Raw genomic sequence first — 115,343 nt, 5'->3', positions numbered from 1 at the left:
TGCTAAAAGTCACTATCCGATATATAAAAAATAGGCTCCATCAAAATTATTGTTGCCAGCCCGTTCTTTTCTGTACGGGCACGAGCGTGCCCCTCGCGCTAGCGGCCGAAAACAGTATCTACCATTCTAGAAACCTTTAATAAACCTCTTAAAAGTCAGTTGTGATAGTTTTTGGCTTTTGGTTAAGAATACCCTTTTAAATCGTGAGTCTTTAAACAATAATTAACAAAAGCAGACCTTTTATTCTGAAATCAATGCCAAAAACCGGACAACGTTCATCGGAGCAGTACGGCTTTTTTTTCATGGTTCATTGCTGATTGATTATTGTTCACTGATTTCCGCGTTAGGGATCGCAGCGGCATCCCCGCAGCAGCGCAAGGGATACAGCGAAGAGCCCGCCCGACGCAGGAGGGAACGCCCACGTTAGGACGCTAAGGGCCAAGGCCTTCCTAACTGTTCAGCTTTACAACATGGGTATTACACGTTCCTATTCGTTTTTTTTAACGCAACATTAACCCTCCCTTAGTTCGGCAAAACCCGAACCAATTGTATCTTTAAAAAAAATTTTTTAAACGATATTTTGGATTTAGAGATAGAAAAAAGTGAACTTATAGAAGAATTGGGGGTCTATTTTGAGACCAACAAAATACTTTCTCATTTAGCCGCCCGGATTTTTTCGCTGCTTATACTGACCGAAAAGGACGGCACCAGTTTTGACGAATTGGTAACGACTTTAAACGCTAGTAAGAGTTCTGTTTCTACAAATTTGAAATTGCTGCAAAATACTGGGCGAGTGACCTACTTTACCAAACTGGGCGATAGAAAACGTTATTTTAGGGCAGCTCCCAATGATATTATTGTCCAGTTGGATAAAAAAATCGCACAATGGGAACAAGAAAAGCAATTACATGAAAAACTTTTTGCTTTTAAAACGAACTTGTATAAAGCCCATAATAAGTATGATGAAAATTTGCCGGGGCTGCAATACACTAAAAATTATGCATTGTTTATAAACGATTTCATCGAAAATTTAAAAACCCTCAAAAACAACTTACAAAACACCCTTAACTAGCATTCTATATGAAAAAAGTATTCTTCCTTCTTGTCCCGATATGTTTCTCCCTTTTACACAGTTGTGGCGAGGTTGCCGCTACCCCTAAAGGACCATCGGCCATGTCGTTGCCTACGGTTAAAGTAGAAAAAAGATCCGTGAACAACCTATCCAAATATCCAGCGAGTATCGAAGGAATGATCAATAGCAAGGTAAGGGCAAAAGTATCGGGCTACATACAGGAAGTACTGATAGACGAAGGCCAGCAGGTAAAAAAGGGACAACTTTTATTTACGCTAGAAACCCAATCCCTATCCCAAGATGCCAGCGCTGCCAAGGCCCGAATAAATGTAGCCCAGTTAGAGGTTGACAAATTACGCCCCTTGGTTGCAAAAAATATTATAAGCCAGGTACAATTAGAGACTGCCAAGGCCAATTTAGAGCAGGCAAAAAGCAATTACCAAAGTATTGCTGCCAATATTGGGTATGCCAACATCATTAGTCCGGTCGATGGAGTTGTAGGTGCCGTTCCTTATAGAAAGGGAAATTTGGTAAGTGCCCAAGATGCCGTTCCACTGACCACCATTTCGAGCATTGAAAATGTATATGCATTTTTCTCCATGAACGAAAAGGAGCTTATTAAATTTTTACGCGAAACCGATGGAAAAACACAAGAAGAAAAAGCCAGGAATCTACCAGAGGTACAGCTATTATTGGCCGACGGATCGCTTTACGAGCACTCGGGCAAGATAGAAACCATTACGGGAGAAGTAAATCCGGCCACGGGAACGGTCAAATTCAGAGCAACCTTTCCCAACCAAACGGGGCTCTTACGAAACGGCAGTAGCGGAACGATTATCCTTCCTTCAGAAATGAACGATGTATTGGTTGTCCCATCTTTATCTACCTACGAACAACAGGGCAAAAAATTTGTCTACTTGGTCGAAGGAGATACGCTGGTCCCCAGAGCTGTTACCCTACTGGCAGAAGTTGACGGCATTTCAGTTGTCGAGGGCATTGAGGAAGGCCAGCAAATTTTGGCCAAAGGCCTCGGAAAAGTAAAGGCTGGCACCCAAATAGTACCGGAATTAACTTCTTTCGACGAAATCATCAATTCGTTTAACACGGTTTTCAAATAATCTAGCTAGCATGTTAAAAACATTTATAGAAAGGCCGGTATTATCTACCGTCATATCCATTATTATCTTATTATTGGGGGGGTTGGGTCTCTCTGAACTACCGGTAACCCAATACCCGGACATAGCCCCTCCTACGGTCTCTATTAGTGCCAGTTATCCTGGTGCCAACGCCGAGACCATATTAGAAAGTGTAATTGTGCCTATAGAGGAGCAAATTAATGGTGTAGAAGGCATGACCTATATGACTTCTACGGCCAGTAACTCGGGAAGTGCCAATATTACGGTCTTTTTTGAACAAGGAGTCGATCCTGATATTGCCGCGGTAAACGTTCAAAACAGGGTGTCTAGGGCCAATGCCTTATTGCCAGCAGAAGTGATAAGAGCCGGCATTACGACCCAAAAACAACAAAGTTCTGCCCTAATGTACGTGGCCTTGTTTTCTTCTAATCCCGACTATGACGATACCTTTGTTCAAAATTACCTGAACATCAATATCAAACCAGAGTTACAGCGTGTAAAGGGTGTTGGCGCCGTCAATGTGTTTGGCAGCAAGGATTATTCTATGCGCGTATGGTTAGATCCTTCAAAATTGGCTGCTTATAAGCTCTCCACCACAGAAGTGGTGAGTGCAATTGGGGAACAAAGTTTGGAAGCCGCAGCAGGTTCCTTAGGTCAAAATTCGGGGGAATCCTTTGAATACGTAATCAAGTATAAGGGCCGTTATAAAACGGCCGAAGAATATGGCGATATCATCATTAAATCTTTGGGCAATGGAGAGATCCTAAGACTAAAAGATGTGGCCAAAGTAGAACTAGGTGCTTTTTCCTATACCTCTCTCTCGCGTTCTAAGGGAAACCCAGGAGTTAACTTCGGTGTTTTTCAGACCCCAGGCTCTAATGCCCAGGAAATTATTGAAAATCTGTATGTAAAATTAGAGGATCTAAAAGAGCAATTTCCAGAAGGCGTGGAATACCTTATTAATTACGACACCAATAAGTTTTTAACGGCCTCCATGAACAAGGTAAAAAACACCCTTATAGAAGCCTTCTTATTGGTATTTTTAGTGGTTTTTATCTTTCTTCAAGATTTTAAATCGACCTTAATTCCGGCGATTGCCGTTCCGGTATCTATCATCGGTACTTTCTTCTTCCTTAATTTATTTGGCTATTCCCTGAATTTACTAACCCTATTTGCGCTTCTTTTGGCGATTGGGATCGTCGTAGATGATGCTATTGTTGTTGTAGAAGCCGTACATGCCAAATTAGAAGAAGGGTATGATTCTGCCAAGGAAGCCACGGTAAGTGCCATGAGCGAAATTAGCGGAGCCATTGTTTCCATAACCCTGGTGATGGCCGCGGTATTTATTCCCATTACCTTTATAAAGGGACCTTCTGGAGTTTTCTATGAGCAATTTGGGGTAACCTTGCTTATTGCAATTTTAATCTCAGCCGTTAACGCTTTAACCTTAAGTCCGGCTCTATGTGCTATATTCCTTAAACCACACCATGGGAGAGACCAGAAAAAGGGCCTTTTACAACGTTTTTATACAGCTTTTAACGCCGCTTTTGAAGCCAGTACCAAAAAATATGTCAAGTCCTTGTACTTTTTAGTGAAACACAAATGGGTAACCGCAGCCATATTGCTGCTCGCTGCCGGTTCTATTTGGTGGGCCAACAGCACTACTCCTAGTGGTTTTGTACCTGCAGAGGACAGAGGGGTGATATTTATGAACATAGAACTCCCTCAAGGAGCGTCCTTGGACAGGACTTATAGCATTACCCAAGAGCTCTATCAGACCATAAACACCATCGAGGGCATAAAAACCGCTTCTATAATTAATGGGAACAACTTTTTCTCTGGAGCAGGAAGTTCCTATGGAATGGGCTTTATCATTTTGGAGAGCTGGGAAGACAGGGATACGGATGCTACGGAAATAGGCGCTATCATAGGAGCCCTAAATAAAAAAGCGGCCGCTATTTCCGATGCTAAAATTATTTTCTTTACCCCTCCGAGTATTCCTGGTTTTGGTTCCTCGGACGGATTTGAATTGCAGTTACAAGACCGTAGTTCGGGCGAATTAAAGGCCTTGGACAATACGGCCAATGATTTTGTTTCTGCCCTTATTCAACGCCCAGAAGTTGCTTATGCCTCAAACTCCTTCAGTACCAATTTCCCCCAGTTGCAAATGGACATCAATATTCCTAAGGCCAAGGAAGCCGGCGTAAACATAAAAGATATCCTAGCCACCTTACAGGGCTATATTGGCGGTTATTACGCGGCAGATTTCAGTAGGTTTGGAAAACAGTTCAGGGTTTTTGTACAAGCAGAGCCCGAAGACCGAAGGGACGTAGAAAGCCTTAATAGCATGTTCGTAAAGAACAGCAATGGCGATATGGCGCCGGTATCGCAATTTGTGACCCTAAGCCGTGTTTACGGACCTCAGACCATCAACAGGTTCAACCTTTTCAATTCGGTTACCATCAACGGCTCCGCGGCCCCTGGCTTTAGTTCAGGAGATGCCATCAAAGCCGTCAACGAAGTCGCTGAAGAAAAACTGCCTAAAAATTATGAAGTGGCATTCTCTGGAATTACCCGCGAAGAAATTGCCTCTGCCGGTCAATCCGGAATCATATTTTTATTGAGTATTGTTTTTGTTTACTTTTTCCTTGCCGCACAATACGAAAGTTATTTGCTTCCTTTTGCGGTATTGCTCTCTTTGCCCGTTGGGGTTTCCGGCGCCTATTTATCTACTAAATTCTTAGGCTTGGAAAACAACATCTATTTCCAGATCGCGCTTATCATGCTGATTGGTCTTTTGGCCAAGAACGCCATTCTAATCGTAGAGTTTGCGATACAACGAAGAAGACAGGGACTGTCTATTCCAGAAGCCGCCATACAGGCTGCAAGAGCAAGATTACGTCCTATCTTAATGACCTCTTTTGCATTTATCTTAGGGCTTATGCCTTTAGTGCTTGCCAAGGGTGTGGGTGCCGCCGGAAACAATGCCATTGGAACCGGGGCGGCTGGAGGTATGCTCATAGGGACAATTCTAGGCGTATTTATTATCCCCGTCCTCTTCATTGTTTTTCAATGGTTACAGGAAAAAGTTTCCGAAACCCCACAACCTGATACGAACACGGAAAAAGCATAACCCATATTATGAAAAAAACGCTATTGTATAAAACATTCCTTTTTGCCTTTATGGGCCTTTGCCTACAATCTTGCTTTGTGGCAAAAAATTATGACCGTCCCGATTTAGAAACGGACTCCTTATACAGAACTTCCCAAGTACCAACGGACAGTAGTTCTATGGCTACTATTTCTTGGCGAGCTATGTTTAAGGACCCCTTCTTGTCTGCCTATATTGAGGAAGGCCTACAAAAGAACTTGGACATTAGGATTGCCCTGCAACAGATAAATGCAGCAGAAGCCTATTTAAAGCAAGGGAAGGCGGGGTATTTGCCTTCTTTGTCCGCTAAGGGCTCCGCGATGCAGCAAAACGCCTCGGAAAACGGACAGTTCTCCGGCATATCGCAAGGTAGTATCAATCTCTATGAATTTTCTACCGCCCTGAGTTGGGAGGCCGATATTTGGGGTAAAATAAGAAGTAACAAAAGGGCCACGGAAGCAGGTTATTTACAGACCATGGCCGCACATAAGGCCGTAAAAAGTCAGCTTGTAGCGCAAATAGCCAGCACCTATTACCAATTATTGGCCTTGGACCGACAAAAGGAGATCACGGAAAAGACCATCACCAACCGGGAAAACAGTCTAGAAACCATAAAAGCCCTAAAGGAAGCGGGGAACGTAACCCAGGTGGCGGTCGACCAGACCTCGGCCCAGTTATATAATGCCCAGGCGCTGTTGATCGATATTGAGAAAAATATCTTTAGAACCGAAAATACCCTGAGTCTTCTTCTAGCTAGGCCCTCGCAAAACATTGAAAGAGGCGATTTAACGGCACAAACCCTTGGTGAGGAGCTACAACTAGGGATCCCTTCGTTACTCCTTAGAAACCGGCCAGATGTGATTGCCGCAGAATACCAGTTTGTGAACACTTTTGAATTGACCAATGTTGCCAAAAGCAATTTTTACCCCTCCTTTACCTTAACTGGGACAGCTGGTTTTCAAAGTTTGGACTTTAAAAACTGGTTCGATTCTAGTTCTTTATTTTCCTCTTTGCTAGGCGGACTTACCCAACCTATTTTTAATAATAGAAAGATAAGAACACAATACGAGGTGGCTTTGGCGCAGAAAGAACAGGCCCTGGCCAATTTTGAAAAGACGGTGCTGATAGCCGGTCAGGAAGTTTCCAATGCGCTGTTTGAATATACCTCAGAAGTAAAGAAGTACGCGTATAGAAATAACGAAGTTCAGGCACTTCGCACGGCAGAATCTAATTCTGAAGTCTTATTGAACAATGGTTTTGGAACTTATTTAGATCTACTAACTGCCAGGCAAAATGCACTGAATGCAGAAATTAATTTAATTGAAAACCAATTGCAACAGTTGCAATCCAAGGTTGCCCTTTACAAGGCTCTCGGTGGGGGTTGGCAATAATACTATAAACGCCTCCTTTTCGGGAGGCGTTTTACTTTACCATTCTTTAAAAGGATGTTTGCTCAATTGGGAGTTGTAATACTTGATATCTCCCGTAACCTCTTCTCCTAGCCAATCGGGCCTTATAAATTTTTCCTCTTCGGACTTCAATTCTATTTCGGCCACTACCAGGCCTTGATTTTCTCCTAAAAACTCATCTACTTCAATAACATGCTCCCCAGAGGGAATGCAATAGCGATACTTTTGTAAAATGCCCTTTTCACAGATCTTGAGTAAGGAAGATGCCTCTGCCACCGGTATTTCCTTTTCCCATTCGAAGCGAGAAGTCCCCGAGGCATTAGAGATACCCTTGACAGTAATAAAGCCTTGATCGCCCATAATCCTGACCCGTACGGTACGTTCCTTATGAGTATTTAAAAACCCCTGCTCTATTCGTGTTTTACTGCTTGCCTGATCCTTATAGGCTTTGGAATTCACTAAAAATTTGCGTTCTATTTCAATCATCGATGCTTCTTTCATTACTTCGCCCAACAAGGGGTTTTTAATAGTTCTTACCCTTTACAATCCTGGTTTATGGTCTTAATTTCGTCAGACTCAATATATATCTTATGATATTTATTGTTGGCCAGCCAAGCCATGGTCGTTGCGATGGCCGCTGGATGGATGGTTTTATATTTTTGCCAAGGCCCTATCATGGCAAAATTAAATATTTTTAATAGCTGTTTGGCAAACCACTCCCCAAATCGTTTCTCTTCTCTCCTACCTCCTATTAAGGAGGGCTGCAAGATATGGGTTTTTTTGATCTTGCACTTTACCACCTCCTCCTCCATAATTCCTTTGGTCTTATTGTAAAAAACCTTGCTTTTGGGATTGGCACCCAAGGCAGAAATTACGATAAAGGTGGTAATCCCATTTTCCATACAGAGTTGAGCAGCCTTTACGGGAATTCCACAATCTATTTGATGGTACAAATCTTTATCTGGAGTTTTAGCTTTGGTAGTCCCTATGCAACAAAATACTTCATCGGCCACAAAAAAAGTTTTAAAACTCTTAAGATCTAGCACATCGCCCAAATGCTCTTCTAATTTGGGATGTGAAAAACCAATTTTAGACCGCGAAAAAAGCTTCACTTTGGCATACCTCGGATCATCCAATAGTTCCTTCACCAAGAAAGACCCCGTTAAACCTGTCGCCCCTAAAACAATGGCTATTTTATCTTGTTTTTTCATCCTTATCGCTTCTATCAATATATGTTTTGAACCTCGCTATTGGTTACGATCCAAATTAGTTGTTATAAATTTACGGCATGAAAATGGATTTTCCTTTACGAAAAATTATCCACGTCGATATGGACGCCTTTTACGCATCCGTAGAGCAAATGGACAATCCAGGCCTAAAAGAAAAACCGGTAGCCGTGGGAGGCTCTGAAAAGCGTGGTGTGGTTGCTGCCGCGAGTTATGAGGCCCGTAAATATGGTATCCGAAGTGCCATCAGTGGTGCTTTGGCCAAAAAACTATGTCCCGACCTTATTTTTGTGAAGCCACGCTTTGACCGCTACAAGGAAATCTCCCTTAAAATAAGGGCTATTTTTTACGAATATACCGACCTGGTAGAGCCCCTGTCCTTGGATGAAGCCTATTTAGATGTTACCACGAACAAAAAAGGCAACCCTTCGGCCTCGCAGATCGCCGAAGAAATAAGGGATCGTATTTTTAAGGAAGTGGGCTTAACGGCATCGGCAGGGATATCCATCAACAAATTTATCGCCAAGGTTGCCAGTGATTACAACAAGCCCAACGGCCAGAAAACGGTAAATCCGGAGGAAGTACTGCCGTTTTTAGAGAATTTGGACATTAGGAAATTCTATGGGGTAGGAAAAGTGACGGCCGAAAAAATGTACCAATTGGGTATTTTTACGGGAAAGGATCTCAAGGGAAAATCTACCGAATTTTTAACCGAGCACTTCGGAAAAAGTGGTGCCTATTATTATCAAGTGGTCCGTGGCATCCATACCAGTGAAGTGAAACCCAATAGGATTCCAAAATCGATAGGGGCCGAACGTACTTTTGACGAAAATTTAAGCAGTGAAATTTTTATGTTGAAAAAGCTAGAAAACATAGCCTTTGAACTAGAGAAGCGCCTTAAAAAATCGACCATAGCCGGAAAAACGGTGACCTTAAAAATTAAGTACAGTGATTTCTCGCAACAGACCCGAAGCAAGACCCTGCCTTATTTCATAGCCGAAAAAAGCCTTATCCTAGAAACGGCCAAAGAACTCCTTTACCAAGAAAAAATGGGGAATTCTGTGCGTTTATTAGGGATTTCCCTCTCCAATTTAAATACCGACAAGAAAGCTGCTTCCGGTAAAAAAACCATCAGCATTCAGTTAAAACTCGATTTTTAGCATCACGGGGCCATACATCCGTATCAATATCAGGAAGATAAGGTTGTGGGGAGGTAATTACTGCGGGAAAGCATTTGAGTTTCCTTGTCTAGGGAAATAAAAAAAGCCTTGCAAGGAGCTGTTCCCTACAAGGCTTTATTAGAAATTTTGAGATGGCTTAAAAGTCAGTAGCTCCTATTTCAGAAACTCTTAGGGTATTTACCATCCCCTTATCTTTTATAGGCATTGCGGCCAAACTAATTAGCATATCGCCTACTTCCAAGAAGCCTTTTTCACATGCCATTCTGTTTACATCTTCTATGGTTTCGTCTGTAGATACAAACTTGTCGTAATAAAATGCTTTAACTCCCCAAAGAAGGTTCAACTGCGTTAAAATTCTTCTGTTAGAAGTAAATACCAAAATATGTGCCTTTGGTCTCCAAGCCGAGATTTGGAAGGCCGTGTATCCACTATTGGTAAGTGTTGAAATACCCTTAGCCTTAATTTCATTGGCCATTATAGCAGCGTGATAACATACCGATTTGGTAATATATCTATTGGTTCTAATTTGTGGTGGCGCTAATGGCACTTTAATAAGTTCAGAATTTTCTACGCTCCTTAAAATGCTGCTCATTTTCTCGATTACTTGCACTGGGTAGTTCCCAACAGAAGTTTCACCAGAAAGCATTACTGCATCAGCACCGTCCATCACCGAGTTGGCAACATCGTTTACCTCGGCACGGGTTGGAGTAAGGCTAGTAATCATCGTTTCCATCATTTGGGTAGCGATGATCACTGGAATCCTAGCTTTTTTAGCTCTTAATACTAATTGTTTCTGGATCAAAGGTACTTCATGTGCAGGAACTTCCACTCCTAAATCGCCCCTAGCCACCATTAAACCATCGCAGTAAGCTACAATCTTATCGATGTTTTCTACTGCTTCCGGTTTTTCTATTTTAGCAATGATCGGAATCTTGTGCTCTGAATGTTCTTTGATAATATTCTGAAGATCTATTAGATCCTGACTGAATCTTACGAAAGAAAGTGCTATCCAATCTACATTTTGAGAAATCGCAAAAATAGCATCCTCAACATCCTTTTTAGTCAAGGCTGGCAAGGATATATTCGTATTAGGAAGGTTCACCCCTTTTTTAGACTTTAAAGGTCCTCCTTGGATTACCTTAGCCTTTACCTGATCTTTTTTATTGGTGGAAAGCACCTCGAACATCAATTTTCCGTCATCCAAAAGAATACGTTCTCCTGCCTGCACATCCTGTGGAAAATTGGTATAGTTCATATATACCTTTTCGGCAGTACCTTCAAAAGGCTTTCCGGTTACAAAAGTTATCTCATCACCAGGGGCTACGACCACTTCCCCGGCCATGACACCGACTCTAAGTTTTGGACCTTGTAAATCTGCAAGAATAGAAGTGTTAATCCCTAATTCCTCATTTAGTTCACGTATCATTTGGATACGCTCGGCCACGTCCTTATAATCGGCATGGGAAAAGTTTATCCTAAAGACATCTACTCCAGCCTGCATCATCTCCTTAAGAACACTTTTCTTACTAGTAGCTGGCCCTAGAGTAGCTACTATTTTTGTCTTTTTTGTCGTTGGCATTTTATTAAAAAATTAAATTGTTTTTAGATTTTAGTTTGTTCGCGTCCAAGCTGTAGGCAGTAATAACCCTTGGAATGGACAACACGGATTTGAAAATCACTTCTTCTGCATCCGGTTCGTCGTGCTCTACTTTAAAAAAGTAGTCGACTTCTCTATATTCGGGTATCAAAACAGGCGTTGAATAGGAGGGTTGACTCTGAAATAGGTCGCCCATCACCAATTCTTGTTCCTTGATACCTATGTTGCTAATAAGTGTATAATATCGGTCGTTTACTTGATCTCGCCACTCAAAAATAGGAAAATAACCACTCTTGGCTATCTCTAGATCGAATTTAGTTCTTTTTAAATTTGATTTCAAACAACGGTTTAAGGCATAGACCAATGCATAGTCTTCTAAACTACTGTGCAAGGCGATTAAAGTAAAAGTATCCTCATAAAAGTCTTCCGAAATTTTGTATATCGCTGCCATACCTTCCGTGAAAGGGGTAAATATAAGGTTAATAACGAAATTAGCCTACTTCCTGCCAGCGCAAAAATTTAGATAATACTACGAAAACGTTAGAGTTTCATTACTTTTAACAATTAAGCCTTGTTGATTTTATCCTGTAGTGCATAATATGCTCTTTTAGATGCAATTTCTTCGGCCTTCTTCTTCGAGGTTGCCCTTGCTTTTGCCACAACATTGTTTCCTATGGACAATTTCACCGCAAAGTGCTTTACAGCATCGTTACCAGTATCATCATACACGTCGTATTGGAAGGATTTCTTCTTCTTCTGACACCATTCTATCACTAGGCTTTTATAGCTAATGACCCTACCTTCCAATTGTTCTATATCTACATAGGGGCCAATGACCTTTTTGTTGATGAATTTTTCACAAAACGCATAGCCTCTATCCAAGTATATGGCGCCAACCAAAGCTTCAAAAACATTCCCATGAATATTTTCACCGAAGCGTTCTTTTGGAATTCTGCTTTCGACATAATGGATCAGATTCAGATCTTTTCCCAATTCGTTCAAATGCTCTCTACTCACGATTTTAGACCGCATTTTGGTTAAATACCCTTCATCGCCTTCGGGAACCTTCCCATATAGGTATTTAGAAATAATGGTCCCCAACATAGAATCGCCCAGGAACTCCAATCGTTCGTAATTCATCGGGTTGCCCAATTTATCTTTCCTATTGACCGATCTGTGAACGAATGCCCTTTTATAAATATCTAAGTTTTTGGGCTTAAACCCAAGGATTGATTTCATACCCAAAAAAAAATCCCCATCCTTATTAGAATGGGAATTAAATAAATTGGCAGGAAACTTCATCTTTTGAATTAGCTTAATTTTTTGAAAATCACACATGCATTATGTCCTCCGAAACCAAAAGTATTGCTCAAGGCAACGTTTACTTCTCTTTTTTGGGCTTTATTAAGGGTAAGGTTAAAAGATGGATCAATTTTATCATCTACCGTAGCATGGTTAATAGTCGGTGGTACCAGACTGTGTTCCATAGCCAAGATAGAAGCAATTGCTTCAATAGCTCCTGCTGCCCCTAACAAGTGACCTGTCATGGACTTGGTAGAGTTGATATTGATGTTAGGTGCATGGTCTCCAAAAACTTTAGAAATGGCAATTAACTCGGCAACATCGCCCAAAGGCGTAGAAGTTCCGTGTGTATTGATAGCATCTACATCTTCTGGTTTTAATCCAGCATCCCTTAAACAGTTTTCCATTACGCGAACCACCCCAATTCCTTCCGGATGTGGTGCTGTCATATGGTAGGCATCACTCGATAGTCCACCACCGACTATTTCGGCATAAATCTTAGCGCCTCTTGCTTTGGCGTGCTCATATTCTTCCAGGATCAAGGCTCCAGCGCCTTCCCCTAGTACAAATCCATCACGGGTAGCATCAAAAGGTCTCGATGCAGTTTCCGGACTCTCATTTCGTGTAGAAAGGGCATGCATGGCTCCAAAACCACCCATACCTGCTATGGTAACGGCTGCTTCACTACCTCCAGTAACTACCACATCACAAGTCCCCAAACGAATTGTATTTAAGGCATCGATCATGGCATTGGCAGAAGAAGCACAGGCAGAAACCGTTGTATAATTAGGTCCCATAAAACCATATTTTATAGAAATGTTCCCAGGTGCAATATCTGCGATCATTTTAGGTATAAAGAAAGGGTTGAACCTTGGCGTTCCATCTCCAGCAGCGAAATTCAATACTTCGTTCTGGAAAGTTTCTAAACCACCAATACCAGCTCCCCAAATTACACCGGTTCGGAATTTGTCTATTTTATCTAAATCCAATCCTGAATCCTTTATGGCTTCATCCGAAGAAATAAGGGCATATTGTGCAAACCTATCAAGTTTACGTGCCTCTTTTCTGTCAAAATAATCTTCTGGATTATAGTTCTTTAATTCACAGGCAAACTTTACTTTGAACTTCTCAGCATCGTAATAAGTGATAGGAGCAGCACCACTTTTTCCGTTCTTTAAGCCTTCCCAATATTCCGATATATTATTGCCAATGGGCGTTAACGCCCCAAGACCAGTAACTACAACTCGCTTTAACTGCATTGAACTGAAATTTTTGTTTACTTATTAAGTTAAGTGTAAATTAAAAAAAATTATCCATGTGGCACTGTTACCGCATGGATAATTTTGAAACTTGTACAAGAAATCATAAAATTACTTGGCTTCTTCGATATAGCTTATAGCTTGACCAACTGTTGCAATGTTCTCTGCTTGATCGTCTGGAATCTGAATGTCGAATTCTTTTTCGAACTCCATTATCAACTCAACAGTATCCAATGAATCCGCTCCTAGGTCGTTAGTAAAGCTAGCTTCAGTAACAACTTCGTTCTCATCAACACCCAATTTATCTACGATGATAGCTTTTACTCTTGATGCAATGTCTGACATAATAATTTCTGTTTTAAAAATTTAAATTGATGGCAAAAATAAAAAACTTTAGTATAATAACACCATTTGTCTTCGAAATGTGTCCTAAATTAATAAAATTAAACACAAGAGTATTAATTTTGCCCAAAATAATTTTCATTTTCAAGCTCTAAATCCCTCATGAAACGTATTGTTCTATTCGCATCCGGCTCTGGTTCCAATGTTGAAAATATCATTCATCATTTTAAAGACAATCCTCAAGTTCATATCGCTTGTGTCTTATCAAATAAGAAAGATGCCAAGGTTTTTGACCGCTGCAGCCGTCTCCATGTGAGCGCTTTTTACTTTAATAGACATTCGTTCTATGAATCTGAAGCCGTTTTGGATGTTTTAAAAGCAATGAAGCCAGACCTTATAGTATTGGCTGGTTTTCTATGGAAGGTGCCCGAAAACCTGATTAAGGCTTTCCCGGATCAAATTGTCAATATTCATCCGGCATTACTCCCCAAATACGGTGGCAAGGGTATGTATGGCATGAATATTCACAAGGCAGTAAAGGAAAATGCGGAAACCGAAACCGGTATCACTATACATTATGTAAACGAACATTACGATGAGGGCACTATTATTAAACAAGCTACGGTAGCCTTAGCCCCTCAGGACACCCCCGATACAATTGCCGAAAAAATACACGCATTGGAATACAAACATTTCCCTAAGGTCATCGAAAATCTATTATTTGAGCATTAATGTCCAAAAAATCAAAATTCTATACGGTTTGGAAAGGCAAGTCTCCTGGCATTTATCGCAGTTGGAAGGAGTGCAAGGCCGCCATTTCAGAATATAAAGGTGCCCAATACAAATCTTTTCTTACCCTAGAAGAGGCAAAAAAGGCCTTTGACGGCAATTATGACGACTTTAAAGGCAAAAAATCGACCGGGTCTACCCTGTCTAAGGAACAACTTTTAAAAATAGGAGCTCCAAATTACAATTCTATTGCCGTAGATGCCGCTTCTAGTGGTAATCCGGGGATCATGGAATATAGAGGTGTAGATACTAAAACCAAAAAAGAACTCTTTAGACAAGGACCATTTAAACAGGGTACCAATAATATAGGAGAGTTTTTAGCCCTGGTCCACGGATTGGCTTTTTTAAAAAAACACCAGAGCAATCGTATTCTATATACCGATTCTAGAACCGCCATGAGTTGGGTGCGCAAAAAGAAATGCAATTCCCTCTTACAAGAAACCGAGCAAAACAAGGATGTTTTTGAATTGGTGCGGCGGGCAACAGCATGGCTTAACAACAATACATACACCACTACCATCGTAAAATGGGAAACAAAAGCCTGGGGAGAAATTCCGGCTGATTTTGGACGAAAATAACTATTAATATATTTTTATGAATTTTGAACTTCTAATTCTCATGGAATTAGTAGTTCAAAATCGTATATTTGCAGCAAATTTTTAAACTTAATGGGTAAACTATTAATTGTAGGTACCGTTGCCTTTGATGCTATCGAAACTCCTTTTGGAAAAACGGATAAAATTCTAGGTGGCGCAGCGACCTATATTAGCCTAGCCGCTTCACAATTCAATATAAAATCTGCCATTGTATCAGTTGTTGGAGATGATTTCCCGCAAGAACATATGGACTTGTTCACCAACAAAAACATAAATGTTTCGTCTTTGGAGGTGGTTAAAGGAGGTAAAAGTTTTTATTGGAAAGGCAAATATCACAACGATTTAAATTCTAGGGACACCCTAGTGACGGAATTGAATGTGTTGGCCGATTTTTCACCGGCAGTTCCAGAAGATTTTAAGGACGCAGACGTAGTGATGTTGGGAAATTTACACCCAAGCACACAAATGAGTGTAATAAATCAGATGGCAAAACGACCAAAACTAATAGTATTGGATACTATGAACTTTTGGATGGACAATGCTTTACCAGAACTTATGGAGGTAATAGCACATATAGATGTGATTACCATTAACGATGAAGAGGCAAGACAGCTGACCAACGAATATTCTTTGGTAAAAGCTGCAGAAAAAATTCAGCAATTGGGTCCAAAATATGTTGTGATCAAAAAAGGCGAACACGGAGCTCTTTTGTTTCATAAAACGGAAGTATTTTTTGCTCCCGCCCTACCTTTAGAAGAAGTCTTTGATCCTACGGGAGCAGGGGACTCTTTTGCCGGTGGATTTGCAGGCTATTTGACGGAAACGGAAAACATCAGTTTTAACAACTTAAAGCGCGCCGTTATTCACGGTTCAAATTTAGCTTCATTTTGTGTAGAACGTTTTGGAACCGAACGAATGAAAGATTTACAAAAAAACGAGGCAAACGAAAGATTGCTCCAATTTAAGGAGTTAACTCAATTTGACATAGAACTACAATAAAAACATGCCCTGTAATCACGGGGCATTTTAATTTTAAATCAGACAATGAGCGACGCCATTAAGCACGAATGTGGGATTTCTTTAATTCGGTTATTAAAACCGTTAGAATATTATAAAGAAAAGTACGGTACAGCCTTTTACGGGGTAAATAAAATGTACCTAATGATGGAAAAACAGCACAACCGTGGTCAGGATGGTGCTGGATTTGCAAGTATAAAGCTAGACATGGATCCTGGAGAACGCTACATGAGTAGGGTCCGATCCATAGATCAGCAACCGATACAGGACATTTTTGCCCAAATAAACGATCGGATCAATTCTTCCATGAAAGAGAATCCGGAATATGCAGATGATGTTGCCAAACAAAAAAAGCATATTCCGTACATTGGAGAAGTTCTTTTAGGACATGTTAGGTACGGGACATTTGGAAAAAACAGCATCGAAAGCGTTCACCCTTTCCTTAGACAGAACAACTGGATGCACAGAAACCTTATCGTTGCAGGTAACTTTAACATGACCAATGTTAATGAACTTTTTGACAACCTTGTTCAATTGGGACAGCATCCTAAAGAAAAGGCAGATACCATTACGGTAATGGAAAAAATAGGTCATTTTTTAGATGACGCCGTAGCCAAGCTTTACAAGGACATTAAAAAGGAAGGATATAGCAAAAGAGAAGCTTCTCCGCTTATTGCCGACCGGTTAAATGTTGGTAAAATTTTAAAAAGAGCCGGAAAAAACTTCGACGGTGGGTATGCCATGGCCGGACTTTTGGGGCATGGAGATGCCTTTGTACTGAGGGATCCGGCCGGAATAAGACCTGCATACTACTACCAAGATGATGAAATTGCAGTGGTAGCGTCTGAAAGACCTGCTATACAGACCGTTTTTAACGTTCCCTTTGAGGAGGTGAAGGAACTAGATCCAGGACATGCTATTATCATTAAAAAGGACGGTACCGTTAAGTTTAAGAAAATAATTGAGCCGACAGAAAGAAAGGCGTGTTCTTTTGAACGTATTTATTTTTCTAGAGGTAGTGACAAAGAAATATACCAAGAGCGCAAGCAGTTGGGGAAATTACTTTTTCCACAAATTCTAGACTCCATAGACGAGGATATTAAAAACACTGTTTTTTCTTATATCCCAAATACCGCGGAGACTTCCTTTTACGGGATGGTGATAGCTGCTCAGAACTATATGAACAAAAAGAAAGAAGAACAAATTCTTTCTATCGGTAGAGAAATCACTGCAGCAGAACTGCACGAAATACTAGAGGTTCGCCCACGTATAGAAAAGGTAGCTATTAAGGATGCAAAGCTCAGAACTTTCATTACCCAAGATAGCAGCAGGGACGATTTAGTGGCCCACGTATACGACGTTTCTTATGGTTCTGTGAAAAAAGACGATAACTTGGTCATCATCGATGACAGTATCGTTAGGGGTACCACCCTTAAGAAAAGTATTCTAAGAATATTAGACCGCTTATTACCTAAGAAAATTATCGTTGTTTCTTCGGCACCACAAATACGTTATCCAGATTGTTACGGTATAGATATGGCCAAATTGGAAGATTTTGTTGCTTTTAAAGCAGCATTGGCCCTACACCAAGACAGGAACACCATGCACATTGTTGAAGAGATTTATCAAAAATGTCTTACGCAGGTTAACATGCTGGACAAGGACATCGTAAACCATGTAAAAGACTTTTATGCGCCATTTACTCCTGAAGAAATTTCGGAGAAAATTGGTGAATTATTAAGTCCTGCAGATATTAAGGCCGAAGTTAAGATCATTTACCAAACGGTAGAGAATTTACACGAAGCCTGTCCTAAGAATTTAGGAGACTGGTATTTCACCGGAGACTACCCAACAGCAGGGGGTAACCGAGTGGTCAACAGAGCTTTTATCAATTTTTATGAAGGCAAAAACGAACGCGCTTACTAATATATTTTATCGATAAACTACACAATTCCGTGGTTATTTATCGTTGATATATACATATTACCGTCTTTATTAACATAAACCTACACGTTGCCACTACCTTAGTGTCACCATAGAATAAGTAGATTAAGTTTATGGTAAGATTTGGGGCAAAAAAGGCAGAGCACAGCTCTGCCTTTTTTATTTTCCGATTTTTATGATCGATCCCTAAGGCACTAATAGTAGCTGGGCGTTCCCCAATCGGGCCGCTCTTTCCGCTGTATCTTTTTTAGCCAGACCAAGCTGCTAAAAAAGGATCCGCTTCAAAAGGACCGCACGGAAAATGCAACGATTTGCATTTGGAGTAAGGGGCCAGCTGGTTCGTTGGCCATGGCAGTAGACATTTTCCATTCGCAATAAACAATGCTTAAAAGTGGCTAATGCTATTCAGGCATGGAGATTGGATAAAAGAAAAGGGAGAAAAGAACAAAGAATGTATAAATATGTATTGGAGTGCTAGCAGAGAGAAGGAGTGAATAGGAAAATTTCAATTAACAATAGGTCCTAACAAAAAATGCATCGATCTGCATTTACAAGGAGGGGCCAGCTGGTGCGTTGGCCTTGACAATAGCCGGTTTACAATGAATATTAAGTAGTTAGCAATAAAAAAAAGTTAGCAGTAAAGGGTGAAGCGTAAATAATAACCAACTCCTCAAAGTCTTCCGACTTTGAAAGTGTATACATATATGAAGGCATAGCCAATATACGTAGTTCTTATGCCCTTTCTCATATAGGCACATTGCTAATTGATTATTGAATGCCGCGTTAGGGATAGCGGCGGCATCCCCGTAGCGGAGCAAGGGATATAGCCAAAAGCCCGCCCGACGAAGGAGGGAACGCCCAAACACCCAAAAGAGGATCGATCTGATTAAATTTAACCAAGAATACCCTCCAAATGCTATCTTAATCCTTTAATGCCCTACATAATATTCCTAAAAAAGCATTTCAACCAATTATCAACGACATTCAACTAAAAGTATTCCCCACAAAGACCCTTTGCGTTACTTTTGGAGGACCATAGCATAAGTAGGTTAAGTTAATGGTAAGATTTGGGGAAAAAGGCAGAGCACAGCTCTGCCTTTTTAATTTTAACACCCCCTTAGATTCTTTCTAAAACAGCAGTATACCGCCCAAACCAAATGTTGGCAGCCCTAGATATTTCCCATGGCAGCGCAATGGCCGTCATCGCCATTTAAGCTATGAAAAGAACCTAATTAGTCAGAATTCCGTTACATAAAACAATTATTTTCTATATTCATAAAAAACAAACCTCCTTAAAACGACTCCTTAACACCTTAAATACAGTACTTTATAATTAAATTCCTTATAGACCTTAAAACAACCTTCTCCTTAAATATTAATTTAAACATAATTTTCCTGATTTTCTTTTGATTATTCTCACAATCAAAGTATTTTAGTCATGCCATAGCATAAGTAGGTTAAGTTTATGGTAAGATTTGGGATGAAAAAGGTGGAGATTTCTCCACCTTTTTCTATTTACGGCAAACAAAAAAACCTCCCGAAAAGATCGAGAGGTTTTACGTATGACCATTACCAAAATTAAGGTAATGTTACGCTTTAAAATAAAGACTTCTTATTTGTTTGCTTCGTACAGGGCCGAAACTTTTTCCCAGTTAACAACCTTAAAAAATGCGTTGATATAATCTGGTCTTCTGTTTTGGTAATGCAAGTAGTAAGCGTGCTCCCAAACATCCAATCCTAGGATAGGAAACCCACCACATCCTGTTTCTGGCATCAATGGGTTGTCTTGGTTAGCGGTAGAACAAACTTCTACTTTCCCACCTTTTTGAACACACAACCAAGCCCAACCAGAGCCAAATCTTGTTGCAGCAGCTTTAGAAAAGGCATCTTTAAAAGCCTCAAAAGAACCAAAAGCGGCATCAATAGCGGTTGCCAAGGCTCCTGTTGGAGTTCCTCCACCGTTTGGAGACATTACTTCCCAAAACAAGCTATGGTTGTAAAAACCACCACCATTGTTTCGTACAGCGGCATTAGACATGTCTAGGTTCGTTAAAATATCTTCAATAGACTTATTTGCCAAATCGCTCCCTTGAATTGCGTTGTTTAAGTTGGTAGTATATCCATTGTGATGTTTTGAATGGTGAATTTCCATTGTTCTAGCATCAACATGTGGTTCTAGCGCATCGTAAGCATATGGTAAATTAGGTAAATCAAAAGCCATAATAGTATCTTTTTAAGGTTAAATATTGTTGTAGTCCAAAGCTACAATTTTAAACAACAATTTCCACTAATAATATGTTAAGAACTGTTGAATAATGCTTATTTTGCAGCCAAAACATCGTGCAGGACGCTCCCTATAAAATTTACAACGCCTCTGCTGGGTCGGGAAAGACTTATACCCTTTCCAAAGAGTATTTAAAAATTATTCTTTCCCCAAATTTCAATCAAAATTACCGCAACATTTTGGCCATTACTTTTACCAATAAGGCGGTAAATGAAATGAAGCAACGTATTTTAGGAAGTCTGTTTACTTTTAGTCAAGTAACACAGGATAAGGATATTCCCCCGATGCTTGCCGATATTTCCAAGGAATTGGGCACCGATGCCATTACCATTGGCTTAAGGGCCAAAAAAGCTTTAAAGGAAATTTTACACAATTACGCTTTTTTCGATGTTTCTACGATCGATAAATTTACCCATCGCCTTATCCGCACCTTTGCAAAAGATCTAAAATTGCCACAAAATTTTGAGGTAGTGTTGGACACCGACCTCCTATTGGACGAGGCCATTGCCAAACTCCTTAACAAGGCGGGCACCAATAAACAATTGACCAAGGTATTGGTCGATTTTGCCCTGGAAAAAATTGACGACGACAAAAGCTGGGATGTCTCGTTGGACCTGCACAAAATAGGCCGACTTCTTTTTAATGAAAATCAGGCCGACCACCTAAAAAAACTGGAAGGCAAAAGTATAGACGATTTTTTAGGGCTTAAAAAAATTCTGGTATCCCAAATTAAGATGCTTCAGGAAAAAATTCAGGAAGACGCCAAAGCCATCCTAGACATCATTAATGATAACGCTCTAGATACAAAAAATTTTAAAGGGGGCTATTTCCCTAAGTTTATAATCAAAATTTCCGAAGGGACTATCGTCAACAAATTTGATGCCCAATGGCAACAAAACTTTGCTACCGACCCTTTATATACCAAGACCTGTAAACAACCCATAAAGGATATTCTCGATGGGCTTCACCCCACTTTCGTGGAGATGTTCGAGGAAATAAAGGAAAACATTGTTATCCTGTTCTTAGTTAAGAACAGCTACAGCAATATTGTTCCTTTAACGGTATTGAATGCGATTCAGCAAGAAATAAAAGCCCTGGAAAAAGAGCGAGATATTTTACCAATCTCCTCTTTTAACCGCATTATCTCCAATGAGATCAAGGATCAGCCAGCGCCTTTTATCTACGAACGTATTGGTGAAAAATACCGCCACTATTTTGTGGATGAGTTTCAGGATACCTCAGAAATGCAATGGAACAACCTTATTCCATTGGTCGCCAATGCCCTTGAAGGTTTTGAAGACCAAGACAACATAGGGTCTTTGCTATTGGTGGGCGATGCCAAACAGGCCATTTATAGATGGCGGGGCGGAAAAGCAGAACAATTCCTAAACCTGATCAGTGAAACCGAAAATCCGTTTGTTTTTCTGCCCTCAACGGCCAACCTCCCTGCCAATTACAGAAGCCATGAGGAGGTCATTAAATTCAACAACGACTTTTTTACAACCACCAGTCAGTTTTTGGAAAACCAGGTATACCAACACTTATTTCTAGAAGGAAACCAGCAAGAATACAACAGCAAAAAGGGTGGCGTGGTGCAACTGGATTTTATTGAAGAGAACGAGGAGCGGCACGAAAACGAGGTGTATTGCGAGGCCGTTTTAAAATCCATTGAAGAAGTCCTAGAAAAAAAATACCCTTTAAAAGATGTTTGCATCCTGACCAGGAAACGCAAGCACGGGGTGCTTTTGGCCGACTTTTTAACACAAAAGAACATCCCCATCATATCTTCGGAAACCTTACTGCTTAACAGCAGCCCTAAGGTGAGGTTTTTGGTCAATTTATTGCAGTATAGCCTCCATCCTGAGGATTTAGAGGTTTGTTTTTCCATTCTTGGTTTTCTATCCGAAGAAAAGGAACATCAGCACCGCTTTATACACAGCCACCTCCAGGATTTAGCAGCTTTTTTCTTAAAAGAATACAATTTTAATATAGAAATCATAAAGCATTCTTCCGTATATGATGGATTGGAATACGCGATTAAGAAATTTCAATTAGCGAACACCTCCGATGCCTATTTGACCTATTTGATGGATGTAGTGCTCGAAATTGAGCAAAAGGAAGGAACCCATAGTCAGGCATTTTTAGCCCATTGGGAAAAGAAAAAGGGAGGTTTAAGTATTACCGCACCGGAAAACTTGGATGCGGTACAAATAATGACCGTCCATAAATCTAAGGGATTAGAGTTTCCTATTGTAATATTTCCCTTTGCCAACACTAATATATACGAGGAAATTGATGCTAAATTATGGCTTCAGGTAGACCCCGATACTTTTGGGGGATTTGAAGAAATATTGATCAACAAAAAACAGGAAGTACTCCAATACGGAGAACAGGCCGGAACCATCTATAACGAAGAGCAGCATAAATTGGAATTAGACGCCTTTAATATTTTGTACGTTGCCCTAACCAGGGCAGAAAAGGCTCTGTATGTAATTACTAAAAAAGATGTTGACGCCAGGGGAAACCATAAAACCAACCTATACTCCGGACTTTTTATTCATTATTTAAAGGAAAGGAACCTTTGGGAAGACAGCCGATACTCCTATGTCTTTGGAACCCTTGAAACCAATGAGGATTCTGATCACCAAAAGGACACACAGGCCACGGTCCCTTATTTGTATACCCATAAGGATAGGGAAAGCTTTAATATTCTGACCAATGCCGGTGCCCTATGGGATACTACCAGAGAAGATGCCCTTAGCAAAGGAAACCTTATACACCACATATTAGGGGAAATAGAAACCGAAAAAGATATTGATAATGCTATTGCCATTGCAGTAAACAAAGGCGATTTGCCCAAGGCAGAAATCAATATCATAAAAAACAAGTTGTACGCTATTGTGCAACACCCTAAATTAGAGGCCTTTTACAAGGATGGAAATACCATCAAGAACGAACAAGACATCATAACCAAAGAAGGTGCCATCTTACGCCCAGACCGTTTGGTGATCCAAGGAAACAAGGCCACGATCATAGATTATAAAACCGGTAAAAGAAATCCAAATTACTACCATCAATTATACGCATATGCCGATGTTTTAATTGAGATGGATTATAAAATAGAACACAAAATAATTGTTTATATCAACGAAGATATTACCTTAGAATTTATTTAAAACTATATCACATGTACGGAAAGATTAAAGAACACTTACAAAACGAACTGGCCCAAATAAAGGAGGCTGGACTTTATAAGGAGGAGCGGATTATCACTACTCCCCAAGATGCGGTCATTAAGATATCTACGGGCCAAGAGGTGATTAATTTTTGCGCCAATAACTATTTAGGGTTGTCATCCCACCCGGAAGTAATACAGGCCGCCAAGGACACCATGGATACTCATGGCTTTGGAATGTCGTCTGTGCGCTTTATCTGTGGCACTCAGGACATCCACAAAAAGTTAGAAAAGAAAATAGCCGATTTTTACGGTACCGAGGACACCATTCTATACGCCGCAGCCTTTGACGCCAACGGTGGCGTATTTGAGCCTCTACTAGGGCCGGAGGATGCCATTATTTCCGACTCCTTAAACCATGCTTCGATTATAGACGGAGTTCGTTTGTGCAAGGCGAAAAGATACCGCTATGCCAATAATGACATGGCCGATTTAGAAAAACAACTTCAGCAAGCCAATCAAGACAATGCTCGTTTTAAAATAATCGTTACCGATGGAGTGTTTTCAATGGACGGCTTAGTAGCTCCATTGGACGAAATTTCAGCCTTGGCCGACAAATACGACGCCATGGTGATGATAGATGAGTGCCATGCGACCGGATTTATAGGACCTACGGGAAGAGGAACTTTGGAAGAGAAAGGGGTCATGGGAAAAATAGACATTATTACCGGAACCTTAGGTAAGGCCATGGGAGGTGCCATGGGAGGTTATACCACTGGTAAAAAGGAAATTATTGAAGTGCTAAGACAGCGATCAAGACCTTATTTATTCTCAAATTCCTTGGCTCCTGCCATTGTTGGTGCTTCTATTAAGGTTTTCGATATGCTCGAAAATGATACCACCCTACGCGATAAATTAGAGGAAAACACCAATTATTTCAAAGCGGGAATGAAAAAAGCCGGTTTTGATATTATAGACGGAGATTCGGCTATTGTACCTGTTATGCTTTACGATGCCAAGCTCTCCCAAACGATGGCCAATATGCTCTTGGAAAAGGGAATTTATGTCATTGGTTTCTTCTTTCCTGTAGTTCCTAAGGACAAGGCCAGAATTAGGGTTCAACTTTCCGCTGCCCACGAAAAGGAGCATTTGGACAGAGCGATTAAGGCATTTACCGAGGTGGGAAAAGAACTTAACATCGTTTAAATGTAGGTTTTAACGCCCTTAAAGTGTTAAAATAATAGGACTATCATTTTGTTAATAAATTTTAACAACTTACATTTGTTAGAAATAAACACTTATAACTTAAATAATTGAACATGAAACATCTTAGCAAATTATTAGTTGTTGCTCTACTTTTTGTGGGATATAACAATGTACAAGCGCAAGACGAGAACAACCCTTGGCAGGTTAGTTTTGGTGTGAACGCTATTGACGTGTTTCCTACCGAAGATGTTAGCAGCTTTGGAAATGAGTTCTTCAATGCAACCGACCACTGGAATATTCTGCCATCCATCTCTTACGTAGGTATATCTAAAAGCGTAGGCGACGGATTTTCTATAGGTGCCAGAGGTTCGTTAAACCGCATTGACAAGTTTGGTGATACTAGTGTTGACGATTTATCGCACTACGCTGTCGATGGAACTATTAAATACGGATTCTTAAAAAACACAGTAATTGATCCTTTCGTTGAAATCGGCGGTGGATACACTTGGGTTGATGAAATCGGTGCTGGTACTGTAAACGGTGGTGTTGGAGTTAACCTGTGGTTCTCAGAAAACATTGGCCTTACCTTACAGTCTAATTACAAGCACGCTTTTGAAGATTACGGTGTAAAACATTTTCAGCACTTAGCTGGTCTAGCCATTAAATTTGGTGGTACAGATACAGATGGTGACGGTGTATACGACAAGGATGATGCTTGTCCTGAAATTGCTGGTTTGGAAGCTTTCAACGGTTGTCCAGATGCTGATGGCGATGGTATAGAAGACAGCAAAGATGCTTGTCCTAACGTAGCTGGTTCAAAAGAAATGAACGGATGTCCTGATGCCGATGGAGATGGAATTGCCGATAAAGATGATGCTTGTCCTAACGTAGCTGGTCTTGCTTCTTTAAAAGGTTGTCCAGATGCTGATGGTGACGGTGTTGCCGATAAAGACGATGCATGTCCTAACCAAGCTGGTCCTGCCGCTAACAAAGGATGCCCATGGCCCGATACTGACGGGGATGGAGTATTGGACAAGGATGATAAATGTCCAGATGTTGCCGGTACTGTAGCTAACCAAGGATGTCCTGAAGTGACTCCGGAAGTTCAAAAACAATTGAACGAGTATGCTAGAACTATCTTATTCGATACTGGGAAATCTTCTATCAAAGCAGAATCTACTGCTGTAATGGTTGATATTATTACAATCTTGAATGAGTACCCTAATGCGAAGTTCTCTGTAGAAGGTCATACGGACAGCGTAGGTAGCGCTTCTTTAAACCAAAGATTATCTGAGTCTAGAGCTTTATCCGTAAAACAATTTTTAGTTGACAAGGGTGTTGAAGAGTTTAGATTATCAGCCGTTGGTTATGGAGAAAACAAGCCTATCGCTTCTAACAACACTTCTAAAGGAAGAGCACAGAACAGAAGGGTAGAAATTAACTTAGTGAAGTAATTCGGGTCACCCCTAAAACTATACTTAAAAAGCTCCGCAATTGCGGAGCTTTTTCTATTTTTGGATATGAAAAGTTTTCTCCAAGAGGTAGTAGATGATCTGTTAGCATCCCACCGTAACATTGACGATTTAATCCTAGTACTCCCCAGTAAAAGAGCCGGTACCTTTTTGCGTACCGCAATTGCCAAGACAGCGAACAGAAATTTATTCGCGCCAAAAATATTCAGTATAGAAAGCTTTGTGGAACAGATTTCACATTTAAATGCTGCTACGAATACCGAGCAGTTGTTTTACCTCTATGAAACCTATCTACAGACCGGAAGCGGAGAAAAAGATACTTTTTCTACTTTCGCCAAATGGGGTCAGACCCTATTACAGGATTTTAATGAGATTGATCGCTATCTGATCGATCCAAAGGATATTTTTTCCTATCTCACCGATATACAAGAAATCACCCATTGGTCCATGGCCGAAGAGAAATCGGAAATGGTCCAGAATTATATGAAGTTCTGGAATAACCTAGGCACCCTCTATCATTCCTTCAACGATTTACTGTTGACTAAAGACCTTGGCCATCAAGGACTCATTTACCGGAACGCTTGCAAACACCTAGACGATTATATTTCAGAAACGGCAGACAAAACCCATGTTTTCATTGGCTTTAATGCCTTAAACTCGGCCGAATCCTTTATTATCCAAAAAATCCTGAGCAAAACCCAGGCCGATATCTATTGGGACTGCGACCCTTACTTTTTAGAGGATCCTATACATGATGCCGGCTACTTTATAAGACAGCATCAAAACACCTGGCCTGCCCTAAAGGGACAACCCCTAAAAGGGGTAAAAGCCAATTATTTGTCTAAAAAGAACATTCATATCATTGGGGTACCAAAAAATGTATCCCAGACTAAATACGTAGGCCACCTCATCTCCGAAATCTATGAAAAGGATCCAAAAGCCCTTAAAAACACCGCCTTGGTATTAGGAGACGAGACCTTGTTGAATCCAATGTTAAACGCCATCCCCGCGGAAATAGACAGCGTTAACATTACCATGGGATACCCCTTAAAGAATACGCCTTTAGCAAGCTTGTTCACACAATACCTAAACCTGCATTTAAAAAAAGAAAGCCAAGGATGGTACTATCAACAAGTATCCGATTTTTTGTCCCATCCGTTTATACAGCTGTTTTTGACCGAAAACGAAGAGGACACCGCCCTTGTTATCAGCACGGCCATTAAACAACACAATTGGGCCTTCGTAAGTCCCCAAAAATTAACGACCCTATCCAAGGTCAATCCTTCACTGGTAGAACTATTGTTTTTTAAGGAAAATGCCAATGCAACCGTCTTTCTAGACAGGTGTCTGCTCCTTGTCCAAAACCTTAAAGAAAAGCTCCAAGACACCAATGATGCCCTGGGATTAGAATATTTATATAAATTTTTCACCATTTTCAATCAACTTCACGAAATGGTAGAAAAGCATTCTTATATCAACGATTTAAAGTCCTTAGAATGTCTTTATTTGGATCTCCTGAGAAGCGAAACCTTAGATTTTCAGGGAGAACCATTGCAGGGACTTCAAATAATGGGGATGTTAGAGAGTAGAACCTTAGATTTTGAAACCGTAATCCTAACCTCGGTGAACGAAGGCATACTCCCTTCGGGAAAATCGAACAATTCCTTTATCCCATTCGATCTAAAAAAGTTATACCGCCTACCCACCTATAAGGAGAAGGACGCCGTATACACCTATCACTTTTACCGTTTATTACAACGGGCCAAGAACATCTATTTGGTGTACAATACTGAGCCCGATGTATTGGAGGGCGGCGAAAAAAGCCGACTGCTTACCCAATTGCAGACAGATGAAAATATAATGGGAGACATCACCGAAAAAATCGCGGCTCCGGCAATTTCCACGGCCAATAAAACGCTGCAGACCATAGATAAAGACCAAGGCTTAATGGACCTGATCAAAGCTCATGCGGCAAAGGGCTTTTCTCCCACTTCCTTGAGTAATTACATTAGGAACCCCTTAGATTTTTACAAAAGAAACCTATTAGGGATAGACAATGTTGTGGAGGTAGAAGAAACCGTTGCGGCCAATACCTTTGGAACCATAGTACACGATACTCTAGAAGACTTGTACAGGCCCCATATCAATGGTTTTTTAAGCGAGGAGATCCTTAAAAACATGCAGGCCAAAATAAAGCCAACGGTCTTGCGCCATTTTGCTAAAAGCTACGCCGATGGCGATATAACCAGAGGAAAAAATTTATTGGCCTTCAATGTCGTATTGCGTTACGTAGAGAATTTTATTAGAATAGAACTAAAAGAAATTAAGAACCATAGGATTAAGATTTTGGGCATTGAAGAAAATCTTAAGATCAGCCTGAGCATTCCTGGCATAGCATTTCCGGTGACCTTAAAAGGAAAACTAGACCGAATAGATGAAAAGGACGGCGTAGTGCGCATCATAGATTATAAGACGGGAAAGGTTAACAGTAGCCAAGTAGAAATCATTGACTGGGAAGATATCGTTCAGGATTATACCTATAGCAAGGCCTTTCAATTGCTCTGTTATGCCATCATGTATAATGCTTCTAGGCCTATAGACACTATAGAAGCCGGAATATTTTCGTTTAAAAATTTAAATGCGGGACTCTTGAGTTTTGCCACCAAAGAAAAAAAGGGCCACGGTCCCAAGGATGTATCCATTACCCAAGAAACCGTGGCCCTTTTTATGAATGCCTTAGAGCAGTTAATTACAGAGATCTGCAATAGCGATATCCCCCTGACCGAAAAAGAGGTATAAGCCTATTTCTTATCGGGACGGGTTGGCCGTACCTCTATTTTACTCGGTAAGGTCCTCGGATTCATATGTAGAAGGTTAAGCACTAAATCGCCAATATCTTCTGGTTGTATTTTCCAAGCATCTTCTGGCGAAGGCTCGTGGTCATTAAAATGGGTCGCTACCGAGCCTGGCATAATGGTAGATACTTTTATATCGTACTGCCTTAGGTCTAACATGGCTGCCTGGGTAAAGCCAACCACGCCAAATTTGGTAGCGTTATATCCGGCTCCATTGGCAAAAAAGTTAGTCCCGGCAAGGCTAGCCAAGCTAATATAGTACCCTTTAGACTTTTTCAAGGCCTCTACAGAAGCTTTTAGCGTGTGAAACACTCCATTAAGGTTGGTATTGATCATGGCATGCCATTGCGCATCCGACATTTCATCTATAGGAGCAAAATGTCCTACCCCGGCATTGGCCAAGACTACGTCCAAGGTGCCCCATTTAGCCAAAATTTGAGCAACAGCCTTCTTTTCGTCTCCATGTTTGCTTACGTCAGAAGCAATTGCCAACACTTTATCTGTTTTTCCCAATTTTTCCGCTGCCTGCTGTACCGTTTCCAAGGTCCGCCCGCTGATGGCGACTTTCATCCCTGCTTGTAACAATTTTTTGGCCACCCCGTAACCAATTCCCTTAGATCCGCCTGTTATATAGGCTACTTTTCCTACTAAATCCATTGCTTTATGTTTTAGGTGAAGTTAAAATTATATGCGTTGAGGCCGAAAGAAAAGGCGTTATTTTTTTCTTAAATCATAGAATGCCAGAAGGCAAATCCTAAGGAGGATGGCACATAACACTGTTTGGGCGTCGAGTTATATTATCACCCCCCGTGGCTATTTCGGACCTCGTTACAAGGCTGGGGTTGTCGTTATAACAACGATCCTCTTCCAAGTTCTTATAACCCTTGGTATTATTCTTTGGGCGTTCCCTCCTTCGTCGGGCGGGCCCTTGGCTATATCCCTTGCCCTGCTGCGGGGATGCCGCCGCGGTCCCTAACGCGTGCTCAACCCTACATATAGCAATACAGCCATAGCATTGGTTTTTCTATGGCTATAAACTTTCAAGGAACCCACTGCTTATTTATGCCTATTTCGTAAATATATGGTGTTGGGTAGCCGTAAAATAATCGCGAAAAATCTGATTGAGCTGATGATCTTCCCGACTTGCCGAGACCCCAAGTAAAGGATAATATTCTAAAATTGTTTTTGTAATGTGCTGTACAGATGCTACTGCCTCGGAATGTATTTGTCCAATGGTATCTTCATTACAGACCCATTGCCCTTGAAGGCTTTTTTCAATGGCATGGGCAAAGTCAAAGACTTTCCCATTCGCAGCGTCAAGAACCGCTTCTAATCCTATAAGCCTTTCCTTAGCCATCAGCTTACCGGCTTCCTCCAAAAAATGCTCGGCCATTCCAATATAGTTCACCCACAAGGTGAGGTCTGCAAAAACCGAAAAGGGAATTTTAAAGATAGGGTAATCAAGGTTTACCCGATTGTAAAGAAAACTGTATTTCTTATCTACGATCACCTCCTTTACATCAAAAGAATGCGTAACGGAAGCCTTTAATCCCATGGTATTCCAATTCTCTACGATCTCCACCTTATCCTTTGGAAGTAAAAATGAGCGAATCATGGGCGATCCGTCTTCATTCCGCAATGCTTCGCCATTTTCAATGATCTTGGCATTCAGGGTAAAATGTGTAAGATACGATGCTCCTGTTGCATAATGCCACTTCCCGGAGATGTTATAGGTATCGCCTTGTTTTTCAGCACTGCCAAACACTCCCCCACTACCTCCAAAACAAACTTGTGTTTGGCCTTTCCCGAAAATTTCTTCTATAGCAACCGGATGCAGATTGCCTATAAAAAAATTGGCCCCACTGCACAAGGTTACGGTCCAGCCCAGACTTCCGTCTATCTTGGCCAAAGATTTAAGTTTGTTTAGTCCCGCCGTAAAAGGGAACTCCAATCCCCCGTACTTTTGTGGCACCCATAAGCTCCAGAGATTTTCTACGGCGATCCAGTCTAAAACTTCGGCAGGAAACTGCTTTGCATTTAAACAAAGATTTCTAAGTTGTTCTATAGGATTGCTTTCTTTCATCTTCAATAATTGACAGCCATTTTAAATACCCAGAGGTTGCTACAATAAATAGAAAAACCGTCAAGCCCGCATATATATACAACCCCTTATAACACAGCAATGGAATAGCTATGATATTGCTAATATTGAGATAAATCCAGTTCTCGAGCTTTCTTTTGGCCATTAACCACATACCCGCCCAACCAAATGCCACTACAATGGCATCCCAAAAGGGAACATCGGAATTGGTATGGTACCTTAGCCAATAGGCCATTAAAAGAAAACAGCCCAATACAATTCCCATAGCTTTTAAATGCTCGGGGGTATCGGATACCGAAATGGCCGCTTCTTTTTTCTTGCGTCCAAACTTCCAATATACCCAACCATAGATACTCATTATGAAATAATACATGTTCAACAAGATATCGGCATAAAGCTGGGAATGGTAAAGCACATATATTCCCACTAAAATGGAGATTATCCCAAATAAATAATTATGAACATTGTTATTCCTTGCCAGAAGTACCTGTACAACTCCAAAGGCTGTACCCAAGGCTTCTAACCAAGTAAGATGTGTGAAAAAATCCTCTATCATTGTTATTTTTTTACAAAAGGGAGGATGAACTAAGAGAGGTATTACGGAAGTTTAGCTCCTTACATAAAATCCCTACGCCGGCATTATCCGGATCAGGTACAGCATAAAAGCGCTCTTGGGTATCATCTCAGCCTACATATTTTTGCAAGCACCCCATTTCATTGGCAAAGCTATGACTATTATGGCGATATATGAAGAAGGAAATGGTGAAAATAATGATCAAAAAAAAACAGTCTTAAAAAATCTTGATTTCTTTGGTTAAATAACTCTAAATACACCATTTAACAGCCTTCTTCCCATAATTAATTGCTTTCATGATAAAATTTTAAAACCCATTAAATTTTATAAGGTATTTTTTAGTTGGCAAAACATGCCTTTAAAAGACACTTCTAAATGTCACTTTTCCCTAGTTAAAATCTTAATCCAAAATACAAAAAGGATAAAATAGAGGTGATTTTTGCAACTATAATGAAAGTACCAAATGATGCAAATTTTTATATTTATCAGATTGATATACAGATTGATTGGGATGGATTTGTATAAACGACAATATATTTACCTAAAACCTTACCTCATAAGTCTAATCTGGGACTACCCGATTTCTAAGAGGAAGGAAACAGTATTGTTTTTTAGGAAATAGGTATGCTCTAATGTTCTATCGGCAAATAATTCAAATGAAACAGAAAACAATTCTAATAACAATCCTTTCAATACTCTTTGGCATGTTGTATGCCTTTAAAAAAGGCGTATTCGTTGCTCCTAAGGATGAATATGCGGTTTTAAAATTACCGGAAATAGTTGATTACAACTTTCACATCAAGCCCATACTCTCCGATAATTGTTATACCTGCCATGGTCCCGATGCAAACAAACGTAAAGCGGGACTTCGATTAGACCTAGAGGAAACGGCATTTTCTGAACTTCCCGAAAGTTTAGGTGAATTTCCTATCGTTTCCAAAGCCCCTCACAACAGCAAGGCCTATCTGGCAATCGTTTCAGACGACCCCGATGTGCTGATGCCACCACCAAATTCAAATTTGGCACTAAATACCTACGAAAAACGGCTCATCAAGAAATGGATAGAACAAGGAGCTAAATTTGAGAAACATTGGGCCTATATTCCGCCTAAGAAAAACAAACCTCCTAGGACAGAAAAGACCGATTGGGCAGAAAACGAAATAGATGCCTTTGTGCTACAGGTTCTGGAGGCGAACAACCTATCACCATCAGCAAGGGCTTCTGAGGAAACGCTTATCCGTAGAATTAGCCTAGATTTGACAGGGCTTCCCCCCTCCCCCACACAAGTCCAGCAACTTCTTGCTGATGATTCCAAAGAGAACATCTCAAAGATCATCGACGCGTTTTTGGGCTCCTCGGCCTATGGGGAGCGCATGACTCAATCTTGGCTCGACGTAGCCCGATATGCCGATTCCCACGGATATCAGGATGATAGTTATCGTACCATGTGGCCTTGGCGCGATTGGGTGATCCATGCCTTCAACAGCAACCTGCCCTATGACCAGTTCCTGACTTGGCAATTGGCGGGCGACCTGCTTCCCAACGCCACAAAGGAGCAGGTATTAGCGACCGGTTTTAACCGAAACCATCCCATCACCCAAGAAGGTGGTGTCATTCAGGAAGAATACCGTACTAATTATGTGTTGGACAGGACCAATACCCTCGGTAAGGGAATTTTAGGGATTACCCTAGAATGTGCCCAGTGCCATGATCATAAGTATGACGCCATTTCACAAAGAAATTATTTTGAATTTTTTGCATTTTTTAATCAAGTAAACGAAAAAGGGCTACAATTGGATGCCGTCCAGGCAAAAAACCAAAAATTCTTCGCCGATCCTCCCTATATAGAAATTTCCAAGGAAGAGAGTGATGATGTCCTCTCATTTATCAACATGAAAAAAACGCCGGAAATAAAGGTAATGGTCATGAACGACTCAGCACCCAAAACAACCTATATACTTAATCGGGGCGAATATGACCAGCCTACCGACTCGGTGCAGCCTGCTACCCCGGAAGCAATTTTTCCTTTTTCGGAAAAACTTCCAAAAAATCGTTTGGGGCTTGCCCAATGGTTGACGGACACCAAAAACCCTTTGACGGCAAGAGTCCACGTTAATCGCATTTGGGCCATGCTATTCGGAAAGGGCCTTGTAGAAACGTCTGAGGACTTCGGGGTACAAGGAAGCCTCCCGACCCACCCCAAACTACTCGATTGGTTGGCTGTTGATTTTATGGAGCACGGCTGGGATACCAAGTACCTGCTCAAAAAGATAATGCTCTCTGCCACCTATCAGCAGAAGTCCGAATTGAGACCGGACCTAAAAAAGGTCGACCCCGATAACAAACTATTGGCCAGAGCCGAGCGCTTTCGTATGAGCGGTGAAATGATCCGAGATTATATTCTGGCTACAAGCGGATTGCTCAACCCTGAGATCGGTGGGCCAAGTGTAAAGCCCTACCAGCCTGCAGGTCTTTGGGAGGAAACTAATGCGGGCGGTAATCGTGGGGTTTTGACCAAATATATTCCCGATGAGGGCGACGACCTTTATCGACGCTCCCTATATACCCTTTGGAAAAGAACCCTGCCCCCTCCGAACATGACCATATTTGATGCACCCACTAGAGATTTTTCAGAGGTGCGCCGCCAAAAGACCAATACTCCCTTACAGGCCCTAGTACTTCAAAACGATGTGCAAATATTAGAGGCGGCACGTGTAATGGCACAACGGATGATCATGGAGAAACCAAATAATACCGATTTGGTGACGGATGTTTTTAAACGCATTTTGATACGCGCTCCTAAAAAGAAGGAGCTATTGATCCTTGACAGTTATTATCAAGATGCGCTGAAACTTTATAAAAACAATACCGAAGATGCCCAAAAATTGATCGCAGTAGGAGATTATGAACAATTAGACACGGATGTTGCGAAAACGGCTGCCCTCATGCTTACTGCACAGGCGATTTACAATTTAGATGAAACGATCACCAAAGAATAAGGTTATGGAAGAAGATAAAAACAACAATGAAAATCCATTAAAGGCCAACAGACGCCATTTCTTTTCACAGCTAAGCGTTGGGATAGGCTCATTGGCATTGGGATCGCTTTTGATTCCTGATCTGTTTAAGGGAGGCGCCGAAAAATTAATGAACCAACCCTTGGGTATCGCCCATTTTGCTCCGAAGGCCAAACGCATTATCTATCTCTTTCAGGCCGGGGGGCCTTCCCAACTGGAATCTTTTGATTATAAACCAACCCTACAAAAACGGATGGGTGAAGACCTGCCCGAATCGATAAGAGCTGGACAACGACTGACGGGAATGACCTCTGGACAGGATAGTTTTCCTCTGATGCCCTCCGCTGTAAAATTCCGCCAACATGGAGAAAGCCAAACTTGGATCAGTGATTATTTTCCACATATCGCCAAAATAGCAGATGAGATTACCGTGGTCAGAAGTATGCAAACCGAGGCAATCAACCACGACCCAGCCATTACATTCTTTCAAACAGGCAGTCAAATTTCCGGCCGCCCTAGTATGGGGTCTTGGTTGAGCTATGGCCTTGGAAGCGAGAACAAAAACCTACCTTCTTTTGTGGTCTTGACCTCTAGAGGTAAAGGAAATAGCCAAGGCCTGTATTCAAAACTATGGTCTAGTGGATTTTTAGATTCCAAACACCAAGGGGTGTTATTGCGATCTGGGAAAGACCCCGTGTTGTATCTGAACGATCCCGACGGAATATCACGCTCGGATAAAAGGCATTTATTAGACCATGTATCATCCTTGAACAAATTACATCATCTCGAAACGGGCGATGATGAGATCGAATCGCGCATTGCTCAATATGAAATGGCATACCGAATGCAGATGTCGGTCCCCGATGTAATGGATATTTCCAAGGAACCGGAGTCTATCATCAAATTGTACGGCGAGGATTGTCAGGTTCCAGGTACCTATGCCGCCAATGCGCTGCAGGCCCGAAGATTGGCCGAGAATGGTGTTCGCTTTATACAATTGTACCATCAGGGATGGGACCAACATGGGAATTTACCCAACGAAATGGCCGGTCAGGCCAAGGATGTTGATAAAGCATCCGCGGCTTTGGTCATGGATTTAAAACAAAGGGGCATGTTAGAAGACACCTTGGTAGTTTGGGGGGGTGAGTTTGGCCGTACCAATTACTGTCAAGGAAAGTTTGATCCAACGAACTACGGACGTGACCATCACCCCCGGGCCTTTAGTGTTTGGATGGCAGGTGGAGGTATCAAACCCGGACTTAATTATGGAAAGACCGATGAATTTGGATACAACGTAATTGAAAACCCTGTGCATATCAATGATTTCCACGCTACTTTGATGCATGCCATGGGCCTCGATCATGAACAATTGACCTACAAACACCAAGGTCGTCGATTTCGTTTAACCGATGTTGCTGGTCATGTAGTAAAAGATCTTTTAATTTAATGAAATGACATACACTTCAAAAAATCGATGGGCTGATTATTGGGTTTTGGCCCTTTCCGTATTCCTAGTTTTTTGCCTGGTTTTTGAGCCCTATATCGAACTCCCCAGCTTGGTTTCTTGGCTAGGAAGATGGCATCCCTTAGTACTTCATTTTCCGATAGTTCTTTTGTTAATGGCTATATTTTTGGGACTAACAGGAAAGAAAGTTCCTAATTTACTTTTGACCGTTGGGGTGCTCTCTGCCTTGGTAACGGCTGTTTCCGGATTTTTTCTAGGGAAGGAGACTCCGGTCAAAGGCGAGCTGTTGTTTTGGCACCAATGGTTGGGCGCGGGGGTTGCCTTGTTTGCAGCCCTTTGGTATGCTTTGTCACAGGTGCAGCTCGACCAAAAAATATATACCAAAGGAATTCAAGTAATCATGATAGGGCTGGTTGCTCTTGCAGGCCATTATGGGGGCATGGTAACCCATGGAGAAGATTTTTTGGCGCTTCCCATGGAAAAACAGCAAGAGAAGATTCCTGAAAACCCCATTATTTATAAAGATATTGTGTCGCGAATTTTGGATGACAAATGCGTTTCCTGCCATAACCCCAACAAACAAAAAGGGGAATTATTGATGACTAATTTAGCCGAACTGTTTAAGGGAGGAAAAAGTGGGAACACCCTGGTTCCGGGAGAACCTGAACAAAGTGAACTCATCAGGCGTCTTCACTTGCCCATGGAAGACGAAGAACGTATGCCCCCGGAAGGAAAAACCCCTTTGAACGACAACGAAATTGCTATATTGGAACGCTGGATAGCCTTGGGGGCCTCGGGAAGCCAACGTTTGGACGAACTTGATAAAAACGAATCGCTCGTGGCCCTTGTAAAAGAAATGATGGTTCCGGATCCCGTGGAAAAATGGTCAAAATTGCCTACCGTGGCAGACAGTACCCTGAAAAATCTATCTTCCGATTATCTGACAATAGAACGCCTGGCCAGTAACTCAGATGCCTTGAGTGTCGATATCTACCTTGCCCCCGAATACGATCCGAAACCGATTATGAACCTAAAGCGCGTTGCCAAAAACATCATAGAATTAGATCTTAGCGGGTTGCCCATAGGTCAAGATGAAATGACCCTTGTTTTCGCTTGCCACAATTTGGAGTGGCTTGAACTAGACAAAACCCCGCTTACCGATAGGGAAATCGAGAACCTCATCAACCTTAAAAACCTGTCATTTTTGAAGATCTATGAGACTCCTATCACCGATCTGAGTATTTCGACATTTAAAGACCTTCCTAATTTAAAAAGCCTTTATCTCTGGGGAACGGATATTTCCGATAGGGCATTGGCTGGATTACGGAAATCAAATCCCGGGTTACTAATCAATAACGGCATCAATGGGGATACCAAGGCCTTCTTTTTGGCTACTGATTCAATAAAATAAAAGCTAACCGATCGATGATCGAACATAAAATCCCTACCCCGGTATTATCCGGATCAGGTACAGCATAAAAGCGCTCTTGGGTATCATTTTTGATAAACAAGGAAAAGAATTACGAAAAGCCTTTAAAACAAAAAAACCATCACGAAAGTGATGGTTTTTGGTGGAGAATACCGGAGTCGAACCGGTGACCTCTTGCCTGCCAGGCAAGCGCTCTAGCCAGCTGAGCTAATCCCCCGTTTATTTCAAGATGCAAATAAACTACTTTTTATTTGACTATCAAAATACTTTTGCTGATTATTTTAAAAAAAATTAATCTTTTTTTACACTGAGAACCAGAACTGGTACCGGAGCAAAGAATTCCGATTTGGGAATGGTGTTCCTCTCCCATAATTTTTTAAAGAAGCCTCTTTTTCTTCTAAAGACACAAAGCAAATCGGGGTGTTGTGTCTCAAAATGTTGCAATACGCCCAAATAAGTAGTGGTGTTTTCGGCTAAAGTAAGGTTCTCACTTAAATTCATTAAGGCCATATTAATTTTAAGGTCTTCCTTGGTATAGCCAGGGGTTTTCACAAACAACAAGCTAATATTCGAATTAAATTTTTCTTTGATAAACAACAAGGGGTTTAATATTCTTTTGTCTTTTAACACGCCAGATTTAAAGGCCGTCAAAATATCCGTGAAAGGTTTAAAAACCGTCCCTTTAGGTACTATTAGGGTGGGAATATTGGTGCGTTTTACAATTTTTCCAGAAACATTTCCCAAATAGAGTTCCTCCCTATTATCATTACTTCTTGGCGCCAAAACAATGAGGTCCAGGCCCAGTTCCTTTTCAATACTCTTCAACCCCTCTATGATTCCGCCATTATAAGTAGCAATTGTTATGTCTACTCCTTTAGCTGCCACCTTCTCTATAACCCTCTTTAGATGTTCCCTGCTTCTTTCGGCAACTATTTCATCAATATTTGCCAAATCGCCGGCGACGGCCCTAATATTGTAAACTTCCATCACATACACCTTACTACCGAATTCAGCGGCAAAGTCCACCGCGTATTGAAGTGTTTCATGCGCATCTTCCGCAGTGCCAATAGGAACGAGGATATTTTTCATAAGTGTTTATTTAATGGTTTTTTTACGGTCATATGTAATTCGCATAGCTGCATTCGTGGCTGCGACCAGTTTTCAGACATGCTCATTTCATAAAAATGGTTTATTGGCTTTTAGTTTTTTTCAATTACAGTCCTTTGGTGATTTCAGAATTTCCTTAAAGCAATCCTCAATCTTTGGAAGGCAGTTTTAATGGGTCGGTTACAAGACTATTCTTGATTATTGGCTTAAATTTACCATTTTAAAAAAAACGATACATGATTAGGCGGGCAAAAAAACATGAAATTACCGACATCCTCGGCATAACCAATTCCTGTGCAGAAGATATGATTAAAAAGGGTATTTTCCAATGGAACAAAAATTACCCCTCTAGAGAAGCCTTTGAAAGAGACCTAGATAGAAACGAACTCTATGTTCTAGAAAAAAACGAAATCATAATAGGATGCATTGTTATTTCGGACTTTATGGACAAAGAATATATTCCGATACACTGGGACACCCCAAATACCAAGAATATGTACATTCATCGATTGGCGGTTCATCCTGACCATCAGGGAAAGGGATATGCAAGTTTACTGATGGATTTTGCCGAGGATTTGGCCAAAACCCATAATTTTCTATCTATACGTCTTGACACCTTAAGTAAAAATAAACGCAATATATCTTTTTATACAGCCAGGGGATACCAGCAAAAAGAGGATATCTATTTCCCCCATAAAAGCGAATTCCCCTTTCATTGTTACGAACTTGTACTTTAATTTTTTTAGTTGTTGAAAACCATCATTAGTTTTAAAAGCATTAACAAACTCGCCATTCCTGCTACCATTGCCGGAATAGCCGAACCTATATTATCTATCACCGACACGGCCATTGTGGGCAATATTCCCGTAAATGGCGTGGAGTCATTAGCCGCGGCCGGTATTGTAGGGGCATTTTTATCGATGATCATTTGGATTTTGGGGCAAACTAGAAGTGCTATTTCTGCCATTATCTCCCAATATTTGGGTGCCGGAAAATTATCGGAAGTAAAAACGCTGCCGGCACAGGCCATTTATTTAAATATTGGACTAAGCGTGCTTGTTCTTTTTTCTACGATCTTTATTATAGAGGATATTTTTATGCTTTTAAATGCCTCGGGAAAAATTTTGGACCTCTGTGTCTCTTATTATTCAATTCGCGTTTGGGGCTTTCCTTTAACCCTTTTCGTATTTGCCGTCATGGGCATTTTCCGTGGGCTACAAAACACTTACTACCCTATGTTAATTGCGATAACCGGGGCGGTTTTGAATATTGTGCTCGATTTTATATTCGTATATGGTATAGAAGACCTTCTCAGCCCTATGTATTTGGAAGGTGCCGCTTATGCCAGTTTAATTGCTCAAGTGGTTATGGCTATTATGGCCTTTGTCCTTTTGGTAACCAAGACCGATATCAGCCTATCCTTAAAATTACCCTTGCATCCAGAATTAGGCAGATTAGTTGGGATGAGCCTAAATTTATTTGTCCGTGCCTTGGCTTTAAACACCGCCCTTATCCTAGCGGTCAGGGAGGCCACCGCTTTGGGGGACCAATATATAGGAGCCCATACCATCGCCATCAACATTTGGCTCTTCACTTCCTTTTTTATTGACGGATATGGCGCTGCCGGTAATATTATGGGAGGAAAACTTTTAGGGGCCAAAAACTACGATGGACTATGGCTACTGGCAAAAAACATTATAAAATACGGCCTTGTAATCAGCCTAATTTTAATGGGAATGGGCGTCTTGTTTTACCAACCTATAGGGCTACTGTTTTCTAAGGAACCCGATATATTAAACGCTTTTTACGCCATATTCTTTATCATCATTATTGGACTTCCCATAAATATGGTGGCCTTTGTATTAGATGGACTTTTTAAAGGATTGGGAGAGATGAAATATTTGAGGAATGTTTTGCTCTTAGCTACTTTTCTTGGCTTTGTCCCTCTGTTGTTCCTCGGTAAATATTTACAATGGGACCTCTATGGCATTTGGGCATCTTTTACCCTATGGATGCTTCTTAGGGGAGCGGCCTTGGTTTGGAAATTTAGACGAAAATTTCGTCCGCTCTTACAAAACACCTAATTTTGAGAATACCAAAACCTTTTTAAAGGCAGAAAAGGCCGAATGAAAATCTAAACCTATCTATTAACTATAGCACTGATTATTATGGAAACTACAAGACCTAATGGAAGTTTATACACCAAAATTGTCGATAAGGTGGCAACGGTAGAATTTGGACATCCGGCTAGCAACTCCTTTGTTTTAGAGCTTTTAGAGCGTCTTACCGCTACCCTTGACCAACTTTCGGAAAACCCAGAGGTTTCCGTTATTGTTTTAAAATCTGAAGGGGAAGGTACCTTCTGTGCTGGCGCTTCCTTTGATGAACTGGTGGCGATAGAAAATTTAGCAGAAGGCAAAGTGTTTTTCAGCGGTTTTGCCAACGTTATCAATGCTATGAGAAGCTGTTCAAAGGTTATTATAGGACGTGTTCAAGGGAAGGCTGTTGGCGGAGGTATTGGACTGATCGCAGCTTGTGATTATGTCTTTGCCGCAGAAGCTGCCGCCATCAGGTTATCCGAACTCTCCATAGGGGTTGCACCCTTGGTAATTGCTCCTGCAGTAAAACGGAAAATTGGCACCGCAGCCCTTTCTGATTTGTCCTTAGCTCCTACGGAATGGAAAAATGCTTATTGGGCACAGGAAAAAGGATTATTTTCCAAAGTGTTTACAAGCCTTAAGGATATGGACAAACAAGTGTCTATTTTAAGCGAAACCTTGGCAACCTATAATCCGGAAGCCCTATCGCAATGGAAAAAAGTATTGTGGGAAGACACCGAACACTGGGACACCTTACTGATAAACAGAGCAGAAATTACGGGGAAGTTGGTTCTATCCGAAGAGACTAAAAAGGCCTTGAAAAAATTCAAAAAATAATATTATATACCTTCTTTTATGAATAAATTTCGCCTCGAAATAAAATGGGCCATCATATTCTCCGCCACAGTATTGGTCTGGATGACTTTTGAAAAAGCAATGGGCTGGCACGATGTCCATATAGGAAAACACGCCCTTTACACCAACTTTTTTGCCCTTGTCGCCATTGCCGTCTATGTTTTTGCCCTTCTCGATAAGCGGAAAACGGTCTTTAACGGTAAAATGACCTGGAAACAAGGCTTCATCAGCGGTGTTGCACTCAGTGTTATTATTGCTGCATTAAGTCCGATTACCCAATTTATTACCAGCACCATCATAACGCCCGATTATTTTACCAATATTATCAATTTTGTGGTGAATAACGGGAGAATGACACAGGAAGCAGCAGAAGCCTACTTTAACCTCAAGAGCTATATGCTACAGAGTGCCTTTGGCGCCCTTACCATGGGTATAGTCACGGCGGCCTTTGTTGCCTTTTTTGTCAAAAACACTACTGAAAACCCGAACGGTAAACATTAAAACCTAACACTTATAAAAATGGATATGTCATCAATCTTAAACGGGAACTTTATTTTCCTAATATTAGCCGTAGTATTATTTGTCGTTTATTTTGTCAATAAAATAAGGAACAAAAAAAAATTTAAAAGGTAGTTGACTACCTTGTCTTTAACCATCCCGTAATGCTCAGTCTTTCGCGCTTTACGGGTTTTACTTCGTGTTCCAATTCCTGACTTTCAAATATCACTACCCTGCCAGGAAATGGGGTTATAGTCTTGGTTCCTTCTTTGCCGTCTTCAGAAAGGTACAATACCAGTTCTCCACCATCGGTTTCGGGAATCCAATCATTCTCATTCAGATAGAACACCATTGACAGCTTTCGTCTGTCATCGTTCTTAAAGGTATCTAAATGTCTTTTATAAAAGGTGCCCTCCGGGTAAATGGCATAATGGAACTCTTTATAGAGAATTCCCATAAAACAAGTTTTGTTTAAATAATTGGCTAGTTCGTTGATTTTATCAAAAAACCGCTGTTCCAAAACATCATGGCTATCTTCATTTATCCACAAGATGAAATCGCCACGAATAGCTTTCTCTATTTGGGCATTGACCCGATTGCCAATAGCTGCTTTTTTAAACTGCTCTTCCTCGTATTTTGTCAGAAGAGAATTTCGTAGGACCGCCACCTCTTCTTCTGTAAAGAAATCATCGATAATACTGTATTTCGTCTCCGAAATATCAGCTATCACTTTTTCAAAAAGTAGATTTTCTTTAAAATCTAATTGCTCATAAAGTTCTTTCACTTATATCGTTGCCATTTAGAAAGCCGACAAATGTAGTTCAAAATCGGTTTTGAAAAACAAAGCCAATCATAAAAATGATATTTTTTTTCTTCTAACCCTCTCCTATACATTGGCTTAGGGCCTTTACTTTTAAAAGAAGGATAAAAACTTCCTTATTTTTAGTGATTTAACAAAAGGCTTCCATCCAATCCCTTCGATATAAATTGAATTAAAAATTTAGCGCGAATCAATATATACATAGGTTTTACAAATTAACTACCTTTGCAGGGCAAACAAACATTATGGGCAACATTCGTATTACCAAGCAGTTTAATTTTGAAACTGGACATGCATTATACGGCTACGACGGCAAATGCAGAAACGTACATGGGCATAGCTATAAACTTTCCGTGACGGTAATAGGTACTCCAATTACCGATACAACTCATGTTAAATTAGGTATGGTTATAGATTTTGGCGATCTAAAAAAGATTGTCAAGGAAGAAATCGTTGATGTATTTGACCATGCTACCGTGTTTAACAAACACACTCCCCATGTAGAGTTGGCGAAAGAGCTAACGGATAGAGGGCACAGTGTAATTTTGGCCGACTACCAGCCTACCAGTGAAAACATGGTGCTGAGTTTTGCTGATAAAATAAAGGCCAGACTTCCCGAAAACATCAAATTACATTCCTTAAGACTACAAGAAACCGATACCTCGTTTGCAGAATGGTATGCTTCCGATAATTAATCCCCTATAAGGCTTCTTATGGGCTTTTGATCGTATACAACCCACGCATGATAGAAATTACCGTTCCAAAAGGAAAAAACATATACTTCGCCAGCGATCAGCACCTTGGGGCCCCTACCATGGAGGCGAGCCTGGTCAGGGAAAAAAAGTTTGTCGCCTGGTTAGACGAAGTAAAAAAAGACGCAGCGGCCATTTTTCTCTTGGGAGATTTGTTCGACTTTTGGTTCGAATATAAAACGGTAGTACCCCAAGGTTTTACACGGACCTTGGGTAAATTAGCCGAAATAACCGATTCGGGTATTCCTATCTACTTTTTTGTAGGGAATCACGATCTATGGATGAACGGATATTTTGAGAAGGAATTAAATATTACGGTCTTTCATAAACCCCAAGAATTTCAAATTAATGAGACTTCTTTCTTTATCGGCCATGGAGATGGTCTAGGTCCACACGACATAGGATACAAACGCATGAAGAAAGTGTTTACCAATCCTTTTTTTCAATGGTTGTTTCGATGGCTTCACCCAGACCTGGGCGTGCGATTGGGACAATACCTATCGGTAAAAAACAAAATGATCTCCGGAGATGAGGATATAAAGTTTTTAGGCGAGGATAAAGAATGGTTGGTACAATATTGCAAACGTAAACTAGAAAAACAGCACTACGACTATTTTGTTTTTGGACACCGCCATCTACCTTTAGAAATTGACCTCAATGGAAAATCGACTTACACAAACCTAGGCGATTGGATTTCCTATTATACGTATGGGGTGTTTACAGAGGGTCGCCTTTCGCTTAAAAAACAGGGCGAATAATCCTTCTACCGATTCTCAGTTTATAAGTGGTCACTCTTAGGAAATGCAACTACGCTCTTAAAAGGACATCAGGCCAGGCACGCTACATGATAATCATATATTTTGGTCGCAATGGCATAAAAAACAAACGCCCAAACAGTATTGTTCGGGCATTTGTGTAAAGTTACCATAAAGGCTCGCTATAGGATAGTTACGGCCTTATGTCTTTAATTTTCAATTGCAAAGAAACGTTTCCCTGCCATTCATTTTCATCGAGGGCGAAAACAGCACTAAAGGGCTCTTCATTGGTCACTATCTCTAATTTATTACCCAAGTTAAAACCTATACATCCTATTGGGGGAGTTCCATTTTGGGTAACGGCCATTTTAAGGTGGCTCTCATCTTGCCCTACCCCCTTGGCATACCCGTTATCTTTAAGGTTTTCTGCCATAAATACCGGAGACGGATTTCCCGGGCCAAAAGGTTCGAACTGTTTAATGATACGCAATAATTTTGGAGTCACTTCCTCTAGGCTTATTTGAGCATCGATCAAAATTTCAGGTGTCAATAGCTTTGGATCTATGGTTTGGGAAACCACTTCTTCGAACTTAGCCTTAAATGCCTCATAATTCTCCTCTAATAGGGTGAGTCCGGCTGCGTATTTATGTCCCCCAAATTGCTCAATAGTCTCGGCACAACCTTCCAAGGCTTTGTAAACATCGAAGCCCTTTACCGAACGTGCCGATGCGGCCAATTTCTCCCCGCTTTTAGTAAATACCAAGGTGGGCCTATAATAGGTTTCTATAAGTCGTGAAGCCACAATTCCGATCACCCCTTTGTGCCAAGTAGCTTTATAAACAACCGAGGTACACCCATCTTGTTCTTCATTTTCCTGGATTTGCAATAAGGCCTCTTGGGCAATTTCTTGGTCTAGGCTTCTTCTATCGGTGTTATAATTTTCTATTTCAGCGGCAAATTTTTCGGCCTGTGGCAAATCCGTGACCTTCAATAAATTCACCGCATGTTGTCCGTGTTCCATGCGTCCTGCGGCATTAATCCTTGGGGCAATTACAAAGACCACATCGGTGATGGTTAGGGTTTGCTTTTTTAATTGATTGATAATTGCCTGAAAGCCAGCTCTAGGACGACTATTGATCACTTTTAACCCCCAGAAGGCCAACACCCTGTTCTCTCCTGTAATCGGAACAATATCGGCACCAATAGCCGTAGCCACCAGATCTAGATATGGGATTAGGTCTTCTATGGTTTCCCCATTTCGGCTGCCCAAGGCCTGAATCAGTTTAAATCCGACCCCACATCCACATAGCTCATCATAGGGATAGCTACAATCTTCCCTTTTGGGGTCTAAGACTGCCACAGCGGCTGGAATTTCATTTCCTGGCCTGTGGTGATCACAAATAATAAAATCTATTCCTTTTTCCTTGGCATACGCGACTTTATCAATGGCTTTTATACCGCAATCCAATGCGATGATCAATGAAAACTCGTTGTCTTCGGCAAAATCTATACCCTGAAAAGAAACCCCATAACCTTCCTTATAACGATCTGGAATATACGTGGCTACATTGGGGTAATAGCTTTCGAGATACGACGATACTAAGGCTACCGCCGTAGTACCGTCGACATCATAATCCCCATAGACCAAAATATTTTCTCCGCACCCCATGGCTTGTTCTATCCTAAGCACCGCTGCACCCATATCCTTCATTAAAAAAGGATCGTGCAATTGGGACAACTGGGGTCTAAAAAATTGTTTGGCCTCCTCAAAGGTCCTTATACCTCTTTGGAGCAACAATTCGGCCACTAAGTCCTCTACATTAAGCGCTTTGGCCAGTGCATCGACCTGAGCCTGCTCGGATTTTGGTTTTACGGTCCAACGCATTGCGTTTATTCTTTTAGCCTTATTCTATTCTTAAATATTTCTTCTCCATCAACGATCACCTTTAAATAATAGCGCATTTTAGGCAAGTATGACAGGTCGTAAGTAAGGATACCCTTCTGAAACCCTATATAAGAATGGTTTTCTACTATTTTAGATTCGTCTTCTTGTTGGGTTATAATCACCTGAACATCTTTGGCATCGTTGGCAAAATAATCCAAGATGATAGGTCCTTCTGTTCTCGACGGAAACATCGTAATAGAAGGGATATTATCTAAATGATATTCTGCTGTTGGCTTTACCCTAAAATCGTATCTAATATGGCTTCCAAAATCGGAATTAAAATGTTTTATAGCACGTCCTAAGGTATCCAATAGTTTTACATCTCCACGACCATCCTTGGCCTTGTACCAAAATTCTAGTCCATCGCCGCCCTTGTCTTCAACGGTAAAGGTATAACTCCCTTCTGGCAGTTGTAAGGTGTCCCTATAAACCGTATTTGGCTGTAGCTCCAAACTGTCCTTTTTAAAGACAATATCACCTAAGCTATTGGTAACCTTGTACGAGTTCTGACCTGGTTTGTTGTTCGTTTTAAAGTAGATTATACTGTTTTCTGGTAAAATATTTGGGCGTGTATACTGCGAGCTCTTTTTGTTGTCCGCCTTATACCCGTCTTTTTTACCGTTTGGATTTTTTAACTCTACATGGAATGGTACCGTTTCCTTATCGCTGTATATTTCTTTCGGCAAGCTTATTAAAGCCGATTCGCCATACGGAATGTCACCCTTCCACTTAAAGGTATTTGTTTTTTGACCTTCTAGACCGTACTTCACCACCAAAGATTTAAGATTTTCGCTACCGTTATTCCTGATCCTGATTACGGCTAAACTTCCCAAGGGATTTTTTCTACTAAAAATCTCCTCGGTCGATGGGGAAATAATATCTACCAAGGTAACATCGTTGGAGGAATTGATCTTTCCGAATTCCATCACATAGGCTACCAACAATTCTTTGGCACTTGGGTTTTCGGTTTCATAGGGCTCCATATCTACATTGACCGTATAGGCTGTTCCAGTTTTAATATCGAACATCACCTCATCTGGCTGCAGTAGGTAACCTGGGCACCAATTTGCCCTGTCGAATATCCAGGTTCCTGCCTGTGGATATAAGGGGTTATCCCCACATTCCATCCACAGTTGCTTGGCATCTATTACCTTTCCGTCGACAAGAATTTCACGGTATTTATCACAAAACTCGCCACAACCATTGGCATCCATACCATGTCCGGTTTGGAGAATTTTAATCTTTCCGAAGGTAGCAGCGGCATCTGGTTTTAAATTAACAGGAACCAAATGATTCTCTATCGGATCATTTTTGTCGCCATAATTATAATTCCCATCATAAATTTTATGCACTGCCAAAGGCTCTACCACGGGTTTTCCGTAGGTGATCTCGAAATCTACCGTTACTTTCCACCCTCTGGTTTTATTGTCTTCATAACCAGTATGAATATAATCGACCACCAAACTATCTCTTAGGATAGGACTAAAATCGGTAATATCTACTTTCCAATCGAACCTCCAGTCTTCTTGAAATCTTCCTCCGTAGGGAGTCAACATTCTGGCTATTTCATAGGAGGTAGAATCATTTTTGGGGCGTACTTTTATATGGTCTACATAATCCCAGTCTGCACAACGCATATTGTCTGGACACTCGAAAGTGAGATTTAATATTATTTGTCGTATTTCCTTGTCCTTCTTAGGAAAAACAGCCCATTCCTTATAACTATTTGCGCCTAATGCCGGATTTGTAACTATAGTTGCTTCGTTATGGGAAACAATATGTTCTTTTTGTTGTGCTTGTAGCTGTTGACCAACAAAAAGTAGGCTGCCAACCAAAAAAAGTGCTTTTTTAATCATTTGTAATTCTTGCAATTTATTTATTAAAGTAAGTTTTGATATCTAAGGCTGCGAATTTTCTAAACATTTCCATCACGCCACAGTATTTTTCAATGGAAAGATCAACAGCGCGCTGCAATTTTTTTTCATCTAAATTAGGCCCGGCAAAGTGGTATTCTATGGTTACCTGATCGTAATATTTAGGATGCTCGTCGGTAAGATTCGCAATGGTCTCTATTCGGAATTCGGCTACCTCCAATTTCATTTTTTTGATCAATGACGCCACATCCAAACCGGAGCAGCCTGCCAAACTTGCTAACATCAATGCCTTTGGGCGATACCCCTGCCCTTCGCCCCCGTCCTCTGGCGCGATATCTATAATAAGGTTGTTTCCTGAAGGATTGTTACTTTCAAAGGCCATGTTTCCCAGCCATTTCGTAGTGATGTGATTTGTCATGAGGTGAATTTTTAGTACTTTAATTGTCAAAAATACAATATAAATCTCCAACTATGCCCTTAGTAAAACCCTTAGATTCCCAACAAGATGCCGAGACTAAAGAACTGGCTGCATTTTTCAATGAAACATTGGGTTTTTGCCCCAATTCTGTATTGACCATGCAGCATCGGCCGGCCATCTCCCAGGCCTTTATTCGTTTAAACAAGGCCGTAATGGCCAATGAAGGCAGGGTCACCTCGGCCCTCAAGAGAATGATGGCCTGGGTAAGCAGTAATGCTGCTGGCTGCCGTTATTGCCAGGCCCATGCCGTAAGGGCTGCAGCACGTTATGGTGCTTCCCAGGAACAATTAGAAAACCTTTGGGAATACCGAACCCACCCTTCTTTTTCCGAAGCCGAGCGTGCCGCCTTGGATTTTTCACTATTGGCTTCCCAAGTCCCCAACGGAGTAGATGCCGAATTAAAACAACGCTTGACCCGATATTGGGACGAGGGTGAAATAGTGGAAATGTTAGGGGTTATTTCTCTCTTTGGATATCTTAACCGATGGAACGATTCTATGGGCACCTCCTTAGAAAAAGATGCCATTGAAAGCGGGGAGCAATACTTGGGAAAACACGGCTGGGAGCGGGGGAAACACCAATAACAACTATGCTGCTACCCTATACGACCCTCCTCCCAGAACAGGGATATGTTAGCACTAAATCCTGGTTTAATACATATTTCAAGACCCCTTGGATAATCCTTTATATAGGTAGGTACGAATTAGCGAAGGGTAGAATACACTATTTTTTACCGGCTACGACGATAACTATTTCTCCTTTTGGAGGCGTTTTTGTAAAATGCTCCAACACCTCGGCTGCGGTACCTCTAATGGTTTCCTCGTACATTTTTGATATTTCCCTGGAGACAGATACTTGGCGTTCGGGGCCAAAATAGGTAACAAAATGCGACAAGGTCTTTACCAATTTATGGGGAGATTCATACAGAATAATTGATCTGGTTTCTTCGGCCAATAGTAAAAATCGGGTCTGTCTCCCTTTTTTTACGGGTAGAAACCCTTCGAAGACAAATTTGTCATTGGGCAGACCGCTATTGACTAGGGCAGGGACAAAAGCTGTGGCTCCTGGTAAACAATCGACCTCAATTCCGCTTTCTACACAGGCACGGGTCAATAAAAATCCGGGATCGGAAATGGCAGGAGTACCGGCATCGGAAATCAGGGCTATATTCTCACCGGCCTGAAGCTTCTTTACTATGTTTTCAACGGTTCTGTGTTCGTTGTGCATATGGTGACTTTGCATGGGAGTCCCAATGCTATAATGATGCAACAATTTACCACTGGTACGCGTATCCTCGGCCAAAATAAGATCTACTTCTTTTAATATCCTTAAAGCGCGTAATGTAATATCTTCTAAATTACCTATTGGTGTAGGCACAATGTAAAGTTTTCCCATCTGTTGTTATTAAGGCCGTCCTTATTGAAAAGCAACTTGTACCTAAGTTTTCATACAAAAAGCGCTTTATAAGGTCATCAATAAAAGCCCATAAAGCGCAAAATTACAACTTAGTACTTACTTACCTAAGAAAATTTACGGGCAATAATCCCCATAAATCGCATTTCGTAGTCTTCTTTGCCTTCCCAATGGTTATAATCTGGTTTTACCATATTTTCGATAAAAGAAATAGAACGTTCTTCGGTGTCTATAGTCCTCAATTGGGACAAAACCCTATTGTAGTCTTCCATACTACCGTTAAAAAGATGCTTTACAAAAGCCAGCCTATCATTAAGGTCCACGGTAATGTCTCGGGTTTTAGGTTCTTTAGTGGTCTGTCGAATTTCAGGAATTTGCGGGGTTGTTACTTCTTTGGGCATAAAGAGGTCCCGATCATTTTTCATCAATTCTGGTTTGGAGGTAAATTGAGAAAGCACCTCTTCGATCGTTGTTGCACTGGGCATTTCTGAAACCATATCTCGTATCGTATCAATTCCCGGTACAATAATATCTTCTTCATGGGGATTGCTCTCTGGCACAGAAGAATTAGCCCTTAACACGGAGTTTGCCATGCTTTCAAATTTTGAGGCAATGACATTTTTAGGCTTTTTGGTCTCTGTTGTCGTTAAAGATTCTTCTATGTATTTTAAAACTGCCAATTTTTCATAAAGCTCTTTTGTCGCTTCGTACAAGGCAGAAATATCATTTAAATTCCTAGACGAAATAATCTCGGTCGATAATTTTCTCAACTCTTCTTTTAGTCTCTTTTTCATCGGTACATATCTTTTTTAAAAAAAATGTTTTTAGCAATCCCTCAATCCATCAAATGGTACTTTAACAAATATTGGCATCCCTACCCATTAACTTTTGCCTACAATGATACCACAAGGATTATTTTTTTAATAATTTTATCCCACCTTATATAGAAAAAGGGGAGTAAATTACTTTCGTCTAAAAATACAAAATGTTTCTCGAAAATACTGTTAACCCTAAAGAACAATTCGGCTGGATCGAAGTTATTTGTGGTTCTATGTTCTCTGGTAAAACCGAGGAACTGATCCGCCGCTTAAAAAGAGCGCAGTTTGCCAAACAAAAAGTTGAGATTTTTAAGCCTATTGTAGACACCAGGTACCACGAATCCATGGTGGTGTCTCATGATGCCAACGAAATTCGCTCTACTCCTGTTCCCGCTGCGGCCAATATTAGGCTTTTAGCCGATGGCTGTGATGTGGTCGGTATAGATGAAGCCCAATTTTTTGATGACGAAATTGTATCGGTCTGTAATGATTTGGCCAATAAAGGAATCCGTGTGGTTGTCGCCGGACTCGATATGGATTTTAAAGGAAACCCTTTTGGTCCTATGCCAGCCCTGTTAGCCACCGCAGAATACGTTACCAAAGTACATGCCGTTTGCACCCGTACAGGGAACCTTGCCAATTATAGTTTTAGAAAATCCAATAATGATAACTTGGTGCTCCTGGGAGAAACCGAAGAATACGAACCCCTTAGTCGCGCTGCCTATTACAAAGCTATGTTAAAAGAAAAAGTTAAGAATCTAGATGTGAAATCAGAAGAGATTATCCATCCTAAAAATGATAAGAATGTCTAATGCCGGGGAAACCGTTCTGGAAATAGATTTAAAAGCCCTGGAACACAATTATCAATATTTAAAGACAAAAATAAAATCCAACACCAAATTTCTAGGGGTTGTAAAAGCCTTTGCTTACGGTAGCGATTCTGTCGCCATTGCCAAGAAACTAGAAGCTCTGGGAGCAGATTATTTGGCCGTGGCCTATACCTCGGAAGGGGTAGCCCTCAGGGAGGCGGGAATTAAGATGCCTATTTTGGTATTACACCCACAACAAATAAGCTTTGCTACCATGATTGAAAAATCATTGGAACCAAGTTTGTATTCCCTAGCTATTTTTACGGCCTTTATAGAAACTGCCAACAAGCTTGGAGAATCAGAGTATCCGATACATTTAAAATTCAATACAGGCCTCAACAGAATAGGTTTCGAAAAAAAAGACATCGATTTAATCGTCGACCATCTTAAACAGAACAATGCCATTGCGCTCAGGTCTATATTTTCGCATTTAGCCGCTTCCGAAGACCTAGAAGAAAAAGCTTTTACCCTGCGACAGATTCATAGATTTGAAGAAATATCCAAGGACCTGGAAACTAAATTAGGGTATATGCCCCTGCGACACTTGCTAAATACTTCCGGCATTATCAATTATGCCAATGCCCAATATGATATGGTGAGAAGCGGTATTGGTATTTACGGATTTGGCAACGAGGCTTCCGAAGATAAAAAATTACGACCAGTGGCTTCCTTAAAAACAATCATTTCACAAATTCATACAATAGAAGCCAAGGATACCGTAGGGTATAACAGGGCTTTTACAGCAGAAAAAACTACGGTTACGGCAACACTGCCTTTAGGACATGCCGACGGTCTTGGAAGACAATACGGCAACAAGGTGGGACAGGTATTGATTCATGGAAAATTGGCCCCCATTATTGGCAATGTATGCATGGACATGGTTATGATAGATATCACGGATATTCCGTGCAAGGAAGGCGACGAGGTAATTGTTTTTGGCAAGGAAAATACCGCAGATTGGTTGGCAACTTCTGCCAATACCATTTCTTACGAATTGCTTACGGGGATTTCGCAACGCGTAAAAAGAATATATATCGAATAATAAACGTCTTGGTCTTGAAGTTTTGTCACGCATTGTTATTTTTACTAAATTGGTGAATACCTTAATAACCAATTAAATAAAATACCTATGTTTAAAGAATTCAAGAATTTTATTATGACCGGCAATGTCATTGATTTGGCCGTTGCGGTGTTATTGGCAAGCGCCATGGGCTTGGTCGTCAGTGGATTTGTAAATGACATTATGATGCCTATCGTTGGATATTTTACCGGAGGGGTCGATTTCGCGGACATGCAAATTGTTCTTTCAGAGGCAGTCATGGCTGCCGATGGTACAGTAGAGAAACCAGAAAGCGCTATCCGATATGGAAAATGGATTAACTCCATTATCAACTTGGTAATCGTAGGCGCCGTTTTATTTGTCATCGTAAAAGCGTATAACAAAACAAAAAGACCGCCAGAACCAAAGGCTCCCAAAGGTCCAAGTCAAGAAGAACTATTGACGCAGATAAGGGATTTGTTAAAAAAATAATAGCTGTTGCCAGGTATAACAAAATAAGACCAGAAAACAGCCAAACAAAAAACCGTTAACCATGTATCCATACATAGTTGACGGTTTTCTTATGCCGTCGATTGTTATAAAAATAACATTTTGTTATATTTTTATAAAACTATTGTTAATAATCTTGTATAATGTCTTTTAATCAGTACTTTTGCAGCATGAATTTTTAATTTTATTCTAATGAAAGTAGCAGTAGTCGGTGCAACAGGAATGGTTGGTGAAATAATGCTAAAAGTATTGGCAGAACGTAATTTCCCCATCACTGAATTATTATTAGTAGCCTCAGAACGCTCGGTAGGTAAAAAATTAACCTTCAAAGGAGAAGAGCATACCTTAATAGGATTGGCAACGGCCGTAGCCGCCAAACCAGATTTGGCCATTTTTTCTGCTGGAGGAGATACTTCTTTAGAATGGGCTCCAAAATTTGCGGAAGTAGGAACTACCGTTGTAGATAATTCGTCGGCTTGGCGTATGGACCCAACCAAAAAGTTGATCGTTCCAGAAATCAATGCCCATGAACTCACCAAAGAAGATAAAATAATAGCAAACCCAAACTGCTCTACAATTCAATTAGTATTAGCGCTATCGCCTTTGCACAAGCAATACAAAATGAAAAGGGTGATCGTTTCTACTTACCAATCGGTATCGGGAACAGGTGTTAAAGCCGTTCAGCAATTGGAAAATGAAATCGCTGGCATACAGGGAGAAATGGCATATCCTTATCCAATAGGAAAAAATGCCCTTCCCCATTGCGACGTATTTCTTGAGAATGGATACACCAAAGAAGAGATGAAATTGGCCCAAGAGCCATTAAAGATATTTAACGACAATTCTTTTTCCGTAACTGCTACCGCAGTACGTATCCCTACTTCAGGCGGACATTCGGAATCTGTAAACGTAGCATTCGAAAACGATTTTGACCTAGCAGAAGTGAGAAGGCTATTAAGCGAGGCTCCTGGTATTACCGTACAGGACAATACAGATACCAATACCTATCCAATGCCTATTTATGCCAACGGAAAAGACGATGTTTTTGTCGGTAGAATTAGAAGGGACGAATCGCAGGCAAAAACTTTAAACTTATGGATCGTAGCCGATAACTTAAGAAAAGGAGCTGCCACCAATGCCGTACAAGTTGCTGAATATTTAGTAGAAAACAAGTTGGTATAAGCCCTTAAGGCATACCTATCTCAGATTATTCTTCTGACTATATAATTTTTACCGCTGCTTTATAAGTAAGGCTCTGGTTACAGTCTAAGTTAAAACCTTTATAACCCTTGTGTTATAAAGGTTTTTTTATGGTATTTTTATAGATTAGAAATCGCTAAACTATGAAATGCGCATGACCGAAAACCGGTCGCGAATACGAATTACAGTATGAGCGTTAAAAAAACAATAAATATCTGCAAATGAAAAAATTAACCCTGACCTCTTTTACGGCCCTGTTAATCATTGGCTGCAAAACAGATACTAAAAAAGAACACCTAGTGTTGAATTATCCTATTACAAAGAAAGTAGACCAAGTAGACACCTACTTTGGCACCGCGGTAAATGATCCATACCGTTGGTTAGAAGATGACAGGAGTACGGAAACCGAAAATTGGGTGAAGGAGCAAAACGAGGTGACCTTTGACTATTTAGATAAGATCCCCTTCCGGGACAGTTTTAAAAAACGTCTCGAAAAATTATGGAATTACGAGAAAATAGGTGCCCCTTTCAAAGAAGGAGACTACACCTATTATCTTAAGAATGATGGACTTCAGAACCAATATGTGGTATATCGCAAAAAAGGCGATGAAGAAGCAGAAGTGTTTTTAGATCCGAATTCATTTTCCAAGGACGGCACCACTTCTTTGGCCGGATTAAGCTTTTCTAAAGATGGGTCTATGTTGGCCTATTCTATTTCCGAAGGGGGAAGCGATTGGAGGAAAGTGATCATAACCAACGCTGCCACCAAAGAGATTGTGGGGGACACTATTGTCGATGTTAAGTTTGGAAGCATTTCTTGGAATGGCAACAAAGGCTTCTTCTATTCTAGCTACGACAAGCCCGATGGCAGTGAGCTTTCTGCAAAAACGGACCAACATAAGTTATACTACCATGAATTGGGAACCTCACAAAAAAATGATGTCTTGGTTTTTGGGGGGACCCCAGCAGAGAAACACCGTTACGTAAGTGGCCAAGTTACGGAAGACGATAGCTACCTAATTATTTCGGCCTCGGTATCTACCTCGGGCAATAAACTATTCATAAAAGAATTGAATAAGGCCAACAGTCCACTAATTCCGATAGTAAACCATACGGATTCCGATAGTTATGTGATAGACAATATTGGCTCTAAACTATTTATTGTAACCAACTTAGGGGCTCCAAACAAAAAAATGGTGACCGTAGATGCTGCAAAACCAAGTCCGGAACATTGGGCAGACTTTATCCCGGAAACAGAATACGTACTGAATGCCAGTAAAGGAGGTGGTTATTTCTTTACCAGTTATATGGTCGATGCCATTTCAAAAGTTTACCAATACGACTATGAGGGCAAGCTTATCAGGGAAGTAGCTCTTCCAGGAGTAGGAACTGCCAGTGGATTTGGCGGAAAAAAAGATGAGAAGGAATTTTATTTCTCTTTTACCAATTACAATACTCCAGGATCGTCTTATAAATACAATGTCGATACCGGTGAATACAGCCAATATTGGAAACCTGAGATCGACTTTAGTCCAGAGGATTATGAATCGACCCAAGTTTTTTACACTTCTAAAGACGGCACTAAGGTCCCTATGATCATTACCCATAAAAAGGGACTAGCATTAAATGGTAAAAATCCGACGATCCTTTATGGTTATGGCGGATTCAATATTAGCCTCACCCCTACCTTCAGTATTGTCAATGCGGTTTGGATGGAGCAGGGCGGAGTTTATGCGGTACCAAACTTAAGAGGTGGTGGCGAATACGGAAAAAAATGGCATGATGCGGGTATTAAAACCCAAAAACAAAATGTTTTTGACGACTTTATTGCCGCGGCCGAGTTCCTTATTGACAAACAATACACTTCCAGCGAATTTTTAGCCATCAGCGGCCGTTCTAACGGAGGATTATTGGTCGGGGCAACAATGACCCAAAGACCAGACTTAATGCAGGTAGCCCTGCCAGGCGTTGGGGTATTGGACATGTTGCGCTACCATACCTTTACCGCAGGTGCCGGTTGGGCCTATGATTATGGGACTGCCGAGGACAGTGAAGAAATGTTTAAATACCTACGAGGATATTCTCCTGTACACAATGTAAAGGAAGGGGTTCATTATCCGGCCACAATGGTCACTACAGGTGACCACGACGATAGGGTGGTGCCGGCGCATAGCTTTAAGTTTGCGGCGGCCTTGCAGGAAAAACAATCGGGCACGAATCCGACTTTGATCAGAATTGAAACCAATGCGGGTCATGGCGCAGGAACTCCTGTGAGCAAAACCATAGAACAATCGGCCGATATTTTTGGGTTTACACTATACAATATGGGCTTTGAAGAACTTCCTAATAAAGAAGTCCTAAAAGATTAATTTTACGGAGCTCTCCGAACACTTAAAAGTCCGTTTATTTTTTAAACGGACTTTTTTTTAGCTGCACTTCATCTATTGGGAATCATCAGATTCCTTGGACAACCTTCTAATCTACCTTAGTACGATTGAAAAAAACAAATTCGAAGAATTTATCAAATTTCCTATCCTTATTTCTGTAGAAGTATTGATATAAGTATTTGTTGTGAGTTTTCGGTTTTACGATCAGAAAGAAGAAATACCAAGTAAGAAGACTTAAAGAAAACATCTCCCCTCCATCTTCCAGAATAACCATAAATAATTGCATATATCGACCTCCACCTAATATAACGTGTAACATATCTATGGCTATCCCAAAAAACAAGAACAAGGTAAAAAGCAATCCTAAGTCGATATTAATTTTTCTAAATTCTTCATTTCCCCTGTGGAAACCAATAACCATGGAAATCAACAACAAGGAACCAAAAAGGGCAACATAGGTCAGCTCCCCTAAATCTTGTGCACGAAAACCGAATGCCGGCTGATAATTAAATTGTTCCGAAACCCAGGTACCAAATCGTTCGTGAAACTTGAGCGAATCATCCAAGAGCAACATAACAAACAATAGAAACCATGAAAAATAATTATACGCCTCTTCTTTTATAAAAAAGTAGACAATGACACCTAATACAAGAAGGTATTTAAAATATTGAAATATTTCTGGATATCCGCCATCTCGATTCACTAAAAACAACATTGCACCAGACCAATCGAATTCTACCCGTATAAAAATCAGATATATAATGAGCACATGTGTCAAAACAAAAATGATATCCAAGACTAACATTAGCCCTAAAAGACAATTCGTTTTACGGTTGCTAAAATTGTTTTTAAAATAAGAGAGCTTCATTTAGAGGAATTTATAAATCACTTTAAATTAAAGCCTAATGTTAATTTAAGGTTATTAAATCGTTTAATCCTTGACATTTTCGACAAAACGAGTGTTTTTGCCAATCTATAAAATGTCGAACACTGTCTATTTGATCTTAAGGAAGCCTTTTAATCATTAGTATAATCAATTCGCCAGACCAATAAAAATAAATTGGCTTTCCTTTAATTTGACTCCATTTTTTTTAAACGGACTTTTTTTTGACCCGCTTCCTTGGCTTTTATATCTTTACTGCTATGTTATATGTAAATTCCCTTTCCTTTTCCTACCAGAAAAAACCAGTTCTTACCGACATCAATTTTCAGGTAAAAGATGGCGAACACATCGCTATTGTAGGCGAAAGCGGATGCGGAAAAAGCACGCTGTTAAAAATTATCTATGGACTGCTTCATATAGATGAAGGGACCGTTTTTTGGAACGATCAACAAGTTATGGGTCCTAATTTCAATCTGGTTCCCGGGGAGCCTTATATGAAATATCTTTCCCAAGACTTTGATTTAATGCCCTATACCACGGTAGAAGAAAATGTGAGTCAGTTTTTATCTGTTTTCTACCCCGAAGAACTCAAAGCCCGTACGTATGAGTTGTTGCAAATGATAGATATGGTCTCCTTTGCCAAGGTAAAGGTAAAGACCCTTAGCGGCGGCCAGCAGCAACGGGTTGCCCTAGCCCGTGTATTAGCACAAATGCCCGACTTGTTATTGTTGGATGAGCCCTTTAGCCACATCGATAATTTTAAAAAGAACAAGCTCAGAAGAAATCTCTTTGGGTATTTAAAAAAGCATGGAATTAGCTGTATTACTGCTACCCATGACCATCATGATATCCTTCCCTATGCCGATAGGGTGCTGGTCATAAAAGACCAAGAACTTATCGCCGATGCCAAAACGGCCCAATTATATAAAAATCCGAAAAACCTGTATATCGCCTCCTTGTTCGGAGAAGCAAACCTTGTTCCCATAGACATCGTGAAGTCGTATGCAGATGTAAAACGAAACATCGTTGTCTACGCTCATGAGTTTAGGGTATCGCGCAAAAAAGGTATTCCGATCATTGTAGATAAATGCTATTTTATGGGCAGTTACTACCTTTTGGAAGGACTCTCTGAAGGAAACAAAATACGTTTCCATTATTCCGAAGCGATTGAGGCGGGAAAAAAAGTTTTTATAAATATCGATATTGAAACCATTAACCAGCGGCTTCAACCCTAAAATCTAACTGTGAACAAGGAACAATTACTACAGGAATTACAATTTAAGGCCGTCCGTAGTAGTGGTGCCGGTGGCCAGAACGTCAATAAGGTTGCTACCAAAGTGATATTGATCTTTGATCTGGGAGCTTCATCAGCCTTTACGGAAACAGAAAAGAACAGGCTTTTCAGAAAACTGGCCAACAGGCTGTCCAAGGAACAGCAGCTGATATTACAGTCCGAAGAAACGCGAAGCCAACACAAGAACAAAGCATTGGTAATCGAAAAATTCTTGGAAACCATTGCCCTTAACTTAAGGGCACCCAAAAAAAGAATCCGTACCAAACCGACAAGGTCGTCCATGGAAAAACGATTAAAAAGCAAAAAAAAGGGGGCTTTAAAAAAGTTACATCGGAGAAAACCTCCGCTAGATTAAAAGGAGCTATTTCTGAGCCATAGTTTCTGTTGCAAACTGGCAGCAAAAACCCTTGCTTTCTCTACACATTGTTCAACTAGATCTTTTTTGCGTTAGGGAGCGCGGCGGCATCCCCGCAGCAGCGCAAGGGATATAGCCAAGGGCCCGCCCGACGAAGGAGGGAACGCCCAAATCCGTACACTAAGGGCTATGTACAATCTAGGAATGATTGGACGACTCAACTTTTAAGCTGCTTGGGGAAGCTGTCTTTTAATTGATCGTTAGAATCGTAAATTCCTTTTTATTAAATATCACGGCATCGCCCTTCGTCTTTCCCATCAATAATTTCCCTATGGGGGTGTTGGGGGCAATGGCATAAAAGGTCTGTCCTTGAAGTTTTATTTCTCCCACACTGATACTGAGGTAATAATGAAGGCCAGTGGTCTGCACCAAACTCCCCAAGCTTATGGTATTTGCCGTCGTTTTTAAGGGTATTTTCCGAAATACCTCTTTTAAATTCTGCGCCTCGGCCAGTTGCTGTCCCAGTTTTTCGCGCTCCAATTGTATCATAGCCCTACCGGTCTCGTGCTTGTCTCCAGCACTACTTTTGGTTTCTGAGGTGAGCGCCTCCTGTAGGGTCCCTATATTTTTTTGAAGTCTCGACAGCCGCTCCTCCACATAATTTAAACAATGGGCATATAGCTGTTCTTTTAGGCAAATATCCATGCTACTATCTTACTATTTCTTTTATTCTAACGGGCTGGCAATTCGCTTCGTCCCCCTCTTCCCTATACTAGGTCTGCCAAATTCCTTCCAACCAAGCTTCCTATGGCAATGCCCATACCGCCCATTCTAACGCCGCAGAACACACGATCTGACAAAGGCTTTACAATGGGCCGTTTATGGGTCCCAGTGCCCATAATACCGCTCCAGCGTCGATCTATTTCGAAAGGTATACTAGGCAAGATTACGGTAGCCAATATTTCTTCCAAGCTATTTTGAATCAAAGGCGTTAGTCCAAAGGCTGCTGTTTCTTCTTCTTTGAAATTTAAATTTCTACCCCCTCCCAAGAGGATTCTGTCATCTATATTCCTAAAATAATAATAGCCCTCGTCTAGGTGAAAGGTACCCTTTATTTTTAAGTCCGGAATAGGTTTTGTTATTATAACTTGGGCCCTCGATGGCTTTACATTCTCTGCGATCAATTCGGCCGCAAACCCGTTTGTTGCCAGCAATAGATTTTTGGTAATGAACTCAAAACAGTTTGTTTTTACGCTCACATGGGACGAATTTTCGGTAAAACTTTCTACCGTAATGGCGTTGAGGATCGTTACTCCGCTTTGTTGAACTTTTGCAACCAAGCTTTCCATCATTTTTCCCGTATCGATCTGTCCCTCTACTGTACTGGTAATATACTGCTGTTGAATACCCTTAAAATTAAAGATATTGTCTTCTACTTTAAAGGCCTCGGTCTTAAAAACGGCCTTTAGCAAGCTGTTTACCCTAGGTAGCTGTGACTGGCATTCCTGGTACAGTTCCTGGTGTTCTTTTAAAAACACTTCATGTCCGCCCAGGTTTCGGTACCCAATGGTTTTATCGCCCAAATTGGCCCGCAGCAATTGAATGCCTTCCCACCTGTTCTGAACCAGTTGCAAGACCTCTTCCTCGGTATGCTTCTTCAGGTCCGACAAGATTTCGGAGATACTGCCAAAACAAGCAAAACCAGCATTTTTGGTACTGGCACCCTGGGGCAGGATCCCTTTTTCCAGGACCAATACTTTTGCCTGTGGAAATCGTTTTTTCAATTGCAAGGCCGTATTAAGGCCAACGATTCCACTGCCTACTATAGTATAGTCTATATTGGACAACCACGTTTTGTATTCCCAGTAGCTAAGATTCATCATAATTGGAGGTATAGGGGTAGCTTGCGATAAAGTTACTACCTTATTTTATAAATCCAACGGGCTATGGAAATATCGGAGGCTGGGGCTTAAAAACACATGGGGCTGAAAGATCCCATCCTATAAAAATAAAGCAAAAAAAAAAACTCCGACATGCAAGTCGGAGTTTCTAATATTCTTCTATTCTTCTGGTTGTGGAGCCATTACAAAATCTTCCATAAACTTAGTCGTATAGTTCCCAGCCAAATAATCTGGGTGATCCATTAACTGTCTGTGAAAAGGAATGGTCGTCTTAATTCCTTCGATGACAAACTCATCCAAGGCACGTTTCATCTTATTAATAGCCTCTTCCCTTGTTTGGGCAGTTGTAATTAACTTAGCAATCATAGAATCGTAATTAGGGGGTATGGTATACCCGCTATATACGTGCGTATCTAAACGCACTCCATGCCCACCTGGGGTATGCAATGTTGTAATTTTTCCCGGAGAAGGTCTAAATCCGTTATAAGGATCTTCCGCATTAATCCTACACTCTATAGAGTGTAGCTTGGGAAGGTAGTTTTTACCAGAAATTGGCACACCTGCGGCAACAAGGATTTGCTCGCGAATAAGGTCGTAATCAATTACCTGTTCGGTAATTGGGTGCTCTACCTGTATTCTGGTATTCATCTCCATAAAATAGAAGTTACGGTGCTTATCTACTAAGAATTCGATTGTTCCCGCGCCTTCGTATTTAATATATTCGGCTGCTTTTACCGCGGCCATCCCCATTTCATCCCTTAATTTGTCGGTCATGAACGGAGAAGGTGTCTCTTCGGTCAGTTTTTGGTGGCGACGTTGGACAGAGCAGTCCCTTTCAGAAAGGTGACACGCCTTTCCATATTGATCTCCCACAATCTGGATCTCGATATGTCTCGGCTCTTCTATTAACTTTTCCATGTACATCCCACCGTTTCCAAAAGCGGCTTTGGCTTCTTGGACAGCGCTTTCAAAGTTTTTCTGAAGATCTTCTTCTTTAAAAACGGCACGCATACCTTTTCCTCCACCTCCGGCGGTAGCCTTGATCATCACGGGATACCCCATTTCTTTGGCTATTTTTTTGGCGTCTTCAACATCTTTTAAAAGACCTTCAGAGCCTGGAATGGTAGGAACCCCTGCTTTTTTCATGGTTTCCTTGGCCGTGGCCTTATCTCCCATTCTATCGATGTGTTCTCCAGAAGGACCGATAAATTTTATATCGTGTTCGCTACAGATCCTGGAAAACTTGGAATTTTCCGAAAGAAACCCGTACCCTGGATGAATGGCATCGGCATTGGTAATTTCGGCTGCCGCAATAATATTGGGGATTTTCAGATAAGACTCCGAACTTGGTGCGGGTCCTATACAAACGGCCTCATCGGCAAAACGCACATGAAGGCTTTCCTCATCGGCCTTGGAATATACCGCTACGGTCTTAATCCCCATTTCTTTACAGGTCCTAATGATACGTAAGGCTATTTCTCCCCTATTTGCAATAAGTATTTTTTTAAACATATCGTGGTCGAATTTTTATATCTTAAAAATCAATTTCCAAAAACATCAATTTTAGGAAATGCTTCCGATAGGTATCGGGAAGTTGATTTATTATGATGGGTCAACCAAAAACAACGGCTGATCGAATTCTACTGGAGAACTATCGTCTACTAGTACTTTTACAATCTTCCCTGAAACTTCAGACTCAATGTCATTGAACAACTTCATGGCTTCTATAACACATAGTACATCTCCTTTACCGATAGTATCACCAACTTCTACAAAGTTTGGTTTGTCTGGAGAAGGTTTTCTGTAGAAAGTACCGATGATCGGCGATTTTATAGTCACATACTTAGCGTTTTCGTCTACCTCTGTTTTCGCTGCAATTTCTACTGAAGGAGCAGGAGCGGCAGCAGTAGCGGCCTGTGGTTGCATTGGCGCGCCCATAGGGATTTGTTGCACATAAGTAGTTTCTCCTGTAAAACCAGAGCCTCCGGTTCGGATGGTGATCTTAATATCTTCCATCTCTAATTTCACTTCGCTAGCCCCAGATTTGGCTACGAATTTAATTAAGCTTTGAATTTCTTTAATATCCATAGAATTCGTTTTTGTGTAATAGGTTGCGTCAGATTTATGAATTATAAGCCCATTTTAAATAAATGGATCCCCATGTAAAACCACCTCCAAAGGCCGCAAAAACCAAGTTATCGCCTTTTTTGAGTTGCTTTTCATAATCGTGTAATAATAGTGGTAAGGTTGCCGAGGTAGTATTCCCATACTTTTGTATGTTCATCATTACCTTTTCATCTTCTAATCCCATTCGATTAGCAGTAGCATCTATGATTCGTTTGTTGGCTTGGTGCGGCACCAACCAATCAACGTCCTCATGGGTAAGCGAGTTGCGTTCCATGATTTTTCCCGCAGCATCTGCCATATTGGTCACGGCAAATTTAAACACCGATTTCCCGTCTTGGAAAATGAAATGTTTCCTGTTTTTCACAGTTTCTTCAGATGCTGGCATCAGTGATCCTCCTGCATCCATCTTCAGAAAGTTTCTTCCAACCCCATCAGATCTTAAATATTCATCTTGTAACCCTAAGCCTTCCGTATTAGGTTCAAAAAGTGCCGCACCGGCACCGTCACCAAATATAATACAGGTAGTCCTATCGGTATAATCTATAATAGAAGACATTTTATCGGCTCCAATAAGGAGTACCTTTTTATATCTTCCTGATTCGATATAACTCGATGCCGTAGACATCCCATATAAAAAGCTAGAGCAAGCAGCCTGCAAATCGTAAGCAAAGGCATTGGTCGCTCCTATCTCAGAAGCCACATAAGCCGCAGTAGAAGCCACCATCATGTCTGGCGTAGCCGTTGCTACCAATACCATATCAATCTCCTTAGGGTCTAAATCCCTCTTTCTGATCAGTTCTTCGGCCGCCTTAATGGCCAAAAAAGAGGTTCCTAGCCCCTCTCCCTTCAAAATCCTTCTCTCCTTTATTCCGGTCCTCGTTGTAATCCATTCGTCGTTGGTATCTACCAAGGATTCCAAGATCTTATTTGTCATTACAAAGTCGGGGACATAGCCCCCTACCGCAGTAATTGCCGACGTTATTTTGCCCATCTAAAATTGATTTTACTAGAGATCTTCAATTACTTGAAAATTTGTGAAAAATAATGATTTTCTCGGACTTTTAGCCAAAAACCACCAAGTTTTTGAAGATTTCATCACTTTCATAAAAAAAACTCCCACTTATTAAAGTGAGAGTTCCAGTTGTAATGTCTTGAACTAAATTATGCTACAGCCTCTTCAGTTTTGTCAATCAAAATCTGACCTCTGTAGTACAATTTACCTTCATGCCAATGAGCTCTGTGGTATAAGTGCATTTCTCCAGTTGTTGGATCTTTTGCTACGGTTGGAGCCACAGCTTTGTAATGCGTTCTTCTTTTGTCTCTTCTGGTTTTAGAAATTTTTCTTTTAGGATGTGCCATTATGTAACTTATTTACCCGTTAATAATTTTTTTAATTCGTCCCATCGGGGATCATTGTCTTCGTCTTCTTTGTTTTCCTCTATATCTTTTGGATGCAACTCTTCTAGCTTATCCAACGTTTCCGATTGTAATGTGCCGTCCAAGACTCCAGGATGAACTTTCTTAAGTGGTACTGACAACACCAACATTTCATAAACATATTGTGAGATATCTACTTGATGCTCCCTATGGGGAATAACCAATATCTCATCGTTGTCATTATTAAACTCATCACCAAACTTTACCACCAATTTTAAATCGGCACTAATTTCCTGATCATAAGCCTCGTCGGTCAGATCACAATTTACGTTTACTGTGCCTCGTGCCTCCATTTCCAACTCCATCATGGTACTCATTTTGTTCAAAGTAACGTCTAAATTAATATCCGTTCCATTAAACTCATCATATTCAAAAGACTCAAAGAACTCATTTTTAATTGTAAAATCAAAGTCGTGTTTTCCCTGTTTCAGTCCTGAAAAAGATATGATAAACTCCTTAAGCTTCTTCATGTTCCACACTTATTTTTTACATCCCGCCATAATAATAGCGGGTGCAAAGATACTATTATTTTATAAAACGCCAACAATTCAAACGAAATAAATAAATTCCTTAAAAACACCCCTAATCCGTTGTCTTACTGCCACTACCGTCTGCTAAAAAAGCAGTTTTTACACTACCTTTTCAGCCGTTGTTTTTTCAGCGGATTCGCTGTTAATTCTTGGTATTCTTCCCTGTTTTTAAAAATCTTCAAGGCCGTAAACACCGCCTCTTTAAAGGAACTGTGATCTGCTACGCCCTTGCCGGCAATCTCGTAAGCCGTCCCGTGATCTGGGGAGGTACGTACCTTGTCCAGGCCTGCGGTATAATTCACTCCTTTCCCGAAAGATAAGGTTTTAAAAGGAATTAATCCTTGGTCGTGATAGGCCGCCAAGATGGCATCGAACTTAGTATAATTGTCAGAACCAAAAAAACTATCGGCAGAATATGGTCCAAAAACCAAGTGCCCCTCCTTGATCAGTTCTTCAATAGCAGGCTTCATCACCTCCTCGTCTTCTTTCCCGATAACACCGTTATCGCCACTATGTGGATTAATCCCCAACAATGCTATTTTAGGCTTGCGAATACCAAAATCTACCTTCAAGGAATTTTCTATGGCAAGGGCCTTGCTCTTTATTAATTTAGCGTCGATGGTAGTCGCTACATCTTTAATGGCCACGTGATCGGTAATTAAACCTACCTTCAATTCGTCGGTAACCATAAACATTAAACTTTCCCCTCCCAGTTCCTGGGCTAGAAAATCGGTATGTCCCGGAAAATTAAAATCCTTGGCCTGGATATTGTTCTTATTGATAGGCGCGGTCACCAATACATCTATCTCGCCTTTTTTTAAGGCCGCCACGGCTGCCCTAAGAGATAATAAGGCATATTTCCCGGCTTCGGGAGTAGCCTCGCCAAACTTAACGATAGGCGATTCTCTCCATACATTAAAAACATTGACTTTTCCGTCAAGGGCTTGTTCTACCTTATGGATGCCATTATAGTTCACGCCAATTTTCAATTCATTTTTCTGAAACGAAATGGTCTTGTTCGAGGCAAAAATTACCGGAGTACAGAAATCCAACATCCTAGAGTCTTCAAAGGTTTTAAGAATTACCTCGCATCCTATTCCGTTTAAGTCCCCTATAGATATTCCTAATTTTATTTTTCCAGTTTCCCGCATAGCAAGTTTTCGTTAATATCAAATAAACCTCTAAATTTACACCACAAAACTACTTAATTTAAACGACACATGTTTACTGGGATTATTGAAACTTTAGGAGAGGTACAAAAATTGGACAAGCAAGGCACTAATCTTCACATTACCATAAAATCGTCCCTTGCCCCTGAGTTAAAAATAGACCAAAGTGTAGCCCACAACGGGGTTTGCCTAACGGTTGTCGCCATCGAGGACACTTCTTATACGGTTACGGCCATTGAGGAAACCTTGCAAAAAACCAATTTAAACGAACTTAAGGAGGCCGATACTGTAAACTTGGAACGCGCCATGGTTTTGGGCGCTAGGTTAGACGGACATATTGTTCAGGGCCATGTCGACCAAACCGGTACTTGCACCAAAATAGAAGAAAAGGACGGCAGTTGGTTTTTTACCTTTAATTACGACCCTGCCCAGAACAACGTTACCATAGAAAAGGGCTCCATAACCATAGACGGCACTAGTTTAACTGTGGTAGATTCTGATAAAAACAGTTTCAGTGTAGCCATTATTCCATATACTTACGAGCACACCAGGTTTAGAGAATACCAACTTGGAACGGTCGTAAATTTAGAATTCGATGTCATCGGGAAATACGTTTCCAGGCTATTATCGCTAAGAGACTAGCCTAACGGTACGCCTCCCTAAATTCTTTTTCCAGCTTGGCGTATGCTGTCATAGGCCTTTATAGCCTTCATTTTTGGGCGTTCCCTCCCATGTCGGGCGGGCACTCCGCTATATCCCTTGCGCTGCTGCGGGGATGCCGCTACGGTCCCTAACGCGGAAGAAGGGCTCCATGGAACAATAAAGCAATTGGTTAAGCTGTTTATTGGACCATTAGGAAATACGGTAAATGGCATTTCAGCAACGAAGAAGGTGCGGTCGTTATAGTAAGATAGCATTTTAAAAAAGAGCTAAGGAGAGAATGATTGGCATTAAGCGTACCTATAATTTTCTACGGACAAACTGAGGGTCCAAGAAAGGCCGTATCAACCTATTAGAAAACAACCGAAAAACCAGTATCTCTAAAACCTTTTATTTACAGTAAAGAACTGAGATGAAGCCAGAACACTTTACAAGGAAACCTCAACGCCCAATAAGGCAATTCATATTAAATATTACAACTCCTCTCTCTAAAGAATGCTCCCTCAGAAAAAGAGCCGTCCATTTATAAATAGGGACAAAAAAAAGACCCCTAGTTATGTACTAAATTGTAAACAACTAGGGGTCTGTTATATTTTCGGCCAATACCTCTTACAAGATATTAGACTTCATTTTGTTCCAAACGACTGCTAATAACGCTCCTGAAATAGCCGCTAAAATCGTCAAGGATATTGCCCCTGTATAGTAGCCATAAATCCAGTATCCTGTAGCAAACATACAAGAATAGATAAGCACACAACCTAATAACATGGCTCCGATACCAGCAGGTACGCTCCATTTTTCCTTAGTGTTTACTATTTCTACATTGTCTTTTTCTGCTCCTGAAATTACACTCTTCCACCCTGGCCCCCCTGGCTGAATTTTCTTGTAGAAACTCTGTAAGACCTCCTTTGATTCGGCTTGGGTCATAAAAGTAACTGCCAACCATATTGCCGTTGTTACCAATACTACCATTGGATATTCTGCCCAGTCTGGGAACACTCCGGTTTCCGCAGCGAAAAAGAAAGGACCAACCGCTGTTAACTTTAATACAATAGAAATAATACCGGAGGCAAACATGGCCGTAATTTCACTCCACGCATTAATTCTCCACCAGAACCATCTTAGGATAAAAATAAGTCCAGTACCCGCACCAAAAACTAAAAGCACTTCGAACAACTGCAAGGCATTTTGTAATAACAAGGCCAAAACAGCACTAAATATCATTAAAACAACGGTAGATATTCTTCCTACGGCCACCAATCTCTTTTCGGTGGCATTAGGGTTGATCTGTTGTTTGTAAAAATCATATACTATATAAGAAGATCCCCAGTTTAATTGGGTAGAAATGGTACTCATATAAGCTGCGATCAAAGAAGCCAAGACCAATCCAAGCAAACCACTAGGAAGTTTGGTCAACATCGCAGAATAGGCCAAATCGTGTCCTAATTTATCTACAGCAACATTAGGGAAAGCAGCATGGATACTGGCTACATCCGGATATACAACCAAAGAAGCCAAAGCTACTAAGATCCAAGGCCAAGGACGTAAGGCATAATGCATAATATTAAAAAAGAAAGTAGCACCAATGGCATGGTTTTCATTCTTCGCCGCCAACATACGTTGTGCGATATACCCCCCACCACCTGGTTCTGCACCAGGGTACCAAGAGCTCCACCATTGTACTGCCAATGGAATAATAAATAAGGTAATCAAAGCCTTCGTATTGCTAAAGTCTGGCAAAATGTTAAGTTTATCCTTAACGTGTTCATTTGCCATAAGGGCATCAATACCACCTACTTCAGGGATATTCACCAAATAGTAAGCAGCTCCAATCGCACCACCCATTGCTACGAAAAACAAAAGAAAATCGGTATAAACCACCCCTTTAAATCCACCCAAGGCACTAAAGGTAACGGTAATAAGACCCGCACTCACTACGGTCTGCCAAGGCTCTAGCCCTAACATAATACCACCAATTTTTATAGCAGCCAAAGTAACGGCCGACATGGTAATAACGTTGAAAATAACCCCTAGGTAAACCGCTCTAAACTTCCGCAGGAATTCTGCCGGAGCCCCGCCATAGCGCAACTCATAAAATTCAAGATCGGTATTTACATTAGACTTACGCCATAGTTTGGCGTATACAAACACGGTTAATAATCCGGTAAGCAAAAACGCCCACCATACCCAGTTACCAGAAACTCCATTGGTACGGACAATATCCGTTACCAAGTTTGGCGTGTCGGTAGAAAATGTGGTCGCAACCATAGAAAGGCCCAATAACCACCAAGGCATTGTTCTTCCTGACAGGAAATATTCTGCAGAATCTTTTCCTGACTTTTTTGAAACATAAATTCCAATTCCTAATACAATTGAAAAGAAAACTATTATAAAACTGTAATCGAGTGTACTTAATTCCATGAAAATGGTATTGGTTAAATCAATCGATAAAGATAATTTTTTTTAGGATACTTTTGCTTTTTGTTTGCTAAATGTCACATATGAACTTCCCAATAGAATCAGATATCACATTAACAACATGGTTTCTTGCCTTTTCGGCCACTTTTATTCTTGGTATTTCCAAGGCAGGGATCAAGGGAATCTCTATTATCATCGTTACTCTGATGGCCCTAGCCTTTGGCGCCAAGGAATCGACCGGACTTTTGGTGCCCTTATTGGTCGTTGGCGATACCATAGCCGTTATTTATTACCACCGCCATACCCAATGGAAATACATCATTAAATTTCTCCCTTGGATGATCCTAGGTATTTTTCTAGGTACCGCCATAGGGAAGGATCTGCCCGCGAGTACATTTAAAATAAGTATGTCTGTCATTATTTTGGGCACCTTGGTGATGATGTACTGGTGGGACAATAAGAAATCTAAAAAGGTGCCTACCCATTGGGCCTTTGGCGGCTTCGTTGGTATCATGGCAGGAATAACCACTATGATCGGTAATTTGGCCGGTGCATTCTCCAACATCTATTTTTTGGCCATGCGATTGCCCAAAAACGAATTCATAGGTACTGCCGCCTGGTTGTTTTTTATCGTAAACCTTTTTAAGGTACCCTTCCATATCTTTATTTGGAAAACCATTACCCCAGAAACGCTTCTTATAAATCTACAACTGCTTCCAGGCATTCTATTAGGGCTGTTTATGGGCGTGCGTTTGGTAAGGGTGATTAAAGATAAGTATTACCGTAAAATGATCTTAATCCTAACTGCGGTTGGGGCTTTGCTTCTTTTGTTCCGATAACACGACGGACAAAGCATTTTAATACGCCTCGTCCTTCCTTATAACAGGAAAGACATCCAAGGTCCGATTTAATGTTGGCACCTTAAACCATTGGCACTTTGTTCCGCGTTAGGGACCGCGGCGGCATCCCCGCAGCAGCGCAAGGGATATAGCCAAGGGCCCGCCCGACAAAGGAGGGAACGCCCAAGTTATAATCATCAATAAAATTTGCCTTTAAATTATAGCACATAAAAAAAGCCGATGCTGAACACCGGCTTTCCATAAAACCAACTCAAACCAAATTTTATGTAAACTTTCAATGGCACAAAAATGAGCCTATAAAATCAGAGTTGTGTTAACTAAACTATAAGCTACTATTATCTTAACCTTTTTATCCATTTTACACCTCCCTATTGCGTATTTCAGTGCGGACAGGAGGTACTACGACAATATTTTTTACGCAAAACCTGACAAAAATCATATTCTAAGAGGTCATTTCGCCTAAATTTTGCCCATTCATAAACGGTCGAATCTATTTGAAACGGGAACTGATGATTTTTAGGAAGATTAGGTATTGCTATTCCATGTGCATACACCCTAATCAATGGTTTTGGCCAAGAACAAAAAATGAATAAAATGAAACAGCACAGCTTTCATATTCCGGTAATGGGCATTGGATTTACCATAGATACTCCCTTAAAAGTGTCTCATTTGGGTATTGACTCGGTAATTTCCTTGGTAGATGATATTCTCTTGGAGAAATTAAGGAAAATGTATTGTGAAAAATTTGAACTCCCTTATCAAGAGATTACGGATACGTTCGAAGATTTTAGAGCACAACGCATTACCTCTTATCTAAATATGGTGAACAAATTGGCGCGCGAAAAATTTGAAGCCTTAAAAAATTCCAGCCTTGAAACTAGTCAGGAGATAAAAGAGTACTTTCAGCTACTGCCAGATTCAGCTACCTTAAAACAGGAGTTTCTAAAAATAGCTTCGGGAGACTTTAATCTCCCCGACCTCAAAAAATGGTGCCGAGAACATTTGACCATGGGCAGTATTGATGTCAACATCATGACCAAGGTAGACAAGGACAATTATATCGGTAAAGAGAAGCAAGCGGTAATTTATAACGATGCGCATGCTGCCTTACGTGGGTACGCCAATAGCGACCTAAGCTCTTCCTTAATCCTATCGGCCGGTATGAATCCGCGTTTGTACAGTTATATAGAAAATTTTGAAGACTTCTACCCCGATGACAAAGGAGTCGTAAAAAAGAAAATAGTACTCAAAGTAAGCGATTATAGGTCGGCTTTGATCCAGGGAAAATTTTTGGCCAAAAAAGGCCTGTGGGTTTCCGAATATAGAATAGAGTCCGGCTTGAATTGCGGGGGACATGCCTTTGCGACGGACGGTTACTTAATGGGACCTATTTTAGCCGAATTTCTGAAAAACCGGGAATCCTATATAAAGGAAGTACACGGTATATTAATTTCGGCCCTGGAGCAAAAAAACCGCAGTCTGCCAACTGCATCCTTACCCTTAAGGATCACTGCCCAAGGCGGGGTGGGTACGGCAGAAGAACATTCCTTTTTACTAGACCATTACCAGGTAGATTCCGTGGGATGGGGAACCCCATTTTTATTGGTCCCAGAAGCGACCACCGTAGATAGGGACACCCGTAATAAGCTGGTAAATGCCCAGGAAAAGGATCTGTATTTAAGCGATATTTCTCCTCTGGGCGTTCCTTTCCATAACCTTAGAGGAAACACCAAGGATTTGGAAAAACAAAAATTGATTGATAAAAACAGGCCGGGAAGTTCGTGTCCCAAAAAATTCGTTGCCTTAAACAAGGACTATACGGAACAAGGTATCTGTACCGCTTCTAGGCAGTACCAACATTTAAAAATCAAGGAATTAAATGCAGAAGATATTTCCAGGGAGGCATACGAGCAGCGATGGCAAAAAATAACGGAAAAGTCCTGTACCTGTGTTGGCTTGGGGACTTCTGCCTTATTGGCCTATGATTTGGACACAAAGGCCGAAGGAACAGGGGTCTCTATTTGCCCAGGGCCCAACATGGCATATTTTTCCAGAACCATGCGTTTAAAGGAAATGACAGATCATATTTATGGTCATAGAAATGTCATTGTCCGAACAGATAGGCCTCATATGTTCATTAAGGAGTTGGGACTTTATATGGACTATCTTAAAAACAGGTTGTCGGCCGCTGAACTTGCCATGGATAAAAAACAAGAGAAGTACTTACGAACCTTTGTCACCAATATGCTCGATGGGGTGGCGTATTACCAAAACCTATTTGGCTCGCTAAAAAAAGGTTTTGAAGGTTCTAAAAACGCTATTCTTGAGGAATTAAAACGAGAAGAGGAAGTACTAAAGGCCATCAACCAGGAAATTGACGCTATGGCGATTTCCCATTGATCTGAAGTACCACCGGGATTAAAACGACAAAAGCCGCTACATACATGTAACGGCTTTTGTTTTCACTAATTCTAATATTTATTTGGAATTTAAACGCAATGGTTTTTCCTTTAAGTCGAATGCTTTTTTAGGGGCATCCAAGACTTTAATAATGGTGGGTGCAATTTGGGTAGTAAACAATTGCCCGTTTTCTTTAAGCTCTCCCAAGGCCTTAACGCCTTTTCCAAAGGCCACCATCCACACTTCGCCAGCTCCTTTTATACTACTGCCATGACCTTTCCACGTATCTAATGGATCGGTCCCACGACCGTGATCAGTGGTGATGATAAAAGTAGTATTGTCCTTGTAAAAAGGATCTGCTTGGGTGTATTGCCAAAGCTCCTTAATTAAGCCATCGGTATTATGGGCTGCTTTTAAATAGGCATCGTAATCCCCATCATGGGCAAAATCGTCGGTTTCCCCATAGGAGATAAACAAAAGTTTAGGGTGTTTCTTTTTCATGTGTTCCAAGGCAAAGTGATGTGTAAAGGCATCTAACCGTACCGATCCCCATGGGCTTGGCAACTGTTGTTGCAATTTGTTCAAAAACTGCTCCCTTTCCGTTAAATCGTCTCCTTGGGCCACATCAAATCCGGCATTCACAGGAATGCCCGAGCGCTCTTTGTTGATGATAAAAGGAAAGACGTCCCAGCTTCCAAAAGCGGCTACCTTGCCCTTATATTCCGGGAGATTGTTTACAAGCTCCAAAATAGTTTTATTGGGGTTGTTAACCTTATTGTTGCTGGTGATGTTTACATCGTCGGCAGCACCGGTTAAAATTTCATTGTAACCAGGATATGAAAACCACATTTTATTGGTAAGATCTACCTTGCTGCCTTGGTTTCTATTGCCGTGCAACTGCCCCATTTTTACTACCTCGTTCCAGAAAAAAGGCATTAAACTAGCTCTTCTTTCCTCGGCAGTTTCTCTCCAGAAAAGGGATTTTAATTCCGTAGTATCGCCTACGTATTTTTTATTTGCCACCAATAAGGGATCGGCACCCGAAAATAATTCTTGCCAACGGAGTCCGTCTAAGGTAATTAAAACCACCTTGGGACTATTATCTGTTTGCGCCATGGCCTTAGAGAAAATTCCCGCTACAAGAACCATCATAAGGGCAACTAAATTTCTTTTCATTTTTTTGTTGAATTTATAGTGTTAAAAGTTAAGGTATTGGACCAATCGCTCCAGTTTAAATTTTGATCTCGGTAACGTACTCTCCAAAAATAGGTGGTATTGGGCACTAAGCGTTTTGTCACCTCGTCGGAAAGGTCATCGTCTTTTTGCCTGTTTTCTTCGTAATACCAGTTTTCGTGCTGTTTCCAACTCTCAAAAACAGGTTTTTCAAAGTTTTCGGTCGTTGCTATTTGCCAGTGCGAAGCGGCATGGAAGGCATCCTTAAAGTTTGTTTTAAATGCGCCTGCCTTTAAGGTCGTTCCCGAAAAATGAACGGTTTCATTATTGGGGGAAAGGGCCACTGGCGGCTGTGGTTTTCTTTCTTTTCTCCAAACGGTAATACTATCCCTAAGTTCGTTTTCCCGAAACTCGGTTTCATTACCTCTGCTGATTCTTTTAATGGTAAATTTGGGATCTTCCCTATTGCCATCGACTTCTACCATTACAAATCCGTATTCGTCTTGGGTTACGCTAAATTCTTCATAATCCCTGCCTTCAAACTCTCCCCAATTATCTATGGCCCCACCTGCCGAAGCCACATTGATCCAAAGGTGTTTATGATCCCGGGATTGACCCCGCGAATATCCGTGGGTATGTCCAAAAAAGTGAATGCTTGGTATTCCGGTTTCTGTAGAGAATTCTTCCAATAAGGCTACCACTTTCCCTGAAAAATCTTCTTCCCCCGGAATCCATAGTTCCGATTTGTGGGGATGGTGCAATTGGGCAAAGACAAAATCTACTTCCTTGTCTTTGGCGGTATCTTCCAATAGTTTTTTTAACCATTGGTATTGTTCGCTGCTATTGTTGTAGCCATCATTAGAGTTCAAACCTATTATTCTGGTGTTCCCATAATCTTTAAACCACCAATGTTCGGCATAGGCCGGACTACCGTTTTCTGGCAGACTAAAATATTTAAAGTAAAAGACCGAATTCTTTTCATGGTTCCCCAATACAGGATATACGGGAACCTCGGACAACAATTTTTCTGCCGGATTAAAAAAATCGTTTTTCCATTGGTCGTACTTGGTGCCATTTTCTACCAAATCGCCGGGGATCAATACCATAGCAAGGTTGTCGGGCAGGGTGCCTCCAAACTCTTTTTCCAAATATGTTAAGACTCCCTCATTGACCACTTCGGAAAATTTATCAGGGTTATTGTGGTCTTTTTGCATATCGCTCATGGCCACAATTTTAAAAGACTCCTGATCCCTGGCAAAAGGTGGTGTTTTAAACTGATAAATATCGGATACGGCCTTAGCGGTTTTTACCCGATAGTAATATTCTGTAAAACGCTTAAGGCCTTCTACTTTTACCTCGTGCAACCTGGTCTCGGTATAATTGATATCGACGGCAGTACCCTTTGATTTTTTTCCCAGTTTTGGGGTAAGGCCCCATTCTACGATACTTTCTTCCCCTGCGGTGGTTTGCCACAAAATTTTTATGGAAGTTGGGGTGGCGTCCTGAAGGTATGGTTGTATTTGGATGCTCACGTCCTTTTGTTGCGCGCGACCTATAAACATAAGAAAACATAGGACACCGATAAGCGGAATACTTTTAATCATGGGGTAGTTTAATGGTTGGTTTAATAACCTCTTTAAAAGAAAATTATTTTTCTAAAATAATCATTCTTATGCTGTTTTCTATGGCTTTGCTGCAATAATAACCTAAGACCAAAGAAATATCCTTTGGCCTTAGGTCGCTACTGAATCGTTCTTATCCGCTTATTGCAACCACCAGCTTATTTCCCGTATTTTATCGTTTCCAGTCCCAAATTGAACTTCAATGGCCCTGGAAACATTCTCGGTATTGTTGTTGTATTCGGACTGGGGATACATCCATCTTGTTGGGGGAGTAATCCCAGGTGTTTGGGCAAAACTTGGGTACCCTGTTCTCAAATGGTCAAAATACATTCTCCAACCCGACTGTAAAAAGGAAGTGAAATATTTTTGGGTCAAGATCAGTTCCAGTTTTTTTGCCGTAGGGAACGCCGCATCAAAGGCTACCAAGGAACCGCTTAAATAAGTATCTGCATCCGATGCATCAACATAGGTTTCAAAGTTTTTGGCATAGTCGTTATAAAAGCTAAAAGATGCTTTAACGCCATTTTCGTAATGGGTTTTGGCAGGGGTGGCTATCCATCCTCTTACGGCTGCTTCCGCCAAGATAAATTCCAGTTCCCAATATCCCAACAGGTTGTGAGGTTCGGTGGTGGGGTCTGTAGAATACCTCAGATTCACTTTAGACACGTCACCGGCAGCGGCCTTATCGTTTACTTCTGCATAAGGGGCCAAGGGATCGCCACCTTCATAGGCATTAAAATCGTCTATGGCCAAACCTGCTTCCTTGGCATTCTTTGTCCTTCCGCAAAAGATAAACAACCTAGGGTCTTGCCTATCCTTTAACCTATCTACAAAGGTTGCGGACATATACATCCCAGAGCCGTAGCTACTAGAATTGAATTCTCGGTACCTACTGCCCTCTTCGTCCGAGTACACCAATTGCCCATTGTCTTCATTAGAGACCATAATAGGCTCGTTGGCATAAATTGAAGCGAAGGCCTCTTTAATTCCCAATTGGGCATCGCCTTCTTTTTTAGAAAGGGTCATGAGTACCTTTAGCCTAAAGGAATTGACCAACTTTTGCCATTTTAGCGTATTGCCACCAAAAATAATATCCCCTGCAATAAGGTTGGTATTGTCCCTTAAAAGTTCGTTGGCTTCTGAAAGTTCCTTTAATATCCCTATAAACACTTCTTTTTGGGAATCGTATTTAGGAGCATAATTTTCCGCTGTTTCCCCTTGTAGGGCTTCACTATACGGAATATCGCCAAAGGTTAAGCTCAGGTTATAAAAGTAATAGGCCCTAAAGAATTTGGCGAGAGCGATGTATTCTGTGCTATTGATGCGTTCTGCCTCTTGCATCATTTTGGTTACTTCTCCCAACATATTATAGTCTCCAAAACTGGCGCGGTTCCAATTATAATATTGGTTGTTGCTTTCTCCGTCTGTTTGCACTAGCATTCTAGACGCATACAAGGCCGAAGTCCCTTGGACCGTAAAGGCATTGCTGGCAATATTGGTCAATAATAACTGAGGGTGGGTCTGCCCCACGTTATTAGGGTTTTCGTTAATATCTGATAAATCGTGACATGCCGAAAGGGTTATCAGAATAAATAGGTGGCATAATATTTTTATTTTCTTCATTGTGTTTCTATTTCTAAAATTTAACATTAACACCCATACCAATATATCTTGAAGATGGGTCTTGCAAATTGTTGTCATTTCCAAAATCTGGATCTATCAAATCTGCTTTTTTCCAAACGAAAAGGTTATATCCGCTTAAGGTTGTCTCTAGGCTTTTTACTCCTTTTATATTGGCTAGTTCGGTTAAATCGTATTTAAAGGAAAGGGTTCGCAGTTTAAAGAAGCTGCGGTCAAAAATGTTCGCGAATTTCTTATTTTCCTTATTGGTCACTGCCCCTCTGTAAGGATAATTCTGCGACCAGGTCTGCCAGCTTACGGCGGTGGTATTTTCTTGAAAGGTCCTGGTATCGGAAATGACGGTACCATCTACATCTTGTACCAATTCTCCTCCAGTTACCGTGACGCCTTGGGGAACATAAACAGGCTTCCCTGCCGCGTATTCCGCATCCCTGTATTCCGTAGAATTAGGATGCTTACCGCCCCACCACATTTTTTCAACGGTTAAAGAACGCATCAATCCGCCCCATACCCCATCGATACCGATATTTACGGAAAGTTTTTTGTATCTAAAATTGTTCTGAAGCCCCAAGGTCCAACTAGGGTCGGTATGCCCCAATCGCTGTTTAAAATTATCCCGTACCGGCATTCCTTTGTCGTTTAAAATCAAATCCCCTGCAGGAGATTTTTGCCAAACGGTAGCATAATAGCTATCGGCGCGGTCATTGAGTCTTAAATTGTTATAGGTAGCATTATCGCCATAAATTTCTGTGATACGCCTTACCTTTCTACTCCAGTTGGCCGTTGCGTCCCATCTAAAGTCATCCGTACGGAAAGGGGTAGCTCCTAGGACAAGCTCTAATCCTTTGGTAGTATATTCGTTCCCGTTCACCTTACGGCTCTCAAAACCAGAGGTGTTAGAAATAGGCAAGTCTATAATCTGGTTGGTATCGACTACATTGTAGTAAGTAAGGTCCAAGCGGACTTGGTTTTGTATAAACGCCGAACTCAGTCCCAATTCGAAAGAGTTAGAGCTTTCTGGCTGAATGTTGGCATTGACCAAACCATTGGGGTATTCCAATTTTACGTTTCCTCCAAACACACCATTATTCGTATAAAAAGATTCGGTACTATACGGGCCAAGGTCGCTAGACACTTTTGCCCATGAACCAAAGGCCTTTAAATAATCTATCCCCACTGGAAGGTTCACATAATTAGATACCACGGTACTTAAAGAAGCCGAAGGGTAAAAATAGGATCTGTTTTCCTTGGGCAAGGTAGAAGACCAATCGTTTCTGGCCGCCAAGGTTAGGAACACCGCATTGTAAAGATCCATTCCAAAAGTAGCATACACACTATTGGTAGCCTTTTCTTGTAAATGGGTTTTGGCTGCCACCGCACCCTTGGTGTTGTTTAAACTATATACAAAGGGCACTACCAAACCATCGGTAGAATTGTATTCTTGTTGGTATTTTCTATAAAAAGAAGCTGCACCGGCATTGATATCAAAAGAAAAATCATCGCTCAAATCCTTGCTATAAGATGCTAGGATATCGTAATCTACGGTTAGCCTATTGCTGTTCCATGTTTTATAGTCTCCATCCCTGGCATCTCCATAGTTCAAGTAACTTTTGGGACTTTGGCGGTCTTCAAAAATATCCTGGACCACTGCCGATCCCCTTGCCTGTAGGCTTAGACCGTCGGTAATTTTATAGTTCAATGCCATTTGCGCATTGATCAGGTTGGCATCGTATTTCTGGTTCAGCTCATGAGCGGCAAAGTATACATTGTTATACCAGGCATAATTATAATTTGCCTGCCGGTAGCCTTCCTGTCCTGGCACATACCGATGTTCGTCCAATTCCTTTCCATTGACATCATCACCCATCCAAATAAGAATGGTATACATATGGTTTTTTGGGCCGTACCCGTGTCTGGGATAGTTGGGCGAAAACACCTTATTATAGGACAATTTACTATCCAAGGTAAGGGCTTCGGAAAGGTTGGTGGTCGATTTAAAACTAAGTCCCCCAGTTTTAAGACTGGCATTGGGCACCCTATCTTTTTGGCTAGAGAAATTCCCCGACAATCTAAAGGCCCCCTTTTCCGATTTATTGGCTATCGCAAAATCTGTTGAAGCGATATAGCCCGGTTCCATAAAGTCTTTTAGGTTATTGTGGTATTTCCAAGGAGTCGGTACTCGGGAATAGCGCGACTTATCGTCGTACTGTGTTCCGGAAACGTCGCCCCACCACGGAATGGTTTCTCCGGTGACATTATCATAAATGGGGCTGTTCCATTGTGATACCATCACTCCGGGCTCAAATTTAGGGCCCCAGATCATGTCCCCATCGGACACACCACCATCTTTCCCGTCCCAGAACTCATATTTTCCATTAGAACCGTTCCCGTATTCATTTTGTGTTTCGGGAAATACGGTAAATCCGGCCGAAACCATGGTATTATGGGATACAGAAACCTCTAAACCATCGGTTTTGGCATTTTTTGTAGTGATCAAAATGGCTCCGTTCCTTCCTCTAGATCCGTACAGGGCCGATGCTGTGGTTCCTTTTAATACATTGATATTGGCAATGTCATTGGCAGAAACATCATAAAAATCTGTTTCTACGGCAATACCGTCGATAACGATCAGGGGGGTTTTACCTCTCAGCGAAAAAGAAGGCTTTTGAAATAACCCAGTTGGATTACTGACCGAAAGTCCGGCTACCTGGCCAGAAAACAAGCTCCCGACATTTGGGGCGTTTACCTCTTCGATTATTTCGGTATCGATGGTTTGGGTGGCATAGCCTATTTTTTTCTCGGCACGACTGATTCCCAGTGCGGTTACCACTACCTCATCGAGTTTTTGAGAGTCTGGCAATAGCTGAATATCGGCCCTGAGTTTATTTGCCGTGGCAAATTCCGAGGATACATACCCTATATAGGAAACCACCAAGGTTTCTGTTCCTGTTGGCAATGCTATTTGGAAATTGCCGTCAAAATCGGCTGCTGCCCCGGTAGTACTTCCCTTTATAACCACGGAAGCTCCCGGCAATGGAATATTATTTTCGTCCAAAACCGTCCCCTCAAAGATTTTTTGGGAGTGGCCGCTGACAAATGCTAGCAAAGCAAATATCAATAATAGTTTCGTTTTAATCATGTTTTTGAAAGATTTTGTTAGTTGTTTGTTAAGGTGCTGCAAATATGCCTTGACAACATTAACCAAGCTCTTCCTTTATATTAAGAGATTGTAATGATACTGCTAGGTTTGTTAGGTTAAGGTTAGCAAGGAAGTGCCGAAGGTATTCCTATGAATAGGCCTGATACTGCATACTATAAATTGAACTTTTATGGCCTTGAAGGCAATAGCGGAGGGAGGGTTCTTTTTGATGTTGAATATGCAAAACACCATCCTTTCTTGTCTTGGAAGGTCAGACATAAAAAAAACGGACATTGATCTTACCGATCAATGTCCGTTTTCGTGAATTGCATTAACTTTTTACCTAAGCTTCCTTTAAAAGAATGTCTTTTAATTCGCCTAACGAGTCTAGGACGTAGGTTGGTTTGGCCGATAATAACTGCTCTTTATTATGGGCTCCTGACGTAACTCCGACGGTCATCCCGCAGTGGGCATTTTTACCTTCTTGAATATCGATTATTGAATCTCCGGCCTTTAGTACTTTTTGAGCATCGGTCACCTGCAACAAGTTCATGGCTGCTTCGATCATGTCTGGATTGGGCCTGCCCAATTTTACATCATCGGCCGTAATAAGGGCATCGTATTGATTCCCTTGGCTCCATCCCATTTTGTCTAATAACAATTGGGCCGTATTTTTATCATAGCCCGTGTTTAAAGCAACTTTAATATTTGCCTTTTTTAGGCTTTCCAACAGTTCTGGCACCCCATCATAGGTACTAACCTCCAATGCTTGGTAAGCCTGTTTTAACAATTCTTTAAAGTCCTCGAAAATTTCTGAGGTAGTATACCCTTCATCAGCAGTATCGTTGGCCTTTAATATGTCTTTTATAGCTTGGTGCTTTTCTTTTCCCGCCCCGTGTTCCAAAACAAAGTCCAGACTTAAGTCTAAGCCTTTTTTATTGATTGCCTTTTGCAAGGTTTTGTACACCACGTTATCTTCATCGACCGTGGTCCCTGCCATATCAAATACGGCTAATTCTATAGTGTGCATTCTTCTTTATTATAAAGTTTCGTAATATTTTCCTTGGAAAACCCAGCGCTTCCCGTCATTCCCTTTCCTCCTATACCTGTAACGATATGAATATTATCATCCATATTCTTCTGATAAATATCGGTGGTTTTACATTGCGAATACATCCCGAACCAACGATGTTGTATGTCATAATTGGGCAGGTCCATTATTTTTTTAGATTCCTCGATGATAAAATTATCGATATCCATATTTAAATCAAATCCTAAAAGATCCTTTTCCTTTGCGGAAGCATATTCGTGAGAATCGCCAAGAATAACCGAACCGTCGCAAGCTTGTTTGAACAAAATATGGACGCCCCATTTTTTTTCGAGAGAATCTGGGCTTTCTTTGGCCTTTATAGCTTTATAGGAAGCACATTCTTCAAAAGCCTCATAGCGCCTAATAGATAGTCCGGTTAAGACAGAGCCTTGCAATCTATAGTTTTGTTGGGGTTTGGTACTCATCATCTGTAGTTTAGACACTACTAGATCGCTTTCCTGAAAAGTTTTGGGATACAGGGTCTCAAAATCGCTCCCATTGCAAATCATTACCTTGGCAGCTTTAAAAGTTTCCCCCATAGCGGTAATCAGCAACACCTCATCGGCCAAAGGTTCGCACTGCGTTATTTTTTTATTGAAAAACAGGTCGAGCCCCTCGCCTTTCATATAAGCATGCAGTTTATTGATCATGACCCTTGGTTCTACGATTACTTCCTCCGGAAAAAAAAGTCCGCCTTTTACATAATCGCTACGCAGGCCATCATATTTATCAAGGCATTGGCTTTTTGTCAATAGCTGGGAGCTATAATCATTCTGTTTGTTGATTGCCGCCAATTCTTCGAGCAATTGCACTTCCTCTTCGTTAGAGGCTAAATACACAGACCCTTGTTGACGCACAGAAATATCAAATTTTGATTGTATTTCCTTATATATCCGCAAACTCTCCCTTCCATAGGCCTGCCACTTAGAGTCCATTCCGGAAGGCACCACCTGTCCAAAATTGCGTACTGTGGCTCCCTGAGGGGCATTGTTTTTTTCGATCAAGGCCACTTTCAGTCCCAAATCCATCGCGGCATATGCATGAAAAGTGCCCAAAACACCTCCACCAACGACTACAAGGTCATATTTTTTCTTCATAATTCTATCAGTTGCATTTCGGGATGTGATGTTTCCCTGCTAATTTTTAAACTATTTTCTTTTCTATATTTTCTTTTAAAGTACAGCAAGGATATCACGGCAATTACACCTCCTAAAACAGCAATCATATAGGAGCTTCCTATAAAAAAGTTAAGCCATGAAATATTGCTCTGTCCAAAATTCTTATAAAGGAGTACGGCCATACTTCCCAAATACCCAAAGGCATCGGCAATGTAAATCAGGTATCCGGCATTGCCGTTTATTTTAAAGGTTGCGATCATCCTATCAAAAAAAATGCAGTTAAAGGGCACATAACAAATATAAAGCCCAAAACCCACGCTCATCATCCAAACCACCGGAGAAATAACTCCCCCTTGAAAAAGCAAGGTTGTTACCCCAATACCCACGGTACCAAAAAGCAACAAATAATGATAAGAGACAAAAGCTTTATAATTGCTTTTTAAAAGTCCGATGACACCGATGATCACCAATACTAAAACAGCGATAGGTATTTCTGAAAAGGTATAGATGGCGGCGTTCCCTTCAAAGCCTAGGGAATCCCATATTTCTCTGGTAAAATTATCCCTAAAATCTCGCAAAGCGGTTAAAAAGGTATAGAAGAAAACCAAAATCACTATCGGAAAAAAGAAAGCTGCAAACACTTTTTTACGATCTTTTGCAGTCATAGGTTTCCGTGCTGTTTTTAGCTGTTCATCTTCTGCCGTAGGTGGTGGCATCCTATTGAGCAACCAGGCAAAAAATACAAAAGGAACAATAAAAACCGCACCGGTAACCGCCGGCATCCAAAACTCGGACACCTGCCACTTTTCCATCACCAAAAGTCCAGCCGATTTTACTACGCCACTAGAAACAATAAAACTAGAACATAGGGCCACGCCAAGGACTTCGGTAAACTTGCGGCCTTCCAAATATGAAAAAACAATACCCCAAACAATCCCCAATGGCAGCCCGTTTAGAAACATAAAAATAACATTATAGGGCATTGGGGTTATGCCAAAGAGAAGGAGACTGACCTCTGCTAAAAAGATCATTCCTATTAAATAATAGATGCGGTTTTGAGGTTTAAGCTCCGAAATTACCTTTATGCCAATGAACTTGGAAAGCATATACCCGATTACCTGGGCAATGATCAGGATAATTTTGTAATCGATCCCCATAAAAGAAAAATCCTCATAAGTAGCCACAGTAAAGGGCTTTCGAAAGGCATACATACAAAAATATGTTCCAAAGGAAGCAAATGCCCCATATAACAAAAACCTGATATCTTTTTTCCCTGCTTTCAACTATTTCCTTAATTTAATTTGCTCCTTGCTAGAACAAGGTGAAGTATTGACTGCAAATCTCCTTTGTTTTTTATTTTAAGGGATTTATTTGGGGTTATCAGATTGTTACGAAAAGTTTAGAAAATAAGGAGGTATGTTAAGATAATGTTAGTTGTTGTGCTAATAAAAATGGTTCATAGCAATTTTCACTTATTCGAAGCGAAAATCACCATGAACCATCATTAAGGTTCTATCAAATAGCTATTACTTTATAGAATCGACCACGCTACCACAGCGTAACATGCTGTCGCCGTAATACGGGTTTTTAACCTCTTTTTCCATACTCAACCAATAGGCACCTTTATTGATATTGGCCATAGGGCAATGTTGAATATATATGGGCGCGGATATTTCCTTAAGGTTGGCGCCGATGGTGATCATGTTGTCTGAGAGGGTTACAAATTCCGCTCGTTGTTTTTCCAGATCCCCCGTTTGGGAAATGGTCAAATACTGTTGTTCCAATTTCGCCATGTATTCCTTGGCGCTTTCATCGAGTCCCTTGTCCTTCGCCAGTTTCTTTAGGGGGGCTAAACTGTTCTTTGCTGCTGCACTTGCCAAGGCGCCATCACTGGCAACCAAGGCATCCTTCATTTCGAAGTAGGCGGTGATTACCTTCTTGAACTCGGCCTCAAAAGTAGCCGACCACTCTATTTTTAGCTCGGTTGCGGTTTCTTGGCCCATACTGCCCGGATGATGTCCTTCGTGCCCAGTCATCGTTTTTCCACCGCTTTGATTCATCATAGATTTCTTTCCCATTAATTGGGCCGCCGCGTCTACGGTAAAGGCTCCATTAACGACAATTTCTTCCCCATTTTCCAAACCGCTGAACACCGTATAGCGACCACTGCCTAGTGTTCCTAGGCTTACTTCCCTCAGTTGAAAGATAGGCTCATCGCCACTTTCCTTTATATATACCAAAGAGCGTTTTCCGGTCCATAAGACGGCACTTTCTGGAATAACAACTACCTCATCATTTTGTTTGCCCAATATATCGATATTCCCTTCTACGAACATTCCCGGTTTAAAAGTAGCATCCTTGTTTTGTAATGTTGCCCGTACCATTAGTGTTCTGGTACTGGTATTCAACCTTGGGTCGATGAATGAGATCTTCGCCTCAAATTCCTTATTTGGATAAGCCTTGGCAGTGATCTTTACTGTTTGTCCGACTTTTAGGGATGGTATTTGATTTTCATAGGCGTCGAATACGGCCCAAACCGAGTTTAGATCGGCTATTTTAAATAGGGGTTGCCCCTGCTTAACATAGTCGCCTTCTTGCACCATTTTTTCGGAAACCGTTCCGGCAACAGTGGCATAGATCGGAAAGTTCTCTCTCACTTTTCCCGAAGTTTCTATTTGGTCGATTTGCCCTTCGCTTAGTTTCCACAGCTTTAATTTATTTCGCACGGCCTTGTACAGCGCGGGCTGTGTTGCTTTTAAGCTTGCCGCCGTTATAAGTTCTTGTTGCGCCGCTACTAAGGCAGGGGCATAGATAGTGGCCAATAGTTGTCCTTTTTTTACGGTTTCTCCCGTAAAACTAACCCCTAATTTTTCTACCCTACCTTCAAAGTAAGAAGCTTGTACTGCATTGGCCTCTTCATTTTCTTTAATTTTCCCTGATAGTTTCAGCTTGTTTTCACCAGCTTCTCCAGCGCCCACTATAGCCGTCTGCACATTGGCCAGGGCCATGGCATTTTTGGTCATTTTAAACTGATCGGCAGCCAAACCGTCCGCTCCGGACTCCGCAGGAATAAGGTCCATTCCACAAATGGGGCAGTCCCCAGCTTCGGGCTGCATAATCTGAGGGTGCATGGAACAGGTCCATAGCTGACTCTCGGCCACTTCCCCGGAAGGATCGTGCTGATCTCCCTTGCTGGCACTTTCTCCAAATAGCAGCCATCCCATTAGGAGACCTGCTAGTAATATCCCGACATATAGTATGTACTTTTTCATCTTATTCTTATTGTTTCATTTATTTCCGACCTACTTAGTTCAAAGCTCAACAATGGCTATCGATATCAGGGTCTTTTTTTATATAAAAGCAGTGATAGCATTTGCCCCCTTAATTAGATACCTTAAAAGGAAAGCTTACGGCTATCTTTTCCCAAGCCAGAGAAATTTCCCCTTCGCTATCGTTCTTCTTTATTATGGAATATTCCAAGTGCTCCTTCGTCGTATCCAAGGTTTTTGGGGTCACCTGAAAACGCAGCACATCTTCCGATTCCTTATAATCGTCTTTCCCATGCTGATTCCAATTGGAATTGAAAATCAGGGTCCATTCGGATTTTGTGGGTATCACAAAAAAACCATATTTCCCTGCGGGCAGCACTTGTCCTGCTATGCTCAGGTCTTTATCGGACTCTATCCAGGTGGCCATATGGGCTCCTGCCTGCCATACGGCATTAAAAGGCAGTAATCCCCCAAAAATGATCCGATCTCGTACGCCTGGGGAAGAGTAATCGATATGCATATGGGCATCGCCTATCATGGCCATTACCGAAGTGTGTGGACTTAGTACTTTATTTGCCGTACCGGCCACTTCTTTTGGCGCTGGGTGCTGATGGCCCTCTGCCTTGGGTTCCTTCGCATTTTTACAATTCAATACTCCTAGGGACAATAGGGAAATACAAAGTATTTTCTTCATTTATAATTACGTAATATTGGTTGTTCTTAATCTTAGGGCATTGGCGATCACCGATACCGAGCTAAAGCTCATGGCCAGTGCCGCGATCATGGGAGACAATAACAGTCCAAAAACCGGAAACAGCAATCCCGCGGCAATAGGCACGCCTAGACTATTGTAAATTAGGGCAAAGAATAAATTCTGTTTTATATTCTTCATCACTTTTACACTCAAATTCCGCGCCTTTACTATGCCATGTAAATCTCCTTTTACCAGGGTCATGGCGGCGCTTTCTATGGCTACGTCGGTTCCGGTTCCCATGGCGATTCCTACATCGGCCTTTGCCAAAGCTGGGGCATCGTTGATACCGTCACCGGCCATCGCTACCTTTTTGCCGTCTTTTTGTAATTGGGCAACTATATTTAGTTTATCCTCGGGCAGCATTTCGGCTTTAAAATCGGCCAAATTCAGGCTTTGGGCCACTGCGCTGGCAGTATCGTAATTATCCCCGGTTAGCATCATTACCGCTACCCCGTGTGACTGCAGTTCTTCAATGGCTTTTTTACTGCCCTCCTTAATTTTATCACTGATGACCACATAGCCTGCCCCTATATTATCTATGGCCAAGAAAGGCACTGTTTTCCCCTTTTTCTGCTCTATCGTCACCGCCTCCAGCAATTCGTCGGACAAAGTTACTTGCGCTTCTTCCATCATTTTTTTATTGCCCAAGGCCAGTGACTTCCCTTCTGCGGTTCCGGTGACCCCTTTTCCGGTTACCGACCTAAAATCGGATACCTTTAACAGGGTACTTTCTTTTTCTTTGGCATAGGCCACGGTTGCTTCTGCCAAAGGGTGCTCGCTATGGTTGTTGAGCGCGTATATATATTGTAGTATTTGCGCTTGGGTATACTCGGAAGAGGCACTCCCTACTCGTTCTACAGAAGGCTTTCCTTCGGTGATAGTCCCTGTTTTGTCTATGATGAGGGTATCTATGGTATCCATCTTCTCCAAGGCCTCCGCATTCTTGATCAATACTCCCGACTGTGCTCCTTTCCCAACGCCCACCATAACGGACATAGGAGTGGCCAAACCTAGGGCACAGGGACATGCAATAATAAGTACGGCAATGGCGTTGACCAGTGCGTACACATAGGCCGGTTCCGGACCAAAACTTGCCCATATTACGAAAGTGATCAAGGCTATGACGACCACCACGGGCACAAAATAGCCAGAGATTTTATCGGCCAATTTTTGTATGGGTGCCTGACTCCTACTGGCTTTGTTCACCATATCGATGATCTGGGCCAGCAGGGTATCGGACCCTACTTTTTGGGCTTCCATCAAAAAGGATTGCTTTCCATTAATGGTCCCCGAATTTACGGTATCGCCTTCCCCCTTATCTACAGGAATGGGCTCCCCGGTGATCATGGATTCGTCTATAGAAGTATTGCCTTCTCGGATGGCCCCGTCCACGGGTATTTTTTCTCCCGGTTTTACCCTTAATAAATCTCCTATTTTAATTTTATCTATTGCGATGGTTTCTTCCTTGCCATCGACTACTCGTACCGCTTTATTGGGTGCCAGTTTCAACAGCTCCTTTACGGCGTTGTTTGTTTTACTATGGGCCCGTGCTTCCAACAATTGTCCCATCAACACCAAGGTTAGGATAACGGTCGCTGCTTCAAAATATACGTGCACGGTTCCGTGATGCGTCTTAAACTGGGCAGGGAAAAAATCGGGAAACAACAATCCAAAAACACTGAACAACCACGCCACTCCTGCTCCGATACCGATCAGGGTAAACATATTGAGGTTCCAGGTTTTTAGGGAACGATAAGCACGTTCAAAAAACATCCAGGTAGCATAAAATACTACGGGGATAGAAAGCCCAAATTGTATCCAGTTCCAATAGGTCATCGGGAGCATGTCGTACAATGGGTTGTTCGGTATCATTTCGGACATGGCAATTATAAAAATGGGCAGGGTAAAGATTCCCGCGATCCAAAACTTGCCGAGCAGCTTCTTATAATTCTTTTCTTCGGCAGATATATCGGCTTCTTCGGGCACCAGATCCATACCACAGATAGGGCAATCCCCGGGTTCGTCCTTTAGTACTTCCGGATGCATAGGACAGGTATATTGGGTAGCCCCAAAGGCATCCATTTTCACTTCTTCTACCAAATCCATTCCACAGACCGGGCAATCCCCCGCCTTGTCATATACTTTATCGCCTTCGCAATGCATAGGGCAATAAAAGGTACCCGTACCGCTACCTTTTGGTTTTTTTTTAGGTGCCATATGCTGTTGGGGATGTTCTTCCCCGGGCATGGCAATACTATAACGGTCACCTTCTTTTGCCAAGGCTTCTTGGAATTTCTCCAAAGCGATATGTTCGCTCATGCGTATCGTAGCCTCGGCCTTTGCCAAGTCTACCGATGCCTCCGTAACCCCTGAAACCTGTTTCAACGTTTCTTCGACATGGCTTCTACAGCCATTACAGGTCATCCCAAAAATTTTATAGGTAGCTGTTCCGCCTTCTTTGGGCTCCTTATTGGATTCCTGCTGCTGAACCTTTTCCTCTCCCGGCATGGCAATACTATAACGGTCACCTTCCTTTGCCAAGGCTTCTTGGAATTTCTCCAAAGCGATATGCTCGCTCATGCGTATCGTAGCCTCGGCCTTTGCCAAGTCTACCGATGCCTCCGTAACCCCTGAAACCTGTTTCAACGTTTCTTCGACATGGCTTCTACAGCCATTACAGGTCATTCCAAAAATTTTATAAGTATGTCTCATTGTATGGGTCTTTAATTGAATACTCAAATGTAGCCTTTACCCCAAGTTTGTGTTTTCACAATTATGGAGGATGTTTATACTATTTGGTCCAATGATTTCCTGTCCCATTGCTGCAAATTCTTATACTCGCTCATAGACATTCCGGTTACCGATTTAAACTGTGCTGCCAAATGGCTACTGCTTTTATAATTTAGACTATAGGCTATCTCAGAAAAATTAAGACGTTGCAGTTGAATCAATTCCTTGACTTTTTCAATTTTTAGATTGATATAGTACCTTTCAATAGTAATACCCTCTTGTTTACTGAACATTTTACTCAGTACCGAATAATCCTTCTTTAGTTTTTTGGACAGGTAGGCCGATAAGTTTTCCTCCGTAGCCGCTTCTAGGTTGTCAATAGCCTCAATACAAGCTATTTTTACCTGTTCGTTCACCATCATCCCGACCTCTTTTACCAGTTCGAAGCCATTTTTGCTAAGCAAGCTTTCTATAAAGGCCTCATCGACTCCTTCTTTTTCCAAGAAAACAATCTCTCCTAAGGTAATGGATACCACCACTAGGCCTACCTTTTTGAACTCCTGTTCCAAAAAGGTTATACACCTATTGCAAACCATATTTTTTACGAGAATCTTTTTTTTCATGCTTCTTTTTAAGAACAAGTTTAGTACCCTTTAATTTACGAACAATCTAGAAACTTATAGCTCCTGTCCAAAAACTATACTTCCCTGTTAGTTGATTTCGGCCTGAACAAAACCACAGTTCAGCATGCCGCTTCCAAAATATGGATTTTTAACAGCCTTCACTGCACTTACCCACATGCCTCCTTTGTTGTTATTGTACATCGGACAAAATTGTTGGTATAAGGTTGTTGGTGTTCCTGCAATGGCCACAAAATCTACGATAGCACTGCTTAAGCCTTCAAAGTGTGCCCTTTGTGTTGCGATATCACCTTTGGTAATTTGGGTTGCTTTATCCTTGGCAGTAGCGATAATTGCTTTTAGTTCGGATTGCTCAGAAGCCTCTATAGATGCCATATCAAATTCCGCTATCTTTTTTAGCATGGTCTCTCCCGCTTTTGCCGCATTCTCCTGACTATCTGCCACCAAGGCGTCCTTTAATTCTAGGTAGCTATCGATAATAGTTCCTGCTGCCGTAGTCTCTCGGGTGTTTGTTTTTGCCTCAACAGTTACTGCGTTTTTTTCTTGAACTGCTTCTTTCTTTGCCTCTTTACAAGACATGGTCATAACAGTTACTAGTCCCAGGGTTAACATACGCATTGATACATTTTTTCTTTTCATCTTAAGTGGTATTTATAGTTAATTAATAATTGTTTTAAAACTGAATTCCCCGTCAGTTACATTCGTCATTAATGATTTGATACGCCAAAAATATACAGCTTTATGGCATTGCTGCCTTGCTGTACTTACTTGCTCAGGTAATGAATAATGGTCGATTGCACCTGAAAATCCCTCATCGCTTCTATCTGGCCAGTTTGAAATTTCAATTGTAATTCCTGCACCTCCAGAACGTCCCTAAAATCTATAGTCCCTGTCTCGTAACTTTTAAGAAGGATCTCTTCTGCATTTTTGGCCTGGGCCAAATTTTGGGCCTGTATTTCATAATTAATTCTTGCCGCCTTTCGTGCTTTCACGGCCTTGTCCAACACCGCTTCCAAGGTGTTTAATTTGCTTTGTTTCTGGACAATTATTTCCTGTTGCTTAATCTCATTCTGCCTGCTTTTAGACTTAAAACTATTATTAAAAATGGGGATGGATAGGGACACCATTGGCATGACCATATTCTTGTGCATTCCCATAATAGTATAGTTCATCCCAAGGCCAAGCATGGGGGCACTTTCTTTTTGGTTCAGCAGTTCTGATTGGGTTACCGATTTAAAAAGCTTGTCGTATTTTAATAGTTCGGGATGCAATTGTAAGTTGTTCGCATCATAAGGAAGCTCTTCGGAAAGTCCGTCCAACTCAATGGTCACCAGCACGGGAGTGTTTTTATCCCTGTTTAGCAGGCTGTTCAGCTGGCTCTGTTCCGATAAGTACTCTTGTTCCAAAACCTTTTTTAAAGCTAGCAGTTCATTTTGTCGCATTTGCAAACGGAGGACATCTACGGCAGATGCCTTTCCTACTTCCAAGGCATTCAGGGCCAAGGTCTCATAGGTTTTCAGTAAGGCTATGTTTTCTACTAAAACCTTTTGTTTCCCTTGGTTCGCAAACAAGGCATAATACGATTGAGAAACAGAAGCCGCCAATTTTCGTTTCGCAATGGCAATATCCTCGTACTGTGCTTCGGCCAAGGAGCTAGCATAATTTTCTCTGGCCGTAATGGTCTTAAACCAAGGAAACATTTGCATCACTTCAAATTGTGCCATCTCCGACATTGCAATATTCTCTGGCGGATTGGCCAAAACCATGGCCTCCATGGTCGTATTTGGCAATGCATTTACCTCTTTTGTTTTTTCGATAGCGACCTGATACTGCAATTCAAAGGCCTTTATATCTGGATTGTTGGCATAGGCCTCCATGACCAAGCTGCCCAGATCCTGACTTTGAACAGATATGGTCAGGAGCAAGGCGGCAAATAACAGTCCTCCTTTTGAGGTATGATATTTATAATGGGTTCTCATTATTCGTCTAATTTTAAATTATTGGCACTATTCCTTTCCTTCAATTTCAAGGCAATTTCCGCCTTGGAACTATAGAGTACCGGTACTACAAACAAGGTGATCAGGGCTATGAGCATTCCACCAAAACTAGGGATGGCCATAGGGATCATAATATCACTCCCACGCCCTGTAGCGGTAAGTACGGGCAATAGTGCCAAAATAGTTGTTGCGGTAGTCATCAGACATGGACGGATACGCTTTTCACCTGCCTCTACTACCGATGCCCATATCCCTTCTTTGGTCATTGGATTATTTCTATCGAAAGTCTGCGTCAGATAGGTCGCCATAACCACCCCATCATCGGTAGCAATTCCGAAAAGGGCAATAAAACCTACCCATACGGCCACGCTTAAATTGATGGTATGCATCTGAAAGAGATCCCGGAGGTTTTCACCAAAGAAATTAAAATTCAGGAACCAGTGCTGTCCGTACAGCCATATCATTATAAAACCACCGGCGAAGGCCACGGCTATTCCGGAAAACACCATAAAAGAGGTCGCTACGGATCGGAATTGAAAATACAGGATCAGGAAAATTATGGCTAGCGCCAAAGGCACTACGATAGCCAAGGTTTTTTCGGCCCTTAGTTGGTTTTCATAGGTTCCCGTAAACTGGTAGCTAATGCCCTTGGGCACTACTAGCTCTTGACTTTCAATTTTACTCAGAATCAGCGCCTGTGCATTTTCTACGACAGCTACTTCGGCAAAACCGTCCAATTTATCGAACAGCACATAGCCTACCAAAAAGGTATCCTCACTTTTGATCATCTGGGGTCCTTGCTCATAGCGCACGCTTACCAGTTCGCTTAAAGGAACAGGATTCCCTTTGGCAACGGGCACATAGATATTCTTTAGTTCCTCTGGGTTCCCGCGAAGTTCCCTTGGGTAGCGCACCCGCACCCCATAGCGTTCGCGGCCTTCTACGGTTTTGGTAAGGGTCATGCCCCCTACGGCGACTTCCAAAATGCGCTGTACGTCTTCGATCATAATGCCGTAACGTGCCAATTGCTCCCTATTGATATCTAGTAACAAATAAGGTTTCCCCACAATCCTATCGGCAAAAACAGCCTCTTCTTTAACCCCTTCGGCTTCTTTTAGAATAGCCTCTAATTGCATCCCAAAGGCTTCTATCTGTTTAAGATCTTGTCCCTTTACTTTTATCCCCATCGGAGCCCGCATTCCCGTTTGCAACATCACCAACCTTGTTTCTATAGGTTGCAATTTTGGAGCGGAAGTAACCCCTGGCAATCGTGTAACGGCCACTATTTCGTTCCAAATATCGTTTGGTGACTTTATAGAGGGACGCCAATTTCTAAAATACTCCCCATCGTCATCGGCTATGAGTTGTTTTCTTGATATCTCGGCGGTAATAGGGGTTTCTGGACCATGCTGGTCATGATCGATATGTTTGCTATTCGGATTTACGACCATACTACCATCCCGTAGTATAAAATAACCATCTTTATTTACCTTATATCGCTGTCGCTCCCCCTGCTCGTTCAGCATATATTCTGATTTATACTGAATAATGTTCTCGTACATGGACAGGGGCGCAGGATCTAGGGCAGAATCTGTTCTTCCCGATTTCCCCACAACGGTTTCTATTTCGGGAATACTGGCCACGGCCATATCTAACTGTTGCAATACTCGCTTATTCTCTTCGACCCCAGCATGTGGCATAGAGGTAGGCATCAACAGAAAAGACCCCTCGTTTAGGGAAGGCATAAATTCCTTGCCCGTATTTTTCATTATAAGGAAACCAAAGACCACCAACAAAGTGGGGATGGATAGGAACATCAGTTTATTTTGCAATGCCCATTGTAAAATGCGTACATAATACCTTCTAAACAGGGTAAATACCCCTAGTAGTCCAAAACATATAATCGCTACAAACAGTAGGTTCCACGACAAGTTTTTGTCGAGTCCCAGCGGCCTCCAGTATTGGGCCAAAAGAGTTATTATGGTTCCTACCGATACCGTAATATTGGCCAGATTGGCCTGCTTATCGGTTATTTTATCTTGCCCTTTTAAAAAGCGTACTATAGCAAAGGCCAATAAAACTACCCCTAAGTAATACCCAAAGAACAAGGCTACAACTCCTAGGACGGCCATCAAGGCATTTAAGAAATACCCAACAGTTGTCCTAATAGTCCGTTTTTTAAACAGCATGGCTGCAAAGGGAGGTATCAGGAACAAACTAACGACAAGGGCGGCGGACAAGGCGGCCGTTTTCGTAAATGCCAAGGGTCTAAAGAGTTTTCCTTCGGCCCCTATCATGGTAAATACGGGGATAAAACTAATGATTGTCGTCATCACCGCAGTGACTATAGCACCGGATACCTCTGCCGTGGCATTATAAACAACCGTATTTACAGGTAGTTTTTTAGTATTCTCATCCATATGCCGAATAATATTTTCGGACAGGATAACCCCCACATCTACCATGGTACCAATGGCAATGGCGATCCCCGATAACGCCACAATATTGGCATCGACCCCAAAAAATTTCATGGCAATAAATACCATTAGGACGGCTACGGGCAAGAGTCCGGAAATTAGTACGGATGCCCTGAGGTTAAACACCATCACGATGATCACAAAAATGGTGATCAATATCTCTAGGGATAGGGCTTCGTTTAGGGTTCCTAAGGTTTCTTGTATTAATTCGGTACGGTCATAAAACGGTACGATGGTCAGTTGGGAAGTACGCCCATCTGCCAATACTTTGGACGGCAATCCCGCTCCCATTTCCGCTATTTTTGCCTTTACATTATTAATGACCTCCATGGGGTTGGCCCCGTATCTGGCAACGACCACCCCCCCAACGACCTCAGCACCTTCCTTGTCTAAAATACCACGGCGTTCGGCCGGCCCTAGGGCTACCTTGGCAATGTCCATAATACGGATAGGCGTATAATCTTCGGCTGTTACCACGGCGTTTTTAATGTCTTCCAAAGATTTGATATACCCTAGGCCACGCACCAAATATTCGGCCTTGTTTATTTCCAGTGTCTGTGCCCCTATATCGCGGTTGTTTTGTTTAACGGCATTGACCACCTGTTCTAGGCCAATATTGTACTGCTTCATCAGTTCCGGATCTACATCGATCTGGTATTCCTGAACATACCCACCTATAGAGGCTACTTCAGCCACCCCACTGGCCGAGGAAAGTCCATATTTCACATAGTAATCCTGTACGCTGCGCAGCTCGTGCAAGTCCCATCCTCCGGTGACTTCCCCATTTTGGTCCCTTCCCTCCAAGGTATACCAAAATATCTGCCCCAATCCGGTAGCATCGGGTCCCAAAGACGGACTTACCCCTTCGGGCAAAAGGCCGCTGGGCAGGGAGTTCAATTTTTCCAGAATACGGCTTCGGCTCCAATAGAACTCTACATCCTCTTCAAAAATGATGTAAATGCTCGACAGGCCAAACATGGAGGTACTCCTAATAGTCCTTACCCCAGGGATACCCAACAAAGAGGATGTTAAGGGATAGGTAATCTGGTCTTCCATATCCTGAGGAGACCTGCCGGGCCAATTGGCAAAGACGATCTGTTGGTTTTCTCCAATATCGGGAATGGCATCTACGGCCACGGGATCATTCGGCAAAAAACCGGTATCCCAATTAAAGGGGGCATTCATGGTGCCCCAACCTATAAAAAGAACGAGTAGCAAGACGGCCACCAACTTATTTTGGATTAGAAACTTGATGCTTTTATTTAGCATGGGTATTGATATTTAAAACATTAGCATTCTGTGCTGTAAAAACAACACAAACAACAGCTTTGGTCCAAGAGCGGTACTACCGTTGGACGCTGGGGTTCTAACGTTTTAAAATCAGATTAGGAAAGTCTCATCCAGTATATGGATGTCCCGAATGAGTAAGGGAGGCGAATAATCGCCAAAAGGCACCTTGTTTTTTAAATCTCCTTCTAGAAGACTTAAAAAGCTATAAGAATAGGCAATAACAAATGCTTGTTGCTGAAAGGTCAGGGAATCAAAGGAGATTTTTAAATCGTCCTGTCCTTCTACAACAATGTTTTCTTCCTTGCAGCAGTTATCTACCACGACGGAACATTCCTCATTGGCCGCTGGCTGCATCATTTCCATTCCACAGCTATCTACCTGATCAAAGAAAGAATAGTCAACCAATGTTTTTCCACAAAAATGCATATCTACCGTAAATGACATGGTAGACAATAACACTAAAAGTGCTAAAGAAAAAGCCGCTATTTGTCGAAAAACATTTTTCATTCCAAGTACAAAAATACAAAATATAATCTATCCTAAATTAGATTAACAAATTATTATAGCTATGCTAAACCCATGCCATAAAACCAATATGGTTTACAAGAATCTGGGCATTGCTACTATTATTCAGCGCTTACCCATTGCCGTGCCAAAGTGTTACCACAGGACCACTATCAACTCGAGTATAAGGGAATATTGTCGTTATTCAAAAAGAACATCTCCAAAGAACTCCGGTCTGTGGTAATCGGGTGCCGCTGTATTTACCGGATAATAGCTCAGATAATGGGGCTTGGCCGTAAGGTCGCCACATTTGTAAAAATTAGCCTTGGCCGTCAATCCTTTTAGCTGGATATTGGGATGGTGGACTAGGATACTAGCAGGAATTACCAAGATCATTTCCCAAAAATGCTGCCCATTTTGTTCATTGACAACTGCTGTTCCCAAACTGCTTTCTACCACTATGGCGTCTTCTATGGTTTTTGGGGCTATCAACTGACGATCGGACCTTCCGGAACCATAGGCCAAATGGACGGTACCAATAGCGTTCACTTCAAAATTATAATAGCGACCCTCTTTTAAGGGATCAAAAAAGAACTCCACGCAGCTATCTTGGTGTACCGGACCATTGGTCTCCCTGGTCTTGGCCAATACATGCTCTTCGGTAACATAGTATTTTAGGACAATATTATTATTGGCATAAGCAATCCTAAAAGAAACCTTGGGCTGGTAGGGAAACTCCTCCCAGTTAAGGGATTCTATTAGGTGTACCGGCACCTGTTCTTCCAAGAGTTGCGATAACTGCCTTACATCTGTTCCTTGAAAACCTTTTAATTCTTTTACCCTAACTGCCATATTTTTTTATTGATTATTAACCGAACATCGAACACACAAAAATAGTCCAAAATTCATACTTGCATCTTTTCATTAGCCTTTTTGAAGGCTACTTACAATTTCATACGATTTTAAGCGCTCCTCATGATCAAAAATATGGGATACTACCATAATTTCATTCACTTGGGTCGCTGCTACAAAGGCCGATAGTTCTCTTTCTATGGTCTCTTTGTTCCCTACAAAACTATAATACATCATCTGTTGTATTTGCGCTTTCTCCCGCTCGTCCCAAAGCTCGTCCATGTTGTCTAGCGGTGGCGGCAGGGGTTTTCTGGTGTTCCTAATAATTCCCAGGGCCAGTTGTTGCAGGCTGGTCTCTATATACCTGGCCTCTTCATCGGTATCGGCGGCAATAATATTGACACAGGCTATGGTATAGGGTTTGTTACACTGCGGCGAAGGTTCAAAATTTTGATGGTACAGCCCTAGGGCTTGGTGCAATTGTGCCGGGGCAAAATGGCTCGCAAAGGCATAGGGCAATCCTTTTTTCCCTGCCAATTGCGCGCTAAAGGTACTAGAGCCCAGCAAATATAAGGGGATATCCGAACCTTCACCAGGGATGGCCCTTACCGGGGCACGACTGTTTTCTATGGAAAAATATTGCTGTAGCGCCTCAATATCACGTGGAAAATCGTGTACTGTTTCTATCCTGTCCCTACGCAGGGCCTTTGCTGTTAGCTGATCTGTTCCGGGCGCCCTTCCCAGCCCTAAATCTATTCGTCCGGGGTAAAGGGTTGCTAAAGTACCAAACTGTTCTGCCACGATCAACGGGGCATGGTTGGGCAGCATAATACCGCCGGACCCCACCTTAATAGATTTTGTGCCTTGGGCAATATGCCCTATTAAAATAGGGGTGGCCGAACTCACCAACGTATCCATATTATGGTGCTCGGAAATCCAGAAGCGTTCAAATCCCAATCGCTCTGCATGCTGCGCCAATGCCAAACTGTTCTGAATAGCTTGTAAGTGAGATGCTCCCTTGGCGACAGGAACCAAATCTAAAACAGAGAATTTTATGGTGTCTAAATTCTGTGGTTTTTTCTCCTTCATGATAGGCTGTCTTTTTTAATACGCCTTAGCAATATTGATTACTGTGATGGCCTTGCAAAGTTAGCAAGTCCAACCACAATAGTAGGATGAAACCAATCAATTATTATTCCTAGTCTTCCCTCCTCTCACCTCCAACAAAGGGTGGGGTCTATTCCTGCACCCATACATGTATCCTTTGGTACGTACGCCTATAAAAAGACAGCCCACCCTACTATGATTATACGCCATTTATTTTGCGTTAGGGACCGCGGCGGCATCCCCGCAGCAACGCAAGGGATATAGCCAAGGGCCCGCCCGACGCAGGAGGGAACGCCCAAAAGATTATATTAAGGCATCAGAAGTTTACCATGGCGTACTGCACATACGCCCTAACGGCTAAGCTCACCACATTCTTGCTTAGACACCGATATGGGTGCCATAGGTTCATCGAATAAAAAGCTATGGATATGCTTGGGTTCGGTTCATTGCGATTAGTGGGTCACTTTAAGGGACAAGGCCTTTTCAAAATCGTCTTTATAACCCAAAGAAACGGGGATGCTTTCTTCCGTTGCATTCTGAACGGACAGGGCAAAACCCTTTCTTGTTTTCTTACAGGAAGTAATATGTTGTACGTTTACGATATACGATCGATGGGTACGCACTATACTGGCATCCTTTAGTTTTCCCTGCAGCTCTTTTAAACTTGCCCGTACCAATTCCATGGTCAATTTTTCTCCTTTTAGATAAAAGATTTCCAAATAATTTCCGGCAGCTTTAACGTATACCAATTGGTGGTATTTTATGGCCAGCACTACCTTTTCATTTTCCCCCGTAATGGTTAGCAGTTCATTTGCCTTATCTATCAATGGAGGTGCTGGGTTTTGTTGTTCCTTTTTATAGTAGGCAAGTTTTTGCATTAATTGCATATACCAGAAAAAGAGAATGTAGGGTACTCCTATGATGAGCCCCACCTGCTTAAAGGTATTATAGAACTCGTATACCTTCTCTTCTAAAGACATGTAAAGCGGATTGTAAATAATAAAGATCGAAATCGTAATGAATACCACTTCCAGGACCGACCATAAAATAAGGCTATAGATTTTTAGGTGGTGCAGTTTTATCAGGGGACGCAACACAAACTGTGAAAACAATATGATCGCTGCCCCTATCAACACAAACTGATGGTAGTAACTTTTGCCCCATTCATCCAGATCAAAGGGGTCGTAAATAGTTATAAAAAGTAAGGAGTATACAGAAATAAACCCCACCAATAGAAGCCTGTTTTTGGAAGTATCCAAAAACCGAACATCCTGCCGAAATACATTGGTCATAGGCCGTCTTTTAGGACTCACTTTTACTGCTTTTATCGTCCTCCAAAACCATAACTGTAAGATCCGTCTCCTTAGTCGGCTTATGGGAAATAGTTTTTAAAAGGATATTCATATTTTACTTTGGACTTTTAATGCTTCTAAAGTAACTAAAAAATAACAATCCCATGATGCCATAAACCTTGGCCTAATCATTGATTTTCCGTTCTACTCGCCTTGGGTGTCCCGGTAGGCGGTTAGAAACTCTTTTAACGTTATGGCAGAATGATCCGAGAGCTCCAAAAAATACTTCAGCTGCCATTCTTGGGTATTTTGGGCCTGTGTGCTAGTGGGACGGTCCCAAGGCGGGTACACCCTAATTCCCCTTTTACCGGGCTTTTTTGCACTTGAGAAGACCCCTTGGTGCAGCAATGCCGAATGTGGAAATATAAATTGGCCACAACCATCTTCGGAAACGGCATTTATCACTAAAAAATCTACCCTATCATTTTCATTATAAGGAGCAGTATTTCCGTCCGCAGTGCGCTTCCAAATGGCCACAAACTGACCTGTTTTTTTAGGGGTTTGTTTCGCCGTTCGCCCTATCACGGCAAAACCGTCGAGGGAAAAAGAACAAGCCCCATAGGCAGTACCTTCTCCCTTTGTTAAGTCCGTTAGGACACCCCCGGGGGAATCGTAAAACAGGCTTATTTCTTTAGGCCATCCTATAGCCGTCAATAGGCCACTGGCAGTAGTGCTTTGCATATGCTATCGTTTCGTTTTATGCCAATGTACTCCTGGCAAAGGCTCGTAAAAATAAAACTAAACATCCATGTCCCCTTATGTTTCCTAGAAAGGTGCTAAAAAAAAAGCGCCGAGGATATAATTCAAATCAATAAACGGCCCAATTCTTGATGTTATAAACGACTGATCTAAAAGACAATGGCCTTTTAGGCGGAGAGAATTACAATAACATTAACGAAGCGATAAAAAAATATTAACAACTAAAAAGCAACCTTTGTCCGTATCTATATCTATAGGGTAAGAACTTTTAAGTTTTCAATACTATAAAAATATCAAAGCATGATTGAGGAATTATTAACTTTTACGATGAACTTAATAGATCAGTACCCATACTTTTCTATAGGTCTGTGTCTAGTACTGGTATTATTTTTAATTGGGGTCGAAGTAAAGAGCAAATATTCCAATAAATAAAAACTTGTCCTTTTCGCAAGGATTTCCCCCATTTAATAATACAGCGCCCTACGGTTTTATATAGAATGTTTCTAAAACCGTAGGGCGTTTTTACTTCTGCGAAATTTTACCCCCCCCTTCCTTATTGTAAAACCCTTCTCCCCTATGCTGTCACGAGCTTTAGGGTGGCAAAGGGAAAAAAACCGGCGACTTATACCAAATGGTCCATGTATTTTTTAAAGCAGCGGGCCTATCATTCCTTTTTCTTACCATGTAATAAGGTCATGGCCATGGTTACAGTTTGTGGGAGTTTTGTAAATTTATGTCATCTGCCTTCCAAGGATGCGCAGGGGTAACACAGCTCCCCTTTTTTATCACTTAAAGAATATCTTATGTCCTACGAACTCATCCACAACAAAAAAGAACATAGGTTTCAGGTATCTATCGATGGCCATATGGGCATTGAGGAGTACAAATTTTTCCCTGGCGGTATTGCCTATATACATACAGAAGTCCCCAAGGCATTGGCCGGTCAAGGGGTAGGGTCGTTCATAGCCAAGGGGGTGCTAGACTATGCCGCCCAACATGGCCTAAGGGTAAAGCCTGTATGCCCGTTTATAAAGGCATATATCGATCGGCACCCCGAGTATCAGGCTAATTCTATCGCACACCAAGACAAGGAATCTTAGCGCTCATAGGGTAATGATTTTTTTGGGCGTTCCCCTATCGGGACGGGCTTTCCGCTGTATCTTTTTTGGTCGGCAGGGCCGCCCAAAAAAGGATGCCGCTGCAATCCCTAACGCTTTTCAGGGAACAATAAGCAATTAACAATAGGGCCGAACGGAAAATGCATCGATTTGCATTTGTCGTGAGGGGCCAGCTAGGGCGGTGGGGAACGTACGAGGAGACGCGGAGTTTTAAGTCCCATAGTTATTATGGAAACAACTGCCGTGTTGTATAATTCCGATATCTCCCCCTTACTCTTCCTTTGTGCCGCGGCTAAAGCTTAGACGACACTATCATTTTTCCCCCACACGGCACAGTACAATCTTCCCTGTCAATCCTTATATATAAAAAGATAAATTTCCTTTTGATCGTGGGCTGACTAAATCACGGAAACACACCTTATAAAGTTTGTTTTTCCTACAATTGTTTTTGCCTTCAAAAAATCACTTCTTTTTTTTACAAACAATTTTCTGTTCCTTCCCCATGGAAATGAAATCGTAAAAATTTGATGTACAGATTCTTATACACGTAAAAATTACTTTTAAAAATAAAGTGAACCTTCCAAAAAAACAGAATGTTTTTAAATTCTGACAAATGTCATGTTTTCCACTAGCAATAAGTCGCAGTTTTGCCCTATATAATTAAAGAAATGAATTATGAGTCACATTAAAACAGGGTTCGCATTTATGGCAAGTGTATGCATGTTTTTGCTTTTCAACAACACGTTGATTGCCCAACAGTTCAAAATAATCAATGAGGAATCGTCCTTAAGTGTTTTAGGAACCTCTAGTATTCACGACTGGGAAATCAGTGCCGAGAACAAATCAGGGGTATTGGTCTTAAAAAATGGGGAAACCAATGAATTGGAAAGATTGGATATAGAAATAGCAACGGAAGGCTTAAAAAGTGGCAAGTCCAGTATGGACAAAAACACTTATAAGGCCTTAAAAACCAAAAACCATAAAAAAATTGTTTTTAACCTTTCCGAAGTACAACAGACCATTCCACTAGGAAATGGAAAATACAAGGTAAAGGTGCAGGGCGACTTGAGCATTGCTGGGGTAAAGAAGACCATTTCCCAAGACTTAGAACTGGGGATTGTTGGGAGTACGGCCAAGCTTTCTGGAGAGAATAAAATAAAAATGACCGATTTTAATATAGACCCCCCTACCGCATTGTTAGGCACCATCACCACCGGGGACGACATCACCATAAAATTCGACATCACCTTAAACAAATAAAATTTTCACTACCAAAAATTAGAATCATGAGAACATTTATTAAAAATACCCTAGGGATTACCTTATTATTAGCCGGAATGGGACTGCAGGCACAAGATCGCACCCTAGACAATTATAGGCAACCGGACAAAAATGGCCTGAACGTTTTTGAGGCCCCAAAAGATGTAGAAACAACTTTTGATGGCGTAAAAGTACGGATAGGGGGCTCCTCTACCCTACAGTATCAAAGTTTAGAGCATTCTAATGCTGGTGCCGTACCCCTTAAGGAAATCGGTACTAACTTTAACCTGGCCACGGCAAACCTAGATTTGGACGTTACTTTGTACGATGGGGTAAGAATGCACCTAAGAACCTATTTGTCTTCTAGACATCACCCAGAACCTTATGTAAAAGGAGGCTATTTCCAAATAGACAAACTAAACTTCATTAATGAAGGGTTTATGGAAGATATCATGCAGTATGTTACCGTTAAAATAGGGCATATGGAAAACAACTATGGTGATGCGCACTTTAGAAGAACCGATAATGCTCAAGCTATCTACAACCCATTTGTAGGAAACCTAATTATGGACGCTTTTACCACAGAGGTAGGAGGAGAAGTGTATTTCCGAAAAAATGGCTTTATCAGCATGCTAGGCGTTAGTAATGGTAAACTAAATCAGGACGTAAGCGAAACCGATGGAAAAACAGGAGGGGCTTCTTTCTTGGCAAAACTAGGATACGACAAACAGGCTACGGAAGATTTCAGATACCGAATTACGGGTAGTTTATATACCACAGGCTATGTACCAAACTCTTATCTGTATTCTGCAGACCGTGCCGGATCTCGTTACTATTACGTAACCGAAAATGAAGAAGCTAAAGCTAAAAGCAATTTTAGGTCCGGAAGATATAATCCAAACATGAGAAACCAAATCACAGCTGTAATGATCAACCCATTCGTTAAATATGGCGGCCTAGAGTTTTTTGGAACCTTAGAACATACCACAGGGAAAGCCAATACAGAAACATCTAAAAGAAAGGCTACACAATATGCCGGAGAAGTCATTTACCGATTTGGAAAAAATGAAAATGCTTATTTAGGTGGTCGTTATAATGTTGTAGATGCAGAAGACATCAGTGGCGACGATATCAATATTTCTAGATTCCAATTGGGAGCTGGTTGGTTCTTAACCAAAAATATCCTGACCAAAATAGAGTATGTAAACCAGCAATACAAAGATTTCCCTACTACAAGCATCCTTAACGAAGGAGAGTTTAAGGGATTAATGGTAGAAGCTGCTATCAGTTTCTAAGCAGTACCAATAAGATAAGTACAATGTGAGGGTACTTAACTTATTATATAGTTTGCTTGGGCCAAAAGGTACCAAAAGCTCAAGCAAACTATATCAAGGATTCATGGTAAAAGCTGCTATCAGCTTCCGTGCAGTACCAATAAGGTAAGTACATTGTGAGGGTACTTACCTTATTGTATTTTGCCTGGGCCAAAAGACATAATAAGCCCCGGCAAACTTTATAAGGCAAATGAACACAACGCTAAACACTACAGATGAAAAAGCTTTTGGGTCTCGCCACAATTTTTTTGTTACTTTCCTTTACTGTAAAGGATTCCAGATTGGATAACACAAGGGTATACCTGGCTACAGAGAGCACCCTGACAATTTCCGGAACCAGTAATATCAATGCTTTTCAATGCCTATTTAACACCGAAAAAATAGCAGCGCCAATACCGCTGAGGTTCACAAAAATTGGCAATACCCACTTTTTTAAAGAAGCTACCTTGCTATTAGACAACGATGGCTTTAACTGTGGAAGCCGCTTTATAAATAAAGACTTTCACTCCTTATTACAGTCCAAAAAATACCCTACCATTCAATTGGAGCTTAAAAAATTAGCTCCTATAGAAAATACTAGGAAAACCTTAAATGCTCTTGTAGAAATACAGATTGCAGAACACACCAACGCTTACCAAATACCCGTAAGCTATACAAAATCTAAAAAGCTAGGGGTTTCGGGAGAATTGGCCTTGAGCTTGGGCGATTTTAAGCTAAAGGCACCCAAAAAAGCATTAGGGCTTATTGTAGTTCACGACACCATTAGGATCAACTTTGACCTAAAGTTGAATATGGATACTGTTTCTAGGTAGCAAGGGTTCAATGCAACATTGAATTAATGTGTAAATGTACCTATTGGTCAATGTTCTACAGGCGGAATGTGAATATCCCTGATTAAAGTTCCCTGTATTGGACATTCATTTCATTGCTAAGTGTTTATTAACTTAATGGAGGGAATCCGCAGAGTTAAACCTTTTCGCACATAGCAAGAGTCAACACCAATCAAGGACATACTTATAGTTTGTTCTTGGAAGAGTTCATTTTTTGCTTGTTTTCCCGGGACCCTTTGATTTTGGGGCACCGCAGTCTTTTTTGATATCGATATTTAGTTCGTCCTTGGCGATATCCATCATCTTTTCCAGATAATCGATCTTAATCTGCTTGCGTCCCGATACGAGCCTCGAGCTCCTTTAACTTTTTGCTACTATTGTCTTTCATCTCTATACCCTTAACTCCAGTTTTCAAAAAGATTGAGAATTTATAGATCCACCGATAAATGGTCGCGTGGGGGGAACCCCATTCATTTTCTTTCATAGTTACCCACTTTTAAGTGGACAACTTATATCAGGAAGACAGCTCCTTATGATCTCCCGGATAAATCCAGGAAGGTACATAATTGGTTATTGCTAATTGATTATTGTTCAGGTTCGCTGCTCACCAATTCCTTGGGTTTAAGGCAGGCATTTACCGCATCTAGGCCTTCCTGGGTGTCGGAAAGCACTACCAGGGTGTCGTTTTCTTGGATAACGGTACCTCCGTTAGGGGTTATATACACGCCATTGCGCTTGATCATGGCTATAATGGCATTCTTTGGAAATCTTAAATCCACAATCATTTTATTGGCCGCAAAGCAGCCCGCGCTAATGTCAATTTCCTTCATGGCGGCCTTGGGGCCCTCGGAAAGGAAACTCTCTAGCTCTGAAACGGACTTGTCTTTTTCGGGCATGGCAACATGTAGCCATTTTGCCACTACCGAAAGGGTGGTCCCCTGGATTAAGACCGAGGACACCGAGATAAAAAACACAATATTAAAGATCATATCGGCCTTTTCTATACCTGCCAAAAGCGGATAGGTGGCAAAAACAATCGGTACTGCCCCCCGCAATCCTACCCAGGAAATGTAAAAACGCCTTCTTAGTTTCATCTTAAAAAACATCAGGCTTATAAACACTCCCACTGGTCGCGCGACCAAAATCAGGAATACCGAAATCAGCAATCCGATCCCCATATAAGGGAATACCTCGGTTGGAAAAACCAATAATCCCAGGGTTAGGAAAAGTACAATTTGCATTAACCAAGCCAGACCATCGAACATTTTTAGGATGGTTTTTTTATGGATCAGGTCTTGGTTTCCTAGGTACACCGCACAGATATAAATGGCCAAGAATCCGTTGCCCCCCACAAAAACGGTGGCCGAAAAGGTAATGAACATCAGGGCTATGACCAATACGGGGTACAGTCCTTCAAAATCGAGCTTTATTTTGTTAATGATAATTTTGCTCAGTTTTCCAAAGCCAAATCCGGCGATCGCTCCAAAAACCATTTGTTGTAAGAACAAGGGAATCAAAGAAGCTAAATGCTGGTCCTGATTTACTACCAGGGATAAAAAAGCAATGGTCAGTACATACGCCATCGGGTCGTTACTTCCGCTTTCGAGCTCTAATGTAGGCCTTAGATTGGTTTTTAAGGCCAGACTTTTAGACCGTAATATAGAAAACACCGCTGCCGCATCCGTAGAGGAAACGATAGAGCCCAGGAGCATACTTTCATAAATGGTAAAGTCCGTTACATAATAAACAAAGGCACCCAAGGAAACGGCCGTTAGCAAAACGCCAAGGGTAGATAACAGTATTCCTTCGCGCATAACTGGCTTTACGGCTTTTAAACTGGTATCGAGTCCCCCCGAGAACAGAATAAAATTTAGGGACACAATACCTATAAACTGCGCTAGCTTGGGATTGTCAAAACGGATACCACCAATACCGTCTGAACCCGCCAACATACCAACGCCCAAGAAGAGAATTAAGGTAGGCACCCCAAACTTATAGGAGGTCTTCCCAACGATGATACTGACAAAAAGTAATAAAGAACCTATTAATAGGAAGTTTTCTATGGTGACGTTCATTAGTGTGTTTTAGGGAATGTAAGTCCCACAAATATACGGTTTATGGTTGAAAAAAATTTAACGCCCCCCTTGTTTGTGGTTTCTTTTTTGAGGCTTCCTCAGAGTTTTTCCCGCGCTGTGCTAAGAACATAAAGCAGCTCTTCTATGATTCGCGATGGCGTCACCGTGTTTTTTAAAAAACTAGCTTGTACACCAAGAGTTCCTCATCATCATTGGGCAAGGTGGTGGTTCCGCTTAGGGTAAGTCCCAATCGCAAAAGCAGGTTTTGGGAGGCCACATTATTTTTTACGGTGATACCGCTAATTTCTTTGATTCCAAAGGAATCTAGCGCTTCCTTCTTTAATTTGTTCGCGGCTTCAAAAGCATAGCCTTTTTTCTCGTATGGGGGCAAAAGGGCAAAACCAATATCGATGCCTTCAAACCCTTCCCGGTCGTACAGGCCGCAAGACCCTATTTTTGCCTGGTCTTCTTTTCGGATGATGGTATAATTAGAAAACCCTAATCGATGCAGCTGTGGCAGCATTTTTCGCTGAATATATTCCTGAGCATTTTGCACTGTTTTTAGGTTGCGATCGCCAATGTTTCGCAGCCACTTGGGGGAGTTGAAAAGCTCAAAAATAAAGTCGGCATCTTCTTCCGTAGTGGGTTTTAACAGCAATCTTTCCGTTTCAAAGCTTTTATAGGTCATGCTTCTGTATTCTTTTTTATGATTATGGGCATCAACCACATAGCCCCTTGTATCTTTCTAAAACTACATTAATTATTTAGAATAGGCTCCAGAAGAATAGGTCAATTCATAACTATGGGTATAAATTTCAAAGACAATGCCGAACGGGTCTTCGACATAACACATTTTATAAGGCTTGTCATTGGGGTAGTATTCCCTGATGGGCATTCTTTGTTTTCCGCCATGGGCCACAATTTTTTCGATCAGGCCTTCTATGTTCGGATCTTGGATGCAAAAGTGAAAAAGGCCGGTGTTAAAAGGGCTAAATGCCGGGGCTTCTTTTTTTCCCTGCGGAAAGGAAAACAATTCTATACCTATACCGTCCGATGTCGATAGATGGGCAATTTGAAATTCGTCCCAATCTTCGCCAAAAACGTCCATACACATTTGGCCAATGGCCGTTTCCCGCTCCTTTTTTACCGTAGCAGCTTCCATAATAACATACCAGCCCATCACTTCTTGGTAGAATTTTACGGCCCTTGTAATATTGGGAACGCTAATTCCAATATGGGAAAATGCCCTAGGATAATTTTCTGTAGTATTCATAAGGTTCTTTTTATTATTGTTTTTATTGCCCAAAATAAGAGTATATTTAACTCATATACAATACGTTACCATAAAGTGACATACACCACCAAAAGAGTTAATTGCTGATTTACAGCTGAATACAACAAAAACTATGCAGAAACATTTTTGTCCCCTTCACTATACCATGAATTTAATTGGCACCAAATGGAAGCCATTGCTTTTATTTCACCTCCTGGACGGCCCGCTACGATCTGGAATGTTACAGAAGACCGTCCCCGAAATTTCCAATAAGATGTTTACCCAAACGGTACGGGAATTGGAGAAAGACGGACTTATTAGCAGGGAAGTATTTGCGGTGGTGCCCCCGCGGGTCGACTATCAGCTTACCGAAAAAGGGAAATCGCTAGCACCTATTTTAAGAAGTCTAGATGCCTGGGGGAAGGAAATGTCATCGGAATAATATTTTAATGCCTATGGTCCATATTTTCAGAAAGTTTTTGGAAGGGAATTTTACCTTCATTGAAGCGTCCTTAAGGATGTTATTATGGAGACTGCCCCATGGCCTGTCGCTGGATTAATTTTTTAACTTTGTTTGCTTACCACCAGACGAGCCCATGAGAATCAAGATTTATACCATCGTTTTTACCGCACTATTGTTGGTTTCCTGCAAACAGACCGAAAAGCAGTCCCAAGAAGCTAATAAAAACATAATTACTGCTAAAGCCGCTCCCGTGAGCATGCCTCTCTATGAAGATTTAGAAGGCAACCCTATTTCCTTGGAAGACTACAAAGGCAAAAAAATACTCCTTAACTTTTGGGCCACTTGGTGCAAGCCCTGTGTAGAAGAAATGCCCGCCCTTGCCAGGGCCATGGCTATTTTAGAAAAGGAAAACTATGTCTTTCTTGCGGCGTCTGACCAAACGACCAAAAAAATCAAGGCTTTTAAGGCCGAATCAGAAGTGGATTTACCCTTTATAAAATTCAATGGGGCGCTTTCCAAATTACAGATCTACGCCCTGCCCACGACCTTTATCTATAATGAAAAGGGCGAAAAAGCAACTGAAATAACGGGAGCCGTTTCCTGGGATTCGCCAGAGATGATCCATAAATTAAAAAATGTCCAATAAATGCCAAACTACAAATATCTTGGGCTAATGGCCCTGACCCTATTCCTGGTTTCCTGTGGTCCCGAGGAAAAAAAAGCACAAGAAATTGTACATCATATTCCTTCTCCTGAGGGAAGCTCAAATTTTTTACCGTATTTATTTTCCAATTCTGACCAAGCCATTTTATCTTGGGTGCACACTGTAAACGATTCTACGACACAGTTAAAGTACAGCTACCTGTACAATGATGAATGGCAGGCACCCAAGGAAATAATCAAAGGATCGGATTGGTTCGTAAACTGGGCCGATTTCCCTTTAATTGCGGAAAACAAGGGGAATTTAATATCGCATATTCTACAAAAATCTTCTGCGGGCACCTATTCCTATGATATTACGCTGAATCTTTTACCTAAGGGAGACGATGAATGGAAGACCGGATTGCCCTTGCATACCGATGGCACCAAAACAGAACATGGTTTTGTATCTGCAATACCTTTTAAGGATGATGAATTTTTTATGACATGGCTCGATGGCCGTAATACTGGCAAAGCCGCAAAAGGCCATGATCATGGGCACGGCGGAGGCGCCATGAGTATACGAGCTGCCGTAGTATCACCAACCGGTACGCTCAGTGAAGAAGCCTTGGTAGACGCTCGTACTTGCGATTGCTGTGGCACCACCTCTGCCATCACCAGCAATGGACCGGTGGTATTATACAGGGACCGAACCGAGGACGAAACCAGGGACATCTCCATTTCTAGATTCGTACACGGCGCATGGACAAGTCCAACACCCGTACATAGGGATGGTTGGGAAATTAAGGGCTGCCCCGTAAATGGCCCTAAAAGTGACGCTATAGACAATACTTTGGTGGCGGCCTGGTTTACTGCCGCCAAGAACCAGCCTGTGGTAAAAGTGGCTTTCTCTGCTGATGGAGGCGAAAATTTTAACGCTCCCTTTGTAATAAACGAACATGCCGCCATTGGTAGGGTCGATGTTGTGATGGTCGATGCTGAAAATGCCATTGCCAGCTGGATGGAGTCTGTAGGTGATGGCGCCCAATTAAAGGCCGTAAGGATTCATATTTCCGGAAAACTATCGACGCCCATTGTCATCTGTCAAATAGATGCTTCGAGAAAAGCCGGTTTCCCACAAATGGAACTTGTAAAAGATAAGGTCTACTTTGCCTGGACCGCTGTTAGGGACGATACCCCTCGGGTACAAACGGCTTTTGTACACTTGGAAAATTTTTAACCAACAGCTACGCTCAGGATATAGGAGGCACCCACATGGTTTAGCTTTTGGTGTTTTCTAGCTCCTTGTTCCTTTCCACCAATCCCATCATCACCACCTTTTGTGGTTGCCCATACTTTGGTCTAAACTGATTTTATCGATATCATCTATCCTACAGCCCTTCTGAAAAAATCATAAAAATTTGCCGAAATCAGCTAACAAAGTTTAGGATATAAGCACCCCGTCCCAGCATCCTAAAAATGGGACAATACCCTTTTTTATGCCACTTATTTTTAGTTTAACTATGTAGGCGACATAAAAATTTAATAGTTTTCTCTTTCTATTACGTATATCTTTTCTTACAATTGCATTTCCTTTTACGCTATTAAAGAGAAGTATTTTAAATACCAATTAAACCAATATATGATGAAGAGAATTATTTACCTAATGACCATTTTTACTATTTCCTTATTAGCTACAAGTTGCGAGGAGGATGCTATTTCCTATGGTTTGAAAGACGACAATGGACAGGAAGTAGGACAAAAAAATATATTACAGGCGATTACCATATCTTCTGTCGAAGATCCACAAGAGGATAAAAGTGTCGTAGTATCCTATTTCACGGACGGTCCTTTAGGCCCGATCACAAAGAAGGTGATTCCCAGTTTTTTAATTTATAAGGACGATGGGATTATCAATGTCACCGGAGAAGGAAGCAGCGCTATAATAGAAGAACTCTATAAGACACCTAGTAAGGTTTATGAGACAGGAGAGGTTTTACAATATGATGCACATGGCAATCCTGAAAGGATAAAATTTTACGAGGAAGAATTTGATGAACAATTAAATAAGGATATCACCAAAGCATACACAGCCGAGATATCCTATGACAAAACTCACAACCCCTTATTTTACACTTTACAGGCCGGTGGTATCATCAGTATTTTAGAAGATCTCAAATTAAATTTCAACCTTAGTTCCAAAATAACCGAAATCCTACGGGCAAAAATCCCGTTTCCTATCCATAACCCCTCACAAATTACTTATAAAGATGAAGATGGGGAAACGCTACATATTTTAAGGGCCAAATACGTATACGATGAAGAGAGCTATCCCACTTCGGCAACCATCACCTCGACTTACTTCGAAGGTTCAGAATCCGAACAAGACACCTACTCGGCTAGCTTTCAATATTTAGATTAACTCCTATGAAAAAGGAGGTTCGGAACGTGTTCTCCTATCTCTTTCTCCCTTATATCAAAGACTGTATTAACAGAAGTTTTAACATTTTTAAAAACTATTATAAATGACCGCTATTTATATCATTTTAGGAATCTTAGGAATCGCCTTATTTTTCTGGCTAGGTTACTTTCTATGGTCTTCCTCCATGGAAAAATACGACTATAACATCTTTAATTTGGGCGTCATCATCAGAGGGCTTATAGCCATAGGATGCATGTGGTTTGCCTTGATTATGATGGAAAATACCGACGGTTCCTCTATTGTTTGGATAGTTGTTTCCGTCATCCTATGGCTATGGACCTTTTTGGAAACCGCTTTTAGAGCGAATATATTTATAGCCATCTTTTCCATAGTATATCAATTGTTCGCCGTGTTTTTAATAAAACAGGCCATCAACCGCGTTTTTAAATAACTATTTACTAAAAAAAAACACCAAATAACCAAACCAAAAACAAAGTGTTCGCCCTCCTAAGTCGAGGTCGAATGCTTTGTTACCAATAAGATTATTACTTGCTCCTTTAAAACGCTGTCCATCATCTGAATCTATTTCCTGTAAATCCTTCTTTTAGTTATAGTCCCAAGCTTTAGACAGTCATAAATCTTTGGATATACTCTTTCTTACAAATTTTCCTGTAAAATTTTTAAAAATTTGTCATTTACAGCGAGCGGAATTTAGCGGTAGGGACTGCACTTCACAGGGCCGTATTATAGGGCGTTAGGCTCTTGACAACCGGGAAGACTCCATACATTTTTTTAGTATTAATATATCCACAAACAATTTTTACTGACTTTTTTGCGTTACTTATCCTACATATTTAATAATATTTCCGATATTTGTTAATGAAAAGTTAATCATCCCTACTAGCATAATCTGAGATAGACGCTGATGCAGATGATTTACGGAAAAATAAAAATGATAAATTTTAACCTTAGGAATGTAGCTTGAGTCTGTAAATAACGCTAGTAGCGTACCCTCTTGTATTAAAGAAATCAATATATCATGAAAAAAACAATGTGCTTAGTTTCCATTTTTTTAGTTTCAATTTTAAATACTAGCTGTGAAAACGAATCTGTTTCTGATGAATTTAAAGACAAAAACGGAAATGTAAAGGAAAAATCAATAAAGTCTATTTCTACTACTTCTGCTCAAGATTCTCAAAACAATAACCAAATTATTTTATCCTATAATACGGATGGTTCTTTAAATTCTATTAGCGATGGAATGGACACCAGTATTTTTGTTTTTAAAGATGATGAATTAAAAAGTATAACGGGCGGAGGTGATCATTTAAATGTTGAAGAACTTTACAAGTCACCTTATGATGCTTTTGAAACGGGAAATGTTTTAAATTATGATGATAATGGCAATCCTGAAGTAATAGCGTTTTATGAAGAAGAGTATGATTATAATATGGAGGAATTTATAACCAAAGCATACACCGCTGAGATTTCATATGATGATACTCACAACCCGTTTTTTTACACCTTAGAAGCAGCCGGAATTATCAATGTTTTAGATGGTGTTAAATTAAATTTTAGCACCAGTCCTCAAGCTTCAGAAATCATACAAGCGAGATTGCTGTTCCCTAACAATTATCCCTCACAAATAGTTTATAAAGATGAAGAAGGGGAGGCTGTTTTTATGATAAATGCAAATTCCGTGTACGATGAAGATAATTATCCCACTTCCACAACTATAACGACAGTTTCCTTAGATGATTCGGAAAGGGAACAAAATACATACGTACTAACATTCCAATATGTAGACTAAAGAAATAGTTATCATGACAGCTTAATTCATTTGACAAGACCTATCTCCTCTACCCTACTTTATTGATAACGGTAAGATTTTCGAGTTATTAACTAAAACAAAACCCAAAATTATGAGAAAGACAATTATATTTAGTGTGCTTATTTTAACAAGTATATTTAGCTATTCACAGGATAAAATCACCAATCAATCTATTCTAGACCTCATTGATTTAGGTTTTGAAAGTGAGGTCATAAAGGCAAAGATCAACTCCTCGCCATCAAATTTTGACACCTCCATGAACCAACTAAAATCCCTAAAAGAAAAAGGAGTCTCACCAGATATATTGGCTTTAATGATTGATAAATCAAAAGCCGTCATTGAAAATGGCGTATTTTTTTACAGGAAAGATGATTTAATCAAAATTGAACCTTCCGTATTCTCAGGAACACGGACTAGCGCGCTTGGTGCAGGGCTCACCTCAGGGATAGCAGCTGCGAAAATCAAATCATACGTCAATAATTCTAATTCTAGCAACAAAGTAGATTCAAGCAACTTATCTTTTATTTTTCAATTTGACACGCAAAATAAAAATGATCTAGGAAGCGGAAATTGGTGGTTTAAAACTGCTTCTTCTCCTAATGAATTTGCTTTAACCGAATTAAAACAGAAAAAAAACCGAAGAGAGTTAGTTACCGGTAAGGTGAGAGCAATAACAGCCTCCACCCAAATGGGTATTGATTCTAAGAACACCATTGAATTTTCTATCGAAGATTTAGGAGATGGCAGGTATAAAGTAACACCAAAAGAAAAACTGAAACCTGGAGAATATTGCTTCTTCTATCAAGGCACTGTTCCTATGGGAGGCTATAATAACCAATCTATCTTTGATTTTTCGGTGCAGTAAAAAAACAAAGTATTCGCCCTCTGACCTAGAGGGCGAATACTTTGTTACCAATAAAATAATTGTTTGTTGAAAGCTTATCTACCATGGAGAAAGAAAAACTGATAAAAGACATCACCTTTAACCCAAACCGACCTTACTGCCGCACAGAAATTGACGAAGCCTTTACCAAAAGAAAGGCCCGGATGCATCAAGAAGCTTTAAAAAGAGGAAGGGCTTATGATGGCCAAAACCTAGCCCTTTATCAGGACTGCTATACCGGAAAAACACTCAGAGGTGGCGATAGATATGACTATGAACACATCCTATCTGCCGAGGCGGTTTTTGATTACTATAAAGCAACCCATACCAACGAGCAAATTGCCGTAATCGTAAATCATCCCGATAATGTGGGGACAACCCTACGTACTATTAACCAATACAAAGGAAAGTACGATTTGGTTGCGCGGATCTTGGATAATCCGGCTAAAATGGCGGAATTTGACATTGATGCGGCACTGACGAAAAGGAATCTACAAAAAGCGCAACAAGCTGTCTTTGGAAATAAATAATATAGCATGGCCCATTCGTGGTGATACCATATTAATTGATAGTCAGTTCCGGCACTGAGTAATCAGACCTTTTTAAAAATAAAGTTCGAAAATATGAACCTGGGAATGTTATGATGATACCGATAGCTAAAATGGAACGAAAAGCAGGACCGGCACGAGCGTGACCCTCGCGCTAGCG

95 protein-coding genes and 1 tRNA gene are annotated in these 115,343 nt (G+C 41.2%); 45 read left to right on the top strand and 51 right to left on the bottom strand.

What is annotated here, in order from left to right; translation table 11 throughout:
• Positions 1–580 precede the first annotated feature (580 nt).
• From BUA16_RS03945 to BUA16_RS03930, 4 genes are read left to right on the top strand one after another with little or no spacing between them, the layout of a single operon-like run.
• Complete coding sequence (locus BUA16_RS03945) at positions 581–1,072, top strand: GbsR/MarR family transcriptional regulator (RefSeq protein WP_084668430.1); 492 nt, start codon at positions 581–583, stop codon at positions 1,070–1,072.
• 8 nt (positions 1,073–1,080) lie between these two features.
• The gene (locus BUA16_RS03940) at positions 1,081–2,190 is read left to right on the top strand and encodes an efflux RND transporter periplasmic adaptor subunit (protein ID WP_072763340.1); all 1,110 of its coding nucleotides are present in this window, start codon (positions 1,081–1,083) and stop codon (positions 2,188–2,190) included.
• Positions 2,191–2,200: 10 nt separating this feature from the next.
• The gene (locus tag BUA16_RS03935) at positions 2,201–5,341 is read left to right on the top strand and encodes an efflux RND transporter permease subunit (RefSeq protein WP_072763339.1); all 3,141 of its coding nucleotides are present in this window, start codon (positions 2,201–2,203) and stop codon (positions 5,339–5,341) included.
• Positions 5,342–5,349: 8 nt separating this feature from the next.
• Positions 5,350–6,750, top strand: coding sequence for an efflux transporter outer membrane subunit (locus tag BUA16_RS03930; RefSeq protein ID WP_072763338.1), 1,401 nt, complete (start codon positions 5,350–5,352; stop codon positions 6,748–6,750).
• Positions 6,751–6,786: 36 nt separating this feature from the next.
• Here BUA16_RS03930 and BUA16_RS03925 read toward each other — a convergent pair whose 3' ends face one another.
• Together BUA16_RS03925 and BUA16_RS03920 are read right to left on the bottom strand one after the other, a co-directional pair.
• Entirely contained in the window at positions 6,787–7,254 is a 468-nt protein-coding gene (locus BUA16_RS03925; protein WP_072763337.1) for a CYTH domain-containing protein, read from the bottom strand.
• Positions 7,255–7,301: 47 nt separating this feature from the next.
• Complete coding sequence (locus BUA16_RS03920) at positions 7,302–7,979, bottom strand: NAD(P)H-binding protein (protein WP_072763336.1); 678 nt, start codon at positions 7,977–7,979, stop codon at positions 7,302–7,304.
• 77 nt (positions 7,980–8,056) lie between these two features.
• Between BUA16_RS03920 and dinB the strand changes: the two genes are divergently transcribed.
• On the top strand, positions 8,057–9,154 hold the full coding sequence (dinB, locus tag BUA16_RS03915) for a DNA polymerase IV (RefSeq protein ID WP_072763335.1): 1,098 nt from the start codon (positions 8,057–8,059) through the stop codon (positions 9,152–9,154).
• A 157-nt stretch (positions 9,155–9,311) separates the two neighbouring features.
• Here dinB and pyk read toward each other — a convergent pair whose 3' ends face one another.
• The 5 genes from pyk to BUA16_RS03890 all read right to left on the bottom strand — a co-directional run bounded on the left by pyk (position 9,312) and on the right by BUA16_RS03890 (position 13,678).
• Positions 9,312–10,754, bottom strand: coding sequence for a pyruvate kinase (gene pyk, locus BUA16_RS03910; protein WP_072763334.1), 1,443 nt, complete (start codon positions 10,752–10,754; stop codon positions 9,312–9,314).
• 4 nt (positions 10,755–10,758) lie between these two features.
• Complete coding sequence (locus BUA16_RS03905; protein ID WP_072763333.1) at positions 10,759–11,223, bottom strand: IPExxxVDY family protein; 465 nt, start codon at positions 11,221–11,223, stop codon at positions 10,759–10,761.
• A gap of 113 nt (positions 11,224–11,336) precedes the next feature.
• Positions 11,337–12,074, bottom strand: a complete 738-nt coding sequence (gene rnc / locus BUA16_RS03900; RefSeq protein ID WP_072763430.1) for a ribonuclease III — start codon at positions 12,072–12,074, stop codon at positions 11,337–11,339.
• 8 nt (positions 12,075–12,082) lie between these two features.
• Complete coding sequence (fabF, locus tag BUA16_RS03895) at positions 12,083–13,333, bottom strand: beta-ketoacyl-ACP synthase II (protein WP_072763332.1); 1,251 nt, start codon at positions 13,331–13,333, stop codon at positions 12,083–12,085.
• A 111-nt stretch (positions 13,334–13,444) separates the two neighbouring features.
• Positions 13,445–13,678: an acyl carrier protein gene (locus BUA16_RS03890; protein ID WP_008269813.1), complete on the bottom strand. Its 234-nt coding sequence runs from the start codon at positions 13,676–13,678 to the stop codon at positions 13,445–13,447.
• Positions 13,679–13,837: 159 nt separating this feature from the next.
• Here BUA16_RS03890 and purN point away from each other — a divergent pair, with 159 nt between their 5' ends.
• From purN to BUA16_RS03870, 4 genes are all read left to right on the top strand, one after another.
• The gene (purN, locus tag BUA16_RS03885; protein WP_072763331.1) at positions 13,838–14,407 is read left to right on the top strand and encodes a phosphoribosylglycinamide formyltransferase; all 570 of its coding nucleotides are present in this window, start codon (positions 13,838–13,840) and stop codon (positions 14,405–14,407) included.
• On the top strand, positions 14,407–15,042 hold the full coding sequence (locus tag BUA16_RS03880; RefSeq protein ID WP_072763330.1) for a ribonuclease H1 domain-containing protein: 636 nt from the start codon (positions 14,407–14,409) through the stop codon (positions 15,040–15,042). The genes purN and BUA16_RS03880 overlap by 1 nt, the downstream gene beginning before the upstream one ends.
• 90 nt (positions 15,043–15,132) lie before the next feature.
• A complete protein-coding gene (locus tag BUA16_RS03875; RefSeq protein WP_072763329.1) occupies positions 15,133–16,059 on the top strand; it encodes a PfkB family carbohydrate kinase in 927 nt (308 codons plus the stop codon).
• A 45-nt stretch (positions 16,060–16,104) separates the two neighbouring features.
• A complete protein-coding gene (locus tag BUA16_RS03870; RefSeq protein WP_072763328.1) occupies positions 16,105–18,003 on the top strand; it encodes an amidophosphoribosyltransferase in 1,899 nt (632 codons plus the stop codon).
• Positions 18,004–19,633: 1,630 nt separating this feature from the next.
• Here the strand turns inward: BUA16_RS03870 and BUA16_RS03865 are convergent.
• A complete protein-coding gene (locus BUA16_RS03865) occupies positions 19,634–20,242 on the bottom strand; it encodes a superoxide dismutase (protein WP_072763327.1) in 609 nt (202 codons plus the stop codon).
• 119 nt (positions 20,243–20,361) lie between these two features.
• Here BUA16_RS03865 and BUA16_RS03860 point away from each other — a divergent pair, with 119 nt between their 5' ends.
• The 4 genes from BUA16_RS03860 to BUA16_RS03845 all read left to right on the top strand — a co-directional run bounded on the left by BUA16_RS03860 (position 20,362) and on the right by BUA16_RS03845 (position 28,957).
• Entirely contained in the window at positions 20,362–23,481 is a 3,120-nt protein-coding gene (locus tag BUA16_RS03860; RefSeq protein ID WP_072763326.1) for a UvrD-helicase domain-containing protein, read from the top strand.
• A gap of 11 nt (positions 23,482–23,492) precedes the next feature.
• Positions 23,493–24,686, top strand: a complete 1,194-nt coding sequence (gene kbl, locus BUA16_RS03855; RefSeq protein WP_072763325.1) for a glycine C-acetyltransferase — start codon at positions 23,493–23,495, stop codon at positions 24,684–24,686.
• Positions 24,687–24,799: 113 nt separating this feature from the next.
• On the top strand, positions 24,800–26,140 hold the full coding sequence (locus BUA16_RS03850) for an OmpA family protein (protein ID WP_072763324.1): 1,341 nt from the start codon (positions 24,800–24,802) through the stop codon (positions 26,138–26,140).
• Positions 26,141–26,206: 66 nt separating this feature from the next.
• Complete coding sequence (locus BUA16_RS03845; protein WP_072763323.1) at positions 26,207–28,957, top strand: PD-(D/E)XK nuclease family protein; 2,751 nt, start codon at positions 26,207–26,209, stop codon at positions 28,955–28,957.
• Between the two features lie 2 nt (positions 28,958–28,959).
• Here BUA16_RS03845 and BUA16_RS03840 read toward each other — a convergent pair whose 3' ends face one another.
• The 3 genes from BUA16_RS03840 to pnuC form a co-directional block, all read right to left on the bottom strand.
• Positions 28,960–29,670, bottom strand: a complete 711-nt coding sequence (locus tag BUA16_RS03840) for an SDR family oxidoreductase (protein WP_072763322.1) — start codon at positions 29,668–29,670, stop codon at positions 28,960–28,962.
• A 409-nt stretch (positions 29,671–30,079) separates the two neighbouring features.
• Positions 30,080–31,096: an acyl-CoA dehydrogenase family protein gene (locus tag BUA16_RS03835; RefSeq protein WP_072763321.1), complete on the bottom strand. Its 1,017-nt coding sequence runs from the start codon at positions 31,094–31,096 to the stop codon at positions 30,080–30,082.
• A complete protein-coding gene (gene pnuC / locus BUA16_RS03830) occupies positions 31,065–31,670 on the bottom strand; it encodes a nicotinamide riboside transporter PnuC (RefSeq protein ID WP_072763320.1) in 606 nt (201 codons plus the stop codon). The genes BUA16_RS03835 and pnuC overlap by 32 nt, the downstream gene beginning before the upstream one ends.
• A gap of 674 nt (positions 31,671–32,344) precedes the next feature.
• Between pnuC and BUA16_RS03825 the strand changes: the two genes are divergently transcribed.
• The 3 genes from BUA16_RS03825 to BUA16_RS03815 are packed head-to-tail and all read left to right on the top strand — an operon-like array spanning position 32,345 to position 37,581.
• A complete protein-coding gene (locus tag BUA16_RS03825) occupies positions 32,345–34,687 on the top strand; it encodes a PSD1 and planctomycete cytochrome C domain-containing protein (RefSeq protein WP_072763429.1) in 2,343 nt (780 codons plus the stop codon).
• Between the two features lie 4 nt (positions 34,688–34,691).
• Positions 34,692–36,152: a DUF1501 domain-containing protein gene (locus BUA16_RS03820; RefSeq protein WP_072763319.1), complete on the top strand. Its 1,461-nt coding sequence runs from the start codon at positions 34,692–34,694 to the stop codon at positions 36,150–36,152.
• Between the two features lie 4 nt (positions 36,153–36,156).
• Positions 36,157–37,581 carry a c-type cytochrome domain-containing protein gene (locus BUA16_RS03815; protein WP_072763318.1) on the top strand — a complete coding sequence of 475 codons (1,425 nt, stop codon included), beginning with the start codon at positions 36,157–36,159 and terminating at the stop codon, positions 37,579–37,581.
• Positions 37,582–37,739: 158 nt separating this feature from the next.
• Here the strand turns inward: BUA16_RS03815 and BUA16_RS03810 are convergent.
• Both BUA16_RS03810 and BUA16_RS03805 read right to left on the bottom strand, forming a co-directional pair.
• Positions 37,740–37,816 (bottom strand) — tRNA-Ala (locus BUA16_RS03810).
• Between the two features lie 74 nt (positions 37,817–37,890).
• Positions 37,891–38,688, bottom strand: a complete 798-nt coding sequence (locus tag BUA16_RS03805; protein ID WP_072763317.1) for a universal stress protein — start codon at positions 38,686–38,688, stop codon at positions 37,891–37,893.
• A 254-nt stretch (positions 38,689–38,942) separates the two neighbouring features.
• On the opposite strand from BUA16_RS03805, the gene BUA16_RS03800 reads away from it, so the two are divergent.
• From BUA16_RS03800 to BUA16_RS03785, 4 genes are all read left to right on the top strand, one after another.
• Positions 38,943–39,443, top strand: a complete 501-nt coding sequence (locus BUA16_RS03800; RefSeq protein WP_072763316.1) for a GNAT family N-acetyltransferase — start codon at positions 38,943–38,945, stop codon at positions 39,441–39,443.
• A 12-nt stretch (positions 39,444–39,455) separates the two neighbouring features.
• A complete protein-coding gene (locus BUA16_RS03795) occupies positions 39,456–40,790 on the top strand; it encodes an MATE family efflux transporter (protein WP_072763315.1) in 1,335 nt (444 codons plus the stop codon).
• Between the two features lie 84 nt (positions 40,791–40,874).
• The gene (locus BUA16_RS03790) at positions 40,875–41,642 is read left to right on the top strand and encodes an enoyl-CoA hydratase/isomerase family protein (protein WP_072763314.1); all 768 of its coding nucleotides are present in this window, start codon (positions 40,875–40,877) and stop codon (positions 41,640–41,642) included.
• Positions 41,643–41,660: 18 nt separating this feature from the next.
• Entirely contained in the window at positions 41,661–42,161 is a 501-nt protein-coding gene (locus tag BUA16_RS03785; protein WP_072763313.1) for a DUF4199 domain-containing protein, read from the top strand.
• A gap of 136 nt (positions 42,162–42,297) precedes the next feature.
• On the opposite strand, the gene BUA16_RS03780 is transcribed toward BUA16_RS03785, so the two are convergent.
• A complete protein-coding gene (locus BUA16_RS03780) occupies positions 42,298–42,942 on the bottom strand; it encodes a 2OG-Fe(II) oxygenase (protein ID WP_072763312.1) in 645 nt (214 codons plus the stop codon).
• Between the two features lie 281 nt (positions 42,943–43,223).
• Here BUA16_RS03780 and BUA16_RS03775 point away from each other — a divergent pair, with 281 nt between their 5' ends.
• Positions 43,224–43,673, top strand: coding sequence for a 6-pyruvoyl trahydropterin synthase family protein (locus BUA16_RS03775; protein ID WP_072763311.1), 450 nt, complete (start codon positions 43,224–43,226; stop codon positions 43,671–43,673).
• Positions 43,674–43,729: 56 nt separating this feature from the next.
• Complete coding sequence (locus tag BUA16_RS03770) at positions 43,730–44,488, top strand: UDP-2,3-diacylglucosamine diphosphatase (protein WP_072763428.1); 759 nt, start codon at positions 43,730–43,732, stop codon at positions 44,486–44,488.
• Positions 44,489–44,678: 190 nt separating this feature from the next.
• Here BUA16_RS03770 and recJ read toward each other — a convergent pair whose 3' ends face one another.
• From recJ to BUA16_RS03755, 3 genes are read right to left on the bottom strand one after another with little or no spacing between them, the layout of a single operon-like run.
• On the bottom strand, positions 44,679–46,370 hold the full coding sequence (recJ, locus tag BUA16_RS03765) for a single-stranded-DNA-specific exonuclease RecJ (protein ID WP_072763310.1): 1,692 nt from the start codon (positions 46,368–46,370) through the stop codon (positions 44,679–44,681).
• Positions 46,371–46,375: 5 nt separating this feature from the next.
• Positions 46,376–48,286, bottom strand: a complete 1,911-nt coding sequence (locus BUA16_RS03760) for a peptide-N-glycosidase F-related protein (protein ID WP_072763309.1) — start codon at positions 48,284–48,286, stop codon at positions 46,376–46,378.
• Positions 48,287–48,302: 16 nt separating this feature from the next.
• Positions 48,303–48,722, bottom strand: coding sequence for an OsmC family protein (locus tag BUA16_RS03755; protein WP_072763308.1), 420 nt, complete (start codon positions 48,720–48,722; stop codon positions 48,303–48,305).
• A 53-nt stretch (positions 48,723–48,775) separates the two neighbouring features.
• On the opposite strand from BUA16_RS03755, the gene BUA16_RS03750 reads away from it, so the two are divergent.
• On the top strand, positions 48,776–49,366 hold the full coding sequence (locus BUA16_RS03750) for a carboxymuconolactone decarboxylase family protein (protein ID WP_072763307.1): 591 nt from the start codon (positions 48,776–48,778) through the stop codon (positions 49,364–49,366).
• Between the two features lie 139 nt (positions 49,367–49,505).
• Here BUA16_RS03750 and rsmI read toward each other — a convergent pair whose 3' ends face one another.
• Both rsmI and BUA16_RS03740 read right to left on the bottom strand, forming a co-directional pair.
• Complete coding sequence (gene rsmI / locus BUA16_RS03745; RefSeq protein WP_072763306.1) at positions 49,506–50,177, bottom strand: 16S rRNA (cytidine(1402)-2'-O)-methyltransferase; 672 nt, start codon at positions 50,175–50,177, stop codon at positions 49,506–49,508.
• Positions 50,178–50,302: 125 nt separating this feature from the next.
• The gene (locus BUA16_RS03740; protein ID WP_072763305.1) at positions 50,303–50,989 is read right to left on the bottom strand and encodes a hypothetical protein; all 687 of its coding nucleotides are present in this window, start codon (positions 50,987–50,989) and stop codon (positions 50,303–50,305) included.
• Between the two features lie 191 nt (positions 50,990–51,180).
• Here BUA16_RS03740 and BUA16_RS03735 point away from each other — a divergent pair, with 191 nt between their 5' ends.
• The 5 genes from BUA16_RS03735 (at position 51,181) to BUA16_RS03715 (ending at position 57,000) form a co-directional block, all read left to right on the top strand.
• Positions 51,181–51,825, top strand: a complete 645-nt coding sequence (locus tag BUA16_RS03735; protein WP_072763304.1) for a thymidine kinase — start codon at positions 51,181–51,183, stop codon at positions 51,823–51,825.
• Positions 51,818–52,924: an alanine racemase gene (gene alr / locus BUA16_RS03730; RefSeq protein ID WP_072763303.1), complete on the top strand. Its 1,107-nt coding sequence runs from the start codon at positions 51,818–51,820 to the stop codon at positions 52,922–52,924. Before BUA16_RS03735 ends, alr begins: the two co-directional genes overlap by 8 nt.
• An 87-nt stretch (positions 52,925–53,011) precedes the next feature.
• On the top strand, positions 53,012–53,413 hold the full coding sequence (gene mscL, locus BUA16_RS03725) for a large conductance mechanosensitive channel protein MscL (protein WP_072763302.1): 402 nt from the start codon (positions 53,012–53,014) through the stop codon (positions 53,411–53,413).
• A gap of 210 nt (positions 53,414–53,623) precedes the next feature.
• Positions 53,624–54,613 (top strand): aspartate-semialdehyde dehydrogenase, encoded by a 990-nt coding sequence (locus BUA16_RS03720; protein ID WP_072763301.1) that lies wholly within the window; start codon positions 53,624–53,626, stop codon positions 54,611–54,613.
• A 239-nt stretch (positions 54,614–54,852) separates the two neighbouring features.
• Positions 54,853–57,000, top strand: a complete 2,148-nt coding sequence (locus BUA16_RS03715; protein ID WP_072763300.1) for a prolyl oligopeptidase family serine peptidase — start codon at positions 54,853–54,855, stop codon at positions 56,998–57,000.
• Positions 57,001–57,106: 106 nt separating this feature from the next.
• On the opposite strand, the gene BUA16_RS03710 is transcribed toward BUA16_RS03715, so the two are convergent.
• On the bottom strand, positions 57,107–57,886 hold the full coding sequence (locus tag BUA16_RS03710) for a hypothetical protein (RefSeq protein WP_072763299.1): 780 nt from the start codon (positions 57,884–57,886) through the stop codon (positions 57,107–57,109).
• 275 nt (positions 57,887–58,161) lie between these two features.
• Between BUA16_RS03710 and BUA16_RS03705 the strand changes: the two genes are divergently transcribed.
• Positions 58,162–59,136 carry an ABC transporter ATP-binding protein gene (locus BUA16_RS03705; protein ID WP_072763298.1) on the top strand — a complete coding sequence of 325 codons (975 nt, stop codon included), beginning with the start codon at positions 58,162–58,164 and terminating at the stop codon, positions 59,134–59,136.
• Between the two features lie 9 nt (positions 59,137–59,145).
• Positions 59,146–59,550 (top strand): alternative ribosome rescue aminoacyl-tRNA hydrolase ArfB, encoded by a 405-nt coding sequence (arfB, locus tag BUA16_RS03700; RefSeq protein ID WP_072763297.1) that lies wholly within the window; start codon positions 59,146–59,148, stop codon positions 59,548–59,550.
• Positions 59,551–59,799: 249 nt separating this feature from the next.
• Here arfB and BUA16_RS03695 read toward each other — a convergent pair whose 3' ends face one another.
• From BUA16_RS03695 to pdxA, 8 genes are all read right to left on the bottom strand, one after another.
• Positions 59,800–60,255, bottom strand: a complete 456-nt coding sequence (locus BUA16_RS03695; protein ID WP_317045381.1) for a 3-oxoacyl-ACP synthase — start codon at positions 60,253–60,255, stop codon at positions 59,800–59,802.
• A gap of 62 nt (positions 60,256–60,317) precedes the next feature.
• Entirely contained in the window at positions 60,318–61,430 is a 1,113-nt protein-coding gene (locus BUA16_RS03690; RefSeq protein ID WP_072763296.1) for an NAD(P)/FAD-dependent oxidoreductase, read from the bottom strand.
• 180 nt (positions 61,431–61,610) lie between these two features.
• Positions 61,611–62,963 (bottom strand): acetyl-CoA carboxylase biotin carboxylase subunit, encoded by a 1,353-nt coding sequence (gene accC / locus BUA16_RS03685; protein ID WP_072763295.1) that lies wholly within the window; start codon positions 62,961–62,963, stop codon positions 61,611–61,613.
• 90 nt (positions 62,964–63,053) lie between these two features.
• Positions 63,054–63,539, bottom strand: a complete 486-nt coding sequence (gene accB, locus BUA16_RS03680) for an acetyl-CoA carboxylase biotin carboxyl carrier protein (RefSeq protein ID WP_072763294.1) — start codon at positions 63,537–63,539, stop codon at positions 63,054–63,056.
• Between the two features lie 34 nt (positions 63,540–63,573).
• On the bottom strand, positions 63,574–64,569 hold the full coding sequence (locus BUA16_RS03675) for a beta-ketoacyl-ACP synthase III (protein WP_072763293.1): 996 nt from the start codon (positions 64,567–64,569) through the stop codon (positions 63,574–63,576).
• 170 nt (positions 64,570–64,739) lie between these two features.
• Positions 64,740–64,937 (bottom strand): 50S ribosomal protein L32, encoded by a 198-nt coding sequence (rpmF, locus tag BUA16_RS03670; RefSeq protein WP_072763292.1) that lies wholly within the window; start codon positions 64,935–64,937, stop codon positions 64,740–64,742.
• A gap of 8 nt (positions 64,938–64,945) precedes the next feature.
• Positions 64,946–65,485 carry a YceD family protein gene (locus tag BUA16_RS03665; protein ID WP_072763291.1) on the bottom strand — a complete coding sequence of 180 codons (540 nt, stop codon included), beginning with the start codon at positions 65,483–65,485 and terminating at the stop codon, positions 64,946–64,948.
• A gap of 164 nt (positions 65,486–65,649) precedes the next feature.
• Entirely contained in the window at positions 65,650–66,696 is a 1,047-nt protein-coding gene (gene pdxA / locus BUA16_RS03660) for a 4-hydroxythreonine-4-phosphate dehydrogenase PdxA (protein WP_072763290.1), read from the bottom strand.
• A 69-nt stretch (positions 66,697–66,765) separates the two neighbouring features.
• On the opposite strand from pdxA, the gene BUA16_RS03655 reads away from it, so the two are divergent.
• Positions 66,766–67,356 (top strand): riboflavin synthase, encoded by a 591-nt coding sequence (locus tag BUA16_RS03655; RefSeq protein WP_072763289.1) that lies wholly within the window; start codon positions 66,766–66,768, stop codon positions 67,354–67,356.
• 627 nt (positions 67,357–67,983) lie between these two features.
• Here the strand turns inward: BUA16_RS03655 and BUA16_RS03645 are convergent.
• Positions 67,984–69,795 (bottom strand): sodium:solute symporter family protein, encoded by a 1,812-nt coding sequence (locus BUA16_RS03645; RefSeq protein WP_072763287.1) that lies wholly within the window; start codon positions 69,793–69,795, stop codon positions 67,984–67,986.
• 80 nt (positions 69,796–69,875) lie between these two features.
• Between BUA16_RS03645 and BUA16_RS03640 the strand changes: the two genes are divergently transcribed.
• A complete protein-coding gene (locus BUA16_RS03640; protein WP_072763286.1) occupies positions 69,876–70,631 on the top strand; it encodes a sulfite exporter TauE/SafE family protein in 756 nt (251 codons plus the stop codon).
• Between the two features lie 615 nt (positions 70,632–71,246).
• Positions 71,247–73,052 carry a hypothetical protein gene (locus BUA16_RS03635; protein WP_143150456.1) on the top strand — a complete coding sequence of 602 codons (1,806 nt, stop codon included), beginning with the start codon at positions 71,247–71,249 and terminating at the stop codon, positions 73,050–73,052.
• A gap of 78 nt (positions 73,053–73,130) precedes the next feature.
• Here the strand turns inward: BUA16_RS03635 and BUA16_RS03630 are convergent, their stop codons facing one another.
• The 19 genes from BUA16_RS03630 to BUA16_RS03535 form a co-directional block, all read right to left on the bottom strand.
• The gene (locus tag BUA16_RS03630) at positions 73,131–74,228 is read right to left on the bottom strand and encodes an alkaline phosphatase family protein (RefSeq protein ID WP_072763284.1); all 1,098 of its coding nucleotides are present in this window, start codon (positions 74,226–74,228) and stop codon (positions 73,131–73,133) included.
• Positions 74,225–75,829 (bottom strand): purple acid phosphatase family protein, encoded by a 1,605-nt coding sequence (locus BUA16_RS03625; protein WP_072763283.1) that lies wholly within the window; start codon positions 75,827–75,829, stop codon positions 74,225–74,227. The genes BUA16_RS03630 and BUA16_RS03625 overlap by 4 nt, the downstream gene beginning before the upstream one ends.
• Positions 75,830–75,988: 159 nt before the next feature.
• Positions 75,989–77,470, bottom strand: coding sequence for a SusD/RagB family nutrient-binding outer membrane lipoprotein (locus BUA16_RS03620; protein ID WP_072763426.1), 1,482 nt, complete (start codon positions 77,468–77,470; stop codon positions 75,989–75,991).
• Positions 77,471–77,483: 13 nt separating this feature from the next.
• Positions 77,484–80,627, bottom strand: a complete 3,144-nt coding sequence (locus BUA16_RS03615) for a SusC/RagA family TonB-linked outer membrane protein (RefSeq protein ID WP_143150455.1) — start codon at positions 80,625–80,627, stop codon at positions 77,484–77,486.
• Between the two features lie 343 nt (positions 80,628–80,970).
• Positions 80,971–81,657, bottom strand: coding sequence for a phosphonatase-like hydrolase (locus BUA16_RS03605; protein WP_072763281.1), 687 nt, complete (start codon positions 81,655–81,657; stop codon positions 80,971–80,973).
• Positions 81,645–82,814, bottom strand: a complete 1,170-nt coding sequence (locus tag BUA16_RS03600; RefSeq protein WP_072763280.1) for a TIGR03364 family FAD-dependent oxidoreductase — start codon at positions 82,812–82,814, stop codon at positions 81,645–81,647. Before BUA16_RS03600 ends, BUA16_RS03605 begins: the two co-directional genes overlap by 13 nt.
• Positions 82,811–84,118, bottom strand: coding sequence for a DUF5690 family protein (locus BUA16_RS03595; RefSeq protein ID WP_072763279.1), 1,308 nt, complete (start codon positions 84,116–84,118; stop codon positions 82,811–82,813). Before BUA16_RS03595 ends, BUA16_RS03600 begins: the two co-directional genes overlap by 4 nt.
• A gap of 243 nt (positions 84,119–84,361) precedes the next feature.
• Complete coding sequence (locus BUA16_RS03590; RefSeq protein ID WP_072763278.1) at positions 84,362–86,107, bottom strand: efflux RND transporter periplasmic adaptor subunit; 1,746 nt, start codon at positions 86,105–86,107, stop codon at positions 84,362–84,364.
• Positions 86,108–86,216: 109 nt separating this feature from the next.
• Positions 86,217–86,798 carry a DUF2911 domain-containing protein gene (locus tag BUA16_RS03585; protein WP_072763277.1) on the bottom strand — a complete coding sequence of 194 codons (582 nt, stop codon included), beginning with the start codon at positions 86,796–86,798 and terminating at the stop codon, positions 86,217–86,219.
• A gap of 6 nt (positions 86,799–86,804) precedes the next feature.
• A complete protein-coding gene (locus tag BUA16_RS03580; protein ID WP_072763276.1) occupies positions 86,805–89,570 on the bottom strand; it encodes a heavy metal translocating P-type ATPase in 2,766 nt (921 codons plus the stop codon).
• Between the two features lie 74 nt (positions 89,571–89,644).
• Positions 89,645–90,211, bottom strand: coding sequence for a helix-turn-helix domain-containing protein (locus tag BUA16_RS03575; RefSeq protein WP_072763275.1), 567 nt, complete (start codon positions 90,209–90,211; stop codon positions 89,645–89,647).
• 87 nt (positions 90,212–90,298) lie between these two features.
• Positions 90,299–90,868, bottom strand: coding sequence for a DUF3347 domain-containing protein (locus BUA16_RS03570; RefSeq protein ID WP_072763274.1), 570 nt, complete (start codon positions 90,866–90,868; stop codon positions 90,299–90,301).
• 125 nt (positions 90,869–90,993) lie between these two features.
• Positions 90,994–92,208 (bottom strand): TolC family protein, encoded by a 1,215-nt coding sequence (locus BUA16_RS03565; RefSeq protein ID WP_072763273.1) that lies wholly within the window; start codon positions 92,206–92,208, stop codon positions 90,994–90,996.
• A complete protein-coding gene (locus BUA16_RS03560) occupies positions 92,208–95,972 on the bottom strand; it encodes an efflux RND transporter permease subunit (RefSeq protein ID WP_072763272.1) in 3,765 nt (1,254 codons plus the stop codon). Before BUA16_RS03560 ends, BUA16_RS03565 begins: the two co-directional genes overlap by 1 nt.
• A gap of 111 nt (positions 95,973–96,083) precedes the next feature.
• Positions 96,084–96,500, bottom strand: a complete 417-nt coding sequence (locus tag BUA16_RS03555) for an HYC_CC_PP family protein (RefSeq protein WP_072763271.1) — start codon at positions 96,498–96,500, stop codon at positions 96,084–96,086.
• A gap of 198 nt (positions 96,501–96,698) precedes the next feature.
• Complete coding sequence (locus BUA16_RS03550) at positions 96,699–97,349, bottom strand: carbohydrate-binding family 9-like protein (RefSeq protein WP_072763270.1); 651 nt, start codon at positions 97,347–97,349, stop codon at positions 96,699–96,701.
• Positions 97,350–97,421: 72 nt separating this feature from the next.
• The gene (locus BUA16_RS03545) at positions 97,422–98,438 is read right to left on the bottom strand and encodes an LLM class flavin-dependent oxidoreductase (RefSeq protein WP_072763269.1); all 1,017 of its coding nucleotides are present in this window, start codon (positions 98,436–98,438) and stop codon (positions 97,422–97,424) included.
• 470 nt (positions 98,439–98,908) lie between these two features.
• Positions 98,909–99,748: a LytR/AlgR family response regulator transcription factor gene (locus tag BUA16_RS03540; RefSeq protein WP_143150454.1), complete on the bottom strand. Its 840-nt coding sequence runs from the start codon at positions 99,746–99,748 to the stop codon at positions 98,909–98,911.
• Positions 99,749–99,952: 204 nt separating this feature from the next.
• On the bottom strand, positions 99,953–100,489 hold the full coding sequence (locus tag BUA16_RS03535; RefSeq protein WP_072763267.1) for a MepB family protein: 537 nt from the start codon (positions 100,487–100,489) through the stop codon (positions 99,953–99,955).
• Positions 100,490–101,310: 821 nt separating this feature from the next.
• Between BUA16_RS03535 and BUA16_RS03530 the strand changes: the two genes are divergently transcribed.
• From BUA16_RS03530 to BUA16_RS03515, 4 genes are all read left to right on the top strand, one after another.
• Positions 101,311–101,607: a GNAT family N-acetyltransferase gene (locus BUA16_RS03530; RefSeq protein WP_072763266.1), complete on the top strand. Its 297-nt coding sequence runs from the start codon at positions 101,311–101,313 to the stop codon at positions 101,605–101,607.
• A gap of 693 nt (positions 101,608–102,300) precedes the next feature.
• Positions 102,301–102,885 carry a YceI family protein gene (locus tag BUA16_RS03525; RefSeq protein WP_072763265.1) on the top strand — a complete coding sequence of 195 codons (585 nt, stop codon included), beginning with the start codon at positions 102,301–102,303 and terminating at the stop codon, positions 102,883–102,885.
• Positions 102,886–102,911: 26 nt separating this feature from the next.
• Complete coding sequence (locus BUA16_RS03520; protein WP_143150453.1) at positions 102,912–104,180, top strand: hypothetical protein; 1,269 nt, start codon at positions 102,912–102,914, stop codon at positions 104,178–104,180.
• 254 nt (positions 104,181–104,434) lie between these two features.
• Positions 104,435–105,031: a YceI family protein gene (locus BUA16_RS03515; protein WP_072763263.1), complete on the top strand. Its 597-nt coding sequence runs from the start codon at positions 104,435–104,437 to the stop codon at positions 105,029–105,031.
• A 602-nt stretch (positions 105,032–105,633) separates the two neighbouring features.
• On the opposite strand, the gene BUA16_RS03510 is transcribed toward BUA16_RS03515, so the two are convergent.
• From BUA16_RS03510 to BUA16_RS03500, 3 genes are all read right to left on the bottom strand, one after another.
• A complete protein-coding gene (locus BUA16_RS03510; protein ID WP_072763262.1) occupies positions 105,634–107,124 on the bottom strand; it encodes a potassium/proton antiporter in 1,491 nt (496 codons plus the stop codon).
• 172 nt (positions 107,125–107,296) lie between these two features.
• A complete protein-coding gene (locus BUA16_RS03505; protein WP_072763424.1) occupies positions 107,297–107,812 on the bottom strand; it encodes a GNAT family N-acetyltransferase in 516 nt (171 codons plus the stop codon).
• Positions 107,813–107,884: 72 nt separating this feature from the next.
• Entirely contained in the window at positions 107,885–108,397 is a 513-nt protein-coding gene (locus BUA16_RS03500; protein WP_072763423.1) for a lactoylglutathione lyase family protein, read from the bottom strand.
• A gap of 133 nt (positions 108,398–108,530) precedes the next feature.
• On the opposite strand from BUA16_RS03500, the gene BUA16_RS03495 reads away from it, so the two are divergent.
• The 8 genes from BUA16_RS03495 (at position 108,531) to BUA16_RS03460 (ending at position 115,165) form a co-directional block, all read left to right on the top strand.
• Entirely contained in the window at positions 108,531–108,839 is a 309-nt protein-coding gene (locus BUA16_RS03495) for a winged helix-turn-helix transcriptional regulator (RefSeq protein ID WP_072763261.1), read from the top strand.
• Positions 108,840–108,993: 154 nt separating this feature from the next.
• On the top strand, positions 108,994–109,506 hold the full coding sequence (locus BUA16_RS03490; protein ID WP_072763260.1) for a TlpA family protein disulfide reductase: 513 nt from the start codon (positions 108,994–108,996) through the stop codon (positions 109,504–109,506).
• Positions 109,507–110,739, top strand: coding sequence for a hypothetical protein (locus tag BUA16_RS03485; protein ID WP_072763259.1), 1,233 nt, complete (start codon positions 109,507–109,509; stop codon positions 110,737–110,739).
• A 402-nt stretch (positions 110,740–111,141) separates the two neighbouring features.
• On the top strand, positions 111,142–111,921 hold the full coding sequence (locus tag BUA16_RS03480) for a hypothetical protein (protein WP_072763258.1): 780 nt from the start codon (positions 111,142–111,144) through the stop codon (positions 111,919–111,921).
• A gap of 103 nt (positions 111,922–112,024) precedes the next feature.
• The gene (locus tag BUA16_RS03475; protein ID WP_072763257.1) at positions 112,025–112,372 is read left to right on the top strand and encodes a hypothetical protein; all 348 of its coding nucleotides are present in this window, start codon (positions 112,025–112,027) and stop codon (positions 112,370–112,372) included.
• 588 nt (positions 112,373–112,960) lie between these two features.
• Positions 112,961–113,731, top strand: a complete 771-nt coding sequence (locus BUA16_RS03470; protein ID WP_072763256.1) for a hypothetical protein — start codon at positions 112,961–112,963, stop codon at positions 113,729–113,731.
• A 112-nt stretch (positions 113,732–113,843) separates the two neighbouring features.
• Positions 113,844–114,617, top strand: a complete 774-nt coding sequence (locus BUA16_RS03465) for a hypothetical protein (RefSeq protein ID WP_072763255.1) — start codon at positions 113,844–113,846, stop codon at positions 114,615–114,617.
• A gap of 83 nt (positions 114,618–114,700) precedes the next feature.
• Complete coding sequence (locus BUA16_RS03460) at positions 114,701–115,165, top strand: hypothetical protein (RefSeq protein WP_072763422.1); 465 nt, start codon at positions 114,701–114,703, stop codon at positions 115,163–115,165.
• Positions 115,166–115,343: the final 178 nt, after the last annotated feature.

It is taken from the genome of Arenibacter nanhaiticus, assembly GCF_900141935.1.
Lineage (GTDB): Bacteria > Bacteroidota > Bacteroidia > Flavobacteriales > Flavobacteriaceae > Arenibacter > Arenibacter nanhaiticus.
This window is presented reverse-complemented; position numbering and strand designations above follow the sequence as displayed.

Bases quoted from the DNA above. Each gene is read 5' to 3' on its own strand.
- BUA16_RS03940 (WP_072763340.1), top strand. From the start codon at position 1,081: ATGAAAAAAGTATTCTTCCTTCTTGTCCCGATATGTTTCTCCCTTTTA.
- BUA16_RS03935 (WP_072763339.1), top strand. From the start codon at position 2,201: ATGTTAAAAACATTTATAGAAAGGCCGGTATTATCTACCGTCATATCC.
- BUA16_RS03930 (WP_072763338.1), top strand. From the start codon at position 5,350: ATGAAAAAAACGCTATTGTATAAAACATTCCTTTTTGCCTTTATGGGC.
- BUA16_RS03925 (WP_072763337.1), bottom strand. From the start codon at position 7,254: ATGATTGAAATAGAACGCAAATTTTTAGTGAATTCCAAAGCCTATAAG.
- BUA16_RS03920 (WP_072763336.1), bottom strand. From the start codon at position 7,979: ATGAAAAAACAAGATAAAATAGCCATTGTTTTAGGGGCGACAGGTTTA.
- dinB (WP_072763335.1), top strand. From the start codon at position 8,057: ATGAAAATGGATTTTCCTTTACGAAAAATTATCCACGTCGATATGGAC.
- pyk (WP_072763334.1), bottom strand. From the start codon at position 10,754: ATGCCAACGACAAAAAAGACAAAAATAGTAGCTACTCTAGGGCCAGCT.
- BUA16_RS03905 (WP_072763333.1), bottom strand. From the start codon at position 11,223: ATGGCAGCGATATACAAAATTTCGGAAGACTTTTATGAGGATACTTTT.
- rnc (WP_072763430.1), bottom strand. From the start codon at position 12,074: ATGAAGTTTCCTGCCAATTTATTTAATTCCCATTCTAATAAGGATGGG.
- fabF (WP_072763332.1), bottom strand. From the start codon at position 13,333: ATGCAGTTAAAGCGAGTTGTAGTTACTGGTCTTGGGGCGTTAACGCCC.
- BUA16_RS03890 (WP_008269813.1), bottom strand. From the start codon at position 13,678: ATGTCAGACATTGCATCAAGAGTAAAAGCTATCATCGTAGATAAATTG.
- purN (WP_072763331.1), top strand. From the start codon at position 13,838: ATGAAACGTATTGTTCTATTCGCATCCGGCTCTGGTTCCAATGTTGAA.
- BUA16_RS03880 (WP_072763330.1), top strand. From the start codon at position 14,407: ATGTCCAAAAAATCAAAATTCTATACGGTTTGGAAAGGCAAGTCTCCT.
- BUA16_RS03875 (WP_072763329.1), top strand. From the start codon at position 15,133: ATGGGTAAACTATTAATTGTAGGTACCGTTGCCTTTGATGCTATCGAA.
- BUA16_RS03870 (WP_072763328.1), top strand. From the start codon at position 16,105: ATGAGCGACGCCATTAAGCACGAATGTGGGATTTCTTTAATTCGGTTA.
- BUA16_RS03865 (WP_072763327.1), bottom strand. From the start codon at position 20,242: ATGGCTTTTGATTTACCTAATTTACCATATGCTTACGATGCGCTAGAA.
- kbl (WP_072763325.1), top strand. From the start codon at position 23,493: ATGTACGGAAAGATTAAAGAACACTTACAAAACGAACTGGCCCAAATA.
- BUA16_RS03850 (WP_072763324.1), top strand. From the start codon at position 24,800: ATGAAACATCTTAGCAAATTATTAGTTGTTGCTCTACTTTTTGTGGGA.
- BUA16_RS03845 (WP_072763323.1), top strand. From the start codon at position 26,207: ATGAAAAGTTTTCTCCAAGAGGTAGTAGATGATCTGTTAGCATCCCAC.
- BUA16_RS03840 (WP_072763322.1), bottom strand. From the start codon at position 29,670: ATGGATTTAGTAGGAAAAGTAGCCTATATAACAGGCGGATCTAAGGGA.
- BUA16_RS03835 (WP_072763321.1), bottom strand. From the start codon at position 31,096: ATGAAAGAAAGCAATCCTATAGAACAACTTAGAAATCTTTGTTTAAAT.
- pnuC (WP_072763320.1), bottom strand. From the start codon at position 31,670: ATGATAGAGGATTTTTTCACACATCTTACTTGGTTAGAAGCCTTGGGT.
- BUA16_RS03825 (WP_072763429.1), top strand. From the start codon at position 32,345: ATGAAACAGAAAACAATTCTAATAACAATCCTTTCAATACTCTTTGGC.
- BUA16_RS03820 (WP_072763319.1), top strand. From the start codon at position 34,692: ATGGAAGAAGATAAAAACAACAATGAAAATCCATTAAAGGCCAACAGA.
- BUA16_RS03815 (WP_072763318.1), top strand. From the start codon at position 36,157: ATGACATACACTTCAAAAAATCGATGGGCTGATTATTGGGTTTTGGCC.
- BUA16_RS03805 (WP_072763317.1), bottom strand. From the start codon at position 38,688: ATGAAAAATATCCTCGTTCCTATTGGCACTGCGGAAGATGCGCATGAA.
- BUA16_RS03800 (WP_072763316.1), top strand. From the start codon at position 38,943: ATGATTAGGCGGGCAAAAAAACATGAAATTACCGACATCCTCGGCATA.
- BUA16_RS03790 (WP_072763314.1), top strand. From the start codon at position 40,875: ATGGAAACTACAAGACCTAATGGAAGTTTATACACCAAAATTGTCGAT.
- BUA16_RS03785 (WP_072763313.1), top strand. From the start codon at position 41,661: ATGAATAAATTTCGCCTCGAAATAAAATGGGCCATCATATTCTCCGCC.
- BUA16_RS03775 (WP_072763311.1), top strand. From the start codon at position 43,224: ATGGGCAACATTCGTATTACCAAGCAGTTTAATTTTGAAACTGGACAT.
- recJ (WP_072763310.1), bottom strand. From the start codon at position 46,370: ATGCGTTGGACCGTAAAACCAAAATCCGAGCAGGCTCAGGTCGATGCA.
- BUA16_RS03760 (WP_072763309.1), bottom strand. From the start codon at position 48,286: ATGATTAAAAAAGCACTTTTTTTGGTTGGCAGCCTACTTTTTGTTGGT.
- BUA16_RS03755 (WP_072763308.1), bottom strand. From the start codon at position 48,722: ATGACAAATCACATCACTACGAAATGGCTGGGAAACATGGCCTTTGAA.
- BUA16_RS03750 (WP_072763307.1), top strand. From the start codon at position 48,776: ATGCCCTTAGTAAAACCCTTAGATTCCCAACAAGATGCCGAGACTAAA.
- rsmI (WP_072763306.1), bottom strand. From the start codon at position 50,177: ATGGGAAAACTTTACATTGTGCCTACACCAATAGGTAATTTAGAAGAT.
- BUA16_RS03740 (WP_072763305.1), bottom strand. From the start codon at position 50,989: ATGAAAAAGAGACTAAAAGAAGAGTTGAGAAAATTATCGACCGAGATT.
- BUA16_RS03735 (WP_072763304.1), top strand. From the start codon at position 51,181: ATGTTTCTCGAAAATACTGTTAACCCTAAAGAACAATTCGGCTGGATC.
- alr (WP_072763303.1), top strand. From the start codon at position 51,818: ATGTCTAATGCCGGGGAAACCGTTCTGGAAATAGATTTAAAAGCCCTG.
- mscL (WP_072763302.1), top strand. From the start codon at position 53,012: ATGTTTAAAGAATTCAAGAATTTTATTATGACCGGCAATGTCATTGAT.
- BUA16_RS03720 (WP_072763301.1), top strand. From the start codon at position 53,624: ATGAAAGTAGCAGTAGTCGGTGCAACAGGAATGGTTGGTGAAATAATG.
- BUA16_RS03715 (WP_072763300.1), top strand. From the start codon at position 54,853: ATGAAAAAATTAACCCTGACCTCTTTTACGGCCCTGTTAATCATTGGC.
- BUA16_RS03710 (WP_072763299.1), bottom strand. From the start codon at position 57,886: ATGAAGCTCTCTTATTTTAAAAACAATTTTAGCAACCGTAAAACGAAT.
- BUA16_RS03705 (WP_072763298.1), top strand. From the start codon at position 58,162: ATGTTATATGTAAATTCCCTTTCCTTTTCCTACCAGAAAAAACCAGTT.
- BUA16_RS03695 (WP_317045381.1), bottom strand. From the start codon at position 60,255: ATGGATATTTGCCTAAAAGAACAGCTATATGCCCATTGTTTAAATTAT.
- BUA16_RS03690 (WP_072763296.1), bottom strand. From the start codon at position 61,430: ATGAATCTTAGCTACTGGGAATACAAAACGTGGTTGTCCAATATAGAC.
- accC (WP_072763295.1), bottom strand. From the start codon at position 62,963: ATGTTTAAAAAAATACTTATTGCAAATAGGGGAGAAATAGCCTTACGT.
- accB (WP_072763294.1), bottom strand. From the start codon at position 63,539: ATGGATATTAAAGAAATTCAAAGCTTAATTAAATTCGTAGCCAAATCT.
- BUA16_RS03675 (WP_072763293.1), bottom strand. From the start codon at position 64,569: ATGGGCAAAATAACGTCGGCAATTACTGCGGTAGGGGGCTATGTCCCC.
- rpmF (WP_072763292.1), bottom strand. From the start codon at position 64,937: ATGGCACATCCTAAAAGAAAAATTTCTAAAACCAGAAGAGACAAAAGA.
- BUA16_RS03665 (WP_072763291.1), bottom strand. From the start codon at position 65,485: ATGAAGAAGCTTAAGGAGTTTATCATATCTTTTTCAGGACTGAAACAG.
- pdxA (WP_072763290.1), bottom strand. From the start codon at position 66,696: ATGCGGGAAACTGGAAAAATAAAATTAGGAATATCTATAGGGGACTTA.
- BUA16_RS03655 (WP_072763289.1), top strand. From the start codon at position 66,766: ATGTTTACTGGGATTATTGAAACTTTAGGAGAGGTACAAAAATTGGAC.
- BUA16_RS03645 (WP_072763287.1), bottom strand. From the start codon at position 69,795: ATGGAATTAAGTACACTCGATTACAGTTTTATAATAGTTTTCTTTTCA.
- BUA16_RS03640 (WP_072763286.1), top strand. From the start codon at position 69,876: ATGAACTTCCCAATAGAATCAGATATCACATTAACAACATGGTTTCTT.
- BUA16_RS03635 (WP_143150456.1), top strand. From the start codon at position 71,247: ATGAAACAGCACAGCTTTCATATTCCGGTAATGGGCATTGGATTTACC.
- BUA16_RS03630 (WP_072763284.1), bottom strand. From the start codon at position 74,228: ATGAAAAGAAATTTAGTTGCCCTTATGATGGTTCTTGTAGCGGGAATT.
- BUA16_RS03625 (WP_072763283.1), bottom strand. From the start codon at position 75,829: ATGATTAAAAGTATTCCGCTTATCGGTGTCCTATGTTTTCTTATGTTT.
- BUA16_RS03620 (WP_072763426.1), bottom strand. From the start codon at position 77,470: ATGAAGAAAATAAAAATATTATGCCACCTATTTATTCTGATAACCCTT.
- BUA16_RS03615 (WP_143150455.1), bottom strand. From the start codon at position 80,627: ATGATTAAAACGAAACTATTATTGATATTTGCTTTGCTAGCATTTGTC.
- BUA16_RS03605 (WP_072763281.1), bottom strand. From the start codon at position 81,657: ATGCACACTATAGAATTAGCCGTATTTGATATGGCAGGGACCACGGTC.
- BUA16_RS03600 (WP_072763280.1), bottom strand. From the start codon at position 82,814: ATGAAGAAAAAATATGACCTTGTAGTCGTTGGTGGAGGTGTTTTGGGC.
- BUA16_RS03590 (WP_072763278.1), bottom strand. From the start codon at position 86,107: ATGAAAAAGTACATACTATATGTCGGGATATTACTAGCAGGTCTCCTA.
- BUA16_RS03585 (WP_072763277.1), bottom strand. From the start codon at position 86,798: ATGAAGAAAATACTTTGTATTTCCCTATTGTCCCTAGGAGTATTGAAT.
- BUA16_RS03580 (WP_072763276.1), bottom strand. From the start codon at position 89,570: ATGAGACATACTTATAAAATTTTTGGAATGACCTGTAATGGCTGTAGA.
- BUA16_RS03575 (WP_072763275.1), bottom strand. From the start codon at position 90,211: ATGAAAAAAAAGATTCTCGTAAAAAATATGGTTTGCAATAGGTGTATA.
- BUA16_RS03570 (WP_072763274.1), bottom strand. From the start codon at position 90,868: ATGAAAAGAAAAAATGTATCAATGCGTATGTTAACCCTGGGACTAGTA.
- BUA16_RS03565 (WP_072763273.1), bottom strand. From the start codon at position 92,208: ATGAGAACCCATTATAAATATCATACCTCAAAAGGAGGACTGTTATTT.
- BUA16_RS03560 (WP_072763272.1), bottom strand. From the start codon at position 95,972: ATGCTAAATAAAAGCATCAAGTTTCTAATCCAAAATAAGTTGGTGGCC.
- BUA16_RS03555 (WP_072763271.1), bottom strand. From the start codon at position 96,500: ATGAAAAATGTTTTTCGACAAATAGCGGCTTTTTCTTTAGCACTTTTA.
- BUA16_RS03550 (WP_072763270.1), bottom strand. From the start codon at position 97,349: ATGGCAGTTAGGGTAAAAGAATTAAAAGGTTTTCAAGGAACAGATGTA.
- BUA16_RS03545 (WP_072763269.1), bottom strand. From the start codon at position 98,438: ATGAAGGAGAAAAAACCACAGAATTTAGACACCATAAAATTCTCTGTT.
- BUA16_RS03540 (WP_143150454.1), bottom strand. From the start codon at position 99,748: ATGACCAATGTATTTCGGCAGGATGTTCGGTTTTTGGATACTTCCAAA.
- BUA16_RS03535 (WP_072763267.1), bottom strand. From the start codon at position 100,489: ATGCAAAGCACTACTGCCAGTGGCCTATTGACGGCTATAGGATGGCCT.
- BUA16_RS03530 (WP_072763266.1), top strand. From the start codon at position 101,311: ATGTCCTACGAACTCATCCACAACAAAAAAGAACATAGGTTTCAGGTA.
- BUA16_RS03525 (WP_072763265.1), top strand. From the start codon at position 102,301: ATGAGTCACATTAAAACAGGGTTCGCATTTATGGCAAGTGTATGCATG.
- BUA16_RS03520 (WP_143150453.1), top strand. From the start codon at position 102,912: ATGAGAACATTTATTAAAAATACCCTAGGGATTACCTTATTATTAGCC.
- BUA16_RS03515 (WP_072763263.1), top strand. From the start codon at position 104,435: ATGAAAAAGCTTTTGGGTCTCGCCACAATTTTTTTGTTACTTTCCTTT.
- BUA16_RS03510 (WP_072763262.1), bottom strand. From the start codon at position 107,124: ATGAACGTCACCATAGAAAACTTCCTATTAATAGGTTCTTTATTACTT.
- BUA16_RS03505 (WP_072763424.1), bottom strand. From the start codon at position 107,812: ATGACCTATAAAAGCTTTGAAACGGAAAGATTGCTGTTAAAACCCACT.
- BUA16_RS03500 (WP_072763423.1), bottom strand. From the start codon at position 108,397: ATGAATACTACAGAAAATTATCCTAGGGCATTTTCCCATATTGGAATT.
- BUA16_RS03495 (WP_072763261.1), top strand. From the start codon at position 108,531: ATGCAGAAACATTTTTGTCCCCTTCACTATACCATGAATTTAATTGGC.
- BUA16_RS03490 (WP_072763260.1), top strand. From the start codon at position 108,994: ATGAGAATCAAGATTTATACCATCGTTTTTACCGCACTATTGTTGGTT.
- BUA16_RS03485 (WP_072763259.1), top strand. From the start codon at position 109,507: ATGCCAAACTACAAATATCTTGGGCTAATGGCCCTGACCCTATTCCTG.
- BUA16_RS03480 (WP_072763258.1), top strand. From the start codon at position 111,142: ATGATGAAGAGAATTATTTACCTAATGACCATTTTTACTATTTCCTTA.
- BUA16_RS03475 (WP_072763257.1), top strand. From the start codon at position 112,025: ATGACCGCTATTTATATCATTTTAGGAATCTTAGGAATCGCCTTATTT.
- BUA16_RS03470 (WP_072763256.1), top strand. From the start codon at position 112,961: ATGAAAAAAACAATGTGCTTAGTTTCCATTTTTTTAGTTTCAATTTTA.
- BUA16_RS03465 (WP_072763255.1), top strand. From the start codon at position 113,844: ATGAGAAAGACAATTATATTTAGTGTGCTTATTTTAACAAGTATATTT.
- BUA16_RS03460 (WP_072763422.1), top strand. From the start codon at position 114,701: ATGGAGAAAGAAAAACTGATAAAAGACATCACCTTTAACCCAAACCGA.